This window comes from Streptomyces sp. NPDC005408, assembly GCF_040606445.1.
Classification (GTDB): domain Bacteria; phylum Actinomycetota; class Actinomycetes; order Streptomycetales; family Streptomycetaceae; genus Streptomyces.
This window is the reverse complement of record NZ_JBEXEX010000006.1, coordinates 1-111,010: the sequence shown is the minus strand read 5'-3', so window position 1 is coordinate 111,010 and position 111,010 is coordinate 1. Positions and strand designations below refer to the sequence as shown.

Below are 111,010 nucleotides of genomic sequence, written 5' to 3'. Positions count from 1 at the left end.
AGCACCCGGGCGCAGGTCGAGGCCAACCGCACCGCCGCCGCGGAGCGCAAGGCCAAGAGCCGAACGCGCGGAAATGCAGACCGAATCGGCGACGAATCGGCCGCGAATCGTAAGCGAAACGAGCGCGGATCGTCGACGAATCAGACGCGAAACCCACCCCAGTTTCAGGAGGGAAGCGCAGGTCAAGAGGGGGTGTCACACCGCGACGCCGCCGAAGGTGTCACAGGCCCCCAAGCCAACACCAAGCCTTACCCCTCTACTTCCTACGGAAGTAGAGGACAACAAGCTAGCCCGGACGAACCGCGGATCGCCGAGCCCGTACGGCCGCTCGTCGACGCGATGACCGCCGCTGGAATGGTCGTGTCCTGGGAGCTCGCGCCGGCCGAGTGGGTGCTGCTGCAAGCCCTGGTCGAACGCTGCGGCGTACAGATCCTCGTCGATCACGCCGGCGGCGCATGGCAGGCCGCCCGCACCCGCGTTCGCAGCGCCCGGTACTTCCTCGCCGGTTGGCGCTCGCTTCCCACCATGCCCACTCGCGCCCCCGACTCGACCGGGCGCGCTCCCAACGTCGTTGCGTTGCACGGCTCGCGCCCCTCGACCACCGATCAGCGCGTGCGCGACGGACTCGACCTCGCCGCCCGACTCCGCGAACAGGAGAACGCCCAGTGACACCCGCAGACGCCGCCGAACTGCTCACCCTCTGCGCGGCATTCGATCGCCGGACCATCGGCGAGGCCGACGCCCGCGCATGGGGATACGCGCTCCGCGACATCCCTCTCGACGACGACACCCGCGACGCCGTCGCCGACCACTACGGCCAAACCGAGAAGTGGATCACCCCCGCCCACGTACGGCAGATCCGTGCGCGCATCCGCGAGGCCCGCATCGGTGCCGCCCACCCCGTCTACGAACCGCCCCAGGGTGATTACGAGACCGGGGCCGACTTCACCGAGCGCCGGCGCGCACAGCTCGCCGCCGCGGCCGACGGCACCCTGCCGGCGCAGAGCATCACGCAGGCACTCGACGCCGCCCCGCCGAGGGAAGTGCTCGCCCTCGTCGCCGGCGTCGGTCGCAACGTCGACGAGAACCAGCCGCGCCCCTACGTCGCCCCCGAGGTCCGCGCCGAGGTCCGGGCCACGTTGCCCAACAACCGCGCCGCCCTCGTTGAGCTCGCCGTCGCCTGCCCGAACGAGCAGTGCCGCGCCGGCGTCCGCCGCCTGTGCAAAAACTCGCGCGGCTCCGAACTGCGCAACGTGCACGGCCGCCGGCGCGACGCCTACGCCGTCGAGTACGCGCAGTGCACCGAGTGCAGCGCCGCCCCTCGGCAGCAGTGCAACGCGGCCGAGCCTCACCCCGTCCGCATACGCGCTGCTCTCGCCGACCGCGCCCTCGTCGAGCAGTCCGAGGCCGAGCAGGACCGCCTCGCCCGCCTCATGTCCACCCCGCCGCAGCCGCGCAACACGCGCGTCCGCCACACCTCGGGAGGTTCCCGCCGATGACTCCGCCCGCTGCTCGCGCCTCGATCGCCGCCCATCTGACGGACGCGCTCGACGTGCACCCGCACCTCGCCACCCTGACCGCCGCATCCCTCCTCGACCGCCTCGCCATCGACGGATGGGAGATCAACAGCACCCGGGCCGCGCGACCGGTCGCGCCTCGCGCGCGGGAGGCCCGACGCGCTCGGCGCCTCTTCGCTCGCCTGCTTCCCCTCCGTGCCCGAACGACAGGAGACCCGACCCCGTGACCGCCGAACACCTCGCCGCGCTTGCCGTGCTGCTCGTCCTCGTCTCGGGCGTACCGCTCGGCCGGCTCTCCTGCCGGCGCGACCCCGGCCCGCTGCGCCGGCATCCAGCCGACACCCGCGGCGCCTGCCCGCCGCACTGCACCACCTGCACCGCACTGAACGAGGGGGACCGATGAACCACACCCGCACCCGTACCGACTCCCGCCGCGGCCGGATAGCCGCCCGCGAGACCGAGCGCGACGCACGCCGCGACCGCTTCCGCCTTCTCCTCGCCCGCGCCGACCGCGGAGTGCTCACCGCCGAGGACTCCGCCCAACTCCGCGGCGACGTCGAGGCCGAGGTCGCCGAGTGCGACACCCACCGGCGCAGCGCCGGCGGACAGCAGGCAGCAGCAATGCGCCTGCACTCCCGCATCGAGGCCGCCGACACCGCGATACGCGAGGTCGAGGCCGACCGCGACGAGCGCGACGAGCGGCTCGCCACCGCGGCCCAGCTCGCCCGCGCCCTCGGCGACGCGCTGCCCGGCGACGGATGGCACCTCGCAGACGCGATCCGGCGCCTGTGCGCCGGCGAGGTCACCGCGCAGCAGGCCCTCGACGAGACCGACCACTGAACGACCCCGGGGAGCACCACACGATGACCACCGCCGCCATTGCCCGCCGAGAGACCGCCGACGCACTACGCACCGTAAGGGAGTTGTGGGGCGAGCTGCTGCTCGCCATCGAGACCCCGCCGGCCGACGTGTGGCCCCCGCGGCAGCTCGCACACACGATGCGCGCCGGCGACGACGAGCTGCTCGTCGAGGAGCGGGCGCCGCTCGTACTGCGCGAGCACCCCGCCCCGCTCAACCTCGACGCGCTCGACGCCGGCCTCGCCATCGAGCGGCAGGTGTTCGCCCTCGCCGACACCCTCGCCGCCGCCGTCCAATACGCAGGGCCCGGTGACCCGCACCGATGGGAGTTTCAGAACCCGGGCGCAGCAGACGCGGGGGCCGCGGCCGGATCACGAGCGCACGGTCTGCACTTCGCGTGTGTGTGGATCGAGGGGCGCGTGCTCGACGAGGACACCGAGCCCGAGCAGCAGCTCGACGGCACGCTCGCCGCACCGCCATTCGCGCCGCTGCCCCCGCACCTGCTGCACGAGGCACGGCGTACCGCGCGCACGGCCGAGGGCCGGCTGCTACGGACCCTCGGCCTCGACCAGCGCACCACGCCCGTACCCGACCGACCGTGCCCATGGTGCGGCGGCGAGCTCACCCTGCGCACCGATCCGGACGGACCGCCGACCGTGACCTGCTCGACCGGCGAGGACTGCACCGCGCCCGTGCCGCTCGACAACCGCGGCCGGCGCGTGTGGGGGTGGGCGGACCTCGTCGCCCTCGTCGGCGCGCTCGCCGCAGCCGAACAACGCCTCGCAGTGTGACCTCGCGCCCGGGGCGAACCTCCCCGTCCCGGGCGCACTCACTCGCCCCGCCACTCGTCGCGCAGCCGGCGCACCGCGGCGATAGCCCGTACAGCTTTCTCGGCGACTGCCGGCACCTGATCGAGGACATAGCCGAGTACGAGCACGCACCCACCGAGCCCCGCCACCGCAGCCGATGCCCAACCGAACGTTTCCATGCGACCGACGTACCTTCCGTGAAGGTGGTCGGTTCGGTGGCATGGCTGCTCGAACCGACCACTGTTGCTCCCAGTGATCAGGTCGAGAACCAGGCACCGCACGCCGTACTCGGGTATGGACTTATGCCGGAGCGTTAGCTCCGTTCTCCCCGGGTGCCCGAAGGCGAGGAAGGCGACCGAGTTTGTGCAGTGCGGTGACTTCACCCGGTAGCCAGGGATCTAGGTTCCGTCGCCCGGCCGCATCTCGGACGCGAATCAGTTGCGCCGTTATCAATACGTGACCTAATGTTGGGGGCGCCTCCGGCGTGCCCGGAAACGTAGGTGCCTCACGGGTCGAGCCGCTCGACTCCTCCGACGATGCGAAGCAACTCCGTTAGGTCCAACTGGGCTTGGTTGTACTTGTCCTCGTCGAGAGGGTCGTCGGCGAAGGCTCGCAGGCTGCCGCTCATCTCCAACCCAAGCTCTTGGACTTCCTCGATGTGGGCCAAGAGCACGCCCTGCCAGACCTCGCCGTCGTTGGCGGCGTGAAACCTGTCGTCCTTCAGAGGGGTCATCGACAACTCTTCGGCCGCGCGCACATCCAACTCGCCGAAGATCTCGACGAGATGGCGACGAACGGCCTTTCTGCGGCGCGGCGAGAGTTGCCAGGCGTGCACAACCATGTCGCAGACGAACCGCCCTCGGGCCGAGGACTGAAGGAACGTGCCCGGGTAGGACTTCTCAACCTTGGCACGGTGCCAGTGATACGACAGGTGGGCCCGCAGCTTCACCACCTCGGCGCGCAGTGCCAACAGCGCCGCAGCACGGGCCTTGCCTATCTCCTGCTGATGACTCACGTGAGGCGCTAGGTAGAAGGCGGCGCCAGCACCGCCCAGCGCACCGGTTCCGATCTTGATAAGAAGATCCAACAATGTGCTCACTGGAGAAGTATGCCGCTTGCCAGCCGGTTGACCCGCATCCGCCGAGGGGGTGAGCCTCCATGGCCCCCGAGCCGATCACGGAACGCGACCACGAGCAGGTGCGCCGCCTGCACGCCGAGGGCAAGTCCCGTAACGCCATTGCCCGCGCGATCGGGCGCAGCGCCGCCACCGTGAGCAAGATCGCCCGCGAGGAAGGGCTCGCATTCAGCGGGGGCGCCCGCGTGGCTGCGGCGACCGAGGCGCGGCGAGCAGATGCTGCCGCGCAGCGCGAGCAGCTCGCCGACGAGGCCCTCGACGGCGCCCTCGGCCAAGTCGCCCGCACCGCCGGCGCCGAGAGTGCACGCGATGCCCGCGACCACGCCACCGCCGCCCGCGCGCTCACCGAAGTGCACGCCAGGGTCGCCGAGCTCGCTCGACACAGCGGCACCGGAAGCAAGGGGGCGGCCATGCTCGACCGCCTCGCCGACGCCCTGTACGGGCCGGCTGGAGGTGACGCGGAGGGGGAGTGATGCCCGCCCTTCCCCTCTCCGAGAAGCAACTCGGCTCGATCCGGCAGGCAACCGCCCGCATCAACATTTGGCACGGCAGCGTGCGCTCGGGCAAGACCATTGCGTCCTTGCTCGCGTTCCTGCTTGCCGTACGCCGCGCGCCGGCCTCGGGCCTGATCATCATCTGTGGCAGATCGCTGCAAACGATCGAGCGCAACATCGTCGACCCGCTGCAAGATCCGATCTTGTTCGGCGACGTCGCCGCCGAGGTGCGCCACACCCGCGGCGCCACAACCGCCGTGATCCTGGGGCGCGTTGTCCACCTGATCGGCGCCTCGGACGCGCGCGCCGAGGGCCGGCTGCGAGGACTGACCGCCGCCCTCGCCTACGTCGACGAGATCACGCTGCTACCCGAGCCCTTCTTTGTGCAGCTCCTCGCACGACTCAGTGCACCGGGCGCGCGACTGCTCGGCACCACGAACCCGGACTCGCCGCGACACTGGGCCAAAGTCGGATACCTCGACCGGGCCGGCGAGCTCGACCTCGCCGCCTGGCACTTCAAGCTCGCCGACAATCCGAGCCTGTCGCCGGCGTACGTCGCCTCGCTCACCGCGGAGTACACCGGTCTGTGGCGCCGACGCATGATCCTGGGCGAGTGGGTCGTCGCCGAGGGCGCGGTCTACGACATGTACGACGAGCAGCAGCACGTCGTCGACGAACTCCCCACGATGCGCCGGCACTGGCTCGGCATCGACTACGGCACCACCGCGCCGTTCTCCGCGGTCCTGCTCGGCCACGGCGACGACGACCGTCTGTACGCGGTCGCCGAATGGCGCTACGACTCCCGCGCCCGACACCGGCAGATGACCGACGCCCAATACTCCGCCGCGGTCCGCAAGTGGCTGTCTTCCTTGGGGGTTGAGCCCGAGTGGACGTTCATCGACCCGAGCGCGGCGAGCTACTCCGCGCAGCTCTGGAGTGATGGGCACCCCGGCGTCGCGCGCGCCGATAACTCCGTGCTCGACGGCATCCGCAGCGTGTCGAACGCGCTCGACGCCGGCCTGCTGCGCTTCCACCGCTCATGCGAGGGGCTACTCGACGAGATCCCCGGCTACGCATGGTCAGAAGAGGCCGCAGCCCGCGGCGAGGACCGGCCCGTAAAGGCCAACGATCACAGCGTCGACGCACTGCGCTACGCCGTCCACTCCACCGCAAGCGAGTGGCGCCATCTGATCGCGCAGTCGGCCTAGCACTCACCTCCGCCCCGGACGCCCGCTGTTGGCGCCCGGGGCTTTCCCATGCCAAGGGGGGCGCAGCCGTGCGCGACTGGACCGACCGTTTCCTCTCCTGCGTCACCGACACCCCCGCCGGCTGCTGGCAGTGGACCGGCTACCTCCTGCCGAACGGATACGCCCGCGTGTCCGTCAACGGCGAGCGGCAGTACGCGCACCGCGCCGCCTACGAGGCAGTGAACGGGCCGATACCGGCCGGCCTGGTGATCGACCACCTGTGTCGCAATAGGGGCTGTGCCAATCCGGACCACCTCGAGGCAGTCACGCAGCGAATCAACGTGCTGCGCGGCGAGTCGCACGCAGCAGCTCGCGCCCGGCAAACCGAGTGCGTCCGCGGGCACCGATTCGACACCGCCAACACCTACGTAGCCCGCAACGGCACCCGCAAGTGCCGCAGGTGCAGGGCGAACGCGCGCACCCGCGCACGACGCCGACAGGGGGTGAGCTGTGTCGCTGCCTGAGAACGGCGCCCCGTGGCCGCCGCCCCACCTGTCCACCCTCTACCGCGAAATAGCGATCAACGACGCGTGGTACAGCGGCGACCGTAAGCGGCTCGCCGACGTCTACCGCACCGAGCAGCAGCGCCGCCGCGACGGCCGGCGCCGGCTGTGGGCACGCCACCGCCACCCGCAGCACGACAAGGAAGACGCCCGCCTGCACATCCCGCTCGCCGGCGACATCGCGAGCGCATCGGCCGAGCTGCTGTTCTCCGAGCCGCTCGCGCTCACCGTGACCGACAGCGCGACGCAGGACCGTCTCGACGCGCTCGCCGAGGCCGGCGGACTGGCAAACACCCTCTTGGAAGCGGCCGAGGTGAGCGCCGCCCTCGGGGGCGCGTTCCTGCGCGTCACCTGGGATACCGCGCTCGTCGCCCGACCGCTGCTCACCGTCATGCACCCCGACCGGGCCGTGCCCGACTTCTCGTACGGGATGCTGCGCGCCGTCACGTTCTGGCGCGAGCTGCCCGGCGGCGACTCCTCCACCGTGTGGCGCCACCTTGAACGGCACGAGCGAGGCCGCATCGTGCACGCGCTCTACCAGGGCACCGCGGACCGGATCGGCACCCGCGTGCCGCTCACCGAGCACCCCGACGTCGCCGGCCTCGTCGACTCCCTCGACGCCGAGGGCGACACCATCAGCACCGGCATTGACGCACTCACCGCCGCGTACGTCCCCAACATCAAGCCCAACCGCCGCCACCGCGGCAGTCCGTTCGGACGCTCCGACTACGACGCACCGCTGCATGACCTCATGGACTCACTCGACGAGACATGGTCGTCATGGATGCGCGACATTCGCCTCGCCCGCGCGCGATTGATCGTCCCCGACGCATACCTGCGCGACCACGGCCCCGGCCGCGGCGCCTCGTTCGATGACGACCGGGAAATCTGGCGGGGGCTCGCGATCCCACCGACCGAGCAGGGCGCTGGCATCACCCTGTCGCAGTTCGCGATCAGGGTCGCCGAGCATCAGTCGACGTCCGACGCGATCGTGCGCCAGGCCGTACAGTCCGCCGGCTACTCGGCCGCGACGTTCGGCATGGAAGATCAGACCGCCGTCACCGCGACCGAGGTCAAGGCGCGCTCGCGAAAGTCCATGACCACCCGCGGAGTCAAGGCCCGTTACTGGGCGCCCGGACTCGGCGACATCCTGCACGCGCAGCTCATGCTCGACCGCCGGCTGTTCACTCCCTCACTCGTCGTCGAGCGGCCCCGCGTCGTGTTCGGCGACTCCGTGAGCGAGGACCCGACCAGCGTCGCGCAAACCCTGTCGCTGCTCACACAGGCGCAAGCCGTGAGCGTCGACACCCGCGTGCGCATCCTGCACCCCGATTGGGACGACACCGCCGTGCAGGCCGAGGTCGACCGCATCCTCACCGAGACCGGCCAGGCGGTACCCGACCCCATGCAGGCCGGCACCCTCGACTAGTGTCTCGTGATTCCGTCGGCGTTACTTGATCTTGCGTGTCTCGTTGCTACTGGCATGGAGCTCTCCATGGAACAGGCCGCTGAGTTACGGGAGTTGGCGAACAGTCGTGAGGTGCCTGCGGATATAGCCACGCGGGCCCGGATCGTGCTGTGGTCGAGCGAGGGACGTCGGCGCAAAGACATTGCCGAGTTGCTCGGGGTGTCGCTGCCGACCGTGGACCGCTGGAAGACCCGATATGCCCAGCGCGGGCTGGCCGGGCTGGAAGGCGACCGTCCCGGCGGGGCCCGGGAACAGGTACCGGCACGGGTACGGGCGCGGGTGATTGCGCTGACGCGCATGACGCCGCCGGCCGGCACCGGTCTTTCGCACTGGTCGACGCGCGAGTTGGCGAAGTACGTGAAGCGGACCGAGAACGTCACCGTGTCCTGGCACTACATCGCTCGGATCTGGCGCGAGGAGAATCTCAAGCCGCACCGCAACGGTACCTTCAAGATTTCGAAGGACCCCGCGTTCGCGGACAAGGTCGCCGATGTCGTCGGCCTCTACCTCGCCCCGCCGGGCGGCGCGGTCGTGCTCTCGATCGATGAAAAGACGCAGATCCAGGCGCTGGACCGGACCCAGCCGGTGCTGCCCGTGACCTTCTCGGCCACCGAGAAACGCACCCACGACTACGTCCGGCACGGCACCACGAACCTGTTCGCCGCACTCAACGTCGCCACCGGCGAAGTGATCGGCGAGTGCAAGTCGAGCCGGAACGCCGTGAACTTCCTGGCCTTCCTGAAGAAGGCGGTGAAGCCGCACGCCGGAAAGGAGATCCACGTCGTCCTGGACAACCTCTCCACCCACACCACGCCAGAGGTGAAGGCGTGGCTGGCCGACCATCCACACGTCCACTTCCACTTCACCCCCGTCGGGTCGTCCTGGATCAATCAGATCGAGACCTGGTTCGGACTGCTGACCCGCCAGTCGATCCGCCGCGGCACCTTCGCCAGCGTCAACGTCCTGATCACACAGATCCGCAACTACATCAACTCCTGGAACTCCGAGGCCAAACCATTCACTTGGACCGCGACCGCCGCAGAGATCCTGGCGAAGGTCCGCCTCGTCCAAACCAACATCAAGAAGCTCGTTGCAAACAACTCGAAGTGATACAAACAGGATCACGAGACACTAGCCGATGTCCCGGCGATCAGTGTGTGCCCATGGCTGTTTCACATCCCCAGTGCTACAGCGCTCTCGGGATTCGAGCGACTGGTTTGCGTGCTTCCTCAGACCAATGGCCACGACACTGAACAGGGAGCTTCTCAAGTTGCTTGCGAGTTCGTAGTTTGGTCCACCGCCAGCGCTCATATTTGAGGGTCCGGAGATCGATGCGCTGCCCGTGTTCACGACGCAATAGCGGGTGTCGGCTCCTCCAATAGATCTCAAGGTAGAAAGATTCCGCACTGTCAGCAGGCCGGTTGGCTTCGAGGACGATCGGCTCAGATTGCGCGCTCATCTGTGAGCGCTTCTCTGAGCTCCCGCCGGTCACTCTCACCTCGACGGAGTCTGCCACTGCCGAACCGAGCGCCTGAACGGTGGCCGTCTGTTCCTTCTCGCCTGAATTCGGATCTCTGGCCCACTTGTATTTGACGCCCCAGGCGTAACGCGGACGATCGACCCATGCCCAGTACGCGACGGTGGAAGCAGCAAGCGCTGCGACGACCGAGAAGATAAAAGTTGCCACGAGCACGGGCAAACCGTAGCGGCCCCCGGACATGGGGAGCGGCTCCCACGCTGCAACCGTCATGCCCTGCCGCTGACTGCCGGACACGCGCAGCGGTAGTCGACCGCTTCACTCCCCATGAGCGCACCTACCGATCGCCAGGACGCCACCGAGCTACCTCGCCCCGAAGATCACCGCGAGCAACCGCTCGGCGCCCGCCCTGATCTGCTTGTTTGTCGCTGACTAAAGGGAAATTCCGGGGGGGTGCCGTGCCGATCCACCCCGGAATGGTTGAGCACCTCTCGGCCGGTGTGCGCGATCTGTACGAGGATGCCGAGCAGCGGCTGCTCGGCATCGTCGCCCGGCAGTTGGCCGACGGGTACGAGGCCCCCGGGTGGGCAACGGCCAAGCTGCGCGACATCCAGCCACTACGCCGTGCCGCGCAGCAGGTCGTCGACGCCCTGTCGACCGCGGTCGACCTTGAGGTATGGGACGTCGTCGCCGAGGCGTACAACACCGGCGCACGGGCCGGCCTCGCCGAGCTCGGCGCCCTGGGCGACGCAGACGCCCGGCGCATCGCCGAGACCACCCCCGCAACGCGCGCCGTCGACCGCCTCGCGCAGGAATCCGTCGACCTCGTCACCGAGACACACCGCGGGATTCTTCGCGGCGTCGAGGACGGGTACCGGCAAGTGATCTCCGAGGTATCGGCAACGCCGCTGCTCGGCATCGACACCCGCCGCCAAGCCACCCAACGCGCAATGGAGCGATTCAGCGACCGCGGGCTGCGCACGTTCGTCGACAAGGGCGGGCGCGCCTGGCAGATGACGAGCTACGCCGAAATGGCCACCCGTACCGCGGTCGGTCGGGCCGCGGTCGAGGGGCACACCGACCGACTGCGCGCCGCCGGCCTCGACCTCGTCATCGTCTCCAACGCGCCCCACGAATGCCCCGTGTGCAAGCCGTTCGAGGGCAAGGTGCTGTCGATCGACGGACCCGACGGGCCGCACGAGGTCGACGTCGAGCACGCCATCGAGGACGGCCGCACCGTGCGCGTGCACGTCGCCGGCTCGCTCAACGAGGCACGCGCCCGAGGCTTTCAGCATCCCAACTGCCGGCACTCCGTCGCCGCGTATCTGCCCGGCGTGACTCGCGTTCCCGAGGACGCCTCGGAAGACCCCGACGGGTACGAGGCCACGCAGAAGCAGCGCGCCATCGAGCGGAACATCAGGAAGTGGAAGAACCGCGCCGCCTCGGCCACAACTCCCGAGGCGAAGAAGGCGGCCGAGGCGCGCGTGCGCGCGTGGCAGGGCCGGATGCGCGGACACCTCGCCGATCACCCCGAGCTCATCCGCCGGCGCGAGCGCGAGCAGCCCGGCGCCGGCAACCTCCCGCCGAACAACGCCGGTAGGCCGGCCCGTCCCGGCTCGCCGAACGGCCCCGTACCGCAGGATGCGATCGAGGCCGCGCGCGTGCGCTCGGGCGACGAGCGGACCCTGCCGGAGATGAGCGACAAGCAGCTCGGCGCCGCGATACGCCCCGGGGTCCTCGATCAAAGAGACCTCGACCGCATCCGCGGCGAGGCCGATCAGCGCGACGAGCAGGCCCTGCTCGGCCGGCTGCGCCCCGACGGGAAACTCGCCGAGCCGCTTACGCAGTTCAGCGACGACGAACTCGCCGCAGTCTTCCCGCACCTGGGCGACGACGAGCTGCTGCGCGTCATGGCCGAGCTCGACCGGCGCGACGTCGACGCCGCACTGCCGGCCGCACGGCGCGACCTCATCGGCCTGTCCGACCGCGAGCTCGCCGAGCGCGGCCGACACGTCGACGAGGCCGAGCGCGGCGCCATCAACGCCGAGGCCAACCGGCGCCGGCTACTCGCCGACGTGTTCCCCGACGGCCGGCTCGCCGGCGACCTCTCCGCGATCGGCGACGACGTCCTCGCCTGGGCGATCCGCTATGCGCGCGCCGAGGACTCCGAGCGGATCGCCGCAGAGTTCGACCGCCGGTACCCGCCCGCGCCGCTGCCCGCGGCGCGCACGGGTACGTCGGTGGCGGACACCGTCGCCAACCGCGAGGCCATCGACGAGGCACTCGAGCCGCTCACCGGTCCCGACGAGTGGGGACACCTCGCCGTCGACGAGGACCGGTACGCCGGCCTGACTGCCACCGAGCGATGGATCGCCGAACGCGAGGACGCCGCCGAGGCGCAGCGCACCGCTTACTCGCGCGAGGAAATCCGGGAGATGTACCGCAACCACATTTACACGCAGTACCTCGCCGCCGAGGACGCGTGCCGCGGCTATCTGCTCACTAAAAAGGCCGAGCTCGCCGGCATGAGTGCCGAGGGGCTATTCACCGGGCCGGCGCACATTGCCTACGCCCGCGCGAGCGAAGAACTCAAACGGTGGTGGCAGGACAACCCCCGTATTACGCTTGCGGAGTTCACCGAGCAACTCACCGGCGTGCGAAGCAGTACCGCCGAGACGGCTCGGCACTCTCGCAACACGCAGCAGGGCAAGCTCTAGGGGTGGGCATGGGATCGCGCGAGCAGCTCGTGCGCGCAGTCAACGAGGGCAAGGCCGCCGGTGACGCCGGCGCCCCGCGTAATTCCTGCCCGTACTCCGCCGAGGACCTACGCCGTACCGCATGGGTGCAGGGGTACAACAAGTCGCGCCCCTTCCCCATCAGCGAAGAGACGTAGCGCACCTCTCACACAATTCATGGCCCGCCAATTGGTGGGCCTTTTTTCATGCCCGCACACAGCCCCGGAGGGCCGATCACGCATGTCCGAACCCACCACGACCCCCGCCTCGGAAACCGGCACCGACCCGGCTGCAGCCCCGCCGGCCGCGGGCAGCACCCCGCCGGCATCCGCCCCCGCAGCGCCGCCGGCCCCGGCCGCGCCCGCGGTCGATCCGGCCGCCGAGCAGCGCGCGACCGAGGCCGAGCAGGCAGCACAGCTCGCGCAGACCGAGCGCGACGAGCTGCTCGCCGGACTGCGGCGCGTGCTCGACCCGTCCGGCGCTGCCGGCGAGCAGGACCCGGCCAAGCTCGCCGAGCAGGCCGCCGGCGAGCGCGACACCGCCCTCGCCGAGGCGCGCCGGCTGCGCGTCGAGCTCGCCGCCCACCAGGCCGCGCACAAGTCCGGCGCCGACCCTGCTCGGCTGCTCGACTCCCGCGCCGTCGAGCGGCAGCTCTCCGAACTCGACCCGAGCGAACCGAAGTTCGGCGAGCGGCTCGACGCAGTGATCGCCGCCGCGGTCGAGGCAAACCCGCTGCTGCGCGCCGAGGGCACCGCGCCGGCCGGCCCGCCCAAGGGCGGCGCCGACTTCACCCCGGGCGCGGCCCCGACCGTCACCCCTGAGCAGTTCGCGCGCCTGACCTACGCGCAGCGCGTCGAGCTCCACCAGTCCGACCCCGACCTGTATCGGCAGCTCTCTGCCGCGACCGTATAGATAAGGAGGGCACTCACCCCATGCCCGCAGGAAAGACCACCGCGGCACAGATGATCGTTCCGGACGTCTGGGCCGACATGGTGCAAGGCAAGTTCAAGGGCGCGCTTGTGCTGGGCACACTCGCCGTGGAAGACAACACCCTCGAGGGCAAGCCCGGCGACTCCGTGAACTTCCCGAAGTGGAAGGCGCTTGGAGAGGCCGAGGACCTCACCGAGGGCACGCCGATGACGACCGAGCAGCTCGGCACCGACCCGGGCGCATCGGCCACCATCAAGGAAGCCGGCAAGGCCGTTGAGATCACGGACAAGGCGCGCCTTGTCGCATTCGGCGACCCCTACAGCGAGACGCAGAGGCAGCTCGGCGTACTGATCGCCCGGAAGATCGACAAGGACCTGACGGCCGCGGCCGAGTCCGCCGGTGTGATCACTGTCGACGCGTCGACCGCGGCTCTGTCCTGGAACGTCATGGTGGACGGCATCGCCAGGTTCGGGGATGAGTGGGACCCCGAGAACATGGCCGGCATCGTCATTCACTCGCTCCAGCGCGCCGCCATCCTCAAGGACCCGAATTTCATCAGCGCCGACAAGCTCGGCGCGAACGCCGTGATCCCGCGCGGCGTAATCGGCCAGATCGGCGGTGTGAACATCTACGTCTCGGACCGGGTGACCGTCACCGCCGGCGCGACCCCGACGTACAACGCGCTGCTTATCCGGCGCGGCTCGCTCGGGCTGCTCTACAAGCGCCGGCCGATCGTCGAGACGGACCGCGACATTCTCGCCCGCACCACGGTCGTCACGACCCACGTGCACTACGCGACGCACCGCCTCGACGACGAGGGGATCGTCGTTCTCAAGACCAAGGGGGCTGCGTGATGATGCTCCGCCGCTACCACCCGCGGCCGGAAGACTCTCCGGACGACGAGGACGAGCAGCAGCCAGCAGAAGGCGAGCAGGACGACGGGCCGCCGGCGCAGACGCCGACGGCCCGTTCTGCTGCCCGCGGCAAGAGGGGGTGATCGTGGCCCGCCAGCCCTACGCGACCCCGGAGCAGCTCGCCGCATGGACCGGCCAGCCGGCCCCGGCGGACGCCGAGCGACTGCTCGCACGGGCCGGCGAGGACATCGACAGTGCGCTGCTCACCGCCGTCTATCCCGTGGACGAGGACGGCGACCCGCTCGACGCCGCGATACGGGCCGCCCTCGCCGACGCCACCTGTGCACAGGTCGAGTACCAAATCGCCGCCGGCGACGACGGCACCGGCGCCGGCGGACAGTGGGACTCGGTCTCGATCGGGCCCGTATCGCTGTCCGGGCGCAGCTCACGCACCGCGGCGACGACCGGCGTCGAGCTCGCCCCGCGGGCCGACCGCGCACTACGCCGCGCCGGCCTCACCCCCGGGCACGTGATGCCATGGTGACCCGCGTCCCCGCGGTCCTGCTGCGCCACCGCATCCGCATCGAGCCATACCTCGCCGACACCGCGTACGGACCGAGGTACGGCTCCGCTGTCGAGAACGTGCCGGCCCTGGTGGACACCTCGCCGCGCATGGTGCGCGCCCCGGACGGGCGCGAGGTGAACGCCGCGGCGACGTTCATTGCCGGCCCCGACATCGACTGTCCACCCGGCTCCCGCATCACCCTGCACGACGGACGCACCGCGACCGCGCTCACTGTCGCCCACCACACCGCCCCGGGCCTACCCGTGCCCGCCTGTACGGAGGTGACGTGCGAATGAGCCGTGCCCGTACCCGCATCAGATGGAACGGCGACGCCGTCCTGAAGAACGCTCGAGCCGGCGCCGTACGAGGGTTGCGACTCGGCGCCGAGCACCTGCTCGCCGAGTCCCGAACCGAGGTACCGATCGCCGAGGGCACCCTCGAGCGCTCCGGCGTCGCGACCGTGGACGAGCAAAACCTCGTCGCCGGCGTCAGCTATGACACCCCATACGCCGCCAGAGTTCACGAAGACCTCACCGCCCGACACTCCCCCGGGCGAAAAGCCAAGTTCCTTGAAGACCCGGCCAACCGCGAGGCCGCAGTCATCGGCGAGTTGATCGCCGCACAGGTACGGCGGGCGCTGCGTGGCTGACCTGCTCGACGGAATCGCCCGCTACCTCGAAGCGCAGGGCCTGCTCACCTACGACCCCACCGGCACGGCCGGCGACTGCTTCATCGAGACCCTGCCCCCCGAGCCGGCCGAAGCAGTCGGGTTGTGGCTCTACGGCGCCGGCGAGCAGGACGCCCGCAACGGCTACGACACCCGCTCGCTACAGGTGCGCGTACGCGGGACCGCGGACCCGCGCGTATCGCGCCGCCGCGCCGAGGCCCTGTACGGCGCCCTGCACGGACTCGCCGGCCTTGAGCTGCCCGACGGCACATGGCTTGTGCTCGCCGTCGCTCAGCAGGCACCGGCTCCCATCGGCACCGATGGCTCGGGCCGGCATGAGCACACCGTGAGCGTCCGCCTCGACGTCGCCAACCCCACCACTCACCGCACCGACTAGGAGGTATCGCCTATGGCCGCGAACAGTCGGCCCATTGATGCCCGCGGTTGGCTGTTCGAGGTCCTCGACGCCGCCGCCCAAACCGAGACGTGGCTGCCGATCGCCGGCCTTACCTCGTTCACCCACAATCCGGGCGAGTCCGAAGAGACCGCCGAGACAACGGCTTTCGACAGCGAGGGCTATTACGAGCAGGACGTGATGCAGCGCGGCGCCACCCTCGAAATCGAGGGGCAGTACCGCATCAACCCCACCACCAAGACGCAGGATGCCGGGCAGGCATACGTCGACACCGTATGGGTCTACCGGCTCGGCATCGACTCGAACAACAAGGTGCGGTGGCGCCACAAGTCGCAGACCGCATGGGTTGTTTGGGATGCCACCGTGACCCCGGGCGAGCAGGGCGGCGAGAACAACGACAAGACCTCGTGGTCCGCCACGATCACCCGATCCGGCAAGCCGACATCGGCCCCCGTCGCCGGCGGACAGACTCTCGCCGCGACGACCGCGAGCAAGTCGGGGGGTGACGCGTGAGCGAACCCCTCGAGCAGCCGCTCGTCGAGGTCGAGTCCGCCGACTTTGACGCGTTCTTCGCCGAACAGGTCCCCGACCGGCCACGGGTGGCGTTCACCCTGTACGACCGCGAGTACGTACTGCCCGACTCCCTGCCGCTGCTGTTCACGCTCCAGATGGAGCGCGTACAGGACAGCTCGGACCCCGACGACATTCGCAAGATGTTGTCGACGCTGTTCGGCGACGGCGCCCTCGACGACTGGGCCGAGCAGGGCATGACCGACCGGCAGCTCGGGATCGTGCTCATCTACTCCGCCGCCAACATCCGCCGCGTCGGCTCCATGACCATGCAGCGCGCGGCCGAACTGCACGACGAGCAGGAAGCAGCCAAGGCGGGAAAAGCAGCGCCGGCGAACCGGGCGGCGCGCAGGGCGAGCACGAAGAAGAAGGGGAAGACGCCGGCGCGGGCGCGTTCTGGCGCGCGGTCCTAACCCACTGGTGCGCCATCGAGGCGGACCTCGCCCGCGAGTACCAGCTCGGCGCCGGCGAGCTCGCCGGCCTCTCTACCCGCCGCTTCCTCGTCCTCGTCACCGGCCTGCCGGCCGAATCCAAGTTCGCCCGCCTCTGGGCACGCACCCCGCGCGAGGTCGACGACCCCGCGGAGATCGCAGCAATCACCGGCCTACCCGCCGCGCAACCGACGGGGGGTGATCCGCTGTGACGCTCACCGTCGCCGAGCTGCTCGCCACGGTCGCCGTTGACGACACCGAGGGACGCGCCGGACTGGCGCGCCTCGAGGGAAGCGTCGTCGCCGCGGCAGAGAACATCACCGCCGAGGCCGCGCGCGCCGGCGACGCCGCCGGGCAGCAGCTCGGCGACGGACTCGCCGACGGCGCCGAGGAGGGCGCGCAGGATGCCAGCGGTCGACTGCGCGACAAGCTCGGCGCGTTCGGCTGGGCCGCGCTCGGCGCGACCGTCGGCGCCGCCCTCTTGGGCGGAGTCACCAAGGCACTCGACGAGCAGAAATCAAACTCGTTGCTCGCCGCGCAGCTCGGCGCCGATCCGGCGCAGGCAAAGCGGCTCGGCAAGGCTGCCGGCGCGCTCTACAGCGGCGGCTATGCGGACTCCGTCGAGGACGCCAACGAGGCACTTAAGGGCCTGTGGCAGCAGGGCCTCGTACCCGCGGGCGCAACGCAGAAGGAGATCGAAAAGGTAGGCGGGCGCCTCTCTCAGGTCGCACAGATCATGGGCGAGGAAGTCGGTCCTACCTCGGCCGCGGTCGGCCAAATGCTCAAAACGGGAATGGCGAAAAATGCCGAAGAGGCATTCGACATTCTCGTAAAGGGCACGCAGAACGGTGCCAACAAGGCCGAGGACTTGCTCGACACCTTCGGCGAGTACGGAACTCAGTTCCGCGACATGGGCATCAGTGGACAGCAGGCAATGGGGCTCATTCAGCAGGGCCTCAATGCTGGCGCCCGCGATGCCGATATCGTCGCCGATGCATTCAAAGAGCTAAACATTCGCATCAAGTCGGGTGAGGCTGCGGACGGACTCAAGTCCATTGGCCTGAACGCCGATCAGATGGCCGCGGCGTTCAACAAGGGTGGCCCGACCGCGAATGCAGCGCTAGATAAGTTGATGGACCGGCTACGGGCCGTCAAGGACCCGACGGAGCGTTCGCGTCTGGCCGTTCAGTTGTTGGGCACGCAGGCCGAGGACCTTTCCGGCGCGCTGTTCGCGCTCGACCCGAGCTCGGCCGTAAAGGCACTCGGCGACGTCGACGGCGCAGCGAAGAAGGCCGGCGACACGATGCGCGACAACGCATCGACGCGGGTAACGCAGTTCACGCGCAGCCTTGAGCACGCGTTTGTCGACGTTGTCGGCACCGTTGTGATCCCTGCCCTGTCGACGCTGTTCGACTGGCTCGGCACCCTCGGCTCGGCCCTGATGTCCGCGGCCGGTTTCGTTGAGGAGCACTCAACCTCTTTCACCATCGCCGCCGGCGTGATCACAACTCTGATGCTGCCGGCCCTCATTGGCCTCGCCGTACAGGCAGGAACAACCACGGTCGCCGTTGTCACCGGTTGGGCGACTCAGACCGTGGCCGGCGTCACCGCCGCGGCGCGGTTCGTCGCCACGAACGCGGTGATCCTCGCCGGCTGGATTGCGCAGGGGGTCGCCGCCGCCGGGACCGCGCTGCGGGTGGTCGGCGCGTGGGTCCTCATGGGCACGCAGTCGCTCATACAGGCCGCTCGCATGGCGGCAGCCTGGCTTATCGCCATGGGTCCCGTTGGGCTGATCATCGCCGCAGTGGTCGGCCTCGTCGCGCTGATCGTTGCCAACTGGGACACGATCAAAGCCGCGACGCTCGCCGTGTGGGACTGGATTTGGGAAAAGATCAAATGGGTTGGCGAGAAGCTGCTCGAGTTCTTCTTGAACTTCACTCTCGTTGGCCTGATCATCAAGCATTGGGATTCCATCAAGGCCGGAACGCTGCGCGTCTGGAATGCCGTAGTGGACTTTGTGAAGGGGCTCCCCGGGAAGCTCGTTAGCTTCTTCCTTAACTTCACGTTGGTTGGCTTGATTATCAAGCATTGGCAGTCCATTAAGGACGGCACCGTACGCAAGGCGGGCGAAATGCTCGCGTGGGTGCGCGAACTGCCGCGCAAGATCGCCGGCTACTTCGGCAACTTCGGAACGATGCTGTACGACAAGGGAAAGGACCTGATACGCGGGCTGCTCAACGGCGTTAAGGCCATGGGTAGTTGGCTAAAGAGTCAGCTCATGTCGTTCGCGAAAAACATGATTCCCGGCCCCATCGCTAAGGCACTGGGAATCAGTTCACCTTCGCGCGTCATGGCGCGCGATGTCGGCCGCTGGATTCCCGCCGGCCTCGTCAAGGGCATCCGGTCAGGGCAGGGCGCAGTCGACCGCACCATGCGGACACTCATCCCCTCCCCCGCCATGCCCGGCGTGGTGCACGCTGGCGCCGGCGGGTACGGCTCGCCCGGAGCACTCGGCCTCGGCTCGGCCGGCCCGACGGTCCGCATTGAGCATTGGCACGCCGCGGACACCGGCACCCCTGAGCAGAACGCGAACGCGCTCGCCTGGCACATGAAATCGAGGGGGTGAGCAATGGCCGCGGGCGACCGCGTCACCCTGCCCGGACACATCCAATACGGCGACGAGCTGCTGCTCGGCCCCGGAACTCCGTTTCGGTGGCGGACGCTTTCCGGGTGGGAGGACCTCCCCGCGCTCGATTCCGGCAGCATCAACCGGTCTGATGCGCACGGGAGTTATCCCGGCCGGTTGCTCGCGCAGCCGCGGACGATCACCTGTGACGAGGTGATCGTGCGCGCGCCGGCCGCCACCATCGGCGCCACTGTGCGGACGCTGAACGCCGCGACGACCGTTGTCGAGGACGAGCAGCCGCTCGTCGTGTGGCTGGACGACCGCGGCCCTCTGCTCGCCTATGCGCGAGTGGTGCGGCGCGCCGTTCCGGTCGGCCTCGGCTACCGGCTCGGCACGATCACGGGCGCCGCCATCCAATGGGAGGCAAGCGACCCGCGCCGCTACTCGCTCGCCGAGCAGCAGGTCGAGACCCGCCTGCCGATGGCCGAGCCTGGCCTCGACTTCCACCTCGACCCCGGCCCCGAGCGGCTCGACTTCCCGCTCGACTTCGGGGCGCCCGGCAGTACCGGAACGGTGGTGGCGCGCAACGAGGGCGACGCCGCCGCGCATCCCGTGATCACGTTCCGCGGCCCCGTCGCCCTTCCCTCCCTAACCGACCTGGGTACCGGCGACGTGCTCGAGTACGACATCGAGCTCGCCGCCGACGACACACTGCTCGTCGACACCGCCGCCGGCACGGTCCAGCTCAACCGCACCGCGAGCCGGCTCTACACCGCGACCGCGCGCAGCGTCCCCGAGAACACGTTCACCCTCGCCCCTGGCACCGCGTTGCTGTCCTTCCGCGCCGCCCCGGGATCGGCCGACCCGCGCGCCTCGTGCTCTGTCCGATGGCGCTCGGCCTACTGGTAAGGAGGTCTCCCCACCGTGACCGTGCGCGCCGCATGGCTGCTGCCCAACGGACAGACCAGAGAAGACACCCGCCTCGCCCCGCTCGGGACGATGGCGCCCGACTCGGCGATGACCAGCCGCGACGGCGTGATCGCCGGCGGCAACCCGCTGAATGCGACCGGCGTCGCCGCCATGCAGCTCCAGATCGCTACCGGCCGCGCCCTGGTGCAAGGCACCGCCGCACAGGGCGCGTATCCGGTGGCTGTGACCTCGCCCGAGTCGCTCACGCTCGCCGACGGACACGCGCAGTTCGCACGCATCGACTCGGTAGTGCTGCGCGTCCTTGATGCCCTGTACGACACCAGCGAGCAGACCCTCGCCCGCGTCGAGATCATCCAAGGCGAGCCGCTCGCAACGCCCGTAGCCCCGACCCTTCCGCCGGCCGCACTGCGGCTGTGGGACGTGACCGTACCCGCGGGCGCCTCGGCCGGTACCGGCGGCATCACGTGGGCGAGCGCGCTCGCCGATCGCCGGCACTACACCGCGGCGTACGGCGGGATCATCCCGCGCGGATGGGGACTCAGCTTCACCGGCTCGTACCCCGGCCAGTACCGGGACAACGGCACCGGCCTCGATCGCTGGGACGGCGCAGCCTGGCAACCCCTCGAACCGTCCGTCGGCTGGACCGCGGTAAGCCTGGCGAGCGGCTACACCAACAACGGCAACGCGCAAGGCACGGTCAGATACCGGCGCATCACCATCGCCGGCGTCCCCTTCATGCAGCTGCGCGGCGGCGTGTCCTGGGCGACGTCCGGCACTCTGCCGAACTCCGGAAACATCCTCGCCGCGGTGCTGCCGGCGAACTGCCGCCCCGCGCTGCTGACCTCGCTGCCGATCGCCGCCGGCGGCGTCGACATCAAGCTCGACGCACAGACCGGCGGACAACTGCGGCTGATCTCCAGTACGGGCCTGACCACCTGGGCCGCCTTGTCCGGGGTGCAGTACCCGCTCGACTCATAGACGGCCCTTGCCGCAGGTGTCATCAGTCAAGGAGGTGCAGCGCTGACAGTAGGGAGATGCAAAGAGTCATCCACAGCACGAACGCCCCACCGCCGTACAGGACGGCCGCGGGTGCATCGGTGCCGGAGGCTGCGGATAGAACGCCCGCCACGACTGCCACGAGCAGTGCAGACAGGACAGCAATAGCGATCAGCAGAGCGCGGACCGAAATCACGGGCTTCACGGGTCGACTTCCCTTTCGCTTTGGGGAGGTCGACCGACGCATCAGCCTCAGAAAGACCCCCGAAGTCTTCTGAAGCTCCGCATCAGTTCACAGAGCTCTGGGTTCTGATGTTCCTCCAACGGCCAAATGGGTGAGCGACCGTTGAAACCAGAACCCGCCCTAATGCTAGGGCCTGTTCAGCCTTGATCGCCAGGTAAGGGGGGACATGGATCTTCAGCCTGGATACCGGCTGTTGCTGTGTGACATGCGCACCGACCAAATGCTCGACGCGCTGCCGGTCACCGACGTGTCACTCGACGACTACATCGGCAAGGTAGGCGCCGCCAGTGCGACAATCCCCCTGCCGAACCGGCAGCTCGCCGCCCGCGTCCGCGCCGCGGTCGAGCCGGGCCGTACTGCTTTGTGGATCGAGCGCGGCCCCGAAATCTGGTGGGGCGGCGTCCTGTGGACTGCCAATGTCACCAGCAACGACCGCGGGTACCTCGGCCTACAGATACAGGCCGGCGGATGGGCGAGCTACCTCGACCACCGCATCGTGCTCCACACCCAAGAGGCCACGGCAGTTGATCAGTTCGACATCGTCCGCGGGCTGCTGGACTACGCACAGGGTGTGGACGGTGGCGACATAGGCATCGAGTACGGGCCCGAACTGTCCGGGGTGCTCCGCGACCGCACGTACCGCCGCTACGACCAGCCACGCATACGCGACCTGATCGACCAACTCGGCGCCGTTGAGAACGGGTTCGAGTGGCGAGTCGCAAGCTACCGCGACCCGGGCAGCGGCCGGCGCATCAAGCAACTGCAACTCGGCTCGCCCATCATCAAGACCGGTACATCCGAGATCGTCCTAGACCACCCCGGCCCTGTGCTCTCGTACGGCTGGCCCATCGACGCGACCGTACAGGCCAACGCGTGGCAGACCCGCGGAGCAAGCGACAACCGGAACCAGACCCAAGAGTCACTGCCCCTGATGTCCGATCTCCTCGTCGCCGACGAGGAAATCGCCGCCGGCTGGCCGCGCCTCGACGGGACCTCGGACTACTCCACCGTGACCGAGCCGGCCACCCTCGCCGGGCACGCACGCGCTGACCTCGCCGCCTCAGTGCATCCGCGCGCTATCCCCGAGGTGACCGTCGCCCTCGACCGCATCGCCCTCTCGCCCGCGCTGCTCGGCGCCACGATCCGACTCCGCATACGCGACCTGTGGTTCACCGAGGGACTCGACGAGCGGTACCGCGTCGTCGGCCTCGCCATCTCCCCACCGCTCCGCGGCCGGCCCGAAACCGCAAAGCTCTACTTGGAGGCCGCCTAGATGGCTGCGATCCCGCTCGACCTGCTCGACCGCATCCGCGCACTCGAGCGCGAGGTGCGCACCCTCACCGGCCGCGCCAGCATCCGCCCCGCCCTTAACGAGATCACGAACGGCCTCGTAAAGATCGCCGAGGGCGGATCACTCGAGGTCTACGCACCCGACGGAACCGGCCTGTTCGGCGTCGGACAGTTCGGGCCGTTCTGGAATCACCCCGACGGCACCCCGCAGCAAGGCGTCGTCATGCAACGCGAGGACGGATCAACGGCTTTCACCGTCCGCGCGAGCCCAAGCCCGGAGATCGGCGGCGCCGGCACGCAGGCCGTCAGCATCTGGGACCGCAAGGGGCACATCGTGATTGGCGACGACACGACATCGGGGCGCGGCATCGGATCGCCGGCCTTGCCGCTGCCGTTCCAACGGCTCGGCGGCGACGACGTGATCACGAGCTCGACGTTTGTGAACATGTGGTTCGCCACCGTGCAGGCACACAACCCCGTCGCCTCGATTCAACTCGAGTTCGGCGCCGGCGGGGGCACCACCTGCGAGGTACAGGTGCAGTACCGCCTCGCGAGCGAACCGGACTGGTCCGACATAGGCACCGGCAGCGTCACCGCGCCGGCGACGTCGATCGCGTGGAAAACGCAATGGTGGACGTTCCCCCTCGACCGCGCCGAGTTCGAGCAAACGGTGTTTTTCCGCGTGCAGGCGCGGCAGAAATCCGGATCGAACGGCGTGCGCTGCAACTGCCTCGGGGGCTTCACGCGCCGGACGTACTCGATCACCGAGATACCCGACCCGCCACCGAACACTCTCGCAGCACGCGGGTTCAGCGCAGCGCCCGCCGAGGCTGAGGCCGGCCCCGGCGCTGGCACTGAGTACCCCTACCAGCCACCGCCCCCACCGCAGGCCGACGCCTTCCCATCCGAGCCGGCCGCGGCGCCCTCCGCCACCGAGCCCGGACTGCGCGCCGTTGACGACTAAGACGGCGTCCTACATGGTGAGGCGGGGTAGGGCTTCAACATGGGCTCTTCAGCCTCACCGAGGGATGATCAAATCGGTGAGCTGCCCCGCAGTTGGCATCCGACCGCGGTTGAAGACGACCGCGACGAACAGCACCACCACCGGCAGCAAAGGGACGAGTGCAGCCTCGGGCAACCCGAGGACGGCCGCACCAGCCATGACCAGCACGACCACGAGCCCCACCACGACCAGCCGCAATCGCTCCCTCGGCGCGGCCGGAGCCACACCGGCGAGTTGATCTGCATCGAGAAGGTCGTCGATGCGGCCCTCGGCGTAGCGTTCGGCGATTGTCAGCAGCATCACGATGAGGTCTTCAAGGGCGCGGCCCGGCTCGGAGTCCTGCCGCGCTTCGGCCCTTCGTAGCGCGCCTACCACCAGTGCGGCATGCGCCTTGAACTGCCGCTCGTTGTGCCGTCTGGCTTTGGCGCGGCGGGTGCGATGGGCCCTCCAGATGGCTTGCTCAACCGGTTGCATGGAAACTCGCGGGATCTGGCAGTCCGGCTGGGTTTCCTCCCAGCGGCGGAGAACTGTGGCGCACTGGGTTGCGACCGTCAGCAGTGCAACGACCGGCCAACAGCGCCGGTACTCCATTCGCGCGCTCTTCTTGTCCGGGTACCCGGCGAGGGCCTCCAGGTCATAGGCGGCATACGTCGCGCCACTGCCGGAGCTGGTCAAGTCTGTGCGCTTGATGAGCAGCACTTCGGCGACCAAGATCAGGGCGAAAGCCAGGAATTTCGCTACTGTGCCGATCCTGCCAAAGCCCCAGGTATGCACCGACATCGGCGCAGCCACGATGCTGCTGAGCAGTTCCTGCACCACGCCAGGCTTCGGTCCTGGATCCGCGCTCAACCGCAGATGCTCCCAGTCGGCCATGTCGTCGACGTGCACCAAGACGAGTAGCAACAAGACAAACCGGAGTGTCTTGATTGGCATGGCCAGGGGCAGAGCGCGCCACCACCGCACGACATACCGAGGGGCCAATCCGTGGCCGCCGACACGATCTCGTATTCGAGGCGGCAGCAGCAGTATCTGCGTCAGAAGCGGAGCAGCTCGACGCACCCCCGAGGCGACGCGCAGTCGCTCGAAGCGCTCCAAAGACCCCGACCACCAGCGCTGAACCGGTCCAGGAATGTGGAGCAGAGCGATCCCGACCCCGAGCACCAGCTCGATACCCACGATGAAATGACCGATCGTCAACACATCGACATCCTCACGTATCCCACCGACATCGACGCTCGGAACGCGATGAACCGACGACGGCGCTGGCGCATTCGGCACGAATCTGATGCAGATGACGGCACGCCTGACCCGGACGCACCCGGGGGGCGCGTGGACCGCTCCCGCAGTACCTGCACGCGCCCCTTCCTCGGACTCGCTGCAGCCCTGTGCTGCTACAAGCGACTCGTCCGCTTCACCGGTCTAAGGAGGTCGCCCTCTGCTGCCGGACGACATCCCCACAGTGACCGTGCGCGGCCGGTACCTCTCACCTGACGGCCGGCCCCTGTCCGGATCGGTCGTCTTTCGCGCACCGGCGCAGCTCACCTTTCCGCAGTCCGATGTGATCCTCGGTGGCCCGGTCGTCGCGCAGCTCGACGCGCAGGGCTCGATCGAGGCCACTCTGCCGGCGACGGACGCACCCGACATGGACCCGTCGGGATGGGCGTACGTCGTCGCCGAGCAGCTCGCCGGCATCCCCGCCGGCCGCTCGTACAACATCCTGCTACCGCGGGCGACCCCGCTCGTCGACCTCGCCGACATCGCCCCCACCGACCCCGCGAAACCCAACTACGTCGGCGTACCGGGACCCAAGGGCGATACGGGCGCGACCGGTCCGGCCGGCGCGCGCGGGTCCACGGGCGACCCCGGAGCAACCGGCGCCACCGGTACGGCCGGCACCCCGGGCGTAGTGCAGTCCGTCAACGGCAAGAGCTCGGCCTCGATCACGCTTACCGCCGGCGACGTCGGCGCCCTCGCAACCACCGCGGCTGGCGCAGCAAACGGCGTGGCGCAGCTCGACACGTCCGGCAAAGTACCGGCCGCGCAGCTCCCCGCCGGCGGGGGTGGGGGCGCGGTCGACTCGGTCAACGGCAAGACCGGCACCGTCGTGCTCACCGCCGCCGACATCGGCGCCCTCGACCAGACCGCCGGCGACGCGCGGTACGTCCAGCCCGCGGGCATCCCTGTGCAGTCCGTCGCTGGCAAGACCGGCGCCGTAACCCTCGTCGCCGGCGACGTAGGCGCCGAGGCCACTGGTACCGCAGTCCTGCTCACCGGGGCGCAGACTGTTGCCGGGTCGAAGACGTTCAGCAGCGTTCCGTCGAGCTCGGCCGCGCCGACCGCCGACAACCACCTCGCCCGGAAAGGCTATGTGGACGCGCTCGGGGGCGGCGAGTGGCTGCCCTCCGATCACGGACTGCTCACGTGGGCATTCGACCCCGCCCTCGGCCAGTCGACCGCCCTCTACCCCGGCAGCGGCCCCATACGGTTAACCGCCGTCATCCTGCGCACACCCGCCACGATCAACCGCATCGTCTGGTTCGCCACCGGATACGCCGGCGGACTCACCACAGGCTCATGGGCCGCGATCTACAACTCGGCCGGCAGCCGCGTAGCCGCAACCGGCGACATGTCCACCGCGACGTACGAGCCGGCCGAGGTCCACAACGCCGGCGGGGCGACGATCAATTCGCCACTCACCGCCGCCTACTCGGCCGCGGCCGGCGTCTACTACGTCGCGTGGCGCCTGCAATACAACACGAGCACAGGCGACGGGCCGATGCTCCTCGCCTCGGAGTCCGGAGCAGGCGCCCCGCCGAATCAGTTCGGGTACAGCGTCGTGCGCCGCTTCGGCGTCTACTCGACCGGTGCCGCCTCGGCCCCCGCGTCCATCGCGCTCGGCGCCATGGAGAACGGCGCTAACCGCTTCTGGGCCGCGCTCGCCTGACCCTTCCCGCACCACCTCTCGTACGCCCCGTGCCTGCTGACCGGGGCCTTTTTCATGTCTGGAGACAACCACGCATGGCAACCCCATTCACCCCTGACCGCCTCGTCTCGATCCTGCGCGCCGAGGGCGCAAAGGTCGTCGAGTACGGGTCGTGGCGCACCCACAACCGCAACCACATGGGCAGCTTTGGCCCGATCAACGGCGTGATCATCCACCACACCGTGAGCTCGGGCACCGACGCCTCGGTGCGGCTCTGCTACGACGGATACGCCAAGCTGCCCGGCCCGCTCTGTCACGGCGTGATCGCCAAGGACGGCACCGTCTATCTGATCAGCGCCGGCCGCGCCAACCACGCCGGCGCCGGCGACGCCGATGTGCTCGCCGCCGTCGCCGATGAGCGCGCCCTGCCGGCCCCGAACGACCGCAGCGCCGACGGCAACACACACTTCTACGGGTTCGAGTGCGTCAACCTCGGCAACGGCGCCGACCCGTGGCCCGACGCGCAGCTCGAGGCGATCGAGCGCGCGTCCGCCGCGATCTGCCGCGCCTACGGGTGGAGCGCAGCGAGCGTCATCGGCCACAAGGAGTGGACCAACCAGAAGCAGGACCCGCGCGGTTTCAGCATGACCACGATGCGCGAGCGGATCGACCGCCGGCTCGCCACCAAGCCCGGCAAGCCGGTGCCGGCGCCGAAGTTCAAGCCGTTCCCCGGCGTCGACTTCTTCAAGCGGTACCCGCGCTCGCCGATCGTCACGGCCATGGGCCGGCGCCTCGTCGCCGAGGGCTGCTCGGCCTATAGCTCGGGCCCCGGCCCGCAGTTCACCGCAGCCGACATCCGCTCGTACGCCAAGTGGCAGCGCAAGCAGGGATACAGCGGCACCGCCGCCGACGGCTGGCCCGGCCGCAAGTCCTGGGACGCGCTCAAGGTCCCCAAGGTCTAACCCAACCCCACCCCGCCCAACGGGCCACCCACACACCGCGGGTGGCCCGTTCCTTCGCTCCCAGAGAGGCACACCCCTATGACTGACGCTTCCCGCCGCACCGTCCGCACCGTGGTGCAGACCGTGCTCGCCATCGCCGCCGGCCTCCCGCTGATCACCGATACCGCAGGCATCCCGCAGACCGCAGCCGGCGTCGCCGTCGCGCTCGCCGTCGCCGGCGGACTCACCCGCGTAATGGCGCTCCCGGTCGTCGAGCGACTGCTGCCGGCCTGGCTGCGCGCAGCGCCGAGCATCGACGACGAGCTGCTCGCCCTCGACCGCAAGAGCGGGGGGAGCCAGTGACCGACCCCTCGCCGTCCGACGTCGCCCTCGAGCTCGAGCGGCTGCGCGGAGTCGTCGAGGCCGGATTCGCCCGCATCGACGGATCGCTCGCCCTGCTCGTGCAGCGCAGCGACCAGACCGACCGGCAGCTCGCCGACCACGAGCAGCGGCTCGACGCCCTCGAGCGCTCCCGATGGCCGCTGCCGAGCATCCTCGCCCTCGTCGCCGTCGCCGGCCTCGCCCTCACCCTGTGGCAGCTCGCCAACCCATAACCCAACGCGCCCCCGTTCACCGGCTCAATGCCGTTGAACGGGGGCGCCTTTGTCGTTGATGGGGAGCGAGGAGAGGACCCCTACCGAGCCGCGGACAGGGGCCCTTGGGGGCCCGCCGTGCGGATGGACCTATACGGCCACCGGCTCGGGAACTATGCCCCCTCCCCTCCGCCGCCCGCCCCCGCGTAGGAGACGTGGTTATCCGAGCGGGCGCGGTGGCCTGGTGGTTGCTTGGCATGGCGAGCACGTGCGGCCGGCTGCGGCTGTGGTGCTGCGATCCGAACCTGTGCCGTTGGGTCCACGATCAGAACGCGTAGGGGCCGGTTGTAGCAGTAGCAAGAGAAGGTGAAACCGGGTTGATCGACAGGCGGGGGCGAGAACGCGCGGTCGGGACTCGGCATCGAGCCGTAGATCGCTGCGAGGGCGAGCACCCCGAGGCCGACACACACCGCGATAAGTCCCCACAGCGCCCTGTCAGTTGAAAGGAGCATCAGGCCGCCTGCCTCTCGTGCTCGGTCAGTTGAAACCACACGGCCTTCTTGGTGGGGATGCGCCCGCCGTAGAAAGTTGCCCCCCACGCATCGGCGTACCTGTCGATGAGGTCCAGCCCTCGGCCGCGTTCCTCGCTCAAACGCCACTCGCCGGACTCAGGCAGCGGGTGCGGGCGGTTGTCGTAGACCTTGACCATCACGTGGAGGTCGCTGACCTCGGCCTCGACAACGATCTGAGGGGTGCGCGTATGAACGTGCACGTTCGTCACGACCTCGGACGTACACAACTGCGCCGCCTCGGCGAGCTGTGGGTGTCCGGTGCTCCGGACGAGGGCGACCAGCCAATCGCGCGCCACACGCGGCGTACTCGGCAGGTTCGGCCCGATGAAGCAGTAATGAGCAGATGGTGCGGGAGGTGCTAATGCTGCGGTCGTCATTCGTCGTCTCCCAACGCGGACGGTTGCGCCGCTGCTGCGCGACAGCCCGTGTCCCTGACCACCCCCCGGGAAGCCCTCAACAGGCTTGCAGATGGCTGCACTTCGGGCCGCATGGCGCCGTGCGTCGCTGCTTGGAAGGTAGGGCACAACAGTGGGACGGCGCAACAGTGGGACGGCCGTCGCATCCATAAGAGTGGACCGGTGGCAGGGTGGGGCGGCACACTCATAGGCACCAGGAGAGGGAGGGGCCCATGCCGCCAAGGGCTTACCCAACCGCCCGACAGAAGCGGTTGGGCGCAGAGCTGCGCAAACTGCGCGAACGGGCCGGCATGTCCGGAGCTCAGGTTGCGGCGTTCTTGGGTGGAGAGCGAGCCCAAGTAAGCCATCTGGAGTCGGGCCGATACGGGGTCAGCGCAGAGCGCGTACGCCGAATCGCCGCCCATTGCTCGGCGACAGACAAACACCTGATCGACGCACTCGCGAGTATGGCCGAGGAGCGCGAAAAAGGGTGGTGGGAGGATTATCGCGGAATTCTGTCACCAGGATTTCTAGACCTCGCCGAGCTAGAACACCATGCAACCTACATACGCGCGATTCACATGCTGCACGTACCGGGCCCGTTCCAGACTCACGCTTATGCCCGCGAGCTGATCCTGAGTGGCGTGTCAGATCTACCAGCATCTGAGGTCAACGTACGCGTAGAGCATCGCATGAGGCGGCGCGAAATCTTCGATCGCCCGAATCCGCCGAAGTTCGAGGCGCTCATTCACGAGGCTGCACTGAGAATGCGGTATTGCTCCGCAGACATCATCCGATCGCAGCTCGAATTCCTGCATGAAGTCTCCCTGTGGCCGAGCGTAACCATTCGCATCATCCCATTCGATAGGCAGATCACCGGCTCGGTCCACTCGATGCTTTACGCAGGCGCCACAATTCCGCAACTAGATACCGTCCAGATCGACAGTGCATTCGACAGCGGTTTTCTGGACGCCGAGGCTCAACTCACGAGATACCGGGCACTGCTCGATTCAGTCGAGGAAATTTCACTCGACGCCGAGGAGTCGAGTAAATTCATCCAACGCATCGCACAGGAAATGTGAGTCAAGCGGCATGACCGACCCCATCACATGGCAGAAGTCCTCTTTTTCAGGGGCCGACGACAATCAAAGTTGTGTCGAGTTGGCCGGCGTCGACGGCGAGATCAAGATGCGCGAGAGCGACGACCCGGACATCGTCGTCACGACGAGTCGCCAGAAGCTGGCGGCGTTCATCCTGGGAGTCAAGGCTGGGGAGTTCGATCACCTGATCTGACGACCAACTCCGCACGCGCCCCTCATCTTTACAGGTGGGGGGCGTTTGGCATATGCCGGCACAACATAGGGACGTCCCACCGTTGCGACGGGCCTCTGAGTGGCGCTACCGTCGCTGTGCGTCGCCGTTCTCGGTCGATTCCAGGCAGGACCGTGCCTTGAATGGCGTAACTCTCCCTGCCTCTGCGCTTGTTGGGGAGAGAGTCCCCGAGGTTGCCCCCTCCCGTCCATTCCTACGCCGACGGAGAGGGGGCAACCGTGACGCCGCGGCAGGAGGCCAGACCTATGCAACCACCGGCATTCCCGGCGGGGACAACTGCGCTCGAACTAGGCTTCGCGCCTGGCACGTCGCAAGCGTTCTGGTGCGAACGGATCACGTACAGCTCACTGAACGCCGGCGGCTGCGCCAGCGTGGCCCGCCACTCGGCCACCAATCCGGCCGAGGCAATCCGCGTTGTCCGAGTGGCCGTACGCACCCTCGCGTCTGCCCTGCCCCCCATCGAGCGTCACCGGGCGTTGAGTTGGACGGACGAGGGCGGATGCCTCGGCGCCATTGCCGCACTGCACCGAGGCGAGCCCTGCGGCTTCTCAATCAGCAATAACGGCCAATGGGTTGAGTGGACCGTGCACCCCTTCATCATCTTTCGCGTAGGCGACGAGGCATTGCTGCCCATTCTCCCGCCCTCGTCGTGCATGACGGCACCAAACTCCATGCATTTACCCGCCCTTCCCTGACGGGGGAACCAATGCCCGGACCATCGCACGAACTGATCGTTAGCCCGTTCCTCGCCGAGTACCTCGTCTTACGACCCGGTCACGACAGCGGCGTGCAGCTCCCGCACGTTCGGTACCTCGAACTGAGCAAGACTGCGAGCGCCGGCGACCCATCTCCGCAATGGCTCATCGATGCCGCAAGCCAGGCATGGGGACTCGAGCTCGACCCTCGCCAGCCCCTGCGCGACACCGCCATCGTCCGCGCCCCCTCCCCCTACGGCATGGCCCGCGCGTCCTATGAGATCAACATGGGCTGTGACTACGACTGCCCGCACTGCTACCTCGGATTGAAGAAGTTCCAAGGGATGCCCAGGGACGAGAAGATCCGCCTACTCGACATCATGCGCGACGCCGGCGTGCTCTGGCTCCAGATCACCGGCGGCGAGCCCCTGATCGACCGCGAGTTCCCCGAGACATACGCGTACGCCTACGACCTCGGCATGATGCTGACCATCTCCTCGAACGGGTCACAGCTCGCCAAAGACAACATCCTCTCGACACTCACCGCCCGCCCGCCACATCACATGTCCCTCAGCGTCTACGGCGCAACCGAGGAGACGTACGACGGTTTCACTCGCAACCGCGGAGCGTTCGGCCGCTTCACCCGCGGACTCGACGCCGCCCGCGAGGCCGGCCTGCGGTTGCAGTTGAACGTCGTGATCTCAAGCGACAACGCGCACGAAGCCGACGCAATGGTGAGCCTCGCCGAGAGCTACGGCGAGTGCTTCGTATTCACCAACATGTCGCCGACCATCGCCGGCGACGCAGCCCCCATCCCCACACAGGCCGCCGCATACCTCCGCGAGCGCAAGCCGTTCACCGGCTGCAACGCCGGACACACCTTCTTTCACGCCGACCCCTTCGGCCACGCGTCCATATGCAAGATAGGCCGCGATCCTCACATCCCGTTGATGCAAGAAGGCATCGAGGGACTCAAACGCCTCGGCGGCATCGCCGATGGCCTCCAACTTCGCACCGGTGGCTGCGCAGGCTGCACCTTCGGCCAGAAGGACGCCGACGGCAATCCGGGCGGCTGCACCACCTGCCGCCCCATGGCCAAGCTCTACCAGGAGGCGAAGGCACCACGAAAGATGTACTGCCAGCATCCCGACCCCGAACCAGTGAGGTGACCCATGGCAACCGCCATCAAGCCCCGCACCACGGAAGAGATCGCTACGCGTTCCACCGGCCCCGTGCCGGTCGCGATCACGCCCCGCCCGACCGCCGCCGGCCCGCTCCCGGTCGCGATCACCTCGCGTCCGATCGCTGACGACGAGATCCGCATCACGAAGGAGATCGGCACGTTCTCCGAGAGCCTCGGCTGCTCCTGTCAGGCCGACGACGACCAGCCGTACTAAACCCGACACGCGCCACGGAGCCGCCCCCACCCGTCATAAGGTCGGGGGCGGCTCGTTCGTCCACCCCCCAGGAACCCCACATGCCCGTAGACCGAATCCACTGGGACGACCTACCCCTCGACGCCCGTCACGCCGCCGAGAAACAGACCGGCCCCATCCTGCGCGCCGAGACAGCAGCAGCCGGCGCGAACTCCGGCATCGCCGCCACCGTCCACACCGCCGACTCGATGCTGTTCGTCAAAGGCGTGCCGATCGACCACCCGCAGGCCCGTACACAGCAGCGCGAGGCCGCGATCAACCCGTATCTACCGGCATCGTGCCCACGGCTGCTCTGGCACGTACAGGCCGCCGGATGGGACCTGATCGGATACGAACGCATCGTCGGCCGCCACGCCGACTACGCCCCCGGCTCCCCTGACCTGTTGCTCGTCGCCCGCGCCCTCATTGAGCTCCAAGACACCCCCTTCCCGCCCATCGAGCTCAAGCTCGCCGAGCAGCGATGGAGCGGATACGCAGGCCCCGCCGGTGTCGAGCAGCTCGCCGGCGACACCCTGCTGCACACCGACCTCGCCCCGCACAACATGCTCATGACCGACCGCGCCCACCTGATCGACTGGGCATGGCCCACCCGCGGCGCCGCATGGATCGACCCCGCCGTGCTCATCCTGCGACTCATGGAAGCAGGCCACACCGCACCGGCAGCGGACACATGGGCACGCGAGCAGTTCCCATCATGGGCAGCAGCCCCGCACGCATCCGTCGCGGCGTTCTCCGAGGCGAACGCTCGCCTTTGGGATGACATCGCCCGCAGTGACTCCCAGGGCTGGAAGAAGCACATGGGCCGACTCGCCCACGACTGGGTGACCTACTGGCGCGCGCAAGCCGCATAAGCCCTCGGCCCGCTGGCGCCTCCCCCGTGCCCCGGCGGGCCGAGTCTTGCCCGGTAGATTCGGCGCAGCCCCCGATGCGATGAACGGGCCCAGCGGCCGGCCGAGGCTTTCTAGATCGCCCGTTGCGTGCGGCCTAAGCAATAGCTACCTTCCTGGCCCTGTATCTGACCGTCGACCAGGGCTACTCGGCCTCGTACGCGGGACTCGTGGCCTCTCTGCACGGGCTCGGCGGTGTCGTCTCCTCGCTCGGCGGCGGTGTGATGACCGACAGGCTCGGGCGGCGGCCCACGCTGCTGATCGCGCAGACCTCGACGGCCGTCTCCGTCGCGGTGCTCGGCTTCGTCCAGCATCCGGTGGCGATCGCGGCGGTGGCCTTCGTCGTCGGCATGGCATCCAACGCCTCCCGGCCCGCCGTGCAGGCGATGATGGCCGACATCGTCCGGCCCGAGGACCGGGTGCGGGCCTTCTCGCTCAACTACTGGGCGATCAACCTCGGGTTCGCCGTCTCCTCGGCGGCCGCGGGCTTCATCGCCGAGTACAGCTATCTCGCCGGTTTCCTGGGCGAGGCCGCGATGACGCTGCTCTGCGCGGTCGTCATCTTCGTCAAGCTTCCGGAGTCGCGGCCCGAGCGGGTTGAGACGAAGGACGCCCCGGTGGAGCCGCGGATCAGCATGGGGACCGTCCTGCGCGACGGGCGGTTCATGAGCGTCGTCGGACTGTCCTTCCTCATCGCGCTGATCTTCATGCAGGGACATGTCGGACTGCCCCTGGCAATGGCCGCGGACGGCTTCGCAAGCTCCGACTTCGGTATCGCGATCGCGGTCAACGGTGTGCTGATCGTGGCCCTGCAGATCCCCGTCACCCGCTTCATCGAACACCGCGATCCCCGCCGGCTGCTGATCATCTCCTCGCTGCTCGCCGGGTACGGCTTCGGGCTCACCGCCTTCGCCGGATCGATCGCCGTCTACGCGCTGACCGTCTGCGTCTGGACGCTGGCCGAGATCGTCAACGCGCCCACCCAGACCGGGCTCGTGGTGCGGCTCTCGCCGCTGCACGCCCGCGGGCGCTACCAGGGCATGTACACGCTGTCCTGGTCGGTGGCTGCGCTGGTCGCCCCACTGATGGCCGGGTTCGTGATCGACCGGTTCGGGGCGGAGTGGCTGTGGGGCATGTGCGCGGTGCTCGGGACGGTGGCCGGACTCGGGTACTGGCTGCTGATGCGCGGCCTGCCGGTGGCTGCCGGGGACAGCGGGGAGCCGGTGAAGGACAGCGTGGAGCCGGTGAAGGACAGCGCCGAGGCCGCCTCCGGTCCGGTCGTCAGCCCCTCGCTGTAGGAATCGCCGCGGGCTCCGGCTCCGGCGGTCAGCTACGCAGAGCCCTCTGCGCCTCGTACAGATTGCACGGCTGTACGGCGCCGGGTGTTCCGTAGGCCTCCAGACGGGAAGTCAACGCGCCGCTGAAGTCCGGCACATCGGTCTGGTCGAACTCACGGACCGTACTGATGGCGACGGTCGCGCTGTACGGGGCTATCTCGTCGATCTTGATCAGGCCCGCGCGTTCGTTGGTGACGGTGACGTTCCAGTGCGTGAAGCGGGCGCCGTAGAGGGGGCCCGCGGATGCGTCGCCGCCGTGGCGCCCGTTGTTGTCGACCGTTATTTCGGTGCGGACGTTGGCGAACGGCATACCGCGGTGGGTGTCGAAGGTGCCCATCTCCATCTGCCCGCGCGACCAGACGTTGTAGCTGGACAGGCCCTCCACATTGATGCCGTGGAGCTGGGTGTTGGCCGGGGCCGGAACGGTGCGCTGCGCGATGGTGAAGTCCTCGATGAGGTTGTCGTGCGAGCCCTCGCGGCAGAAGTACGGATGGTGGGAGCCGCGGCCCTCGACGCGCGTGCGGCGCAGGGTGCAGGCGGAGGCGGCGACGAGACCGAAGCCGTTGTCGACGTGGCGGACGGTGACGTCGTCGGCCCAGCAGTCGTACGCGCACTGGAAGGTGACGCCGTTGTAGCCCTTGTCGAGCAGGTGCTGGGACTGCGGGGTCTCCATCGCCTCCAGGGTCAGGCCCTCGATGCCGGAGCCGGTGAGCGGGGTGACGAGGGTGACGATGCGGGGGTCCCATTCGGGGCGTACGTCGAGCGGCAGCGGGCGCTCGAAGGTGACGGTGTTGTTCTTGACGCGGGTGATGCGTACGGGCCACTCGTACGGGACGTAGCTCGTCAGCTTGGTCTTGTCGTCCCAGACATACGCCTCGGGGCCCGCGCCGCCGCCCGCCATGTGCTCCAGGAGGGTGTGGCCCGCGTCGTCGGCGAGGCGCAGCAGGACGAGCTGTCCGCGGCGCAGCGCCTTGGTGTTGTCGACGGTGACCGACCAGTCGCCGCGCCTGGCGGGCCGGACGGTGGCGAGGGTGCGCCACTCGTCGCGCTTGTTGCCGGTCCAGCCCTCGAAGGGCCAGGCCTTGGCCTTGATGGCGGTGGTGAGGCTGTCCCAACGGTCCTTCGGGCAGAGCCAGATGAGCCCGCCCGCCCAGGACCAGGAGGACTTGTCGCCGCCGTAGCGGCTGCCGTAGGGGCCGACGAGCTCGGTGAGGTTCTTGGTCGCGTACAGCGTGGTGCGGCCGCTGCCGGCGCCGCGCAGGACGACATTGCTGTGCCCGATGCGTATGAGGTCGTCGATGCGGTAGGTGCCGGCGGGTATGTGGACCGTGCCGCCGCCGCGTTCGCCGACAGCGGCGACGGCACGGTTGATGGCGGGAGCGGCGTCGGCGGAGCCGTCCCGTCTGGCCCCGTACGCAAGGACGTTGGCGAGCACGGGGCGCCGGGGGAAGTGTTCGGCACCGCCGCGGCGGCCTGCTCGTCCGACGTACGGGATCTGGGGGTGGTCGTAGGGGTTGCGGCGGAACTCGGTCCAGAGGGGGGACGCCTCAGCGGCGACGGCGGCGCCTGTGCCGGTTCCTATGCCTATGCCGACGATGCCGGCTGCGGCGACGGCCGTGGCACTGCCGAGCAGGCTCCGTCGGCTGATGGCGCGTTGACTGGTCTCCATGAGCCCGCCTTCCATGGATGTGAACGACGTTCAGGTGTGCGTCGGCGGTGAGCATGCCATGGGCCTGCGGCGCGCGGAAGGGGGTGCGCGGGGGTTCGTGGCGCGGGCGGGGTTCTTCCCCCACCCATAACCAGGTCCTGTCCGGTCGATCAGGCCGGATCAGTGAGCGGGTCCGGCGATGGGGGCACCTCCCGTGTCCGAAGGGCTACGGGGGAGCATCGCAGGCCGGAGGATGGGGGTCCCCCCGCCGAAGGCAGGGGGAGAGCCGACGCGGAGCGTCGGCGACTGACGACAACGCAGCGTGGGGGCACCTCCCGTGCCCGAAGGGCTACGGGGGAGTGCGTGCCAGGGCACGCGAGCCCGGCGCCCCGCGCGCCTCAAACGTCGGCGGGGCTGAAATTGACTCAGCCGCCGCCGGTCAGATGTGTGAACGCGTCCAGGTTTCGCGTGGACTCCCCCCGCGACACCCGCCACGCGTACTCCTTGCGGATCGCGCTCGCGAAGCCCATCTCGAGCAGCGTGTTGAACGCACCGTCCGCCGCCTCAAGCACCGTACCCAGTACGCGGTCCAGCTCCTCCGGGGCGATCACGGAGAGCGGGAGCCGGCCGGCCAGGTAGATGTCGCCGAGGCGGTCGATCGCGTAACTCACCCCGTACAGACGCAGATTGCGCTCAAGGAGCCAGCGGTGCACCGCCGCGTCGTTCTCGTCGGGGTGGCGGATGACGAAGGCGTTGACCGACAACGAGTGCTTGCCCACCCGCAGCGAGCAGGTCGTCGACAGCTTGCGGGTGCCGGGGAGTTTGACCACGTACGAGCCGGGTTCCGGGCTCTCCCACTCGAGTTCCGCGTCCTTCAGCGTCTGCTCGATGACCTGCGCCGTCTGCTGTACGTCAGCCATGGTGCGAGCGTACCCGGCGGCGGTGTTCGTACATCGCCGCCGTGTAGACGTCCGCCGTCGCCGATGCCGCCGTGTCCCAGCCGAAGGATTCGGCGTGCCGGGCGGCCGCCTTGCCCATGCGGTCGATCAGGGACGGGTCGTCGAGGAAACGCTGCAGCGTGTCCGCGTAGTGCGCCGGGTTGTGGCCCTGGACGAGGATGCCGGTCCGCTCGTCGCGTACCGCCACCGGAAGGCCTCCGACGGCCGCCGCCACCACCGGGGTGCCCGCCGCCTGCGCCTCGATCGCCACGAGGCCGAAGGATTCGCTGTACGAGGGCATGACCAGCGTGGACGCGGCCCGGAACCAGTCGGCGAGCAGGTCCTGGCCGACCGGCGGCTGGAAGTGGACGAGATCGGCGATGCCGAGGCGGGCGGCCAGCTTCTGCAGGCCCTCGGGCTTCGCCAGGCCGCTGCCGCTCGGGCCGCCGACGACCGGCACGAAGAGGCGGGTGCGCAGCGAGGGGTCCTGCTCGACGAGCAGCGCGACCGCGCGCAGCAGGATGTCGGGGGCCTTCAGCGGCTGGATCCGGCCCGCGAAGAGCGGGACGAAGGCGTCCTGCGGCACCCCGAGGCGGGCCCTGGCGGCGGCGCGGCCGTCCGCGGGCCGGAAGCGGTCCAGGTTCACGCCGGGGTGGACGACGGCGACCTTGGCCGGGTCTGCGTCGTAGAAGCGGACGAGTTCGTCGGCCTCCTCGGCGGTGTTGGCGATGAGCCGGTCCGCCGCGGCGACGATCTGGGTCTCGCCGATGACGCGGGACGCGGGCTCGGGGGTGTCGCCCTCGGCGAGCGCGGCGTTCTTGACCTTGGCCATGGTGTGCATGGCGTGCACGAGCGGGACCCCCCACCGTTCGGCCGCCAGCCAGCCGACATGGCCGGAGAGCCAGTAGTGGGAGTGGACGAGGTCGTAGTGGCCGGGGCGGTGTCCGGCCCAGGCCTGCATCACGCCGTGGGTGAAGGCGCACAGCTGCGCCGGGAGGTCTTCCTTCGCGAGTCCCTCGTACGGTCCCGCGTCGACATGGCGTACGAGTACGCCGGGAGCGAGCTCGACGACCGGCGGCAGCCCGCCGGCGGTCGCCCGCGTGAAGATCTCGACCTCGATGTTGATCGCGGCAAGCCGCTTGGCGAGTTCGACGATGTAGACGTTCATGCCGCCCGCGTCGCCCGTCCCCGGCTGGTGCAGCGGGGAGGTGTGCACGCTGAGCATGGCGATCCGGCGCGGCTTTCGATGGCCTCCGGGGAACCTGATGCGTGGAGCCACCAGACCACTGCCGAGGCGGGAGACGTACTGGCTCACGTCGAAGGTCCTCCTCGCTCCGGACACGTCAAGCTGCGGGCATCAGCAGCCCTTCAGAGCCTCACAACAGCGGAGGTCCGCCTTCCATTTCCATCCACCCTCCGCTTTGCCAAAGCATTACCGTCCGGGGGTCGTGTCACGACCGCATACCCTCGCTTCTATGACCCGCCCCGTCGGCACCGCGACCCGCGGGACGACCAACCCCAACCGGCTGCGCCGCATGGACCGCTGGATCGCGGCCACCCACGGCCCGTCGCTGCGCCGCAGCGACGCGCCCGTCGCCGTCGATCTCGGATACGGCGCCGCCCCCTGGACCGCCCTGGAACTGCTCCAGCGGCTGCGCACCGCCGCACCCCGCTGCCGGGTCGTCGGCATCGAGATCGACCCGGCCCGGGTGGCCGCGGCGAAGCCGTACGAGCGCGAGGGGCTCAGCTTTCTCCACGGCGGCTTCGAGGTTCCGCTCGAGACCCGGCCCGCGCTGATCCGGGCGGCCAATGTGCTGCGCCAGTACGACGAGGACGAGGTCGCCGCCGTCTGGGCGCGGCTCTGCGCGCGCCTGGCCCCGGACGGACTGCTCGTCGAGGGCACCTGCGACGAGATCGGACGGCGCCACGTGTGGGTGGCGCTCGGCCCGGAAGGTCCGCGCACGGTCACCTTCGCGACCCGGCTCGGCTCCCTGGAGCGCCCGTCGGACCTCGCCGAACGCCTCCCGAAAGCGCTGATCCACCGCAATGTGCGGGGCGAGCCGGTGCACGCGTTCCTGCGGGACTTCGACCGGGCGTGGGCGGCGGCCGCTCCGTACGCCTCGCTGGGCGCCCGGCAGCGCTGGATCAGGGCCGTCCGGGATCTGGCCGCCGACTGGCCGCTCGCCGACGCACGGGGGCGGTGGCGGCAGGGGGAAGTCACAGTGAGCTGGGCCGCACTCGCGCCCAATTCCGGATAACTCGTACCCAATTCCGGATGAACAGGCTCGAACAAAGGAACGCAGAGCGCTCGTTGTTCGTCCCTGACGGGTGGGGTTGATCCACCAGTCGGCAGAACACGGCCGACTGGCCCTGTCGGTTTTGCACACGTCGTGGCACCATCGCGACGTCACTCGTAAGTTACTGACGGTAAATCATATTTTGGTGTTCCGGCGTTCACCCGGGGCCCGGAGGGGGAGTCGTGAACCGACGCCGCTGTGCCACTGCCGCGATCACTCTGGTCTGCGCTCTGACCGTGCTGGCGTCACCGGGCCAGGCCTTCGCGGCCCCCGAGCCGCCGCCCGCCACGCCGGGCACGCGCGTGCACAAGAAGTCCCTGGAAGAGGTGCGGCTCGAGCTCGACGCCCTCTACCGCAAGGCCGCCTCCGCGACCGACGCGTACAACCTCGCCGAGGAGCAGGCCGACCGGCAGTCGGCCGAAATCGTCAAACTGGCCCAGGAGATAGTGAAGGGCCAGGCGCGCATCGAGGAACTGAAGAACCGCGCGGGCGCCGCCGCCCGCGCCCAGTACCGCGGCGGCGGGCTGCCGCCCGAGGCGCAGCTGATGCTCACCGACGACCCGCAGCTCTTCCTGGACGGGGCGGGCCGGATCCAGCAGGGGCAGAAGGCCACCAAGGACCTCATCGGCGAACTGACCAGGACGCAGGCCGACTTGGCGTCGTACACCAAGGACGCGAGCACCCAGTGGCAGAAGCTGGAAGCCAACCGCCTCAAGCAGGCCAAGGCCAAAAAAGAGATCACCGCCCAGATCGCCGCGGCCAAGAAGATAGAGGACAAGCTGGAGAAGGAGGAGCGGGCACGGCTCCTCCAGCTGGAGCAGCAGGCGGACTACAAGGCGCAGACGGCCTGGCTGAGCTCGGGCGTGCTCACGGAGATCAGCGCCGCAGCGAGCGAACAGGGCAAGAAGGCGGTCGGGTTCGCGACGGCGCAGACGGGCAAGCCGTATGAGTGGGGCGCCGAGGGCCCGGGGTCCTACGACTGTTCGGGGCTGACGTCCCAGGCATGGGCTGCGGCCGGGCGTGGCATCCCGCGCACCTCGCAGGAGCAGTGGCGGCTGCTGCCCAGGATCGACATCAAGGACATGCGACCCGGCGACTTGATCATCTATCACGCGGACGCGAGCCATGTGGGCATGTACATCGGCGACGGCGCGATCGTGCACGCCCCGCGGCCCGGGCGGAATGTGACGATTGCGGGTGCGGGTTCGATGGCGATTCTCGGAGTCGTACGCCCCGACAAGTGACACACAGGCGAAGCGGGAGCGACGGGTACGTGATGTTCGTCATGGCCCGCTGAGCAAGTACTGAGCAAGTACCTCCCCATGCGCGGCATATGCCATCGGCTCTGTGCTCCAGAGCATTCCGCTCCGGCGCCAGGTACCGCTATGGTCCCCGTCTGGCAGGGCGTCGATCGTCGCCCCGCCGCCCTCGGGGGGAGGGAAGGAAACCGGAACCGATGCCCGTACCCGTACCGCGACAGCGGGCTGTCCCTGCCGCGGAAACCGCCCACGGGAGCTCCAGCCCGAGCACGAGCCCCGGCGTGAGCCCCAGCGTGAGCTCAAGCGGCGGCGACCTCACCCTCCTGGTGATCGAGGACGACCCGGCGGGCACCTTCTCCGTTCCCGAACTGCTGGATGCGGCCGGGACCCGGGTCCGTATCCGCAGCGCCCGCAATCTCACCGAGGCGGAGCGGCTGCTCACGGACGACGTCCACTGCATCCTCGTCGACCTCGCGCTGCCCGGCGCCGGCGACGAGGAGCTCGGCCCGCTCAACCACGTACTGCGCCTCGCGCCACGCCACGCGGTCCTCGCCCTGACGACATCGGGCGACGCGGAACGCGCAGCGGAAGCGGTACGGGTGGGGGCGCAGGACCATCTCTTCCGCGACGAGCTCGACGGGCGGCTGCTGAGCCGCGCCATCCGCTACGCCGTGGAGCGCAAGCGCGCGGACACGGCCCAGGTGAAACTCGCCGAGTCCCGGCTGCGCGCCCAGGAGAACGCCCGCCTCGAGCGCGGCCTGCTGCCCACTCCCCTGCTCCAGGGCTCGGATCTGCGCTTCGCGGCCCGCTACCGGCCCGGCCGTTCGCGCGCGCTGCTCGGCGGTGACTTCTACGACACGGTCCGCACCCCGGACGGCACGGTCCACGCGATGATCGGCGACGTCTGCGGGCACGGGCCCGACGAGGCGGCGCTCGGCGTGGAGCTGCGCATCGCATGGCGCGCCCTGACCTTCGCGGGCCTGTGCGGGGACGAGCTGCTCTCCACGCTCCAGCAGGTCCTGGAGCACGAGCGGGAGAGCGAGGAGATCTTCGCGACGCTCTGCACGGTCGACATCGCGCCGGACGGCCGGCGGGCGGGCCTCTGCCTCGCGGGCCACCCCACCCCGCTGATCGCGCGGCACGGCCGGGCGGCGCAGCTGCTCCCGTACGACGACGGCGGGCCCGCTCTCGGCCTGCTGCCGCGCGCACGCTGGCCGCGCCGTCAGGTGGAGCTGGGCGGCTCGTGGAGCCTGATGATGTACACCGACGGCCTGATCGAGGGACGCCGGGGTCCGGGCGAGAAGCAGCGGCTCGGCCAGGACGGAATGCTGGAGATGGTCAACCGGCAGCTGGCGGCGGGGCTCGACGGCGAGGCGCTGCTGGAGTCGGCGGTCGCCGAGGTGCGTGAGCTGAACGGCGGGGAGCTGACGGACGATGTGGCCGTGCTGCTGCTGAGCAGAAACGGCTCTCGCCGCTAGGAGTGCCTGGCTACCGGCCGCCGTTGTACGGGCCGTAGGGACCGTCGCTGCTGGAGCCGCCGCGGCGGCCGCCACCGCCGGAGACCTGCTTGAGAGCGGGCCGTACGTCCACGAAGAAGACGATGGTGGCGATCAGCCCGGCGATCGACAGGAACAGCACGGAGATGAACATGTTCACCGCGACCGTGATGCCCAGGATGATCAGCCAGAAGGACTTGGTCTGCTTGTCAGCCGCGCGGTAGGCGTCATCGCGGGCGATTGCGGCCATGACCAGCGCTGTTACGGCGGTGACCAGGAAGACCAGGTCGAGCACCAGCCAGAGAGTGAAGTCGAATCCCGCGCGCAACATGCTGAGCACCGCCTCGTGAGTGGTTGTAGCGCCTCGCGGCCAAGGTACCGGGAGAACGCGCCGGGCACCCCAAAGGTGCCCGGCCGTTCTGCTTCTTCCCAGTCCTGCCCGGCCTTGCTCGGCCGGCCCATTTGGCCGACCTACTTGGCCGACTTACCGACTTACATGGCCGACGGGGTGGTCTTCTTCGCCGCGGCCTTGCGCGCCGGGGCCTTGCGGGCCGCCGGAGCGGGCTTCTTCGCCTCGGCCTTGGGCTCGCTCGCAGCCGCGGGCTCCTGCGCCGTCTCCGGCTCAGGCTCGACGGCAACGGCGATCTCGGCGATCTCGTCGGCGGCCTCGCCGCGCCAGGCCTTCACGGTCTGCTCGCCGTGCTCGGCGACCTTCTCGTACGTCTCACGAGCCTTGACGGCGTACTCGGCGGCCACGCCGACACCACGCAGCGCCAGGTCCTGAGCGGTCTCGCCCAGCTTCTTCAGGTCGGTGTCGATGTTCCCGATCACCTCGGTGACCTTGGCCTGGACGGTGGCCTGGGCCTCCTTGGCCTGGGTGGTCACCTTCTCCTGGACGGCCTTGGGGTCGGTGTTGCGCACGGCGTCGATACGGCTCGGGGCCTCGGCCTTGAGCTGCTCGATCAGCGCGGGGACCTTCTTCGCCTGCTGAACGGCGAGGTCGGCCGTGCCGGCCGCGAAGTAGAGGGGGGTCGGGTCGGTGAGGGTCTTACGCAGGTCATCGGTGATGGCCATGACTGTGGTCCTCCCGGATCGCAGTTCGGTGTTCAGACTGAGGGGTTGCCGGCATCACTGCCGTCGGCCGTGCGGGTGCCGTCATCGTCGGTGTCCGATCCGTTTTCCTTGCGGAAGGACTCGTAGATCTGCAGCAGCACTTGCTTCTGCCGCTCGTTTATCGAGGGGTCGGCAAGGATGACGGCACGCGTCTCCAGCTCGTCCCGCTCCCGCTCGTCGAGAATCCCGGCCCGGACGTAGAGCGTCTCGGCGGAGATCCGCAGGGCCTTGGCGACCTGCTGCAGGACTTCCGCGCTCGGCTTACGCAGACCGCGCTCGATCTGGCTCAGATACGGATTGGACACCCCGGCGGCGTCGGCGAGCTGCCGCAGAGAGAGCTGCGCGGTGCGCCGCTGCTCGCGGAGGTACTCGCCGAGATTGCCGACGTTGAGCGATGCCATGCCCCCGATGGTGCCCGTCATTGCTAACTATTGCAAGCACCTGCTTGCAATAGTGTTCCACGCAACACGCGCGTGTCGGTGAGACTGAGCAGGGTAGGTGTCGTCACCCCACCATGCCGACCTGGTGCTTCTTGAGGCTCTGAGCACGACACCTGTCGTCAGATTCACATCCTTCTTCCTCTGCCTCCGGCACCGGAGCCTTCTCCCACACCGATGCCCCGGCTGCGGAATGCCGGCCCAGTTCGCCCGCTCGGCAAACGCCGTCGCCCGCCTGTCAGACGACACTCTCCACCCATGGCAGTGCCGTTTCGTCACGCGCCCGACATCAAGGCGCCAGGGAGGAGCCGCCTGCGGAGCCGACCTGACCCGGATGGATTCGGTTCCCGAGGAACCCGATGCGGCGACCATGACGGTGCTCTTGCAAGTCCAACGACAGGTCATGGATCTGCTCGCTGTAGGCGGTCCCAAGTCTGCGATGAGCGCTGGTTCGCCGGTCCCCGTCGCGCATTACTTTGCCGACGTACGGGCCATAGTCGCCATGATCTTCCGGTCCTGGCCCATCGCCCGGGAGTACGCCAGCACCGCCTGTCTGGCTGCCGTCCTCGACGCGGAGTACGCCTCTCGTGCTGCGCAAGCCCAGCCCCTGCTCAACACTCCGGGCAAGAAGAAGATCTCCAAGCCCCACACTGCGCCGCTCATGGAATCCCTGGCCCCTGGGGCTGCCTTGGACATCGCCTTGCAACTCCTCGGAGCCCCAGACGCACACGATGCACAAGCGTGCTTGGACCCACTCGTCCAGCAGCTACGCGGCGTCGATCTTGCTCTCAGCACCTACCTTCGACGCCCGGCATGGATCTCTCACCCTCTGCGGATCGCCGTCAGGGACCCGTCCACGGTGAGCCGGTCTTCCAGCTCCTCGGCGAGCCCTGCCGGACCTGGAGTTGACGCTGCGTCACCCGGGGGTCCGCACGCCCAGCGTGTCACCGTCGCGCACCACCCACACCGGGGAGGTGACCGGGGTGCCGTTCTTGCGGTAGCTGGTGACGAGCAGGTACTTGCCGGCGCCGAGCCGTTCCAGCAGCGTGTCGTCCATGATGCGTTTCTGCTCCTTGCTATTGCGTTCGGGGTCGTTGGCCACTTGGGCGGCGTACTGCGATGTCAGTTCGGGGGCAGCCGTCATGCTCTCGGCCTGAGGGGACTACGGGTGCAGCTCGATTTGGTTGAGGACGGGCGCGCTGCCGGGCCGGGTTGATCGGGCGGGGTGCCGCAGGTCCCTGCTCTTCACGCCGGCCAGCTTTTCCTCGACCGTCGCGAAGCCGGTGACGGTGCGGTTCAGTACGAGCGGATTCCCGTCGGCATCACGGAGGTTGATGAGGGCGCAGGCGCCATGGCAGACCGAGGAGACGATGCCGCCCCCTGCGTGGATGGCCTCGGCTGTTCCCCGCAGGTCGGCATTGTCGTTCCAGACGATGACGATCGGGAAGGACGAGTTCCGGAAGGCGGAGGTGAGGAAGCCTCCCGCCGGGCTTCCCTGCGCCAGTAGCCCACGGGGATGGTGTTCAGCCCTGCTCGGTGGGGCGTACGAGCATCTCGTTGACGGCGACGTGCCGGGGGCGGGTGGCGATGTAGCCGATGGCGTCGGCGATGTCCTGGCTCTGCAGCCGCTCGATGTCGCCCAGGCCGGCGACGATCAGCTGCTGGACGACTTCCGAGTTGTGGGTGCGCAGTTCGGTGTCGACGCTGCCCGGCTCGACGACGGACACGCGGACGTGCTGGCGTCCCAGTTCCTGGCGCAGTGCCTCGCTGAAGCCTCCGACGCCGAACTTGGTGGCGCTGTACACGGCGGACATGGCGAAGGCGGTGCGGCCGTTCAGCGAGCTGATGTTGATGATGTCGGCGACCTGGCGCGGCGCGTCGGCGGCGGCCTTGACCAGGTGGGGGACGGCCGCGTGGGTGGTGTACATCAGGCCCATGAGGTTGATGTCGATCATGCGCTGCCAGTCGTTCAGGTCCGCGCCGGGGGTGGGCCCGAGGAGCATGAGGCCGGCGTTGTTGACCAGGATGTCCAGGCGGCCAAAGCCCTCGACGGTCCGCTCGACCGCTTCCGAGGCGGCCTGGGCGGTGGTGATGTCAGCGGGCACGACCAGAGCCTTCCCGCCCTCCTCGGAGATTTCCGCGGCGAGGCCGGTGAGCCGGTCCTCGCGCCGTCCGACCAGGGCCACGGAGGCGCCCTCGCGGGCGAGCTCCAGCGCGGTGGCGTGGCCGATGCCGCTGGACGCTCCGGTGACCAGAGCCACGGTTCCTTCAAGACGACGAGTCATGGTTCAAGCCTTTCGATGAACGGCCACGTTGCTCGGGGCCGTACGGGATAGAGGGAAGACAGCCCTGCCGGCGAGGGCCGTACAGGGGTGGAGGCCGCTCAAGGCAGGCCGAGGGCACAATGGGGAGGTGAGCAGCACTGGGCAGAAGACCACTGACGCCAAGCATCAGCAGAGCACGATCGAGGGAGACCCGCCGCCTCGCGAACGCCTGGTCAGGGCCGCGTCGCGGCTGTTCTACTACGAGGGCGTACGCGCGATCGGTGTGGAGCGGCTGATCGCCGAGGCCGGGGTGACGAAGGCGACCTTCTACCGGCACTTCGCCGCCAAGGACGACCTGGTCGTGGCTTATCTGCTGACCAAGGACGCCTACTACAAGGACGTGGCCGAACCACTGGCCGCCGCGCACCCGCCCGCGGAAGCGATCGACCTGATCTTCGAGGCGATCGCCGAGCATGCCCGCGAGCGTGGCTTTCGGGGATCGCCGTTCATGAACGCGGCCGCCGAGTACCCGGACGCCACCCATCCGGTCCGCGGCCTGGTGACATCTCACCGGGACTGGATTCGCACCCTCTTCCAGGAACTGCTCACCCGGCTCGGCCACACCGACCCCAAGTCGGCCGCCGGCGCCCTGCTGATGCTGTACGACGGAGCGATGGCAGCCGGCTACCTGGACGACTCGACGGCCGCCCACAAGACCCTGCTGGACGCGGTCCGCCTGATCCGATCGGGAGGCTGACCCCATCGAGGCCGCGCGAAACATCGGCCCCCTGTTGGACCCCGGGCAAGCCAGGGCGCGGATTGGCTTCATGGAGCTTTCATCTCTGTTCGACGTGCACCGGGACCCACTGGCAGTTGCCTGCCTGGTTGGCAGTCCCGCCTGGAAGGCCGAGACACCACCCCCAAGAGGTAGGAAGACCGGTCGTTCTACCTCTCGACGATAACTCCCCTGGCGTCCTCGCGCCAGCGGTCGAGCGGCTTGTGGGATCCCTCACGGGCTGCTGCTGCCTCAGTGGGCCTTCCCGGCTTGCGTGGCCGAACTCGCCTGCTCCCTCATCTCCCGGCATCACCTTCGGACCTGTCACGGCGACGAAGTGACCGCGGTCGACGGCCGCTTCGGCCCCCAGGCGGGCGTCGCGGACGTCATCGACGTTGATCCGCTGGGAGGCATGGTCGGCGCTGCCGCAGTTCTTCGCGGCCTGGAGGGCGAGTCGACCTTCGTGGTTCTGCTGCGGGCCGGCGCCACTAGGGCATGCCCGGTGGGTCGAGGGTGGTGCGGGCGCCCGCCACGAGGTATCGCCAATCGCCCGAAAATCCGTGGAACCGCACTCTCGAGTGCCGTTACCGTTCTCCCGCCCGCAGTCGCCCTGTCAAGGACGTGCCGTTGTACACCAAGTGAGACCCCCCGAGCGCTGATCCGTCGCGCGTCGCACATGTGCGACGCGCTCCTTTTCGCTGCGGTCTTCTCACTGGAACCGGTGTATTTCTGTGTCCAAAAACTGGGTGGTCGTGCCCACCTGCCTGTCGATAGTTCTCCGCCGTTGCCACACGTGCGCCTCCGGGCGCTCCCGGGTGAACGGCCAATTCAGCGTCAACGCGAACCACGGGCTCCTCGACGCCTGGCTCCTCGCGCTGTGCACCGGGTGCGGGGACACCACCAAGGTCACTGTCCTGGAGCGGATGAACGTGCGTTCCGTACGGCCCGAGGTCCTGAACCTGCTGCACGACAACGACCCCGGCCTGGCAGCCGAGCTGCTCCAGGGCCCGGTCGTACGGCGCCGTGACGTGGGCGGCTCGGGTCGAACCGAGCGGCCGGCCTGGCAGTCGCCGTACGGTCCGCCGCCGCACCGGGCGCACCGCGGCCGGTGGGCGCCTGTGCCGGGGTTGGCCTGGTCTCGGTCCGCTTTGCGGCGGGGATACCTGTGCGACCGGTGCGTCTGAGCGCCGAAGGCTTCGGCTCTTCGCGAGCCTAGGTCGAGAGGCTGCTCTCCGAGGGGAACCTCGTGTCGACAGTCCACCTGAGCGGCAAGCTCTCGGGCGACTTCACCTTCATGCTCAAGCGTTGAGTCCTTCCGGCCCGGGGCCTGTCCGGCAGTATCCGATCCGTCGGACAGGTCCTAGCGACATGCTGGATTCAGGGCGACGACAGTTGTCCTGCAAATACGACACCTATCGTGCTCAGCCTCAGTCGGCTGAGTGAGCACGTGTTTCACATCCTGCGCCGCTGATTCGTGGAAGAAGAGCAGAGTCAGGTCTCGGCGGGCGAGGTCATCTGATGGCGCGGTTGGCTTGCCTGTCGCCTTCCTGGCTGACTTCCGGTTCGGCTCACGCGAAGCCGTACGCGCCGAAGTCAGTGACCGGGACGTACCCGATGCGCTGGTAGAGGGCGTTGCTGGTGGGGTTGGCCGCGTTCGCGAACAGCACGACCTCCGTGGCGCCTGCGGCCAGCGCGGCCCGGCTCACCTCGACCGATACGGCGCCCGCGTAGCCGCGACCGCGCAGGTGGGCCGGGGTGTAGACGGGGTCTACCTGGATCATCTGGCCGGCGACCATCGGGTTCACGCCCGCCATGGAAACGGGCGTGCCGTCCGGGGTCTCCCAGAACGTATAGCGCTTGTCGGCGAAGCGGGTGCCGGCCCAGGAGTCGGCGTCTATGGAGACGACTTCCCCGACGTCCGTTGCGAACTCACGGCACCAGCACATGAGTTGCTCATGGTCCTGCTCGCCCACGAGTCGGCCCCGGCCCGCTGCCAGCGGCTCAGGTGGGGTGAGCTTGCCGAGGCGGTACAGGCGGAGCCGGACGCGGAGTGTCGGCGTTGCGCCTGTGTGCCGCTGCCAGGCCTCGGCGAAAGCGGTGGCGGTGTCGTGGTCCGCGCTGACGGATGGAACGGAGTGCCCGAGGGCGGCCAGGTGGGCGGCGAGGGTGTCGGCCTGCTCGGGGGTGAGGGGGGTGAGGCCCAGGCCGCGGGGCGGGAGGCGCTGGAAGGTGGCGAGGACCTCGCCCGCTCGCTCGAGTCGGCCGAAGACGGGGGCTTGGAGGCCGTATGCAGCCGCCCCGCGTGTTCGCAGTCTCTCGGCCCATGTCAGCTGCATGATGTGCGGAACGGGTCGCGAGCGCAGGAATTCTCCGGCTCGGGCGAGAAAGTCGTCGACGTCTTCGGTGAGCTGCCAGTCATCCGGTCGCATGCTTCATGATCCCCGATGTGCTCGCTGCGGGGAATACGAGAGACTCCTCCGCGACGAGCTGAACGCCAAACCGCTGGACCGCGCCATGCTCGCCGCGTTCTCCGAACTCGTGCAGGCACCAGGCCCCGGACCAGTCGTCGGCCTGATGAGCAAGTCCAGCCTCGTCATGGACGCTCAGATGACCGCGGACCCGACGAGCGCGAGAGGCCTCGGCAAGGCCAGCAAGCCTTCTTCCTCGCCCGCAAGCCCAAGGCATCGTGACCAGTTGCCTCAGGTTGAGCGAGACAGACGAGCACTCGGCGTCTCGCTCAATCTGAGGCACCCCAGGTCAGAGTTCTACCCTGCCGCAGCATCAGCGAGCACCTGTCGTGTCCCGTCTCACGCGATCACAACGGCCCACCCTTTCGGGCCACAACTGCGCGCTCAGCCGACGGCAGCGCCGAACCACTTGGGCAGCCGGCTGAGGAGATCCTGCTGATCTTCACCGACCCACGCCACGTGGCCGTCCGGCCGCAGCAGCACCGCGGGCACGTCCAGTTCCTCGCTGACGTCGACGACGTGGTCGACCCGATCCGCCCAGCCCGCCACCGAGAGCCGGCCGGTCTGGTCGAGCAGCAGGCCGCGGCCGCCGTGCATCAGCTCGTAGAGGCGACCCTGCTTCAGCTTCACGTCCCGCATCCGCCGGCCGAGCAGTTCATGGCCCTCGCCGAAGTCGTAGCGGACGTCGACCGCGGTGATCATCCCGGTCACGTACCGGTTCACCTCCTCGAAGTCCATCAGCTTCGCGAACAGCTCCCGCAGCGCGGTCGCACCCGGATCGGTCCCGAGCAGCGTGATCTGCGCGCGGGTGTTGTCCAGGACGCGGGCGCCCACCGGATGCCGTTCGGCGTGGTAGCTGTCCAACAGGTCCTCCGGCGCCCAGCCGTTGACTGCTGCGGCCAGCTTCCAGCCGAGGTTGAACGCGTCCTGCACGCCGAGGTTGAGCCCCTGCCCGCCGGTCGGCGGGTGGATGTGCGCCGCGTCGCCGGCCAGCAGCACCCGGCCGACGCGGTAGCGCTCGGCCTGCCGGGTGGCGTCGCCGAACCGGGACAGCCAGCGCGGCGAGTGCACGCCGAAGTCGGTGCCCGCGAACGCCCGCAGCTGCTGCTTGAAGTCCTCGAGGGTCGGCGCGGTCGCACGGTCCTCGGCCACCCCGCCGGCGGGCACGACAACGCGGCACACCCCGTTCTCGCCGGGGACGACGCCGAACCGCAGTTGGGTCTTGCGGACTTCCTCGACGACGGCGGCAATCGTCGCCGGATCCTCGGTCACCTCCATTTCGCCAAGCAGCGTCTCGACCGTGGCGGGCTCGCCGGGGAAACCGACGCCGAGCAGCTTGCGCACCGCACTGCGACCGCCGTCGCACCCGACGAGGTAGCGCGAGCGCAGCTGCGTGCCGTCCGCCAGCTCGACGGTCACTCCGTCCTCGTCCTGGCTCAGCCCGACCACTTCGCAGCCCCGCCGGATCTCGACGCCGACTTCGAGGGCATGCTCGTTGAGCAGCCGCTCGGTGACCGGCTGCGGGGTGGCGACGCCGTACGGGTGCGCCGTGTCCAACCGGTCCGGCCACGACTTCATGATGCCGCCGAAGAGACCGCCGACCTGGAACTTCTCACTGACCGCGAGGAACCGGTCAAGGAGGCCGCGCTGGTCCATCATCTCGACGCTGCGCGCGTGCAGGCCCTGCCCGCGGGACTGCTGGGTCTGCTCGGTCAGCTTCTCCAGCACGACCACGTGCACGTCGTGCAGCCGCAACTCGCCGGCCAGCATCAAGCCGGTCGGTCCACCACCGACCACGATCACGTCAATCATGAAGACCCCCGTTTAACGAGATTGAATTCCGGCCGGCCGCTCCGCGCAGTCCGGCGGCGCGCACACCCGCACCTCCGCGCCGAGTCCCCGCAGTCGACAACACACACGCCCTTCGCGAACTGTCATTTCCGCAGGTCCTGGCCTTGGCCGACCATTCTGCGGCACGCCCCGTGCCTTGCCGCAAGCCCCCCCGTGCGCTATACGTTGAGAGTGGCAAGGAGTGGGTAACCTCCTTGCCTTTGCCTTTTGTCGTCCGCTGTGGACGGACAAGCTCCTCCCGAAGCGGTGACGCGCCGCGTACGGCGATGCCGGCGGTCCAGGAGGACCTCCCATGGGCCTGCGAATGCAGCCGCGGAACGCGAACCACCTATCCGTTTCGGCGTCCTCGGCGCATGATCGCCACAGTTGTGCAGCACCTTCCCACCGGCGGCCGTACGGGCGATAGCGTGCGGCCTGGCCATGACCTGCCCAGGCTGTCGAAAGGAATCCGCAGTGACCGTCGAACGAGTCGGCCCGCCCCTCACCGGAGGCGAGCGCGAGACGCTCCGCGCCTTTCTCGACTACCACCGCGCCACGCTCGCCATGAAGTGCGAGGGCCTGTCCGACGAGGAGCTGCGCAAGCAGTCGATGCCGCCGTCGACGCTCTCATTGCTCGGTCTGGTGCGGCACATGGCCGAGGTGGAGCGCACCTGGTTCCGCCGGGTGATCAACGGTGAGGACATCCCGCTCGTCTGGTCGGACGAGGACGACTACCAGGTCGCGTACGACGCGAGTGCGTCCACCCGCTCCGAGGCGTTCGACGCCTGGCAGGCCGAGGTCGAGCACTCACGCCGGATCGAGGCGGAGGCGAAGTCGCTGGATGTGACCGGCTACCAGGCCAGGTGGGGCGAGGACGTGTCGCTGCGTCTGGTGATGCTGCATCTGATCCATGACTACGCCCGGCACAACGGCCACGCCGACTTCCTGCGCGAAGGCATCGACGGAACGGTCGGGGCCTGAGCAGACACCCCTAGCGGTCGAGTTCCGGCGGCAGCGGGCGGCTGTGCAGCACGTCGAGCCGCGACACCGCCCGCGTCAGCACCACATACAGCCGGTGCAGGCCACGCGCCTCCGCTCCCGCGATCGCCGCCGGTTCGGCGACGACGACATGGTCGTACTCCAGGCCCTTGGCCACCGTCGCGGGCAGCACCGTGACCCGGGCTCCGGCCGCGAGGTCGTCGGCGGTGGCCGTCGCGATGCCCGCATCGGCGAGCGCGGCGCGCAGCCGGTGCGTGTCCGGCTCGTCCGCGATCACCCCGACCGAGCCTTCGCGGTCGAGCGCCGCCCGTACCGCTGCGACCGTCGCCGACGCCAGGTCGTCGACCCCGCGGATCGTCAACTCACCGTCCCCGCGCAGGGACCGGCCGAGCGGTACGTCCACGCCGAGCGCCGGGACCAGCCGGTTGGCGAGGCCCACGATTACCGCCGGGACCCGGAAGCCGGTCGTCAGCGGCACGACCGGCGCCTGTTCCTTGCCGAGGTGGGCGAGTTGCTCCGGCCAGCTGCGCGCGGCCCACGGCGTGGTGCCCTGGGCGAGATCGCCGAGCACCGTCAGTGAGCCGAAACCGGCCCGGCGGGCGATCGCGCGGCACTGCATCGGGGACAGATCCTGTGCCTCGTCGACGACGATGTGGCCATAGCCGTCGGGGCGTTCGATGAGACCGGCCAGCTCGTCGAGGAGGACGAGGTCGGCCGCCGTCCACTTCGCGGACCTGTACGAGCGCGGGGGCTTCGGCCAGCGCATGGCCTTCAGCTCCTCGCCCGGGTCGGTGAGCAGCGCGGCCAGGATCTCCTCGGGCTGTACCTTCGGCCAGACGGCGTCGACGAAGGCGGAGAGCGGCCCGGCCCGGCCGATCTTCTGCACCCAGGTGTTGTTTCGCGGCCCCGACCTGCGCTCGGCCTGCAGCTGGATGGCGCGTACGGCGCGGCTGCGGACCCGCTCGCGCCCGATGGCATACGGCGGCGCCTCGGCCCGTACCTCGTCGACGATCCGCTCCAGCTCGCGGAGCGTGACGCGCCAGCGGTACGAGCCTTCGGGCACCACCAGCGCTTCGGTGGGCGCCGACACCCGCCCGTACAGCGCACTGTGCAGCACCTCGGCCATCCGTACGTCGTGCTTGAGGGCCGCGGCGGCCTCGTCGTCCACCGCCCGTACCTCGTGACGGGCGATCTCGTCGTCTACCGTCGACTGGCGGATGTCCAACTCGCCCAGCGAGGGCAGGACTTCGGAGATGTACGAGAGAAAGGTGCGGTTGGGGCCGAGGATCAGCAGTCCACCGCGCCGGATGCGCTGCGGGTAGGTGTAGAGGAGGTACGCGGCGCGATGCAGGCCGACCGCGGTCTTCCCGGTGCCGGGGGCGCCCTGGACGCAGACGGATTCGGCGAGTTCGGAGCGTACGAGGGCGTCCTGCTCCGGCTGGATGGTGGCGGCGATGTCTCGCATCGGGCCGACACGCGGGCGCTCGATCTCACCGGCGACGATCGCGCTCGCGGCGCTCTGCCCTTCGCTCAGGTGCTCGTCCTCCATGCTCGTCAGGTCCGCCGAGTCTCCCTTGCTGAACGGCGCCCATCCGAAGCGGCGGCGTACGGCGACGCCCTGTGGGTCGCGGGCGCTCGCCTGGTAGAAGGTGCGCGACACGGGGGCGCGCCAGTCGATGACGAGGGGCGGGGCGGCGGGGTGTTCGGTGATACGGCGGCGGCCGATGTGGTAACTCTCCCCGTCCAGATGGTCGAGACGGCCGAAGAACAGCGGACTGTCCGGCTCCTCGGCCAACTCCTTGGCCCAGCTGCGGAGTTGGTAGCCGAGGACTTCGGCGTCGGCGCCGGAGGCGAAGGCGTTCTCACCGATGACGACGCGGGTGGCGGCGTCACCGACCATGCCGGTCATGGCGGCGCGACAGGTGTCGTGGTGGGCGCGTTCGAGGATCAGCTCGTGGGTGAGGTCATGGCCGGGTGCCGTCATTCCACGAAGGATAACGGATAACGTTACCGAGTAATATTTTTCACCAGGTTCACTTGTCGATGCTGCCCAGACCCTCGCGCAGCTGGTCGAAGGCAAGCCTCGCCGCGGCCTCCGCGTCCGGGCGCACCTCGACCGCGCTCTCCCCCGCCGCGATCCGCCGCCAGTTCTCCTCGGCGAGGATCCGCTGCACGGCAACGATCTGCCCGGCGGCGAGCCGCGCCACGAGTCCGCCACCGAGGGCCGCGGCCAGCGCCTCCTCGGACCGGCTCTGGTAGGCGTACAGCCGCGCGACCAGGCTCGGAGTCCCGTACAGCAGCCGGTGGTACGCGAGCACCCGCTCGTCGTCACTGAGGCCGGTGATCGGGTCGCACCGCTCCAGCCCTTCGAGAAAGTGCCGGTGCAGGGCGTCCAGCGGCGAGATGCCCGGCGGCCGGGCGGCGACGACGCGGGCCGCCTCGTCCTCGTGGTCGGCGAACCGGTGCAGCGCCAGGTCCTCCTTGGCGGGGAAGTACCGGAAGAGGGTCGGCTTGGAAACGTCCGCGGCGGCGGCGACCTCGGCGACGGAGACCTGATCGAAGCCCTTCTCCAGGAAGAGGGCGATCGCGGCGTCGGAGATCGCCTGGTATGTCTGCCTCTTCTTGCGTTCCCGGAGGCCCATCTCACCGCTCATGGCTCCGAGCCTACGCATCCATCGGTGACGTACCGCTGGCGGCTGAGCGTTCAGCCGGGGGTGCTGTTCATGATCCGTACGGCGTGACGCCCCCGCGCCCGTCCCGGTGCCAGTCGCCCAGGGCCGTCGCGACCTGGCGCAGCGTCGGCGGGACGGCGAGGCCGAGCGCGGCGCGGGCGGCGGCCAGGGCGCCCTGCAGTTTGCGCGAAGTGGAGTGAAGTGCAGGCCAGTTGATGTCCTTCCCGCCGTCGAGGGCGAGGGCAGACCGGATGACGTCCGTGTAGGCCGACTGGGCTCGTTTGTACTCCAGGAGGTGCGGGAGATCCTCCTGCCACCCGCGCGAGCTTCCCGGCCTGACCGCCTCCATCGCGTCCCGCCAGCGCAGCGACACCGTCGCTTCCTGCTCCGCCGGGTACCGCATCAGATGGAGATGGGTGGCCAGGTCGTACAGCGGATCGCCGAACATGGCCAGCTCCCAGTCGATGGTCCACAGCCGGCCTTCACCGTCGACGATGAAGTTCTCCCGGTGCAGATCCCCGTGCAGAAGGCAGAAGGGCCGCGCGGTCAGGGAACGTGTTTTGTCCATGAGCGGCCGCAGCCCGTCCCGCGGAATACCGAGCGCGTCGAACAGCTCCCCGTACACCGGAAGGTGGGCCTCGTAGACCCGCTCCTCGGTGAACCGGATCAGCTGCGCGGCGAAGCCCGCGGTGTCCCCGTCCACGACAGCGTCGTCGCGGACGAACTGCCGGTGCAGCGACAAGGAGTCGGGGGATATCGCAGCGAGCTCGCGGAACAGCTGTGCTATCTGGGCGAGATGAGGCTCCGCCACGGGGGCACCGGGCCGCCCGTAGGAGCCAAGCGTGGAGCCCTCGATAAACCGCTGCAGGCCGATGGCATCGACCTCGATGATCTCCGGGACGCTCGTCACATGCCCTGCGAGAGCGCGGATCAGCGCCCCTTCCGAGGGGAAGCTGCGCCGGTCGAACCAGAGGATTCCGGGCCGCGGCTCCCGGCACTTCCACCGGACCGATCCGCCACGGCCGTCGGCGTCCGGGAGCGGAAAGGCGTAGGTCTCGTGGTGGTATCCCTTGAGCGGCCCCTCGATCAGCGCCTCGCCGGCGCTCAGCCGAGCGGCGCGGTGGCGGACTGTGGACGCCGGCTCGGCAGTCATGTTCCGTTCCCCCGTGTAAATGCAGCCGCCCCCTTAATCAACGGTCAAGGCCAGATCGGTGCCGAGGGTGTCCCAGAGGGCCTCGAACCACTGCCCGGACTGCTCCACGAACGCCGTGTCCCGGGAGTCTGCCCCGCGAAGGAAGGAGTACAGCTGCGACTGGACGCCGAGGGCGTCGTACATCTCCAGCGACTCCCCGCCCATCTCTTCCTCGCGCCTGGTGATGGTGTAGTACGCGAAGAGGGCCTCGGATCCGTTCAGGAGGTACAGCTTCACCGGCGGGGTGAAGGGCGGTGCACGGAAGGAGACCTCGACGTCGACGCCGTACCCCGTGCGCAGTGCCAGCAGGTTGTGGCGCAACACCTGCTCCTGTGCGTTCCGCTGGGCCAGCCAACGCTCATGGACTCCGTTGTCACCGGCGGACGCCTCCACCGGCGCGGGGAAGGCCAACGCGATGTCGCGGCTCGGCAGCAGCACACGGACTCGTACGCTCGACGGCCGGATACGGCCCTGATGGATCGCAAGGAGCGGTCCGGCGAGCGCGAGGATCAAGGTTTCCGCAGTCAGGCACAGGGCGTCGATACGAATGTCGGGGACCGAGAATGCCTCAAGCAATCGCGGCCCCAGGCCGGTCAAGGCCGAATGGGGCGACGCGTCGTCCCCGGTGACTGAGTCACGAGGCGTGGCGACGCGGGCAGCCGCGCCCTTGACAGCAGGCGCGAGCAGCCCCTCGTCGTGCAGCGCCCTCAGTGCCATCCGGACAGTGCCTCGGTCGACGGCGAATTCTTCCGCCAGTTCGGCCTGTGCCGGTACCCGGTCGCCCGGTTTCAGGTGGCCCTTCCGGATCCGCTCACGCAGCTCATGGGCTACGCGGCCGGAGTCATTCCTCATACAGGCACGGTACAACTGCCCATCAATTCAAGGCACTTAACTGTCCAGAGCCTCCGCTGCCCGGTGGAAGTCCGTCATGCTGGTGGCGATTGGCCCGACGCCGGCCGCGCCCAGCCTCGCTCGTCCCGCGTCCGAGCGGTGATAGCCGTAGAAGGGCATCCCCACGGTCCCGGCTGCCTGAAAGTCCGTGCCGGTGTCGCCGATCATCAAGTGCCGGTCCACGGCGAAGTCGAGCACCATCGCCTTGCGCAGGGAGTGGGGATGAGGCTTCATGAGCGTCGCGTCCCGCGGGCGTCCGACGATAGGGCCGTCGAAGCAGTCGAGCACCTTCATCCGCTCGAGAATGCGGGTGGCGGCATCCTCATGGTTGTTGGACGCGACCGACAGAACCCTGCCGGAGTCCCGGCATGCCCTGATGAAGGCAGCCGCGCCGGGCGTCGGCACCGCCGATTCGGCGGCCTTGCCCTCGTAGGCGTCGAGCGCATCGTGCATCTTCGCGACGACCTTGTCCCACCTGTCCCAGCCGTCGCGGCCGCGCATGCGCTCCATGTGCACCGTGTATGCGTACAGCACGGCGATCGGGTCGGTGCAGTGGCGCAGGTCCTCGATCGGGCACCCGTCCTTCTCGGCGATCTCGAGCAGTGCACGGGCGATGAACTCGGCGCGGTCGACCGCGAAGACTCGGGCGACGGGGCCGTCGAGATCGAGTACGACGCACCGGGCCCGGGACAGCGTCTCCCGCATCGTGGTCGATGCTGCCGGGGTGGTTGTGGCGTGTGGCACGGCTAAAAATCCGCCCTCTCGGCTAGATTTTTCCAGGTCGAATCAAAGAACTCCTGGGCCACATGCACAATGCCGGCTTGCTCGGGTGTGGAGTCGGCTGAAGCACGATAGGGGAACAGAGTCGCCCCCGTGCCGTATGCATCGAAGATCGCCACTTCTTGATCGTCCGGAGGAAGACGGATGGTCCCCACTTCCGGTACGTAGAAGCCTTGCAGCGCCAGTCGGCGGTTCAGAATGTACAGCTTCTGCTGAGGCGCGAAGGGCACCAGCCGCACCTCGACCGAGACTTCGGACACAAAGCCGCGGTCCCTCAGCTCGAACAGAGCCTCCCGCAGGATGATGGCGTGGCTCTGGAGGATGCCTCGCAGCCGCTCACGCACCCGCGGATCGTCCGTTCCGTCCACCGGCCGCGGTATCGCAAGACTGGGCGAGTCGGTGTCGGGGAGCATCAGCCGGGCCGTAATGCTGCGCGGCGGCTTGATCTTGCGCTCCACGATGCGCACCTTCTGGTCGGAAACCCGGGTGGCGAGCGATTCGGTGGTCATCGAGAAGACGTCGAGTGTGACTTCGGTGGCTTCGAACGCCTCCTCAAGGTAGGGCTTGAGCACCACCGGCATTACTCGCTCGGAGACGACGGCCCATGCTTCCTCTCCATCGCCGTCACCCTCACCGCCGGGCGCCGTCCGGGCCGGCGCACCCGGCTCCCCCTCCGCCACATATGTGCCCCTGCCCTGGTGGGATTCGATCAGGCCCTTCTCCCGAAGCAGGTCCAGCGCCTGCTTCACCGTGGCACGAGAGACTTGGTACTTTCTGACCAGTTTGTCCTGAGTGGGCAGCTGAGCTCCAGGCGGGTACTTCTCGCCGTCGTTGATCTCTTTGCGCAGCTCGTCCGCGACCCACCGGTACAGGTGCTTGCCGTCTCTCGGGGCAGATCCATGACTGGTCACCCCACAACCTTACAACTGCCCTACAGGCAAGAAGAGATGCCCCGCACAACCATTCAACTACGTTTCCAAGAGGCGAATAACTAGACCGACCAACCAGACAAGTTTGCGGCACCTCACCCAGCGGGCATCAACCAGTCAGGTCAACCGGTTAAATTTGTACGGTAGTTGGATCCCTGTACGACGCTGAATCTCGTCCCAGCCGCACAACGGTGTGCGGGCACCGGAGCCCCTCCCTCTGAAGGAGTGACCACCAATGCCCCTCTTCACCCTCGTAGTAGAGCAGTACGTGCAGTGGCGGTTCGGCTTCGTGGCCGCGCTGGGACTCGCCCTGTTGGTCATCGGCGTCAAGGCCGAGAACCCCACCTGTGCCGGTATCGGTGGCCTGCTGGTGACAGCGCCGGCCGTGACCGCCGGCAGCTGACCCACCCTCAGAGACTCAGAAGACGTCCGGGCACCACGGCCGCCTCGACGTGCGGAACAGCCCGTCCGCCACCCCCGCCGCGCCCGGCGTCACCTCGTCCACCAGGCCCAGTGCCGACAGCCGGACCGCCGATTCGTCGCCCAGGTACAGCGCGCCCAACTCCCGTACATCCAGAGTCAGATCGGGCGACTCGACCGACGGGGCGCACACCGTCCCCTCCGGTGAGGCGTCCAGCCGGAACGTGCCGCCCGCCAGGCCCGCGGAGTCCTGGACATCCAGGACCAGGGTCGCGGCAGCCGCGTACGTACGCGCCTCAAGAGCCCGTACGACATCCAGGATCCGCACCCACAGGAAGTCCGCCTGCGTCAGGATCCGCGCCGCGCGCGGGTCCGGGAGCAGCAGGGGGAGCAGGTCGTCCGGGGCGCGGTAGCCCGACTTCACCGTGGTGATCCAGTCGACCGAGCAGACGAAGTGCCACAGCGCACGCTCCGCCGCCGGCGTCAGCGCCAGCAGTTGGCGCACCGTCGCCGTGTTCAGCGGCTGCTTGGCGTCGCCCCACTTGTCGTCCGCGTCATAGACGAGCAGGCCGTCGATCTCGCCGGACGCCGAGCGGTGGACCGCGTAGTACGGCTCCGTCCAGGGGTGGCCCGACAACGGGCTCTGGCCCGTGTTGAGCTGCCACCAGCGCTCGTCGCGGCTCACCACGCCCGGCTGCACGGCGGCCAGCCGCTCATGCAGTTCCGGGCCGAGCTTGCGTATGTCCGCGCCGTCCACCAGGTCGATACGGCCGCCGTCTGCCGGGCCCGACCAGCGGGGGTTCAGGCCCGTGCGCGGGACGTCCACCGCCCATTCGGTCATCGAGGCCGCGGGGCCGAAGCCGTACCGCCCGTAGATCGGATACTCCGCGGCGATCAGCGTGGACACGACGTCGCCGCGCTCCTTCGCCTCGGCGAGGTCAGCGGTCATCATGCGGCTGAGCAGGCCGCGTCGGCGGTGGGTGGGCGAGACCGTGACGTTCGAGACGGCGCTCGCGGGGAGCGCGGCGCCGCCGACCGCCGTGAGCCGCTGGTCGAAGGAGCGGAACGTCGCCACACAGCGGCCGTCCTCGAACGCGCCGCGCACCCGCGTGAGGTCCGTGTGCGCCCGGCGCTCGGTGACCTCCTCGTCGGAGACCACCGGCGGCTGCAGAAATCCGGTCTTCAGGGCCCGCAGCCAGTCGGGGAACTCGGACTCGGTGATGACGCGGGTTTCGACGCTCATGCGGCCCACGCTAGGCCGAACGAGGACCGCCCCGCATCCGAGTTTCCACCACCCGGTCCGAGCCCCGTTCGAGTTTGGGCCGAGCCGATCCGAGCCCGGTCGGAGCACCGTCCGAACCCTGGTGCAGGACCGATCCGAGCACCGTCCGAGCCCCGATCCGAGCCCGGTCCGGCTAGAAGACCGCGCGGATCGCGCCGACCTCCGCACCGCCGCCCAGCACCGGCACATGGCCGATCCGGCCCACCACCGGGGAGTCCATGCCCATGTTCTCAAGCGCACGGGCCAGCACCGGGCCGAGCGCCCGCTTCGCGCCGTCGTCGATCTTGAAGGCCAGCGCGCGGCCGTCCTTGAGCGCCACAGCCTGGACCGCCTCCGCGCCCATCTTGGACAGCGTGCCCGGCACCTCGCGCATCAGCCAGGTGTCGGGACGGCGCGTGCCCGCGACGTATTCGGGGTGGGCGCGCATCGCGTCGGCGACCCGGCGCTCGGCCGAGCCCGGCTCGGCGAGCACGAGGCGACGGAAGGCTCGCGCCAGACCGGTCAGGCTGATCGCCATCAGCGGGGCGCCGCAGCCGTCCGTGCCGACCGCCGTGACCCGCTCGCCGGACACGTCCTCGATGACGTCGTGGACCAGCCGCTGGAGCGGGTGCGCGCGGTCCAGGTAGTTCGTACGGTCCCAGCCGTTCAGGGCGCAGGCAGCGAGCATCGCCGTGTGCTTGCCGGAGCAGTTCATGGTGACCCGCTGACGGACCTGGCCCGCGGCGAGATACGTCTCCGCCTCCGCCGGGTCGAGCGGCAGGCCCGGCGGGGTCCGGAGTTCGTCCGCGGACAGCCCGTGCTCGGCGAGCATCTTGCGTACGAGATCGAGGTGAAAGCCTTCGCCGGAGTGGCTCGCGGCGGCCAGCGCCAGGCGCTCTCCGGAGAGGTCGAGCCCGGCGCGCAGCACGGCCGCGGCCTGCATCGGCTTGTTGCTGGACCGCGGGAAGACCGGCGCGGCCGGGTCTCCGAGCGCGAGTTCCACACTGCCGTCCGCCGCCAGGACGACGAGGGAGCCCCGGTGACGGCCCTCGACGAATCCGGACCGTACGACCTCTGCGAGGACCGGGGGTATGGCGGTGCCGGCGAGGGCGGAGGTCATGGCGGGCCTTCCGGGACGCGGGACGCGAGCCCGCTCCCGGAAGATCCTGGAAGGGCCGGAAGTTCCCTCCCGGAGGGTCCTGGAAGGGCCGCCTCAGGTGAGCAAGTCGTCTACTTGTGCTTCGCCTTCACGGTACCTGCGGGCGATCTCGGCACTGCAGTTGTCCGCGGTCCGCTGGAGCAACTGGCGGCGGCGCGAGACCTGCTGTTCGTAGCGGATGAGCTGTCCCATCGCCGCATGCAGCTCCTCGTCCGTACGGGCGTCGAGGTCCGAGAGTTCGACATCGGCGAGCATGTCGGCGGCGAGCAGCCGGTACTCCTCGTTGTGCGGCGTGGAGAGCGTCACATGGCGGGCGGACGAGCGCTGCCGCGAGGGCGCGTCGGCCAGGATCTCCGACAGCCGGTCCACGACCGGGGCCTCGGGGACGACCGGGGTCTCCGGGTCGCTGCGCCGCGCCAGCTCGGCCCGCAGGATGTCGATCCGGCCCTGCAGCAGCCGTCGTACATAGCTCAGATCCGCCTCGTCGCGGTGCGAGTCACGGCGCAGGACGCGCAGCTCGGGCAGTCGCAGGGCGGGAAGGTCGTGGTGCTTGGGCTTCGGCAGGGCGCCGGTGCGCTGCTGGGGCGGCCGCGCGGGGGCCGTGGCCGTCGATACCGGGACCGGGAATGCGGGAATCACGGGACCGGTCGACTGCCCGGCGCCAGATGTACTCATATGCGTGTGTCCGTCCCCTCGACCGGTGCATGGGGTTTCCCCGGGCCCGGAGGGTCGAGGGGAAGCACCGCCTTGATGCATCGTGCCACTCCTCGCACTCCCGACGCAGGCGCTCTGCACCCGTTCAGCCCCAGATAGGTTGGCCTGTATGCGTGCAGTGGTGCAGAGGGTGGACGGCGCGAGCGTCGTCGTGGCAGGCGAGACGGTCGGCGAGATCGTCGGCGAAGGACTGTGTGTGCTGGTGGGAGTCACCCACGAGGACACGAAGGAGAAGGCGGCGCAGCTGGCCCGCAAGCTCTGGTCGGTCCGGATTCTGGAGGGCGAGAAGTCCTGCTCGGACGTGAATGCGCCCTTGCTGGTGATTTCGCAGTTCACTCTCTACGGGGACGCCCGCAAGGGCCGCCGCCCCACCTGGAACGCGGCCGCGCCTGGCGATGTGGCCGAGCCGCTGGTCGACGAGGTGGTGGCGCAGCTGCGGGCGCTGGGCGCGAGGGTGCAGACGGGCCGGTTCGGGGCGGACATGCACGTCTCGCTCACCAATCACGGCCCGTTCACGGTGATCATCGAGGTCTAGGCTCTGGGGCTCCGGCGCTTCACGGCTCCAGGACTCTGGGGCTCCAGAGCTCCAGAGCTCCACGGCTCTAGGGCTCGACCACGGGCTCCTGCGCCGCCGCCGTGTCTCCCGCCATCAGCTCCGCGTCCACCGGCACATTGCGCTTGACCAGCGCCAGCGCGATCGGGCCCAGCTCGTGATGACGGGCGGACGTGGTCACAAAGCCCAGCTGGCGGCCCTCGGCGCCCTCCGAGGCGAGCCGGATCGGGGTGCCGTGGCCCGGCAGATGCACCTCGCTGCCGTCCAGGTGCAGAAAGACCAGACGCCGCGGCGGCTTCCCCAGGTTGTGGACGCGCGCGACGGTCTCCTGACCGCGGTAGCAGCCCTTCTGGAGGTGGACGGCACTGCCGATCCAGCCCAGCTCGTGCGGAATGGTGCGGTGGTCGGTCTCGAAGCCCAGGCGGGGGCGGTGGCTCTCGATGCGCAGTGCCTCGTACGCCAGGATCCCGGCGACCGGGCCGTTCTCCGCGGCATACGACTCGAGGTCGGCGCGTGGCAGAAACAGATCGCGGCCGTGCGCGGTCTCCCGTACGACCACGCCCTCGGGCGCCTTGGCGATGGAGCCTGCGGGCAGATGCACGACCGCGAACTCCTCGGTGCGGTCGGCCACTTCGACCCGGTAGAAGAACTTCATCGACTCCAGATAACCGATCAGCGCCTCCTGCGTGCCGGGCTCGACATGAGCCCAGACCGTCTCGCCGTCGTCGACGAGATACAGCGCGTGCTCGATATGGCCGTGCGCGGACAGGATCAGCGCCTCGGTGGCCTGCCCCGGCGGCAGCTCGCTCACATGCTGCGTGAGCAGCAGATGCAGCCAGCTCAGCCGGTCGTCGCCGGTGACGGTGATGACGCCGCGGTGCGAGAGATCGACGAGGCCGGTACCGTCCGCGAGGGCGCGCTGTTCGCGGAACAGATCGCCGTAGTGCGCGGCGACTCCTTCGTCATGTCCTTCGGCGGCAACGGCGCCTGGCAGCGACAGCAGAGGGCTCTTCATGCGGTAAGCCTACGACTCGGTAGTTGACGCCTCAGCGGTGCAGCTCTCACAGCGGCCGAAGATCGCGAAGTGCTTCATGTCGGTCTCGAAGCCGAAATTCGCGCGCAGCGTCGCGGTGAAGTCGGCCGCGACCTGGACATCCGCCTCGATCACATTCGTACAGTCCCGGCAGACCAGGTGGATGTGGTGGTGGCGGTCGGCGAGATGGTAGGTGGGGGCGCCGTGGCCGAGGTGGGCGTGGGAGACCAGACCGAGCTCTTCCAGGAGCTCAAGCGTGCGGTAGACGGTGGAGATGTTCACGCCGGACGCGGTCTTGCGGACCTCGGAGAGGATGCCGTCGGGCGTCGCGTGCTCGAGCCTGTCGACGGCTTCGAGGACAAGCTGGCGCTGTGGGGTCAGCCGGTAGCCGCGCTGCCGCAGGTCGCTTTTCCAGTCGGTGCTCACCACGGGTCCAGTGTATGCGCGGCCCGTCCGGCGGGGCCGAAAACCGGGGCTGCGCCCCGCACCCCGCCGGGGCTCCGAGAATCCCGTTCGGACCTACTTGAAGAAGGCGATTCCGTCGTCGGGGAGGTCACCGAGGTCCTTGGCCCACGCCTCGACCTGTTCCGGGGAGACGACCTTCTTCAGATGCGCCGACATGTACGGCCGCATCGGAACGTCCGGAGTGGACCTCTCGCCAACCCACATCAGGTCGCTCTTCACATAGCCGTAGAGCCGCTTGCCACCGCTGTGCGGACGCGAGGTGGCGGTGCGCGCCACGGCGTCCGTCACCAGGTCGATCTGCGGCTTCTGATCGGCGAGCTCGCCGTACCAGATCTCGACGACGCCCTGGTCACGGACCATGACGACCTCGACCTTGCGGGCGGAGTCGATACGCCAGTAGCCGGACTCCGACTCCAGGGGCCTGACCTTGTTGCCCTCGGCGTCCAGGACCCATGAGTGGGAGTGGTACTCGAGGAAATCCCGGCCGTCGTGGCTGAAGGTGACGGACTGGCCGAAGTTGCACTTCTCGGCGCCCGGGAAATCTGAAACGCCCACACCCTCCCAGGTGCCGAGGAGGAAGGCGAGGGGGACGAGGTCCGGGTTCAGGTCGGACGGAATCTCGATCATGAGCAGCTCTGGCGATCTGTAGAGATACGGGGGTGACGAACGCTGACTAGCGCTGGCCCTGGTACAGCTTCTTCACGGTCAGACCGGCGAAGGCGGCGACGCCGACGCAGACCAGGACCAGCAGGGCTTCGAAGAATGCCTCAAGCACGGGGTGCTCCTCGGGATGAGCGGGTGGGCGGTATAGGGCCGGGCCCCAGCCTAATGGGTGGGGGCCCGACCCTCTCTGCGAGGTGTGTCAAGCGTTCCGGCGCTCGCGCGCTGAGGCGCTCTCGCGTTCTAGCCGAGGAGCTGGTTCTGGAGGACGACGGTCTGGTGGAAGGGGACGGCGGCGGCCGTGCCCTTCTTCGACTGGACGATCAGCGCGATCGTGTCGCCCGCCGTGATGTACGCGTGCCGGACATGAACGGCGCCGCGGGGTGCCGCCTCGTCGTACACAACCCGTTCCGTCGAGGGAACGGTCGCCGAGGGCGGGTACGACTCGTCGAACGGTGCGGTGTCCTCCACCCCGATGACCGGACGGGTGGCGTCCAAGTCCCCTCCGAGGTGATTGACGAAGAACGAGTCGGCGAAGGCGGACGACCGGAAGCGGACCAGGTAGATCCGGGTCGAGGTCGAGTCCGGCATGGTCCAGCCGCGGGCCGCGATGTCGAGCAGACCGTCGTCGGTGAGGTCCTGCTTCATCTCGGGCCGGTCCTCCTCCGGGTACTCCGCGAGGAAACGGTCCGCCGACACCAGGTTCTTGCCGCCGCCCAGGGCCGGGACGGCCTTCGCGCCCTCGGGCGCCGGAAGCAGCAGCGCGCTGAGGCTCGCGTAGTGGATCTGGCCGGTGTTGCCCTTGTCGAACGGCAGCTCGGCACCCGCCGGAAGCGCCGGCTTCGTCAGCTTCGGGTACACCCAGCGGCCGTCGTTCTCGGTGCTGAGGCCGGGGAAGTCGGTCCGCGTCTGCTCGGTGATGCCGTACGCAACGCCGGCACCGAGTGAGCCGAAGACGAGCACGGCCGCGGTCCAGCGGAGCGCGGCACGCAGTTTCCGGCGCTCGGGCTTGGGTGTGGGCTCCGCCAGTACCTCGGGCTCCGTCGGCACCTCAGGGGCTTCGGGCGCTTCGGGCGCGGGCTCCGCCAGTACCTCGGGCGCGGGCGTCAGCTGGGGCACCGCCGGTGCCTCCGGTGCCTCGGGCTCGGCCAGCTGCGGGGACGGATTCTGCTCCGGCAGCGCGGGCATCTCAGGCATCTGGCCGGTCACACGTACTCCCCGGGGGACTTCAGATGGTCGAGCTGCTTGGAGAGCATCGTCGCAGCCTCTTTGGTGTCGAGCGGCTTGACCCCGTACGCCGTCGCGCTCACCAGCACATTGCCCTGGTAGGCGCTGCAGAACATGGCGTCGAGCTTTTCCTTGGAGTCCTTGGGCATCAGGAAGCATCTGGCGTTCTTGTAGCCCTGGATCGCGGGGCCCTTGCGGAAGATGCCGAGTGCGTCCGCGAACTCGCTCTGGAACTGCGCCAGTTCGCGGCCCTTCCCGGCGTTCTCGATCTGCGCGAGCCGGGTCTCGATGACGAGCCCGCCCTCGCTGACGCGGTAGCTGCGCATCGCGACACCCTGCAGCTTCAGCTTGTCGATCGCCTTGTTCTGCTTGGTGCGCTGAGCGGAGGGCAGGCCGCGTGCGCCCTCCTTGAACGAGGCGATGGCCTGCCTCTTGCTGAGGACGGTGTCGTTCCCGTACTCGCCGATGTCCGGGCCCAGTTCATAGCCATCCGGCACCGGCAGCAGACTGGCGGCGAGTCCCTTGGGCTGGGTGGCCTTGTCGTGGCCCGCGGCCCCGCCCTTCGGTTCCGCCCAGACGACGGTGGGCGCGGTGCGGTCGGCGTCGCCGAGCCTGTCCAGCGCCCAGACGCTGCCGCCCGCGACGACAGCGAGGGCGAGTACGGCACACGCGCCGGCGACCAGCCTGCGGCTGATGCGGCGGGGCGCCTTGGGGGTGGCGAGGATTTCCGGGGCGGGTTCCTGGGACTCCGGATTCCCCGGGGTGGCCTGGGACTCCGGATTCCCCGGGGTGGCCTGGAACTCCGGAGTCCCCGGGGTGGCCGTCTGCTCGGTCACAGGCGCTCCAACTGCTGCTTGGCGACGGACATCACGGCCTTCGCGGACACCTTGCGGGTGTTGTTCAGGTACCAGATCTCCATGACGACATCACCGCGCTGGGCGACGGCCCTGGCCTGGTACAGCGGCTCGTATCCGGACTCGCGGATCGGTTCGTCGTAGACGTAGACCCGTCCGTTGCCGCTGCCGGGGATGGGCTTGCCCCTGTTCCCTGCGTAGTCGTCCATGGCCATGTAGCCCTGCTGGCCCCGGCCGAAGTCGCGGGCCGAGAGCACGTCGTCGTCGCGGAACTGGATCAGGTTGACGGTGACGAAGACCTCGCCGCGCTCCTCCCAGGAGGTCGTCGCGATCCGGCGAGGATCGTCCTTCACCAAGTTCTCGAACATGAGGTCGGGCTCTTTGAACCCCTCCGCGTACTCGACGAGGCTCATCCAGCCCGCGGACAGCGACTTGTCGGCTGTGGCGCCCTTCGGCTTCTTCAGCAGCAGCTTGCGCAGATCGCCGTCCGTCTTGACCTGGCGGTTCACATTGACCGACTGCGCGGTGGTGCCCGCGCCCGCCGGAACGCTCTGCGAGTCACGCAGGTCCGGCTGCGACAGCGGCGGCAGCGCGGTCGGCTCACGGTCGTACTGGACGGCGTAACCGGTGACCACGCCGGCGACCACACCGAGCACCGCCGCGCCGCCGATCAGGAGGGTCGTACGGCCCCGCCTGCGCGGCGGGCGCGGCGGCGATTCCTGCCGCTCAGGATGAATTTCTGGCGTTTCCAAAAGGTCCCCCCACGGGACATGAAGCACAGATTCCGTTACCTGTACACAGCACAGACCACCGACGGGCGGGTGGGGTTGTGCGGCCCGGGATTACAGTTCGGGCATGTCGAAGAAGCTCGTGATCAAGGTGACCGCCGGCGCCGACGCGCCCGAACGCTGCTCGCAGGCCTTCACGGTGGCGGCCGTCGCCGTCGCCAGCGGTGTGGAGGTCTCGCTCTGGCTGACCGGCGAGTCCTCGTGGTTCGCGCTGCCGGGCAGGGCGGCGGAGTTCGAGCTGCCGCACGCCGCGCCACTGCCCGATCTGATCGAGTCGATCCTGGCAGCCGGGCAGATCACGCTCTGCACGCAGTGCGCGGCGCGGCGGGAGATCACGGAGAAGGATGTGCTCGACGGCGTACGGATCGCGGGCGCGCAGGTCTTCGTCAGCGAGATCATGCCGGACGGCGTCCAGGCGCTCGTCTACTAGGGCCTGGCGCTAGCGCTTCCTCTTGCCGTCGAGCTCGTCCCACCACTCGTCGGACTTCGGGTCCCCGGACGGATCGTCCCACCAGCGGTCCTCGGGCCCGCGGCCATTGGCGATCATCGCGGCGATCGGCGGGATGACCATGGCGACGACACACATGCCGACGGCGGCGGGAATCGACCACAGCCGCACGAAAGCCCAGGCGGACACGAAAAGGACCAGGCATCCGCCCATCATCAGGAAGTAGGCGTGACGTCGCCGCGCGTACATACCTCCAGCGTACGACCGGAAGCCCGGACGACACCGGAAACCGGGACGACCGAAGGGCCGCACCCGGTTCCAGGAAAGCGTCCAACCCCCTGGGGTGCGGCCCTTCGGCCGGTACGAGATGACTCAGACGGCGATGGCCACCTCAGCCAGGCCGCCGGTCTGCGCGACGACCGTACGGTCCGCCGTGGCGCCCGGGACGAGAGCGCGCACCGTCCACGTGCCCTCGGCCGCGTAGAAGCGGAACTGTCCGGTCGCCGAGGTCGGGACCTCGGCGGTGAACTCGCCGGTCGAGTCCAGCAGACGGACGTAGCCGGTGACGGGCTCGCCGTCACGGGTCACGCTGCCCTGGATGGTCGTCTCGCCGGGCTTGATCGTCGAAGCGTCGGGGCCGCCGGCCTTTGCTCCACACATAGAGGTTGTCCTTCGTGAGCGGGGAGGGGAGGGGTATTTACTTATTGGCGCCGAGCTCGATCGGCACGCCGACGAGGGAGCCGTACTCGGTCCAGGAGCCGTCGTAGTTCTTGACGTTCTGGACGCCGAGCAGCTCGTGCAGGACGAACCAGGTCAGCGCGGAGCGCTCACCGATGCGGCAGTACGCGATGGTGTCCTTCGCCAGGTCGACCTGCTCCTCGGCGTAGAGCTCCTTGAGCTCGTCGTCCGACTTGAAGGTGCCGTCGTCGTTGGCGTTCTTGGACCACGGGATGTTGCGCGCGGACGTGATGTGGCCCGGACGCTGCGACTGCTCCTGCGGGAGGTGCGCCGGGGCGAGCAGCTTGCCGCTGAACTCGTCGGGGGAGCGCACGTCCACCAGGTTCTGGTTGCCGATCGCGGCGACGGCGTCGTCGCGGAAGGCGCGGATGGAGGTGTCCTGGGCCTTGGCCTTGTACTCGGTCGCGGCGCGCTCCGGCACCTGAGCGCCGTCGACCAGGTCGCGGGAGTCGAGCTCCCACTTCTTGCGGCCGCCGTCGAGGAGCTTGACGCTGTCGTGGCCGTAGAGCTTGAAGTACCAGTAGGCGTACGAGGCAAACCAGTTGTTGTTGCCGCCGTAGAGGACGACGGTGTCGTCGTTGGCGATGCCCTTCGCCGAGAGGAGCTTCTCGAAGCCCTCCTGGTCGACGAAGTCACGGCGGACCGGGTCCTGGAGGTCGCTCTTCCAGTCGATCCGGACGGCGTTCTTGATGTGGTTCTTGTCGTACGCCGAGGTGTCCTCGTCGACCTCGACGATGACGACCTTCGGGTCCTCGATGTGGGCCTCGACCCAGTCGGCGTCTACCAGGACGTCGCTGCGGCTCATGCTCTTTCTCCTCCGGGGCAGTGTGCGGCGGGTGGTGCGAAGAGGGGTGTGCGGGTACGCGCAGCACGCGGCTTACCGGCACGAGGGGTGGCCCTGACAGAGGTCAAAGGGCCCGGGGGATACGGGAGTCGGGCTCCCGCTCAGAAGGTGCGACAGAGCATGGCGGCGACGCGGCACAGGTCTACTGCCCGCCGCTTCGTGAGATCCGCCTGTCGCTTCATGCGTCCGAGCTTAGGGACGGTTCGGCCGCCATGTCACCGGCGTGTCGGATGCTGAGACGCGATCATCCACTATGTGGGACGCGAGGGCGCTCGGGACGGACCGTGCGCGGCCCCGCGCCGGATTGCGCCCCTTCGCCATCTGCCCAGCGGACGGTGCGTCTCAGCATGCGGTCGGGCCGGAAAATCAGCCCGCCAGCGAGACGTTCGTACCCGTACCCGAGAAGCGCAAGCCCGCGTCCGTCGCCGCCACCTTGTCGAGCTTGATGCTCGACGGCATCCCGGCGATCTTCAGGTCGTAGTCGATGACCTCGCGCAGCTTCTTGTCGAAGCCCGGCAGCGGGAGCCTCGGCAGCGACTCGGCCTTCAGCTGGACCGTGCTGCCGCCCCTGAGCGAGACCGTGCTGTAGGCGCTGACCATACGGCCCTTGAGCATGCCCTTGAAGGCGCCGGGCACCTGGATGCCCGCGCCCTCCAGCAGGTCGGTGAGCGGCCCGGTGACCTTGACCTGGCCCTTTGCGGCCCGCTCCGGTCCCGCGTAGCCGACGGTGGCGCCCTTGGGCGCGGCCTTCGTCAGATCGGCGTAGGAGATCCGGGCCGAGCCGTCGGCCTTGTCCGCGACGGCGGAGGAGAAGCTGCTGTCGATCTTCACGCTGCGCAGCTCGGCCTTGACTTCGGTGACGTTGACCGAGCGGCCGCCCGCGCTGGCGGTGATACCGGCGAGGCTGACGTCGACCTCGTCGAGCTCCTTGCCCACGACCTGGGTGAGGAACGGGAAGCCCTTGATGGAGATCTCCGGCGTCGAGCTCAGCCCCTGGCTGCTCTTGATCTTGTCGGCCGCCTCGGACTCGGCCATGTTCACCGCGATCCGGTCCGCGGCGACGAAGATGCCGCCGAGGATCACGACGACGATCAGCAGTATTCGCAGTGCGCGCATTGCTCGGTGTCCCCCACCCTGTCCGTCCGCCCCCGTGACGCCGCGAGCCTAAACCAGTGCGGACGACGCCTGCTGTCGAATGATCGACGTTTGAGCCAGGGGCTTTGGTTCCTGACGGGGGGACCGCGCAGGTCACACCAGGGCGCGGCCGATCAGATAGACCGCGGGTGCCGCGGCGGTCAGCGGCAGGGCCACGCCCGCCGTCATGTGGACGAAACGGGAGGGGTAGTCGTAACTCGCCACCCGCAGTCCGGCCAGCGCACAGACACCGGCGGCAAGGCCGAGCAGCGCACCCTTGGCGCCCACGTCGGTCAGGCCACCGGCCGCGATGCCCGCGCCGGTCGCGGCCAGCAGCGACAGGGCGACGGATGCGACACCCGGCAGCGGCAGCGCGCGGGCCACGACGGCCACCGCGACCGCGATCCCGCCGATGACCACGGCGTCGTCCACGGCCGCGAGCTGCCCGGTCGCGAGGATGGCGAGTGCGGCCGACGCGACGGTCGCCATCAGGCCGTACATCCGCTCGTCCGCGCCCGCGTGGCTGCGCAGCTGCAGTACGAGCGTGAGCAGCACCCAGACGCCGAGCGTGCCGATGATCGCGGCGGGCGCGTGCTCGCGGCCGACGGAGAGCAGTACGGCGTCGGCGGCGAGGCCTCCCGCGAACGCGAGCGCGATGCCCTGGCGGGCGGGCCACATGCCGTTCAGCCGGAACCAGCCGGCCGCGGTGAGTGCCTGGAGCAGGACGAGCGGTACGAGCAGGGCGTACTGGCCGATGGCCGCGCCCGTGGCGAGCAGCAGTGCGAGGGCGGCGGTCAGCCCGGCGGGCTGCAGGCCCGGCGCGATGACCGGCGAGCGCCCCTCGGCGCGGGCGCGCTGGGCGTCGGTGATCCGGGCGTTGCCGAGGGTGGTGGGGGCGCTGTATCCGTCGGTCTCCGCGGGGGGCTCGTACGCCACGGGTTCCGGGGCCTGGGCCTCGGGCGGCAGCGGGTACGCGGCCTGCGGCGGCAGATACGCGGCGTCCGGGGCGGCGGCCTGCGCGGGAGGCAGAATCGGCTGGTACTGCGTGTCCCAGGTCTCGGCCTGCCAGGTCTGGGTGGCGCCCGGGTCGTAGACCGGCTGCTGGTACGGATCCTGGTACGGCGGCTCGTACGGCTGCTGCTGCCCGTACGGATACTGCTGATCGCTGCTCATGATGTGCGGTTCACCCTCCTGCGAACGGCGGGAGCACCTCGACCGTGCCGCCCTCGGCAAGCCGTACGGTCTCATGGCCCCGGGTCCCGACGGGGTCACCGTCGATGAGGAAAGAACACCGTTGCAGTACGCGCGTCAGCTCTCCCGGGTGCCGTTCGCGCACCGCTTCGAGCGCCTCGGCGAGCGTCCCCGCCGCGTACGGCTCCTCCGCGACCCCGGCCGCTGACTTGGCCGCGGCCCAGTAGCGGATCGTTCCCGCTGCCATGACGGCACTCCTTTCGTCGGCTTCCATGATGGGCTACGCGCGGATCAGCCAGTCCGCGAGACGGGCAAGCAGCTCCTCGTCGGCGGCGTTCTCGGCGTGTCCCATGCCCGGTTCCAGCCACAGTTCGGCGTCACCGGCGGCGGCCAGCATCCGGGGATGGTCCAGCGGGAAGTACGGGTCGCGGTCGCCGTGGACGATCAGCAGCGGCGTCGGAGCGATGAGCGGTACGGACTCGACCGGGGAGAGCGGGACCGGGTCCCAGACCTCGGAATGGATACGGGTGGCCAGGCCGTAGCGGCCGACGAGCCGGCCGAGGGGGCGGGTGACCACCCAGTGCAGCCGCCGCATAGGGGCCGTACCGCGGTAATACCAACGAGCGGGAGCACTGACGGCGGCCACCGCGTCCGTGCGCGCCTCTTTACGCCCCCCGTGCATCGCCGCGTGACGCAGCACCACGGAGCCGCCCATCGAGAATCCGGCCGTCACCACCCGCGTGTGACCGAATCCACGTGCCCATTCGACTGCGGCCGCGAGATCGAGTACCTCGCGGTCGCCGACCGTGGAGCGGCCGCCGGAGCCTCCGTGCCCCCGGAAGGAGAACGTGACGACGGCCGCACGCTGGGCGAACACCCGTGCCGCGCGGCGTACGGACGGCCGGTCCACCGACCCCGTGAAACCGTGCGCGATGACGATCGCGGTGGCACTGACACCGGCGGTACACGGCTCGTACACAGCCTCGATACGGACGCCGTCACTGGTCCGCAGGATTGCGTGCCGAGGGCCGCGAGTGGTCGAGGAAACGTCCGAACTGTGAAATGGACCCTCTGACAGGGAACTCATGTGGGCTATTCTGCTGGGCAGAGGATCCGGGCAACGAAGCCCCCGGGTCCTTTTGTGTTTCCCGGCCGTTGTTACAGGCGGGTGAACAAAGGCTCTCAGGGCGCGGGAGCCACCGTACGAAGCAGTGCCGCAACGTCCTCGCAGGGACCGAGGAGGAACCGACGTTATGGGCGAGCGAACCGTGCACAACCGCAGGACGAACCGGGCAGGTGGGGCGCGATGAGCTCTCTGCTGCTCCTTACCAATGCCCTCCAGCCGTCGACGGAGGTGCTTCCCGCCCTCGGACTGCTTCTGCACAACGTCCGGGTGGCCCCGGCCGAGGGACCGGCTCTCGTCGACACCCCAGGTGCCGACGTGATCCTGATCGACGGCCGCCGCGATCTGCCGCAGGTGCGATCACTGTGCCAGCTGCTGCGGTCCACCGGGCCCGGCTGTCCGCTGATCCTCGTCGTGACCGAGGGCGGACTCGCGGCCGTGACCGCGGACTGGGGCATCGACGATGTGCTTCTCGACACAGCAGGGCCCGCCGAGGTCGAGGCGCGGCTGCGGCTGGCGATGGGCCGCCAGCAGATCACCTCGGACGACTCCCCCATGGAGATCCGCAACGGCGACCTGTCGGTCGACGAGGCGACGTACAGCGCGAAGCTGAAGGGCCGGGTCCTGGACCTGACCTTCAAGGAGTTCGAGCTGCTGAAGTACCTCGCGCAGCACCCGGGACGGGTCTTCACCCGTGCGCAGCTCCTCCAGGAGGTCTGGGGCTACGACTACTTCGGCGGTACGCGCACGGTCGACGTGCACGTACGGCGGCTGCGCGCGAAGCTCGGCCCGGAGCACGAGTCGCTGATCGGGACCGTACGGAACGTGGGCTACCGCTTCGTCACTCCGGAAAAGGTCGAGCGCGCGGCGGAACGCGCGGCCGAGGAGGCCAAGGCGAAAGCTGCGGCCGCCCTCGCCCGTACGGCCGCAGAGTCCGTCGCCCGTACGGAGGACACGGCCGAGCAGCATGAACCAGCCGTACGCCCTGCCCAGAGGTAGGTCACCCCGCGTAGACTGCCGCGCGTGGCCAAGGTGACGCGGGACGATGTGGCGCGACTGGCGGGGACTTCGACCGCGGTCGTCAGCTACGTCATCAACAACGGACCCAGGCCGGTCGCCCCGGCCACGCGCGAGCGGGTACTCGCCGCGATCAAGGAGCTGGGGTACCGGCCGGACCGGGTTGCCCAGGCGATGGCATCGCGGCGGACCGACCTCATAGGCATGATCGTGCCGGACGCCCGGCAGCCGTTTTTCGCCGAAATGGCGCATGCGGTGGAACAGGCCGCGGCCGACCGCGGAAAAATGGTGCTCGTCGGGAACAGCGATTACCGCGACGAGCGCGAGGTCCACTATCTGCGGGCCTTCCTCGGAATGCGCGTCTCCGGGCTGATCCTGGTCAGCCAGGGCCCCAGCGAGCGGGCGGCGGCCGAGATCGAGGCCTGGGACGCACGGGTGGTGCTGCTGCACGAGCGGCCCGAGGCGATCGACGACGTCGCCGTCGTGACCGACGACATCGGCGGGGCGCAGCTCGCGGCGCGGCATCTGCTGGAGCACGGGCACGAGTACGTCGCGTGCCTCGGCGGCGTCGAGAACACCCCGTCGGTCGGCGACCCGGTGGCAGACCATGTCGAGGGCTGGCGGCGGGCGATGCTGGAGTCCGGGCGGTCTGTGGACGGGCGGCTGTTTCAGGCCCCGTACAACCGCTACGACGCATACCTGGTCGCCCTGAAGCTGCTGTCCGGGCCCGACCGGCCGCCGGCGATCTTCTGCTCGACGGACGACCAGGCGATCGGTGTCCTGCGCGCGGCGCGGGAACTGCGGATAGACGTCCCGGGCGAGCTCGCGGTGGCGGGCTTCGACGACGTCAAGGAGGCGGCCCTGACGGACCCGCCCCTCACGACGGTCTCCTCGGACCGCCCGGCCATGGCCCGCGCGGCGGTGGACCTGGTACTGGACGACGGGCTCCGGGTGGCGGGGTCGCGGCGGGAGCGGGTGAAGCAGTTCCCGTCGGGGCTGGTGATCCGGCGGTCCTGCGGCTGCGTATAGCTCGCGGGGCGCGGCGGTTGGGCTGTCCGGGGTGCCCCCGGCGCCGTGAGGTGCGGGTTCCCGGACGCGGGGTGTGCTGCGCGGGCTTCCCCTCCCCGCCCCTTCCTGAACCGGGGCTCTGCCCCGGACCCCAGAACTTTTATATCGGGCATACACACTTCTGTCGGGCTTCTCAGCACCGCCTCAGAAAGCTCTCATCTACAGGCGCGAGAGTCAGTCCCATGACGGACTACTACAGCTACCCGCAGCAGCCTCAGCAGCCGCAGCCCCAGCCGTACGACACGGGCGCCTACCCCCCGCCCCCGTCCCATGAGCCCACTCCGCCGAGGGCCAGGGCCAAGCGGCCCGTCGCGCTGATCGCCGCCGTCGCCATCGCCGCCGCCGTCATCGGCGGCGGCGCCTCCGCGCTCGTCCAGCAACTCACCGACAACGGCAACAGCGGCAGCGGCTCCGGCGTCACCGGCACCACCGTGGCCCAGAGCAGCAAGGGCACCGTCGCCGGAGTCGCCCAGGCCGTCTCGCCGAGCATCGTGGAGATCAACGCGACCTCCAACGCCGGGCAGTCCACCGGTTCCGGCGTGATCATCACCGCCGACGGCGAGGTCATCACGAACAACCACGTCGTCGCCGGAGCCGACTCCGTGAAGGTCCGGCTCAGCAATGGCAAGACGTACACCGCCAAGGTCGTCGGCACCGACCCCGACAAGGATCTCGCCCTCATCAAGCTGGAGGGGGCGAGCGGCCTCAAGGCGGCGGCGCTCGGCGGCTCCGGCAAGGTCAGGGTCGGCGACGAGGTCGTCGCGATCGGCTCGCCCGAGGGCCTGACCGGCACTGTCACCAGCGGAATCGTCTCCGCTCTGAACCGTGATGTGACGGTCGCGAAGGAGCAGGACCAGGGCCAGCAGCAACAGCAGCAGGGCGGCGGCTGGCCCTTCGAGTTCGGCGGCCAGCAGTTCAACGGCGACACGGGCTCGTCGAAGACGACGTACAAGGCGATCCAGACCGACGCATCCCTCAACCCCGGCAACTCCGGCGGCGCCCTGATCAACATGAACGGCCAGATCATCGGCATCAACTCCGCGATGTACTCGCCCAGTTCGGCCACCAGCTCCACCGCCGGCAGCGTCGGACTCGGCTTCGCCATACCGATCGACACCGTCAAGGCCGACCTCGACAACCTGCGCTCCGGCGGCAACAGCTGAGCGCGTGCGAGGCTGATGCCATGACGACCCCCCGCGAAGGCGACCGCATCCTCATCGTCGACGACGAGCCCGCCGTCCGTGAGGCGCTCCAGCGCTCGCTCGCCTTCGAGGGGTACGGGACCGAGGTCGCCGTCGACGGCATCGACGCCCTCACCCGGGCGGAGGCGTACGCGCCCGACCTGATCGTCCTCGACATCCAGATGCCCCGGATGGACGGCCTGACCGCGGCTCGGAGGCTGCGCGCCTCCGGGTCGACGACGCCGATCCTGATGCTGACCGCGCGCGACACCGTCGGCGACCGCGTGACGGGTCTCGACGCGGGCGCCGACGACTATCTGGTCAAGCCGTTCGAGCTGGACGAGCTGTTCGCCCGGATCCGCGCGCTGCTGCGGCGCAGCTCGTACGCGACGACGGCGGGCGCGGCGCCCGACGACGACGTACTGGCCTTCGCCGATCTGCGGATGGACCTGGCGACCCGGGAGGTCCACCGCGGCACGCGCCGGGTGGAGCTGACGCGTACGGAATTCACGCTGCTCGAGATGTTCCTGGCGCATCCGCGCCAGGTGCTGACCCGCGAGCAGATTCTCAAGGCTGTCTGGGGCTTCGACTTCGAGCCCAGTTCGAATTCGCTGGATGTGTATGTGATGTATCTGCGGCGCAAGACGGAGGCGGCCGGGGAGCCGCGCCTGGTCCACACGGTGCGTGGCGTGGGGTACGCGCTGCGGTCGGGCGGCGCGGAGTGATCGGTAAGTTCCGCGCGCTGCCGCTCAGGTCGCGGCTGGCGCTGCTCGTCGCGGTCGCGGTGGCCGTCGCGGTCGCGGCCGTCTCCACCACGTGCTGGTTCCTCGTGCGCGGGAAGCTGTACGACGAGCTCGACTCCAAGCTGCAGGCCGCGATCCCCGACATCCGGGTAGGGCCCAACGACATCGCCACACTGCTTCGCACATGCCCCCAGGCCCCCGCCGCATACGGCGGCCCGAAGCCCGTCTACTACTACCAGCTCGTCCGGAACGGCCACGACAAGCCCTGCGTCTTCGCCAACTCCGCCGGAACGGTCGAGATCGACAGCAGGGACCAGGACGTGGCGCGGCACGCGGACCCCACCGTCTGGACGTTCCGCAACGGCACGGACACCAACGGCAAAGACATCCGCGTGCTTGCCTTCGCAGCCATCGCCCAGGGTCCGGGCGGCGGGATCGTCTCGGACACAGCCATGGTGATCGGGTACCCGCTCAAGGAGACCGAAGGCACCCTCAACGACCTGGCCCTCCTGCTGCTCATCGTGTCGGGCATCGGCGTCGTGGGCGCGGGCGTCGCCGGTCTCTGGGTCGCCCGGACCGGCCTCAAGCCCGTCGACCGGCTCACCGGAGCCGTCGAGCATGTCGCCCGTACCGAGGATCTGACCGTGCGCATCCCCGTCGAGGGCGAGGACGAGATCGCCCGGCTCTCCCGCTCCTTCAACTCGATGACCGCCGCGCTCGCGAGCTCCCGCGACCGGCAGGCGCAACTGATCGCAGACGCCGGGCACGAGCTGCGTACGCCGCTGACCTCGCTGCGTACGAATATCGAGCTGCTGGCGCGCAGCGACGAGACGGGCCGGGCGATCCCGCCGGCCGACCGGGCCGCGCTGATGGCCTCGGTCAAGGCACAGATGACCGAACTAGCGGCGCTCATCGGTGACTTGCAGGAGCTGTCGCGTCCCGATGCCGTGGACCGGGGGCCGCTGAAGGTGGTCGGCCTGCACGAGATCGCGGAGGCCGCGCTGGAGCGTGCCCGGCTGCGCGGACCTGAGCTCCGCTTCGAGGCGGAGCTGGAGCCCTGGTACGTACGGGCGGAGCCTGCCGCGCTGGAGCGGGCGCTGGTCAATGTCATGGACAACGCGGTGAAGTTCTCGCCGACGGGCGGGACGGTCGAGGTGGGCCTGCGTCAGGGCGAGCTCACCGTGCGGGACCACGGTCCCGGAATCCCGGCGGACGAACTCCCGCATGTCTTCGAGCGGTTCTGGCGCTCCCCGTCGGCGCGCGCGCTGCCGGGCTCGGGGCTCGGGCTTTCGATCGTGGCCCGCACGGTGCAGCAGTCGGGCGGCGAGATCTCGCTGGGCCCGGCGGCGGGCGGCGGCACGCGCGCGGTGATCCGGCTGCCGGGCGCGGCAACGCCACCGCCCGGCTAGCCCTGACGCCCCCTAGTTGTGCCTGAGCAGTGAATCGACAAGTCCCGAGCGGGTGTTGGGGAAGTCCAGCGGCACGATGCCGAGTCCCTTCCAGCCGCTCGCCTCGGAGCCGTTGATGAAGGTGTGGACCCTCGGGTTGAGGTTGTCGGAGTTCCAGCGCGGCGGCAGGTAGGCGGAGGTGCTGACGAAGTTGATGAACAGCTTTCCGGGCTGCTGGGCCGCCTTGCGGAAGTGCGCCTCGATCTTGGGGTACTTGGCGTTCGGCGCTGCGTTCCAGTCGTCCTGGATGTCGAACACCGCGCTGTCCCACAATTTGACGCCGGGCAGCCCGCCGTTGTCGGCGATGAGAACGACCTTGCCGCGGGCCTCGCCCAGCGACGGCAGCCCGTCGCCGATGCGGAACAGCGGTCGCCAGCCCTTGGCGTCGAGGTAGGTGTCGAAGACGCGGCGGAAGGTCGCGTCGCTGTCCTCCGAGTACTCCTGCTTGACGCGCATGAGGACGGTTTCGGAGGGGTGGGCGTTCAGGAAGTCCCGGCAGGCGATGAGCACGTCGCCGAACATCAGGTTCTGGTAGGACGCCCCGTGGTGGATGGCGAACGAGTCCCCGGTGACCCGGCAGCGCACGTCCAGGAAGCGGATGCCGCTGTTCAACTGGTCGGCGATGGTGGTGTTCTGGCACTGAGACCAGAGCCCGCCGAAGCGCGCGCCCGAGTCGTGGGTGCCGGGGATCGTCAGCCGCGCGAGGGCGGTGCTGTCCGCGGAGCCCGCCATCCAGTCCTGCGTGGACAGGGTGCGGCGGGGTGCGGCGAATGCGGGGGGTGCGCCGATGAGTGCGGTGGCGGAGACGGCTGCCGCGCCCGCGAGAAAGCTCCGTCGGTCCATGGTCCGGGATTATGGCGGGGTCACGTCAAGAAGCACCAGACTCAGGACTGGCCAGTAACAAACGGCTGAATCAGGCCTCGTGATCAGGCCTCGTCCGGAAATGCCGGTGGGGCGGCAGCCCCGTGGCCCGCCGCCCCACCGTCCCGCCGAGTACTGCTACTTCACGACGGCGATCCGGCCCGTCACCGGCGGCGCCAGCGGCGCGCTCGCGCTGGAGTGCGCGGCCAGATAGGCGTTGAGGATCTCCAGGTCGGAGGCGCCGACGAGCTTGTTCTTGTGCTCCTTGAGCACCGGGAAGCCGTCACCGCCGCCCGCCAGGAACTCGTTCATCGCGACCCGGTAGGTCTTCGCCGGGTCGATCGCCTCGCCGTTCAGCTTCACCGAGGAGTCCACGATCCGGTCCGCGCCGGTCTTGGTCAGATCCAGGGTGTACGTGAAGCCCTTCGACACCTGGAGGATCTTCGGGGAGGCCTGATTCGCTCCGCTGACCTGCTGCTTGAGCGTGGTGATCAGCTGGGCGCCGGTCAGGTCGACGACGTTCATCATGTTGGTGAACGGCTGCACGGTGAACGCCTCGCCGTAGGTCACCACACCGTCGCCCTCACTGCCGGACGCCTTGTGGACCAGTCCCGCGCGGATGCCGCCCGGGTTCATGATGGCGAGCTGCGCGCCGCCCTTGTCCGCGGGGGCGAGGCCCTCCTGCTGGGCGTCCGCGATCAGATCGCCCAGGGGCTTCTCGGCCGCGTCGAAGGGGTTCTCGATGTCGGCGGAGATATAGCCGACGGGGCGGCTCGCGATCGGCGCGGCCAGCGTGTTCCACCGCTGGATCAGCTGGGTCATGTCCTCGGCCTTGGGCACGTCACGGGTGACGACATGGTTCGCCGAGGCCACGGCCGTACGGACGATGTCGTTCGTCCGACGGTCGTAGGTGAGCGTCGTGTCCGTGTACAGCTTGCCGAACGAGGCCGCCGAAGTGACCGTACGCGGCCTGCCGGACGGGTCCGGGATGGTGCACGCGTACGCCTGGTGCGTGTGACCGGTCACCAGGGCGTCGACCTGCGGGCTGATCTTCTTGGCGATCTCGACGATCGGGCCCGAGACGCCGTCGCCGGGGCCGGGGCTGTCGCAGTTGTAGTTGTACGAGCTGGAGGCGGGCAGGCCGCCCTCGTGGATCAGGGCGACGATCGACTTGACGCCCTTGCGCTCCAGCACCTTGGTGTACTTGTTGATCGTCTCGACCTCGTCGCCGAACTTCAGGCCCTTCACGCCCGCTGCGGTGACGATGTCCGGCGTGCCCTCCAGGGTCACGCCGATAAAGCCGATCTTGACCCCGTTCTTCTTCCAGATGAAGTAGGGGTCGAGCAGCGGCTTGCCGGTCTTCTCCTTGGTCACGTTGGCGGCGAGATACGGGAAGTCCGCGCCCTGGAACGTCGTGCCCTTCTCGTAGCAGCCGTCGGTCTTGTGACAGCCGCCATTCTGCATCCGGGCGAGCTCCACGGCGCCCTCGTCGAACTCGTGGTTGCCGACCGAGGTGACGTCGAGCTTCAGCTTGTTGAGCGCCTCGATGGTCGGCTCGTCGTGGAAGAGCCCCGAGAGCAGCGGCGAGGCGCCGATCATGTCGCCCGCGGCGGCGGTGACCGAGTACTTGTGGTCCTTGCGGGCCTCGCGCAGATGCGTGGCGAGGTACTCGGCACCGCCCGCGTCGATGGTCTTGGTGGTGCCGTCCGCATTGGTGTGGGTGACCCGCCCGGCCGAGCCGGCGGGCGGCTCCAGGTTTCCGTGCAAGTCGTTGAAGGACAGCATCTGTACGTCGACGGTGCGGCCGAAACCATGGCCGTGTCCGTGGCCGTGTCCGCTCTCCTGGGCGCCTGCGGGCATCGCGGCGACCAGCGCGCCGACGGTGGTCAGCCCGGCGAGTGCGGCGAGTATGCGGCGGCGGGTCTTGTGCGGTGTCGCTGACATCTGTCCCCTTGTCAGTTTCAGCGTGGCGTAAGGGAATGCGAGCGGCAGCCTAGAGTCAACGCGCGTAGCGCGACAGGGGGGTACGGGTTACGACCAGATTGCTTTCGCGCCACAACGGGATGATCTTCGCACCGCGGGTCGAAATGCCGAACCCCGCAGATCCCGCGGCCGCCACCTCCCGCCGTACGCTCGTCCCATGACCACTGACGCAGTGTTTCCGGAGCCCGGGCGGCAGATCCAGACCGTGGACGAGCTGAGCCCCGAGCAGGCCGAAGCCGTGCTCGGCATGCTCGCCGAGGCCGCCCGCGCCGATGGGATGCAGGCCGTCTCCGAGCAGGGCCGGCTGCAGCTGCGCGGCGGGAAGCGGGAGGGCGTGCGGCATCTGCTGCTCACCGTCGAGGGCCGGCTGGTCGGATACGCGCAGCTGGAGGACACCGACCCCGTCGAAGCCCCGGCCGCCGAGCTGGTCGTCCATCCCGGGCACCGGGGACGCGGCCACGGGCGGGCGCTGGGCAGCGCGTTGCTGGGTGCCTCCGGCAAGCGGCTGCGGGTGTGGGCGCACGGCGGGAAGTCCGCCGCGCGGCATCTCGCGCAGGTGCTCGGGCTGACCCTGTTCCGCGAACTGCGCCAGCTGCGGCGCCCGTTGAGCCCGCTGGACATTCCCGAGCCGGTCTTCCCGGCCGGCGTGACCGTACGCACCTTCGTGCCCGGCCAGGACGACACCGCCTGGCTCGCCGTGAACGCCGCGGCCTTCGCCCACCACCCCGAGCAGGGCTCGCTCACCCAGCGGGATCTCGACGACCGCAAGGCCGAGCCCTGGTTCGACCCCAAGGGCTTCTTCCTGGCCGAGCGCGGCGGGGAGCTGATCGGCTTCCACTGGACGAAGGTGCACGCCGCCGAGCACCTCGGCGAGGTGTACGTGGTCGGCATCCGTCCCGACGCCCAGGGCGGCGGACTCGGCAAGGCCCTCACCGCCATCGGGCTGCGGTATCTCGCCGCGCAGGGCTTGCCGACCGCGATGCTCTACGTCGACGCGGACAACACGGCGGCACTGAGTGTGTACGAGCGCCTCGGCTTCACGACGCACGAAGTGGATCTCATGTACCGCACGGAGTCCTGAGCACACGAACTGGCAAGGGGCCGGTGGGGGTTGACACCGGCCCCTCTCTTGCATCACTCTTCCACTACTCAATTAGTGAAAGGGTGGTGCATCCAGCATGGTCGAGTTCCGTATCGACCGGCGCAGCGGCGTCGCCACCTACCTCCAGATCGTCCAGCAGACCAAACAGGCCCTGCGCCTCGGCCTGCTGGAACCGGGCGACCGGCTGCCCACGGCCCGCGAGGTCGTCGAAGCAACCGCGATCAACCCGAACACCGTGCTCAAGGCCTATCGCGAACTGGAACGCGACGGCCTCGTCGAAGCACGGCGCGGCCTCGGCACCTTCGTCACCCGCACGCTCGGCGGCGGCACCCAGGCCGACCACGCGGCCCTGCGCGCCAACCTCACCGACTGGGTGACCCGGGCCCGCGACGCCGGTCTGGAGAAGGACGACATCACTGCGCTCTTCACATCCGTCATGGAAGAGCAGGACAAGGGGGACCACGCATGACAGCCGCAGCCATCGAGGCAAGGGGCCTTGGCCGGCGTTACGGAAGGCGACGCAGCCCGGCCCTGCGCGACTGCTCGTTCCGGGTGCCCACCGGACGGGTCTGCGCACTCGTCGGCCCCAACGGCGCCGGCAAGTCCACCCTCCTCGCGCTCGCCGCCGGGCTGCAGCGCCCGAGCGAAGGCGCCCTGCGTATCCTCGGCGCCGACCCCGCCTCCGTACGCGAGAAATTCGCCTACGTCGCCCAGACCAAGCCCCTCCACCCGCAGCTCACCGTCGGGGACACCCTGCGCCTGGGCCGCGAGCTCAACCCGGGCCGCTGGGACGCCTCTGTCGCCGAACGCGTCGTCGCCGACGGCGAGCTGGACCCGGGCGCCCGCGTCCGCTCGCTCTCCGGCGGCCAGCGCACCCGCGTTGCCCTCGCGCTCGCCCTCGGCAAGCGTGCCGAGCTGATGCTGCTGGACGAACCAATGGCCGACCTCGACCCGCTCGCCCGCCACCGCCTGATGGGCACGCTGATGGCCGAGGCCGCCGAGCACGGCACCACCGTCGTGATCTCCTCGCACATCCTCACCGAGCTGGAGACCACCTGCGACTACGTCCTCCTCCTCGATGGCGGCCGTGTCCGCCTCGCCGGCGAGACCGAGGACCTGCTCATCGCACACACCCTGATCACGGGGCCGGTCGCCGACCTGGACCCGCACATCGTCGTCGAATCACGGACGACGGGACGTCAGCTGACCGCGCTGGTACGGGGGTCCGGCGCGGTCAGCGACGTCTGGCAGACGGACCGGCCCTCCCTGGAGGAACTGCTCATGGCCCATCTCCGCAGCCCCGGCGCCCCGGCACTGCTCACCCCGACCGCGGAGGTGGCAGCGGCATGAGCGCCCCCGCCACCCCCGCGGTCCCGGCGGCCTCCCCGGCCCCGGCGGCCCCTGCCTCCCGTGGTCTCCACGGCCTGCCCTGGGCGGTGCTGCGGCTGCACCGCGGCGCGCTGCTGGTCGCCCTCACCTTCCTCGCCACCGGCGCCGCCGCCCTCGTGTGGCTGCACGCCGCAGGCCCGGAGGCCGTACGGTCCCTCTCCTGCGGATCCCCCGACAGCGGCCTGCGTCCGTGCCTCGATTCCACCACCACCTCCGCCGCCGCCGAATACGGCGGCAGCATGAGCACGGCGGCCACGCTGATCGCCTGGCTGCCGTTCGCCGTGGCCGTATACGCGGGCGCTCTACTGATAGGCCGCGAGCTGGAGCGTGGCACGGCCGCCCTGGCCTGGACCCAGTCAGTCACGCCGACCCGCTGGCTGGCCGCGAAACTCCTGCTCCCCGCAGTGCTGATCACCACGAGCATCTCGCTGCTCTCACTCCTGTACCGCTGGGCGCGCAGCTCCGGCACGGAAGCGCTGGTCGACGAGTGGTACTACGACGACGTGTTCCGTGCGCTCGGGCCCGCAGGCATCGCGTACACGCTCTGCGGCCTTGCCATCGGCGCGCTCGCAGGCCTGTTGCTCCGCCGGGCCCTGCCCGCGGCCGGCCTCGCCTTCCTCGCCACCGTCTTCCTGGCCGTCCTCGGCGACCGGTACCGCGAAGAACTGTGGCCGGTCACAGACCGGACCACCACCGGCTCCGCCTCCGAGCTGACCAACGGCGTCTGGCAGCTGGAGAACGGCGTGCTGAGCACCTCTGGGCAGCGCATCGCGGAGACCCGGTGCTGGGACCAGTACGGCCAGGCTCTGGCACAGTGCCAGTCGAAGGAGGGCATGAGCGGCAGCTACGCCGTCTTCCACCCCGGCTCGCACTTCTGGCCGCTCCAGATCGTCGAGACCGGTATCGTCCTCGCCCTCACCGCGGGCGTGACGTTCGCTGCCTTCCAGGTGCTGCGCCGACGCCACGGCTGACCCCACGGACCGGGCCCGGGTTCGTATCCATCTGCGGAGGGCTCCTGGGGGTGCCGACCCCCTCGGGAGCCCTGCCCCGCTATCCCGCACGTCATGTCGTCGTTACCGGGCATTCAGAAGACCTTGCGACCCTCACTCAATGCAGCCCGCTGTGCCCGACTTCCCAAACGGGAATATTCCCCCCACCTCGGCCCTCTCCGACGCGCCCATCCTGCCTTCCACGCGGAAGAATGGGTTCATGAGTCAGCAGCCCGCCGAGGTACCGGTCCAGCACCCCCAGCCGTCCGTCGGTTCCATAGCCGCGCACCGCCCGCACACCGTCGCGGCCACGGTGTCCGAGCTGGAACCCGACATCGACGCCGACCTCGACGCGTACGAGGAAGATCACGACGGCGAAGGCGCCGAACTGCCCCAGGGGCGGTTCCTGGATCGTGAGCGCAGCTGGCTCGCCTTCAACGAGCGTGTACTCGAACTCGCCGAGGACCCGGCGACGCCCCTGCTGGAGCGGGCCAACTTCCTCGCGATCTTCGCCTCCAACCTGGACGAGTTCTTCATGGTCCGGGTGGCAGGCCTGAAGCGCCGCATCGCGACGGGTGTCGCCACCCGCTCCGCGTCCGGCCTGCAGCCCCGCGAGGTCCTCGACCTGATCTGGACCCGCTCCCGCGAGCTCATGGCCCGCCACGCCGCCTGCTACCAGCAGGACGTCGCCCCGGCGCTCGCCGAGGAGTCGATCCACCTCATCCGCTGGCCGGATCTCACCGAGAAGGAGCAGGCGCGCCTCTTCACGCTCTTCAGGCAGCAGATCTTCCCGGTCCTCACCCCCCTGGCCGTCGACCCCGCGCACCCCTTCCCCTACATCTCGGGGCTCTCGCTGAACCTCGCGGTCATCGTGCGCAACCCCGTCAGCGGCCACCGGCACTTCGCCCGGGTCAAGGTGCCGCCCCTGCTGTCGCGCTTCCTGGAGGCCTCCCCGCAGCGGTACGTCCCTCTGGAGGACGTCATCGCCGCGCATCTGGAAGAGCTGTTCCCCGGCATGGAGGTGCTCGCCCACCACATGTTCCGGGTGACCAGGAACGAGGACCTGGAGGTCGAGGAGGACGACGCCGAGAATCTGCTCCAGGCTCTGGAGAAGGAGCTCATGCGGCGCCGCTTCGGCCCGCCTGTGCGCCTCGAGGTCGAGGAGTCCATCGACCCGTACGTCCTGGACCTGCTGGTCCGTGAGCTGAAGATCTCCGACGCCGAGGTCTATCCACTGCCCGGACCGCTCGATCTGACGAGCCTCTTCGGTATCGCGGCCCTCGACCGGCCCGAGCTGAAGTTCCCGAAGTTCATCGCGGGCACCCACCGGGACCTCGCCGAGGTCGAGTCCGCGTCCGCGCCCGACATCTTCATAGCGCTGCGTGAGCGCGACGTACTGCTGCACCACCCGTACGACTCGTTCTCGACGTCCGTCCAGGCCTTCCTGGAGCAGGCCGCGGCCGACTCGGACGTGCTGACCATCAAGCAGACGCTGTACCGCACCAGCGGCGAATCCCCGATAGTCGACGCCCTGATCGACGCCGCCGAGTCCGGCAAGCAGGTCCTCGTACTGGTCGAGATCAAGGCCCGCTTCGACGAGCAGGCCAACATCAAGTGGGCACGCAAACTGGAAGAAGCCGGCTGCCATGTCGTCTACGGACTCGTCGGACTGAAGACCCACTGCAAGCTGTCGCTCGTGGTCCGCCAGGAGGGCGACACGCTGCGCCGCTACTCCCACGTCGGCACCGGCAACTACCACCCCAAGACCGCAAGGCTCTACGAGGACCTGGGGCTGCTCACCGCGGACCCGCAGGTCGGCGCCGACCTCTCGGACCTCTTCAACCGGCTGTCCGGTTACTCCCGCCGCGAGACCTACCGCCGGCTGCTCGTCGCCCCCAAGTCCCTGCGCGACGGCCTCATCGCCCGCATAAACAAGGAAGTCACGCACCACCGCGCCGGCCGCCCCGCCTACGTACGCTTCAAGGTCAACTCGATGGTGGACGAGGCGATCATCGACGCCTGCTACCGGGCGGCGATGGCCGGCGTGCCGGTCGACATCTGGGTCCGCGGCATCTGTGCGATACGCCCCGGAGTCGCCGGCCTCTCGGAGAACATCCGGGTGCGCTCGATCCTCGGCCGCTTCCTGGAGCACTCCCGGATCTTCGCCTTCGGCAACGGCGGCGAGCCCGAAGTGTGGTTCGGCAGCGCCGACATGATGCACCGCAACCTCGACCGACGTATCGAGGCACTGGTACGGGTCACCGACCCGGCCCACCGCGCGGCCCTCACCCGTCTTCTCGAGACCGGTATGTCCGACACCACGTCCTCCTGGCACCTCGGCCCGGACGGCGCCTGGACCCGGCATGCGACGGACGCGGAAGGCCAGCCGCTGCGGAACGTACAGGAGATGCTCATAGACGCCCGGAGGCGCCGGCGTGCACAGCCCTGATATTTCCCGGCACGACGCGGACGTCGTCCCGGCCGCTGTATCCGCCCCCGTCATGGCGGGCGACGCCCTGGCCGGGTACCTCCATGCGCAGGCGGGCGACTTCCTGCGCAGTCTGCGGATGCACAGCGAGAGCGGCGCGGACACCGCGGGCGTGGCCGAGGCCGCGGCCGCGCTGCGCCTGGCGGCCCGCCGCATCAGCGGGACGCTGCACACCTTCCGGTCACTGCTCGACGCCGCCTGGGCGGACGACCTGCGCACCGAACTGTCGTGGCTGTCGGCGACGCTGGCCCAGGAGCACGCCTGCACCTCGCGGCTCGCGCGGCTGCTGGAGGCCCTGTCACGGCTGTCGGGTTCGAGTCCGCTGCCGCCGGCGAGGGGGGAGCTTCGCGTACTCGACAACGATGCCCCGGGTGCCCCACAGACCGCACAGACCCCGCGCGCCGCAGGCCTGACCGTGGGCGCCGCGCGGGCCGGGGCCCTGCTGGAGCGGCAGTTGACGCTGGCCAGGACCCGCGCCCACTCCGCCGCGCTCCAGGCGCTCGGCTCCTCCCGCTTCCACGCGGTCGCCGACTCCGTCGCCGTACTCGCCTCCGAACTGCCGCTCGGCCCGATGGCCACCGTCCCGGCCGCCGAGGCCCTGGCACGGCCCGCCGAGCTCGCCGAGCGGCGACTGCTCGACGCCGTGGCCGCCCTGCCGCTGGGCCGGGCCGCGCACCCGTACAACGCGGAGGCCCTCGTCCACGGCCTGGCCACCGCACCGGCCGAAGAGGCCCAGGACTCCCCCTGGCACCAGGTGCGGCTGCTGCTGCGACTGCACCGGTACGCCCAGGAGGTGCTGCACCCCGACGGAGACCCGGTGCTCGGCCACGCGGGCCTGGTCCTCGACCGGCACCGCGACGCCGCCGAGGCCGCCGCTGCCGCCGCGACCGCGGCCCGTACGCCTCGTATCGCCCCGGCCACCGCATACGCCCTGGGAGTGCTGCACGCCGACCAGCGCCACGAGGTGGAGGCCGCCCGGTTCGCCTTCCAGCAGGTGTGGCAGCGGGCGACGGCGGTGACGGCCCCATGAGGGGGGCGCCCCGATGAGGGACGACACCGTGCTGGCCGCGGGCTGTGTGCTCTGGCGGCGTTCCCCGTACGGGGACGAGGGCATCGAGATCTGCCTCGTACACCGGCCCAAGTACGACGACTGGTCGCACCCCAAAGGCAAGCTGAAGCGCGCTGAGGACCCGCTTGCCGGAGCGATGCGCGAGGTGCTCGAAGAGACCGGCCACCACTGTGTACCAGGTGCCCGGCTCCCCACCGCGCGTTACGTTGCCAACGGACGGCCCAAGCAGGTCAGCTACTGGGCGGCCGAGGCGACAACGGGGTCCTTCGCCCCGAGCGAGGAGGTGGACCGCATCCTCTGGCTGCCGCCCGCGGCGGCCCGCAACCGCCTGACCCAGCCGCGCGACCGCATTCTGGTCGACGCCCTGCTAGAGGCCCTGCACTCGGCGTGAGGGGCAGTGGACCAGGTCACGTCGGGCACTCAGCTGCCCGACACGGTTCACCTGCCGTTCACCCTCTCCCGTTGGTGGCTTCATCTGATCTGCCTAATTTCGGCCGTAGACGGTGACCGGCACAGTGCCGGTGCCCCCACCCCCGAAACGTGCCGCGCCCCGGCGGCTCCTGGAAGGAACACCCGAAGTGAAGCTTCAGCGCAAGAACGGGCTTCGCGCCACCGCGCTCGGTGCCCTCGCCGTGACCGGCGCCCTGGTCCTCACGGCGTGTGGTTCGGACGACAACGCCGGCGGCACCGGCGGCACCGGCGAGAAGACCAACGCCGCGTCGAACATCAAGTGCGACGGTGCGAAGGGCAAGCTCCTTGCCTCCGGCTCCAGCGCGCAGAAGAACGCCATGGACGTGTGGGTCAAGAACTACATGGCCGCCTGCAACGGCGTGGAGATCAACTACAAGGCCTCCTCGTCCGGTGAGGGCATCATCGCCTTCAACCAGGGCACCGTCGGCTTCGCCGGTTCCGACTCGGCGCTCAAGCCCGAAGAGGTCGCCGAATCGAAGAAGGTCTGCAAGGGCGGCCAGGGCATCAACCTGCCCATGGTCGGCGGCCCGATCGCCATCGGCTACAACGTGCCGGGCGTGGAGAAGCTGAACCTGGACGCCTCCACGATCGCCAAGATCTTCAACGGCAAGATCAAGAACTGGAACGACCCGGCGATCGCCAAGCTGAACGCCGGCGCCAAGCTCCCGGACAAGGCCATCCAGGCCTTCCACCGCTCCGAGGACTCCGGCACCACGCAGAACCTCGGCAAGTACCTGGCCGCCACGGCCAAGGCCGACTGGCCCTACGAGCCCGAGAAGAAGTGGCCGGCCCCGGGTGGCCAGGCCGCGTCCGGCTCGGCCGGTGTCGCCGCGCAGGTCAAGCAGGCCGAGGGCGCGATCGGTTACTTCGAGCTCTCCTACGCGGCCTCGCAGCAGATCCCGACGGTGAACATCGCCACCGGTGCTGCCGCCCCGGTCGAGGCCACTCCCGAGAACGCCTCCAAGGCCATCGCCGCCGCCAAGATCAAGGGCACCGGCAAGGACCTGGCTCTCGGTCTCGACTACACCACCAAGGCCGACGGCGCCTACCCGATCGTCCTGGTGACCTACGAGATCGTCTGCGACAACGGCAACAAGGCCGACACCCTGGGCACGGTCAAGTCCTTCCTGACCTACACCGCCGGCGACGAGGGCCAGAAGGTTCTCTCCGCGGCCGGTTACGCCCCGATCCCGGCCGAGATCAACGCGAAGGTCCGCGAGACCGTCACGGGCCTGAAGTAACGAACAAGGCCGGCGGGGGCCACTGTGCCCCCGTCGGCCAACCCATCCGGTGCACCGCCGCCAGGGGAGTCCTGCCGCTCCCCCACCACAGACCGGAAAGATCATGGCTTCCACCACACCCATAGCTTCCCCTCCCCCGGCTCCGCCGGTCGCCAGGAAGAGCACATCCACCGGCCGCGCAGGCGACAAGGTCTTTCTCGGCCTGTCCCGCGGGTCGGGCATTCTGCTCCTGGTGATCATGGCGTCGATCGCCGTGTTCCTCACCTACCGCGCCGCGATCGCCATCTCGAAGGACGAGGGCAACTTCCTCACCACCTTCGACTGGAACCCGGCGGGCAACCCGCCGGTCTTCGGCATCGCGGTCCTCCTCTTCGGCACCGTGGTCAGCTCGATCATCGCCATGGTGATCGCCGTCCCGATCGCCGTCGGCATCGCGCTGTTCATCTCGCACTACGCGCCGCGCAAACTTGCCGCCCCCATCGCCTACGTAGTCGATCTGCTGGCCGCCGTGCCGTCGATCATCTACGGCATCTGGGGCGCGCTCTTCCTCGTCCCGTACATGGAGGGCCTCAACCTCTGGCTGGACGAGTTCTTCGGCTGGACGTACGTCTTCGAGAAGACCGAAGTCGGCGTCGCCCGCTCGCTGTTCACCGTCGGCGTGCTGCTGGCGATCATGATCCTGCCGATCGTGACCAGCGTCAGCCGCGAAGTCTTCCTCCAGGTCCCGCGGATGAACGAAGAAGCCGCACTCGCCCTGGGCGCCACCCGCTGGGAGGTCATCCGCCTCTCGGTGCTGCCCTTCGGCCGCTCCGGCGTGATCTCCGCCTCGATGCTGGGCCTCGGCCGCGCGCTCGGCGAGACGATGGCCGTCGCCACGGTCCTCTCCCCGAGCTTCCTGATCTCCGGGCATCTCCTCAACCCGGGCGGCGGGACCTTCGCCCAGAACATCGCCGCGAAGTTCGACGAGGCCAATGAGCTCGGGCGCGACGCCCTGATCGCCTCCGGCCTGGTCCTCTTCGTCCTCACCCTGCTGGTCAACGGCGCGGCCCGGCTGATCATCGCTCGCCGCAAGGAGTACTCGGGGGCCAACGCATGAGCCAGACAGCCATACAGGACAGGCCGACCCCGGCCCCCGTTCCTCCGAAGGGCGGCCTCCAAGGCCGGTCCCTCCCCCGCTGGGCCCCGTTCGGATTCGCGATCGTCTCCATCGCCCTCGGTGTCGGCATCGGCATCGCGGCCGGCTGGGAGAGCCGCATTCAGTGGGGTCTGATCTCGGCACTCTTCTTCCTGGTCATCTCGTACGTCGCGAGCTCGATCGTCGAGAACAAGCGCCAGGCCAAGGACCGCCTCGCCACCAGCATCGTCTGGGTGTGCTTCATCCTCGCCGTGATCCCGCTGTTCTCGCTGATCTGGGTAACCATCAGCCGCGGTACGAAGGTGCTCAACGGCTACTTCCTCAGCCACTCCATGGCCGGCGTCCCCGGCTTCGAGACGGGCGGCGGCGTCTACCACGCCATCATCGGCACCCTGGAGCAGGTCGGCCTCGCCACCCTCGTCTCCGTACCGATCGGCCTGCTGACCGCGGTCTACCTGGTGGAGTACGGCAAGGGCGCGCTCGCCAAGGCCGTCACCTTCTTCGTCGACGTCATGACGGGCATCCCGTCGATCGTCGCGGGCCTGTTCATCCTCTCGATCATGCTCATTCTCGAGCTGCAGCCCTCCGGCCTGATGGGCGCGCTGGCGCTGGCGATCCTGATGATCCCGGTCGTCGTCCGCTCCACCGAGGAGATGCTCAAGCTCGTCCCGAACGAGCTGCGCGAAGCCTCGCTGGCCCTCGGTGTGCCGAAGTACCGCACGATCCTGAAGGTGGTTATTCCGACCGCCCTCGGCGGTATCACCACCGGAGTGATGCTCGCGATCGCGCGTATCGCCGGTGAGACCGCGCCGATCATGCTGCTGGTCTTCGGCAGCCAGCTGATCAACACCAACCCCTTCGAAGGCGCCCAGTCCTCGCTCCCCTTCTACATCTGGGAGCAGTACCGGGTCGGCAGCGCGGCGTCCTACGACCGCGCCTGGGCCGCAGCCCTGGTCCTGATCGCCTTCGTCATGATCCTCAACCTGGTGGCCCGCGGCATCGCCCGCTGGAAGGCCCCGAAGACCGGCCGCTGACCGCGGCTACGAAAGAAGCAGTGATTCAGATGGCCAAGCGAATCGACGTCAGCGGCCTCAGCGCCTTCTACGGCTCCCACAAGGCGATCGAGGACATCTCGATGACCGTGGAGCCCCGCTCCGTGACGGCCTTCATCGGCCCGTCCGGCTGCGGCAAGTCCACGTTCCTGCGCACCCTGAACCGGATGCACGAGGTCACCCCCGGGGGCCGCGTCGAGGGCAAGGTGCTGCTGGACGACGAGAACCTCTACGCCTCGAACGTCGACCCGGTCGCCGTGCGCCGCACGGTCGGCATGGTCTTCCAGCGTCCGAACCCCTTCCCGACGATGTCGATCTTCGACAATGTCGCGGCGGGGCTGCGGCTGAACGGCTCGTACAAGAAGAACGCGCTGGCGGACGTCGTCGAGAAGTCCCTCAAGGGCGCGAACCTCTGGAACGAGGTCAAGGACCGGCTGAACAAGCCCGGTTCCGGCCTCTCCGGCGGCCAGCAGCAGCGCCTGTGCATCGCCCGCGCGATCGCGGTCGAGCCGGATGTGCTGCTGATGGACGAGCCGTGCTCGGCGCTGGACCCGATCTCCACGCTGGCGATCGAGGACCTGATCGGTGAGCTGAAGGAGCGCTTCACGATCGTCATCGTGACGCACAACATGCAGCAGGCGGCGCGTGTCTCGGACCGTACGGCGTTCTTCAACCTGTCGGCGGTCGGGCAGCCCGGCAGGCTCATCGAGATAGACGAGACCGAGCGGATCTTCGCCAACCCGTCGGTCCAGGCCACCGAGGACTACATCTCCGGTCGCTTCGGCTAGGCCGACCCCATAGCCGTCCTGCGGTGCTGCATGGCGGTGCCACCGCAAGGCGAAGGGCCCGCCCCTCTCTCCCAGAGGGGCGGGCCCACCCATTTGTCAGGCCCCGCCTACGGACGGCCTGGTCTAGCCGAAGATCAGGTAGACGACCCCGTAACTCAGCGCAGCGACACACGCCGCGGCCGGCATCGTGATGAACCAGCCCATCACGATGTTCTTCGCAACGCCCCAGCGCACCGCGTTCACCCGCTTCGTCGCTCCGACACCCATGATCGCCGAGGTGATCACATGCGTCGTCGAGATCGGCGCGTGGAACAGGAACGCCGAGCCGAACATGATCGACGCCCCCGTCGTCTCCGCGGCGAAGCCCTGCGGCGGGTCCAGCTCGATGATCTTGCGGCCGAGCGTCCGCATGATGCGCCAGCCGCCCGCGTACGTCCCGAGCGAGAGCATCATCGCGCAGGCGATCTTGACCCAGACCGGAATCGCGTCGCCCTGGTCCTCCACACCGGCGATGACCAGCGCCATCACCACGATGCCCATCGTCTTCTGCGCGTCCTGGAGACCGTGACCGAGCGCCATGCCCGCCGCCGAGACCGTCTGCGCTATCCGGAAACCGCGCTTGGCCTTGTGCGGGTTGGACTTACGGAACATCCACATGATCGCGACCATCACCAGATAGCCGATGAACAGACCGATGACCGGCGACAGGAACATCGGGATGACGATCTTGTCGAGCACGCCGGACCAGATCACCCCGGTCCCGCCCGCGAGCGCCGCGCCCACCATGCCGCCGAAGAGCGCATGGGACGAGGACGACGGCAGACCGAAGTACCAGGTGACCAGGTTCCACACGATCGCGCCGACCAGCGCCGCGAAGAGGATGCCCATGCCCTGCGAGCCCGTGGGCGTCTCGATGATGCCCTCGCTGACGGTCTTGGCGACGCCCTGACCGAGGAAGGCTCCGGCGAGGTTCATGACCGCGGCCATCGCCAGTGCCGCGCGCGGCGTCAGCGCGCGCGTGGAGACCGACGTCGCGATCGCGTTCGCCGAGTCGTGGAAGCCGTTGGTGTAGGTGAATCCGAGCGCGACACCAATGGTCACGATCAGCGCAAAGGTGTCCACGTGGTTCAGGACTCCTTGACCGCGATGGTCTCCACGGTGTTCGCGACATGCTCGAAGGCGTCGGCGGCCTCTTCCAGCACGTCCACGATCTGCTTGAGCTTGAGGACCTCGATGGCCTCGTACTTACCGTTGAAGAGATGCGCAAGGAGCTTGCGGTGAATCTGGTCGGCCTGGTTCTCGAGGCGGTTGACCTCGATCCAGTACTCGGTGAGGTTCTCCATGGTCCGCAGATGCGGCATGGCCTCCGCCGTCAGCTCGGCCGCCCGCGCCAGAACCTCGATCTGCTGCTCGACACCCTTGGGCAGCTCCTCGACCTGGTAGAGGACGACCAGGTCGACGGCTTCCTCCATGAAGTCCATGATGTCGTCGAGCGACGAAGCGAGTTTGTAGATGTCCTCGCGGTCGAACGGCGTGATGAAGGAGGAGTTCAGCTGGTGGAAGATGGCGTGGGTGGCGTCGTCACCAGCATGCTCCGCCGCCCGCATCCGCTCCGCGATCTCGGCCCGGGCGGAGGCGTCCGCTCCGAGCAGTTCCATCAGGAGCTTGGAGCCCGTGACGATGTTGTCCGCGGATGCGGCAAACATGTCATAGAAGCTCGTCTCCCTGGGGGTCAGACGAAATCGCACGTGGGGTCCTCGGGTGCTCTGGATTCGGTCAGGCTGATGCTAGGCGCATCATCCGGCCACGGCTAACCGGCGTTCCTCAGTGTCGCCCATGGACCAGCGTGATCAGCACGGGCCCCCGCCCCATCCGGCACGATTCGTTACGATATACCCACGAGGGGTATGTAGCCCATGGTTTTCAGACAAGCTCAGCTGGACAACGGGAGGACGCGATGACGACCACTGAGGCGGCCGGCCCCCCGGTCACGGACCACGACCACGGAGTGCACGGCTACCACAAGCAGAAGGACGAACACCTCAAGCGCCTGCGCCGTATCGAGGGCCAGATCCGCGGCTTGCAGAGGATGGTCGACGAGGACGTCTACTGCATCGACATACTCACCCAGGTCTCGGCGTCCACCAAGGCCCTGCAGTCCTTCGCACTCCAGCTGCTCGAGGAGCATCTGCGGCACTGCGTCGCGGACGCGGCGGTGAAGGGCGGCGAGGAGATCGACGCGAAGGTCGAGGAAGCGACGAAGGCGATCGCCCGGCTGCTCCGTACCTGATCCTGATCCGCTCAGGGGATGGGGCGCGGCGACGGCGTCCCGGCCGCGCCCCCGGTCACTGCTGCAGGGTCGGGGCAGATCGCTCGGCCGCCACTTTCAGCACCTCGTCGATACGGTCCGGGCTGAGCCTCTCCTCGTCCGCGGCGGACGCTGCGATGATCAACTCGCCACACAGCTCGATCTCGGCGAGGGCCACGTGGTCCTGGACGGTCGCAGTACTGGGCGGAGCCACGCGCATTCACCTCTTCCTGCCGGTGTCGACTTCCTAGCGTAGGGAGTGATGCACGCACCGCGCATGGCACGTCCGGACCATTTAGACCCTGATCCTCCCGGCGTAAATGTCCCGTTGGTCGGGCAGACGCACGGACACCGGCGTCCCGAAGTCGTACAGCAGCGTGGTCGAGGTGACGGCGACCGTGCCGCCTGCATTGGTGAAGCTGAAGCGGTGGCGCACCTTGCGCAGCCTGCCCTCGTCGTCGAGATACGCGTCGAAGGGCACCGTGTCCTTGGCGAACCCTTTCGCCGCGGCGGCCAGCGAGGCACGGGCATGCGGTTCGGCGACCTGGGCGGCCCTGGCGATGTCGGTGGTGCCGCGGTAGTGGCGGACCTTCTGGCCGGCGAGCTTCTCCTCGCCGATGTACGTCACGCCCCGCGCGCTGCGCAGCAGTTCGGCGGCGGCGAGCGGATCGGTGGCGCCGCCCGTGACCAGGTTCCCGTCCTCCAGGGTGGTCGTGTCCACCCGTACCCACTTGTCGGCGGGCACGCCGGCGCCCCGGTTCTTCATGTACAGCGCGCCGGGCGTCAGCAGCTCGGTCACCGGACGGTGCTCTTCCGCGCCCGTGGGGTCCTTGGGCAGAACGACCGTGAGCTGCCCCATCCGCCGCTCGAAGTCGTAGCCCCCTTCGCCGCGGATGGTCACCCGGGTCCCGCCGGTGGCCATCTCCATGGACGTACGGGCCTTGGAGCTCCCGGCACCGGCGAGCACATCCGCGGCCTTGAGCACGTCGCCGGGATGCCCGCCGCCATGCCGGTCGTCGGCGACGGCGCCACCGCCGCCGGAGCAGCCGCTGGCCGTCACGGCCCCCAGTACGGCGGCTGCGACGGCGAAAGTCCCGCCCCTGCGCCTGTGCTTCTGCACCACCATCGCCTGCCAACCCCCAACACCGGAGCGCTGCTTCTACGAGAGCCCCACCCGCCCCGAATAACGACGGCCTGGGCCCGTCGTCACGCGGGCCCCCGCGCCCGGCGCCGCCCAAGTACCGTGGAGAGGTGCATCAGCAGGACGCCATCGAAGACGCCTCCGCCCCCCACCACACGAGCACCAGCGAACGCGGCTCCTTCGCCCTCGCGCGCTGTACCTGCGGCTGGATGGGCCCCGCCCGTCGTTCCAGAGAACGGGCGCGTACGGACGCCGCGTTGCATTTCGAGTTCCAGACATCGGCCGCCGGGCCCGAGCGGTGACGCGTCCCGGGGCAGGAAAATCACCCGCCCCGGAACCCCTCACTCCTCACAGCCGTCTCGTTCTCCAGGAGGCCCCATGGACCGGCGCGCGCTGCTCACCACCGCTGTAGTTCTCACCGCTGCCGCCTGCACAGGCAAGAAGGACGGCACCGGAGCGACCGCGGCAACCACCACGACAACCAACCGAAGCCCCTCGCGGAGCGGGCCGGTGACCACATCGGCTGCCGCGGCACCCGACTGGAACGCGCTCGCGCGCGGGCTCGACGGGAAGCTCGTACGCCCCGGGGACGCCGCGTACCCGAGCGCGCGCCAGCTCTACAACACCCGGTTCGACTCGCTGAAGCCCGCGGCCGTGGCGTATGTCGCCGGCGAGGACGACGTCAAGGAGTGCCTCGCGTACGCCAAGGCGCACCGCACCCCCGTCTCCATCCGCAACGGCGGCCATTCCTATGCCGGTTGGTCCTCGGGCAACGGCCGTCTCGTCATCGATGTGTCCTCGCTGAACCGGGTCGGAGCGGACGGCACCATAGGCGCCGGCGCCAAGCTGATCGATGTGTACAGCGCTCTCGGCGCGAGCGGCCGCACCATCCCCGCGGGCTCCTGCCCCTCTGTCGGCGTGTCCGGTCTCACCCTCGGCGGCGGGCATGGCGTGAGCTCGCGTGCGTACGGTCTGACCTGCGACAGTCTCACCTCCGCCACCCTCGTCACGGCGGACGGCAAGGTGCTGACCGCGAGCGCCACCCAGAACAAGGACCTCTTCTGGGCGCTGCGGGGCGCGGGCAACGGCAACTTCGGTGTCGTGACCCGGCTCCGTTTCCGTACGCATCCCACACCACCGGCCGTCACCGCCTATCTCACCTGGCCGTGGTCGAAGGCAGCGGCCGTGCTGGCCGCCTGGCAGAAGTGGGGTCCCGAGCAGCCCGACGAGATCTGGTCGTCGGCGCATCTCGCCGCCGGTCCGGGCGGCACGCCCACGCTCTCCGTCGCCGCGTTCTCACTCGGCAGCGAGAGCGATCTGCGCAACGCGCTCGACCGCCTCGCCGACCGGGTGGGATCGCCGGCGCGTTCGGTCTCGGTGCGCCGCCGCGGCTACCTCGACGCGATGCTCGGCTATGCCAACTGCTCCACGCTCAGCCGGGACCAGTGCCATCTGCCAGGCACCACCCCGGGCCGTAGCAAGCAGGGCGCGCTGCAGCGCGAGACGTATGCCGCGGCCTCCGACTTCTTCGACCGCGAGCTCTCCCCGGCAGGGCTGCGCGCGCTGATATCGGCGGCCGAGGCGTTCACCCGGATCTCGCCGTCCCAGGGCGGTGGCGGCGGCTCCATCGCGCTGACCGCGCTCGGCGGCGCGATCAACCGTGTGGACCCGCTGGCGACGTCGTTCGTCCACCGGCGCTCCAGGGTGCTGGCCCAGTACATCGGCGCCTGGCGTCCCGGCACGGCGGGCTCCGCCCAGCAGGCCTGGCTCAAAAATGCTCACGCGTCGATGCGCCGCTACGCGTCGGGGGCGGCCTACCAGAACTACATCGATCCGACGCTGTCGAACTGGCGCCAGGCCTACTACGGCCCTGCCGCGGACCGGCTCACGCGGCTGAAGAAGCAGTACGACCCGGACCGGGTCTTCAACTTCCCACAAGCCCTGTAGGCCGGGTCCGGGCGAGAGTTCGGGCCCGGTTCAGGCCCGCCCAGGCTCAGGCTGCGAGGTCGTTCTCGCCGGTGCCCGTGCCCTCGGTCCGCGGCTCCGGGATGCCGAGCGTCTCGGGCCGGCCCGCCGGACCGGGCACCGGGCGCTTCGACCGTACGAGCCAGGCGATGCGCCCCGACCCGGCGACCGCCGACAGCAGCGGTGTCAGCAGCGCGAGCGCGAGCGGGGCGAGGAGCAGCGCCACCGCCGTGCCGAGCGCGAATCCGCCGATGACGTCGGTCGGGTAGTGCACGCCCATGTACACCCGGCAGAAGCCTTCGGCGAGCGCGAGACCGATCCCGGCCAGTCCGAACTTGCGGTGCGCGACGAAGAGCCCGGCCGCGATCGCCATCGCCATCGTGGCGTGGTCGCTGACGAAGGAGTAGTCGGTCTTTCCGGCCACCAGGACCTCGATGCCCTGGTGGTCGCGGAAGGGCCTCGGTCTCTCGACGAAGCCGCGGATGGGGATGTTGATCAGCAGCGCGATACCGGCGGCGAGCGGCGCCCAGATCAGCCCGGCGACCGCCGCGACCGAGTCCTCCGTCGTACCGCGCCGGCGCACGCTCCACCAGCACCACAGGACGACCAGGACCATCGCGAGCATGATTCCGTACTCGCCGACGAACTCCATGGTGCGGTCGAGCCACGACGGGGCGTCCTTGGCCAGGCCGTTGATGTCGTAGAGCAGGCTGAGATCGGGATCGGACCCGCCCGTTGACTGCGTCAGGGGGAACCCCAATGCGAGTCCAGCCATCTGCTCGGCCCCTTGCCTTGTGCCTGGCGGGACGCACCTTCCGGGTGCGCCGCCTCTACCAACCCCCGTGGTCAGTGCGGTGTCTGCTGCACGGTCAGTGCGGCTGTCTCCGACCAGGGAACGGCCCATTCCCCATGTACGTTCCACTCTCCACCGAACGATCACCATGACGTTATCGAAGAGTGACACATCGTCCCAGTTCAGGGCCTTGGCCGAAGGGAGAGTTCCGGCCACCTCCGACGGCGCGTCAGGCTTCCGGGAGGCCCGTCGGCAGCGCTTTCGCGCCATCCTTGGTGACTCTCGTAGCCCCGAAGTAGTCCGGGGTGTCGATCTTGTCGAAGCGGATGACGGCCCCGGTGTAGGGAGCGTTGATCATGTACCCGCCACCCACATAGAGCCCGACGTGCCGGATCGCCCGCGAGTTGGTGAGGTCGTCGGAGAAGAAGACGAGATCGCCCGGCAGCAGTTCGTCGCGCGAGGGATGCGGCCCGGCGTTGTACTGGTCGTTCGCGACACGTGGCAGCTCGATGTCCACGGTCCGGTACGCGGCCTGCGTCAGCCCGGAGCAGTCGAAGCGTCCGCCCTGCTCAGGCGTGCCGTTGCCGCCCCACAGATACTTCGTGCCGAGCTTCTGCTGAGCGAAATAGATGGCCCCGGCAGCCTGCCGTGACGGCTCGACCCGGCCGACCGGCCGGGCGAAGCTCTTCTCCAGGGTGCGGATGACCTTCACATAGTTCTGCGTCTCGCGGTAGGGCGGGACACCGCCGTACTTGATGACGGCGTACGCGCCCGCGTTGTACGCGGCGAGCATGTTGTCGGTCTGGTCGCCGGGCGCCTTTTTGACATATCCGGCCAGTTCGCAGTCGTACGAGGCAGCGGACGGAATCGCGTCGGCCGGATCCCATACGTCGCGGTCCCCGTCCTTGTCCCCGTCAACGCTGTGCGCCGCCCAGGTGCCGGGGATGAACTGCGCGATGCCCTGAGCCGCGGCCTGGCTCTGCGCCTTCGGGTTCCAGCCGCTCTCCTGGTAGAGCTGGGCGGCGAGCAGCGCGGGATTGATGGCCGGGCAGAGGTTCCCCCACTTCTGCACGAGCGGCTGATACAGCGCGGGCACGGCCCCCTTGGCCAGTCCGACCGCCCGTCCGCCCTTCGCCCCACCCATGAGCCCGGCGGCCGCGGAATAGGTCCCGACGACGAGCAGCGCGACAAAACTCAGGCAGAGCCCGATCCCGACCCCGCTCGCCATCCAGACCTTTCGCACGCCCTCAACCCTCCCCCATCCGCACCGCGTTCCCGTCCCTATTCGGCCCGCGCGCCTATGGTTTGCGTCCCACGCCCCCGAACATGGCGACCTCGCCCGGCTCTTCGCCACCGCTCGTCTCCGGCCGCCAGCGCGAACACGACACCAGGCCGGGCTCCAGCATGTCGAGCCCGTCGAAGTACGGGGCGAGCTGCTGCGGGGTGCGCTGGGTGAGCCTGGGCGTACCGTGCTCGTTCCAGAACGCGACGGCGGCGTCCACATCGGGCATCGCCGGGCTGGTGATGGTGTGTGAGAGGACGAGATGACTGCCGGCGGGCAGCGGGTCCATGAGGCGGCGGACGATGTCGTACGACTCCTCGTCGTCCTCGATGAAGATCACCACGCCGAGGAGCAGCAGCGCGACGGGCTGCGAGAGGTCGAGCGTCTCGGCGGCACGCTCCAGGATCGTGTCCACATCGCGCAGATCGGCGTCGAGATAGTCGGTGCTGCCCTCGGGCGTACTGGTGAGCAGGGCGCGGGCGTGCGCGAGGACGAGGGGGTCGTTGTCGACGTACACAATCCGCGCCTCGGGAACAGCGCGCTGGGCCACTTCGTGGGTGTTGTCGGCGCTGGGCAGCCCGGTCCCGATGTCGAGGAACTGCCGGATCCCCACCTCGGCGGCCAGATGACGGACAGCCCGCCCGAGAAACAACCGGTCCGCGACGGCGTAGTCACCGATGCCGGGATGAAGCCTGCGGATCTGATCACCGGCCTCGCGGTCGACCTCGTAGTGGTCCTTGCCGCCGGTCCAGTAGTTCCAGATGCGGGCGGTGTGGGGGCGGGTGGTGTCGATCCCGGCGAGTAAGTGCGCGTTGTCGGTCACACGTACCAAGATATCCAACTCGGCCTGTCAGGAGCCAGGTTGGACCGGAAGACAGCAACCTCGGCCGGGCGGCCCGCCACCTGGTCCGTACACATCCGCGCCCTCAAGGAGAACTGTGACCGACCCCTCCGCCGGCCTCGACTGGACCCGCGCCGCCCCCGAAGGCGCACAAGGCACCGGCCCCTGGATCGAGGTCGCCTTCGGGCCCGGGGACCTGGTCCACCTGAGGGAGACGAGCGACCCGGAGAACGTGGTCACCACGACCCGTAAGAAGTGGGACGCCTTCGTCCTCGGCGTACAGGCGGGCGAATTCGACCACTTCGCGGAGCTCGACGAGCAGTGACCCGTCACCCCCTGACGCCGCCCGTTCCGGTTGAGAGCGGACGGACCTGGGTCAGCGGAAGTTTCCAGACGGCACGGTCGCGGTAATCCTCAACACGGCCAGGGCGAGAAACGGCCTGCAGCGCCCCAAAGGTGCAACAACGACAGTCATTGCCCGGAGTCACCCCCCGTGATACACAGAGTAACCATACGCGCTCCTCGCACCGACCGAGTCCGTGCCGTAGCAGGTCAGGACGGCGGGATCGGTCATCCGTTCGGAGATCGAGTAAAGAGACCCGCCAAGTCGGCTTACGCGGGCTGTTTCATCAGCGAAGATAGAACGACGGCCCATGCCGAGGGGCAAGGGCACTGAACAACCCAACAGGGGCGGTGAGTTACATGATCCTGGCAGCCGAAAAGGGCGACATCACCACCATCATCGGCGGAATCGCCCCGAACTGGGGGCCTTTCGGGAGCCTGGGGAACGAAGCCCGAGTGATGATCGAGGTTGTGATGGCCGTGGCCATCCTCCTCTGCCTCGGCATCGCGATCTGGGGTGCGGCCAAACAGCGCATCGGAGCGACGGCGCTGCGCGACACGTTCAGCGCGGAGCAGGGCAAGGGCCTGATCGTCGCCGGGCTGACCGGCGTCTTCATCATCGGGTCGCTGGGGACCTTGTTCACCATCGTGTACGGGATGGCTGTCTAGCCGCCCGCCAGTCCTCTCCGGGCGTGCCCGGCCCACCCTTTGAGGTTGCGTCTCCCTGATGTCGAGTCACCACACCACGCCCGCGCGGGAAGCAGCACGACTACCGTCGTACTACGTGTCGGATCCCGCGCCGTACCACACGTCGTACGTCGCGGAACTGCAAACGGTTGAGGGGGCGTACGCGAGATGAGCCTCGGCGACGAGCACGGCTACGGCGGCGAGCCGGGCGGCGGCCGCACGGACGAGGGCTTCGGCGGATCGGGCCAGACCCGCACCAGACTCCCCGGCGGCGGCGAATCGGACGTCTACGGCGGCGCCCGCAGGCCGATGCGCAGCTCACGCTCCCTGATCACGGTGGTGGGCGTGGTGGTCCTGCTGATCGCGGCGATCGCGTTCGCCAACCAGGGCGGAGGCGATGACGCCCCGTCGGGCAGCGACACAAAGGCGGCGGGGGCGGAGCCGACGGCGGCGACGGGGGTGAAGCCGGTGAGGGGGAAGGCCGGGGGGATTCCGTCGGGGTATGCGAGGGATGAGCAGGGGGCGCAGAGCGCCGCGGCGAATTATGCGGTGGCGCTTGTCTCGGCCGACATCCTGAAGCCGGCGCGGCGACACGAGATCGTGGGCCAGCTCTTCGTCACCGACAAGGTCGGGGGGCTGCAGGCCAAACTCGACCAGGCGTACAACCAGGCATTCCTTTCCAAGCTCGGCCTCGACGCGAACGGGAACGCCGCCAAGGGGCTGACGTATGTGTCCCGCACTGCGCCGGTCGGCACCAAAGTCACGGCCTACACGGACACGTCCGCCACGGTGGAGGTCTGGTGCACCGGCGTCTTCGGCACAGCCGGAGTCAGCTCAACCAATCCGGTGACCAACGACTGGTTCACCATGACGCTCAAGCTCCAGTGGGCGGAGGGAAGCTGGAAGGTCGAGAGCTTCTCCCAGAAGGACGGCCCTGCGCCAGTGAACGCCGACCGGACGGCCTCCAGCGCCGACGAGATCGCCAAGGCAGTCGAGCAGTACGGAGGGTTCACGTATGCCCGATAGCCGGCGCCGCGCGCTCAAGCTCACAGCCGTCGTCGCAACCGTCCAGACGACAGCGGTGCTGCTGGCTTCGCGTGCCTTCGCAGCACCGACGCCCACCCCGACACCGTCCAACAAGGACAAGTGCGACCTCATCGTCGGCCCCGCGCGGGACTACTGCGACAGCGGCGAACCCGGCAGCAGGCCCCGCACGGGCCCGGCCGACCCCGCCGACGCCCTCGACCCCCTCGCCTCCCTCGCCCGCGGCTGCGCCGACGCCGCCGTCTGGACCGTCGACACCCTCTCCAAGGCCGTGAAGTCCACCGCCACCGTCGACTTCACCAACACCGCCTTCCTCTCCCAGTACGCCATCGTCTTCGCCGCCGCCACCATCCTCACCCTCGTCCTCTGGCTCCTCGCCGTCGCCAAGCGCGCCATCCGCGGCGTTCCCCTGACCACCGCCATCTCCGAAGCCATCGGCTTCCTCTGGCTCACCGTCCTCGCTTCCGCCTTCACCCCGCTGATCCTCTACACCCTCGTCTCCGCCACCGACGGCGTCACCGAGGTCATCGCCGGGGGCACCAGCGGCCAGACGGACATGTTCTTCGGGAACTTCGCGGCCGCCCTCAAGAAGGGCACCGACATCGGTGGCGGGCCGATCATGCTGATCGTCGTCTCGCTCGTCACGATCCTCGCCGCCGGCGTCCTGTACCTCGAGCTGTTCATCCGCGCCGTCCTGCTCTACATCGGCGCCCTTCTCGGCGTCGTCGTCTACGCCGGACTCGTCGACAAGAACATGTGGGGGCACGTCCGCCGCTGGGCCGGGATCATGATCGCGATCATCCTGGTCAAGCCCGTCATTGCGATCGTCCTCGGACTGGCGGGCGCGCTCTCCGCCGAGAAGGGCCCCGACTCCTTCTCCGCCGTCGTCTCCGGGCTCGCGATCATCCTGCTCGCCATCTTCGCCTCCGCGATGATCTACCGCTTCGTGCCCGGCTTCGGCGACGAGATCGTGGCCTCCCGCAACAACCGCCTCCAGAGCGGCGCCGAGAACGCCGCGGCCGCCGTCATCAGCTCCCCCGCCGCTCTTGTCTCCCAGGGCATCAAGACCCACAGCAGCCGCGGCAACCAGCGCGGCGGCGACGGTGGCGGCAACGGCAGCGCCCCGCGCCCTGCCAACCCCATCAGCGGGGGCGTCGCAGCCCACAGCAGCCGGCCGTCCGGAGGAGGAGGAGGCGGTGGATCCGTCCCCGCCGCCGCACCCCCGCCACGTAGCAGCAGCCCCGGCAGCAGTCCCACCAGTGGCACCCCGCACAGCAACCGCAAGAGCACAGGAGGTGGAGGGCGTTGACGACCCAGTCCCAACCGATCACGCCCCGCCGTACGTATCTGATCGGCCGGGCCCGGCCGAACGCGATCGTCGGCAAGAACCGCGAGACCGGCGAGATCGCCCTGATCATCGCCGGCGCGTTCCTCGGCATGATGAGCGGGCTGCTGGTCCCCGTCCTGTCCCTGCGGATCGTGCTGCTGATGGGCTTCCCGCTCCTCGCTCTCGCCGCCGTGTACGTCCCGTACAAGCACCGCACCTTCTACAAGTGGTTCGAGATCAACCGCAGTTATAAGCGCACCCTGCGCGGCGGCACCCTCTACCGCTCGTCCGCCGCCGAGTCGGGCACCCGGCTCGACGGCCGTGAGATCGAGGTCGGCCCGCCCCCCGGCATCGGCCGGATCAACTGGCTCGCCGCCCCCTTCGGCCCCGACGAGATCGCCGTACTGCTGCACGCCGACCGCCGTACCGTCACCGCCGCCATCGAGATCGAGGGCCCGGGCGTCGGACTGCGTGACAGCGAGGACCAGGAAGCCCTCGTCGACCGCTTCGGCACCCTGCTCAAGCATGTGGCCAACGGAGACGGCTTTGTGACCCGCCTTCAGATGCTGGCGCGTACGCTCCCCGCCGACCCCGACGCACACGCCAAGGACGTAGCCCAGCGCGGTGACCAGCAGTCGCCCGGCTGGCTGCGTGAATCGTACGAGCAGCTCCAGTCCATGGTGTCGACGTCGAGCGAACAGCACCGCGCATATCTCGTCGCCTGCATGCACTACTCCCGCGAGCTGGCCGCCGAGGCCCACGCCATGGCCCGTGCCGCCCGTCACTCCACCGGTTCGAAGTCCTCGGGTTCGCGGAAGCTCGACAGGGACGCCGGTCTCGCCGTCGTCATGGCCCGCGAACTCACCGACATCTGCGCGCGTCTCGCCGAGGCCGACATCCGGGTCCGGCAGCCGCTCGGCCAGGGCCGGCTCGCCTCGCTCGTCCACTCGATGTACGACCCGGACCACCCCATCGACCACATCCAGGCGATGACGAAACGCAACGCCTGGCCCGCCGAGCTCGACGCCATGCAGCCCACCTACCTCCAGGCGAAGACCCGCGAGTCCTCCACCCGCGCGCCCTGGTGCCACTCCACCGCCTGGGTGAAGGAGTGGCCGATGACCCCGGTCGGCGTGAACTTCCTTGCGCCGCTGCTCGTCCACACGCCCGATGTGATCCGTACGGTCGCGGTCTGCATGGACCTGGAGCCCACCGAGGTCGCCATTGAGCGGATGCTGACCGAGAAGACGAACGACGAGGCGGACGCGAGCCGCGCCGCCAAGATGAACCGGACCGTCGACCCGCGCGACATCGCCGCGCACGGACGGCTCGACCAGAGGGGTGAAGATCTCGCCAGCGGTGCGGCAGGGGTCAACCTTGTCGGGTACATCACAGTGTCTTCGCGGTCGCCGGAGGCGCTGGCACGCGACAAGCGGACGATCAGGGCATCGGCCGGCAAGTCGTATCTCAAGCTGGAGTGGTGCGACCGCGAACACCACCGTGCCTTTGTGAACACCTTGCCGTTCGCGACCGGCATCCGACGCTGAACGAGAGGGCAGTCCGCCATGCGAGATCCGCTGTCCGTCTTCACGGATGCCTTCACCTCCTTCCTCTTCGGAAAGGTGGAGACGACCCGCCTGCCCGTCCGTACGTCGACCGGCCAGGCGCAAGCCGTGTACCTGCCCACCGCAGCGCCGGGCCTCGGCGACTCGGGCGTGATCATCGGCCGTGAGGTGTACAGCGGAAAGGGCTATATCTACGACCCCTTCCAGCTGTACGGCCAGCAGCTGCCCGCCCCCCACTGGCTGGTCCTCGGCGAGTCCGGGAACGGCAAGTCGGCGCTCGAGAAGACATACGTCCTACGGCAGTTGCGCTTCCGCGACCGCCAGGTGGTCGTTCTGGACGCGCAGGGCGAGGACGGAGTGGGCGAGTGGAATCTCATCGCCCAGGAGCTGGGGATAACCCCCATCCGGCTCGACCCGATGACGGCGCTGGACGGCGGCATCCGCCTCAACCCGCTGGACCCTGCGATCACGACGACCGGCCAGCTGGCGCTCCTGAGGACGATCATCGAGGTCGCGATGGGGCACGGCCTGGACGAGCGCTCCGGCTTCGCGCTGAAGGTGGCGCATGCGTACGTCAACGAGACGATCGTCGAACGGCAGCCGGTGCTGACCGACATCGTGGACCAGCTGCGGCACCCGGAGCCGGAGTCGGCGGAGGCGATGAACGTCGACGTCGACGACGTACGGGCCTGGGGTCTGGATGTCGCGCTCGTGCTGGACCGGCTGGTCGACGGTGACCTGCGGGGCATGTTCGACGGCCCGACGACGGTGGGCATCGACCTGGACGCGCCTCTGATCGTCTTCGACCTCTCGCACATCGACCGGAACTCCATCGCGATGCCGATCCTGATGGCGATCGTGGGGGTGTGGCTCGAACACACGTGGATCCGCCCCGACCGGAAGAAGCGGATCTTCCTGGTCGAGGAGGCGTGGCACATCATCAACTCGCCCTTCGTGGCGCAGCTCTTCCAGCGGCTGCTGAAGTTCGGCCGTCGCCTGGGGCTCTCGTTCGTGGCGGTGGTCCACCACCTCTCGGACGTGGTGGACGGCGCGGCCGCGAGAGAAGCGGCGGCCATTCTCAAAATGGCCTCCACAAGGACGATCTACGCCCAGAAGGCGGACGAGGCGAGAGCGACGGGACGCGTCCTGGGCCTCCCACGATGGGCTGTGGAAATCATCCCGACCCTGACCCCGGGCATCGCGGTCTGGGACGTCAACGGCAATGTCCAGGTGGTCAAACACCTGGTGACGGAGGCGGAGCGACCACTGGTCTTCACGGACCGGGCGATGACGGAATCGTCGGGGCCTGCGTTGCCCGAGGACGTGGCGGCCGCGGAGTGGGAGGCGGAGCAGCGCGCGGCCCTGGTCGAGCGTCAGCAGTTGGATGCATCCTCCGAGTCGACGGTGGCATGACATGCGCGACCGTCGCCACCAGCCCGAAGAGGAACACGGCATCCCGGACGGCCTGTTGGTGGGCCTGCTCGCCTTTCTGCTGGGCCTGACGCTGCTGGTCTGGACGGCGACGGGCCTGGCAGGGCTCCTGTCCCACGGGGCGTGGCCGACGGGCGTGACGTTCGCCAACACGCCGCTCGCGATGCGCGCGCTGGTATCCAAGCCGCACGATCTGGTGTCCGCGTGGCCGGAGACCCCGTCGGCTGAGCTCTCCGGCTACGGCCTGTTCTGGGGCCTGGCAATCGGCGAACTCATGGTCCTGGTGGTCCTGACGATCTTCGCCCTGGGCACGCTGACCCGCTGGCGCGCGGTCCGCCGGTCGCGGGCGGCGGGCCGGGGGTTCCCTGCGGAGGCATGGGAGAGCCCGGCCCGGCCCCGTCGCGGCTCCCGTCGGGGCGCGATCGGCGGCGAAGCGGGATGGGAACGGGACACGTCGGGTGGCGTCGCCGGCCCGAGCCCGACCTCAGGGACAACGGGCACGCACGCGGGCAACGCCCAGCGGTCCGGTCTGCACGAGCACGACCAGTCAGGCACCCGCCGCACGGGCGCGGACGCGTACGCGGGCAGCGCCCCGGAGCCTGGCGCCCGGGCCACAGGCGAAGCCGGACGGCCCGCCCCCACCGCGGGCAGCGGCGCAGCCGCAGGCTCGTACCACGGAAACCCCCAACCCCAACAGCCCGGCGAGCACGACCGGTCGGGCACCCGCGGCCAAGGCGCGGACGCTTACTCGGCCAACGCCCAACAACCCGGCGCCCGGCCGGAGTCGAGCCACGGCGAAGCCGGCTGGGAGCAGGACCCGGCAGGCAGCGGCACGAGCCCGATCTCGGCCCCCGACGCGGCAGTCGGCGGCGCAGCAGCGACCGGCGCGTACGCGGCCGGCACCCAGGAGCCCGGCTCCGGGGCCCCTTGCGACGCCGCGTGGCCCTCTCCCGCCGCGGGCAGCGGCGCAGCCGTGGGCCCCAACTCTCTTGCGGAGCAAGGGGCGGGCGGGCGCGACCACCACGCCGCCCACGGCACCGGGGCCGCGGGCGTCCCCGCCCCCCGCACCCGCCCCGCCCGTCTTCTCTACGGCGACCCCGCCACGCGCCGCCCATCCACTGTCCAGGCCGTCTTCGACGCCCAGGGACCCGTCCTCGTCGTCACCTCCGACCCCACCGTCTGGGCCGAGACCAAGGACGCCCGGGCCAAGCTCGGCCCCGTCCTCGTCTACGACCCCGGGCACCTGTGCGACACCCCCGCCCGCCTCCACTGGTCCCCCTCCGCCCACTGCGAGGACCCCACCACCGCACAGGCACGCGCCACCGCACTCCTCGCCCCCGTACGCCCCCGCGCCCTCCTCGACGCCGCCATGGCCGACACCGCCGAAACGCTCCTGCGCTGCTGGCTCCACGCCGCGGCCGTGGACGGACGCCCGTTCAAGCAGCTCCACCGCTGGGCGCAGGGCGGCAACGCCCATGACGCCGTACGCATCCTCCGTACGCATCCCAAGGCCACCGCCGGTCTCGCCGGCCTCCTCGAGTCCGCGCTCACCGCCCACGCCGAACGCCGGGAGATCGCCCAGCAGTTGGTCGTACGCGCCCTCTCGTCCCTCTCCTCGATCCACATCCGCGAGGCCTGCACCCCGAACCGAGCCGATTCGCTCACCTTGGAATCATTCATAAGCGAAGGGGGCAGCCTGTATCTGGTGGGTGAGCCCATCGAGGACCCCAGAACCCACCCCGGCGCGATGCCACTGCTCACCGCACTGGCTTCAGACGTGGTCGAGCACGGCCGCCGCATGGCCGCACGGTCATCCGACGGTCGGCTCGACCCACCAATGACACTCGTTCTCGACGACGTCGCCGCGGTGGCTCCGCTTCCCCGGCTTCCGGAGCTGCTGGCAACCGGTCAGGACCAGGGACTTCCGACCCTGGTCCTGCTCCGCTCCGCCGAACAGGCGCGCGCCCGCTGGCCCGAACCGCTCCCGCAGTAGACCTCCCAGTAGGCCCCGCGGTAGAAGAGACCCCTACCGCAGGACCTCCAACTCCAGCTCCCGTGCCGTGTCATCGCCCGGTACCGGCACGGAGTCCCCGCTCGGCACAAACCCGAACCGCCGGTAGAACGCCGCGGCTCGTCCATTGTGCTCGTGCACATACAGCCGCACCCGCTTCACAGGCGGCCCGGCCAGCTCCCACGACCACTCCAGAGCCGCGCTGAACAACGCATCCGCCACACCCGCACCCCGCGCCTCGGGCCGTACGAACACCCCGACCAGATGCGTCTGGTCGGTCTTCGCGGCCTCCCCGAACCGCACTTCCCCCGCCGGCCGTTCCACGAGCACGGTGAGCGTCCCCACCCACCGCCCGTCCGGCGCCTCGGCGATGAACTGCCGCGACACGATCCCTTCCGCGGAGGTGGTCGCACGGTCCTGCCAGAATCCGTCGGGCCGCTCGACGGCCTGCTCGTACGTCTCCAGAAAGGCGATGGGCGCAGCCGGGTCCTGCAGGGCGGCAAGCCGAAGCTCCCGGGCCTTGGCCCACTCCTCGGCGCGTACGGGTCGAATCACGTAGTCCATCCCCCGATACTGACGGCGCCGCCCGTCACTGAGCAACGCGGTTTACGCCACGAAGGACCGGGTCCTGAACGCAGAAAAGCCCCGCACCAGAAGGTGCGGGGCTTTCCCACAATGATTGTTCGGCGGCGTCCTACTCTCCCACAGGGTCCCCCCTGCAGTACCATCGGCGCTGAAAGGCTTAGCTTCCGGGTTCGGAATGTAACCGGGCG

117 protein-coding genes, 1 rRNA gene and 3 pseudogenes (1 of these 121 cut by a window edge) are annotated in these 111,010 nt (G+C 69.2%); 72 read left to right on the top strand and 49 right to left on the bottom strand.

Features of this window, described 5'->3' with window-relative positions; genetic code table 11:
- The 6 genes in view from ABZS64_RS08570 to ABZS64_RS08545 are tightly spaced (at most 23 nt apart) and all read left to right on the top strand, a layout consistent with a single transcriptional unit that may run on beyond the window.
- Positions 1-669: the 3' portion of a mucin-2 gene (locus ABZS64_RS08570; protein ID WP_355825035.1), read on the top strand. Its footprint begins 285 nt before the window's first position; the window shows 669 of its 954 coding nt (coding positions 286-954); its start codon lies off the left edge, out of view; the stop codon is at positions 667-669.
- Complete coding sequence (locus ABZS64_RS08565; RefSeq protein ID WP_355825032.1) at positions 666-1,499, top strand: hypothetical protein; 834 nt, start codon at positions 666-668, stop codon at positions 1,497-1,499. Before ABZS64_RS08570 ends, ABZS64_RS08565 begins: the two co-directional genes overlap by 4 nt.
- A complete protein-coding gene (locus ABZS64_RS08560) occupies positions 1,496-1,744 on the top strand; it encodes a hypothetical protein (RefSeq protein WP_355825029.1) in 249 nt (82 codons plus the stop codon). Before ABZS64_RS08565 ends, ABZS64_RS08560 begins: the two co-directional genes overlap by 4 nt.
- Entirely contained in the window at positions 1,741-1,920 is a 180-nt protein-coding gene (locus ABZS64_RS08555; RefSeq protein WP_355825026.1) for a hypothetical protein, read from the top strand. Before ABZS64_RS08560 ends, ABZS64_RS08555 begins: the two co-directional genes overlap by 4 nt.
- Positions 1,917-2,357 carry a hypothetical protein gene (locus tag ABZS64_RS08550; RefSeq protein WP_355825023.1) on the top strand — a complete coding sequence of 147 codons (441 nt, stop codon included), beginning with the start codon at positions 1,917-1,919 and terminating at the stop codon, positions 2,355-2,357. The genes ABZS64_RS08555 and ABZS64_RS08550 overlap by 4 nt, the downstream gene beginning before the upstream one ends.
- Positions 2,358-2,380: 23 nt before the next feature.
- Positions 2,381-3,166 (top strand): hypothetical protein, encoded by a 786-nt coding sequence (locus ABZS64_RS08545; protein WP_355825020.1) that lies wholly within the window; start codon positions 2,381-2,383, stop codon positions 3,164-3,166.
- 38 nt (positions 3,167-3,204) lie between these two features.
- On the opposite strand, the gene ABZS64_RS08540 is transcribed toward ABZS64_RS08545, so the two are convergent.
- Positions 3,205-3,363, bottom strand: a complete 159-nt coding sequence (locus tag ABZS64_RS08540; protein WP_355825017.1) for a hypothetical protein — start codon at positions 3,361-3,363, stop codon at positions 3,205-3,207.
- A 326-nt stretch (positions 3,364-3,689) separates the two neighbouring features.
- On the bottom strand, positions 3,690-4,283 hold the full coding sequence (locus tag ABZS64_RS08535) for a hypothetical protein (RefSeq protein ID WP_355825014.1): 594 nt from the start codon (positions 4,281-4,283) through the stop codon (positions 3,690-3,692).
- 59 nt (positions 4,284-4,342) lie between these two features.
- Between ABZS64_RS08535 and ABZS64_RS08530 the strand changes: the two genes are divergently transcribed.
- The 5 genes from ABZS64_RS08530 to ABZS64_RS08510 all read left to right on the top strand — a co-directional run bounded on the left by ABZS64_RS08530 (position 4,343) and on the right by ABZS64_RS08510 (position 9,141).
- Positions 4,343-4,792, top strand: a complete 450-nt coding sequence (locus ABZS64_RS08530) for a helix-turn-helix domain-containing protein (protein WP_355825011.1) — start codon at positions 4,343-4,345, stop codon at positions 4,790-4,792.
- Positions 4,789-6,021, top strand: coding sequence for a PBSX family phage terminase large subunit (locus ABZS64_RS08525; protein WP_355825008.1), 1,233 nt, complete (start codon positions 4,789-4,791; stop codon positions 6,019-6,021). The genes ABZS64_RS08530 and ABZS64_RS08525 overlap by 4 nt, the downstream gene beginning before the upstream one ends.
- Positions 6,022-6,089: 68 nt before the next feature.
- Positions 6,090-6,524 (top strand): HNH endonuclease signature motif containing protein, encoded by a 435-nt coding sequence (locus tag ABZS64_RS08520; RefSeq protein ID WP_355825006.1) that lies wholly within the window; start codon positions 6,090-6,092, stop codon positions 6,522-6,524.
- Complete coding sequence (locus ABZS64_RS08515; protein WP_355825003.1) at positions 6,511-7,992, top strand: phage portal protein; 1,482 nt, start codon at positions 6,511-6,513, stop codon at positions 7,990-7,992. Before ABZS64_RS08520 ends, ABZS64_RS08515 begins: the two co-directional genes overlap by 14 nt.
- 66 nt (positions 7,993-8,058) lie before the next feature.
- Positions 8,059-9,141: an IS630 family transposase gene (locus ABZS64_RS08510; protein WP_355825001.1), complete on the top strand. Its 1,083-nt coding sequence runs from the start codon at positions 8,059-8,061 to the stop codon at positions 9,139-9,141.
- A 76-nt stretch (positions 9,142-9,217) separates the two neighbouring features.
- Here the strand turns inward: ABZS64_RS08510 and ABZS64_RS08505 are convergent, their stop codons facing one another.
- The gene (locus ABZS64_RS08505) at positions 9,218-9,724 is read right to left on the bottom strand and encodes a hypothetical protein (RefSeq protein WP_355824998.1); all 507 of its coding nucleotides are present in this window, start codon (positions 9,722-9,724) and stop codon (positions 9,218-9,220) included.
- 260 nt (positions 9,725-9,984) lie between these two features.
- On the opposite strand from ABZS64_RS08505, the gene ABZS64_RS08500 reads away from it, so the two are divergent.
- The 16 genes from ABZS64_RS08500 (at position 9,985) to ABZS64_RS08425 (ending at position 23,725) form a co-directional block, all read left to right on the top strand.
- Positions 9,985-12,225 (top strand): phage minor capsid protein, encoded by a 2,241-nt coding sequence (locus tag ABZS64_RS08500; RefSeq protein ID WP_355824995.1) that lies wholly within the window; start codon positions 9,985-9,987, stop codon positions 12,223-12,225.
- Positions 12,226-12,233: 8 nt separating this feature from the next.
- Positions 12,234-12,401: an Rmf/CrpP fold protein gene (locus tag ABZS64_RS08495; RefSeq protein WP_355824993.1), complete on the top strand. Its 168-nt coding sequence runs from the start codon at positions 12,234-12,236 to the stop codon at positions 12,399-12,401.
- A gap of 82 nt (positions 12,402-12,483) precedes the next feature.
- A complete protein-coding gene (locus ABZS64_RS08490) occupies positions 12,484-13,155 on the top strand; it encodes a hypothetical protein (protein WP_355824990.1) in 672 nt (223 codons plus the stop codon).
- Between the two features lie 20 nt (positions 13,156-13,175).
- Positions 13,176-14,027 carry a N4-gp56 family major capsid protein gene (locus ABZS64_RS08485; protein ID WP_355824987.1) on the top strand — a complete coding sequence of 284 codons (852 nt, stop codon included), beginning with the start codon at positions 13,176-13,178 and terminating at the stop codon, positions 14,025-14,027.
- Positions 14,024-14,170, top strand: a complete 147-nt coding sequence (locus tag ABZS64_RS08480) for a hypothetical protein (protein WP_355824984.1) — start codon at positions 14,024-14,026, stop codon at positions 14,168-14,170. The genes ABZS64_RS08485 and ABZS64_RS08480 overlap by 4 nt, the downstream gene beginning before the upstream one ends.
- A 2-nt stretch (positions 14,171-14,172) precedes the next feature.
- Positions 14,173-14,571 (top strand): hypothetical protein, encoded by a 399-nt coding sequence (locus ABZS64_RS08475; protein ID WP_355824981.1) that lies wholly within the window; start codon positions 14,173-14,175, stop codon positions 14,569-14,571.
- On the top strand, positions 14,565-14,888 hold the full coding sequence (locus tag ABZS64_RS08470; RefSeq protein WP_355824979.1) for a hypothetical protein: 324 nt from the start codon (positions 14,565-14,567) through the stop codon (positions 14,886-14,888). The genes ABZS64_RS08475 and ABZS64_RS08470 overlap by 7 nt, the downstream gene beginning before the upstream one ends.
- The gene (locus tag ABZS64_RS08465; protein ID WP_355824976.1) at positions 14,885-15,241 is read left to right on the top strand and encodes a hypothetical protein; all 357 of its coding nucleotides are present in this window, start codon (positions 14,885-14,887) and stop codon (positions 15,239-15,241) included. Before ABZS64_RS08470 ends, ABZS64_RS08465 begins: the two co-directional genes overlap by 4 nt.
- The gene (locus ABZS64_RS08460) at positions 15,234-15,656 is read left to right on the top strand and encodes a minor capsid protein (RefSeq protein ID WP_355824973.1); all 423 of its coding nucleotides are present in this window, start codon (positions 15,234-15,236) and stop codon (positions 15,654-15,656) included. The genes ABZS64_RS08465 and ABZS64_RS08460 overlap by 8 nt, the downstream gene beginning before the upstream one ends.
- A gap of 12 nt (positions 15,657-15,668) precedes the next feature.
- Positions 15,669-16,187: a hypothetical protein gene (locus ABZS64_RS08455; protein ID WP_355824970.1), complete on the top strand. Its 519-nt coding sequence runs from the start codon at positions 15,669-15,671 to the stop codon at positions 16,185-16,187.
- Positions 16,184-16,657 carry a hypothetical protein gene (locus tag ABZS64_RS08450; protein ID WP_355824967.1) on the top strand — a complete coding sequence of 158 codons (474 nt, stop codon included), beginning with the start codon at positions 16,184-16,186 and terminating at the stop codon, positions 16,655-16,657. Before ABZS64_RS08455 ends, ABZS64_RS08450 begins: the two co-directional genes overlap by 4 nt.
- Positions 16,658-16,883: 226 nt before the next feature.
- The gene (locus ABZS64_RS08445; protein ID WP_355824964.1) at positions 16,884-19,301 is read left to right on the top strand and encodes a phage tail tape measure protein; all 2,418 of its coding nucleotides are present in this window, start codon (positions 16,884-16,886) and stop codon (positions 19,299-19,301) included.
- A gap of 3 nt (positions 19,302-19,304) precedes the next feature.
- Positions 19,305-20,210, top strand: a complete 906-nt coding sequence (locus tag ABZS64_RS08440; protein WP_355824961.1) for a hypothetical protein — start codon at positions 19,305-19,307, stop codon at positions 20,208-20,210.
- Positions 20,211-20,225: 15 nt separating this feature from the next.
- Positions 20,226-21,209, top strand: a complete 984-nt coding sequence (locus ABZS64_RS08435) for a hypothetical protein (RefSeq protein WP_355824958.1) — start codon at positions 20,226-20,228, stop codon at positions 21,207-21,209.
- A gap of 428 nt (positions 21,210-21,637) precedes the next feature.
- Positions 21,638-22,744 (top strand): hypothetical protein, encoded by a 1,107-nt coding sequence (locus ABZS64_RS08430; RefSeq protein ID WP_355824955.1) that lies wholly within the window; start codon positions 21,638-21,640, stop codon positions 22,742-22,744.
- On the top strand, positions 22,745-23,725 hold the full coding sequence (locus tag ABZS64_RS08425; RefSeq protein WP_355824952.1) for a hypothetical protein: 981 nt from the start codon (positions 22,745-22,747) through the stop codon (positions 23,723-23,725).
- A 54-nt stretch (positions 23,726-23,779) separates the two neighbouring features.
- Here the strand turns inward: ABZS64_RS08425 and ABZS64_RS08420 are convergent, their stop codons facing one another.
- The gene (locus ABZS64_RS08420) at positions 23,780-24,964 is read right to left on the bottom strand and encodes a hypothetical protein (RefSeq protein ID WP_355824949.1); all 1,185 of its coding nucleotides are present in this window, start codon (positions 24,962-24,964) and stop codon (positions 23,780-23,782) included.
- 265 nt (positions 24,965-25,229) lie between these two features.
- On the opposite strand from ABZS64_RS08420, the gene ABZS64_RS08415 reads away from it, so the two are divergent.
- The 4 genes from ABZS64_RS08415 to ABZS64_RS08400 all read left to right on the top strand — a co-directional run bounded on the left by ABZS64_RS08415 (position 25,230) and on the right by ABZS64_RS08400 (position 28,242).
- Positions 25,230-26,708, top strand: coding sequence for a phage tail protein (locus tag ABZS64_RS08415; RefSeq protein ID WP_355824946.1), 1,479 nt, complete (start codon positions 25,230-25,232; stop codon positions 26,706-26,708).
- Between the two features lie 74 nt (positions 26,709-26,782).
- Positions 26,783-27,649 (top strand): peptidoglycan-binding protein, encoded by an 867-nt coding sequence (locus ABZS64_RS08410; RefSeq protein ID WP_355824944.1) that lies wholly within the window; start codon positions 26,783-26,785, stop codon positions 27,647-27,649.
- 78 nt (positions 27,650-27,727) lie between these two features.
- Entirely contained in the window at positions 27,728-27,991 is a 264-nt protein-coding gene (locus tag ABZS64_RS08405) for a hypothetical protein (protein WP_355824943.1), read from the top strand.
- Complete coding sequence (locus ABZS64_RS08400; RefSeq protein ID WP_355824940.1) at positions 27,988-28,242, top strand: hypothetical protein; 255 nt, start codon at positions 27,988-27,990, stop codon at positions 28,240-28,242. The genes ABZS64_RS08405 and ABZS64_RS08400 overlap by 4 nt, the downstream gene beginning before the upstream one ends.
- Before the next feature lie 490 nt (positions 28,243-28,732).
- Here the strand turns inward: ABZS64_RS08400 and ABZS64_RS08395 are convergent, their stop codons facing one another.
- Positions 28,733-29,170: an ATP-binding protein gene (locus tag ABZS64_RS08395; protein WP_355824937.1), complete on the bottom strand. Its 438-nt coding sequence runs from the start codon at positions 29,168-29,170 to the stop codon at positions 28,733-28,735.
- Between the two features lie 251 nt (positions 29,171-29,421).
- Between ABZS64_RS08395 and ABZS64_RS08390 the strand changes: the two genes are divergently transcribed.
- The 6 genes and pseudogenes from ABZS64_RS08390 to ABZS64_RS08365 form a co-directional block, all read left to right on the top strand.
- On the top strand, positions 29,422-30,270 hold the full coding sequence (locus ABZS64_RS08390; protein WP_355824934.1) for a helix-turn-helix transcriptional regulator: 849 nt from the start codon (positions 29,422-29,424) through the stop codon (positions 30,268-30,270).
- A gap of 10 nt (positions 30,271-30,280) precedes the next feature.
- Entirely contained in the window at positions 30,281-30,481 is a 201-nt protein-coding gene (locus ABZS64_RS08385; RefSeq protein WP_355824931.1) for a DUF397 domain-containing protein, read from the top strand.
- Positions 30,482-31,169: 688 nt separating this feature from the next.
- The gene (locus ABZS64_RS08380) at positions 31,170-32,384 is read left to right on the top strand and encodes a radical SAM protein (RefSeq protein ID WP_355824928.1); all 1,215 of its coding nucleotides are present in this window, start codon (positions 31,170-31,172) and stop codon (positions 32,382-32,384) included.
- A gap of 3 nt (positions 32,385-32,387) precedes the next feature.
- Positions 32,388-32,612 carry a hypothetical protein gene (locus tag ABZS64_RS08375; RefSeq protein ID WP_355824925.1) on the top strand — a complete coding sequence of 75 codons (225 nt, stop codon included), beginning with the start codon at positions 32,388-32,390 and terminating at the stop codon, positions 32,610-32,612.
- 80 nt (positions 32,613-32,692) lie between these two features.
- The gene (locus tag ABZS64_RS08370; protein ID WP_355824922.1) at positions 32,693-33,502 is read left to right on the top strand and encodes an aminoglycoside phosphotransferase; all 810 of its coding nucleotides are present in this window, start codon (positions 32,693-32,695) and stop codon (positions 33,500-33,502) included.
- Between the two features lie 140 nt (positions 33,503-33,642).
- Positions 33,643-34,836, top strand: a pseudogene (locus ABZS64_RS08365) (MFS transporter); the annotation flags it as partial.
- Positions 34,837-34,864: 28 nt separating this feature from the next.
- Here ABZS64_RS08365 and ABZS64_RS08360 read toward each other — a convergent pair.
- The 3 genes from ABZS64_RS08360 to mshA form a co-directional block, all read right to left on the bottom strand.
- Positions 34,865-36,544, bottom strand: a complete 1,680-nt coding sequence (locus ABZS64_RS08360; RefSeq protein WP_355824919.1) for a glycosyl hydrolase family 28-related protein — start codon at positions 36,542-36,544, stop codon at positions 34,865-34,867.
- Between the two features lie 404 nt (positions 36,545-36,948).
- Positions 36,949-37,443: a YbjN domain-containing protein gene (locus ABZS64_RS08355; RefSeq protein ID WP_355824916.1), complete on the bottom strand. Its 495-nt coding sequence runs from the start codon at positions 37,441-37,443 to the stop codon at positions 36,949-36,951.
- Positions 37,436-38,776, bottom strand: a complete 1,341-nt coding sequence (gene mshA / locus ABZS64_RS08350) for a D-inositol-3-phosphate glycosyltransferase (protein WP_355824914.1) — start codon at positions 38,774-38,776, stop codon at positions 37,436-37,438. Before mshA ends, ABZS64_RS08355 begins: the two co-directional genes overlap by 8 nt.
- Positions 38,777-38,936: 160 nt before the next feature.
- Between mshA and ABZS64_RS08345 the strand changes: the two genes are divergently transcribed.
- The 3 genes from ABZS64_RS08345 to ABZS64_RS08335 all read left to right on the top strand — a co-directional run bounded on the left by ABZS64_RS08345 (position 38,937) and on the right by ABZS64_RS08335 (position 42,495).
- On the top strand, positions 38,937-39,719 hold the full coding sequence (locus tag ABZS64_RS08345; protein ID WP_355824911.1) for a class I SAM-dependent methyltransferase: 783 nt from the start codon (positions 38,937-38,939) through the stop codon (positions 39,717-39,719).
- A gap of 221 nt (positions 39,720-39,940) precedes the next feature.
- Positions 39,941-41,002, top strand: a complete 1,062-nt coding sequence (locus tag ABZS64_RS08340) for an NlpC/P60 family protein (RefSeq protein WP_355824908.1) — start codon at positions 39,941-39,943, stop codon at positions 41,000-41,002.
- A gap of 212 nt (positions 41,003-41,214) precedes the next feature.
- Positions 41,215-42,495 carry a SpoIIE family protein phosphatase gene (locus tag ABZS64_RS08335; RefSeq protein ID WP_355824905.1) on the top strand — a complete coding sequence of 427 codons (1,281 nt, stop codon included), beginning with the start codon at positions 41,215-41,217 and terminating at the stop codon, positions 42,493-42,495.
- Positions 42,496-42,505: 10 nt separating this feature from the next.
- On the opposite strand, the gene ABZS64_RS08330 is transcribed toward ABZS64_RS08335, so the two are convergent.
- The 5 genes and pseudogenes from ABZS64_RS08330 to ABZS64_RS08310 all read right to left on the bottom strand — a co-directional run bounded on the left by ABZS64_RS08330 (position 42,506) and on the right by ABZS64_RS08310 (position 46,348).
- Positions 42,506-42,844 (bottom strand): DUF2516 family protein, encoded by a 339-nt coding sequence (locus ABZS64_RS08330; RefSeq protein ID WP_355824903.1) that lies wholly within the window; start codon positions 42,842-42,844, stop codon positions 42,506-42,508.
- Between the two features lie 161 nt (positions 42,845-43,005).
- The gene (locus tag ABZS64_RS08325; RefSeq protein WP_355824900.1) at positions 43,006-43,587 is read right to left on the bottom strand and encodes a hypothetical protein; all 582 of its coding nucleotides are present in this window, start codon (positions 43,585-43,587) and stop codon (positions 43,006-43,008) included.
- 32 nt (positions 43,588-43,619) lie between these two features.
- Positions 43,620-44,027, bottom strand: a complete 408-nt coding sequence (locus ABZS64_RS08320) for a helix-turn-helix transcriptional regulator (RefSeq protein WP_355824897.1) — start codon at positions 44,025-44,027, stop codon at positions 43,620-43,622.
- Positions 44,028-44,994: 967 nt separating this feature from the next.
- Positions 44,995-45,120 (bottom strand): annotated as a pseudogene (locus ABZS64_RS08315) (PPOX class F420-dependent oxidoreductase); the annotation flags it as partial.
- Between the two features lie 466 nt (positions 45,121-45,586).
- Positions 45,587-46,348, bottom strand: a complete 762-nt coding sequence (locus ABZS64_RS08310) for an SDR family NAD(P)-dependent oxidoreductase (protein ID WP_355824894.1) — start codon at positions 46,346-46,348, stop codon at positions 45,587-45,589.
- A gap of 127 nt (positions 46,349-46,475) precedes the next feature.
- On the opposite strand from ABZS64_RS08310, the gene ABZS64_RS08305 reads away from it, so the two are divergent.
- Together ABZS64_RS08305 and ABZS64_RS08300 are read left to right on the top strand one after the other, a co-directional pair.
- Positions 46,476-47,084 (top strand): TetR/AcrR family transcriptional regulator, encoded by a 609-nt coding sequence (locus tag ABZS64_RS08305; protein ID WP_355824891.1) that lies wholly within the window; start codon positions 46,476-46,478, stop codon positions 47,082-47,084.
- 749 nt (positions 47,085-47,833) lie between these two features.
- A pseudogene (locus ABZS64_RS08300) lies at positions 47,834-48,411 on the top strand (DUF1062 domain-containing protein).
- A 259-nt stretch (positions 48,412-48,670) separates the two neighbouring features.
- Here ABZS64_RS08300 and ABZS64_RS08295 read toward each other — a convergent pair.
- Positions 48,671-49,531, bottom strand: coding sequence for a GNAT family N-acetyltransferase (locus tag ABZS64_RS08295; protein WP_355824888.1), 861 nt, complete (start codon positions 49,529-49,531; stop codon positions 48,671-48,673).
- 423 nt (positions 49,532-49,954) lie between these two features.
- On the bottom strand, positions 49,955-51,382 hold the full coding sequence (gene rox / locus ABZS64_RS08290; RefSeq protein ID WP_355824886.1) for a rifampin monooxygenase: 1,428 nt from the start codon (positions 51,380-51,382) through the stop codon (positions 49,955-49,957).
- A 459-nt stretch (positions 51,383-51,841) separates the two neighbouring features.
- Between rox and ABZS64_RS08285 the strand changes: the two genes are divergently transcribed.
- Positions 51,842-52,381: a DinB family protein gene (locus ABZS64_RS08285; RefSeq protein ID WP_355825411.1), complete on the top strand. Its 540-nt coding sequence runs from the start codon at positions 51,842-51,844 to the stop codon at positions 52,379-52,381.
- 10 nt (positions 52,382-52,391) lie between these two features.
- Here the strand turns inward: ABZS64_RS08285 and ABZS64_RS08280 are convergent, their stop codons facing one another.
- The 6 genes from ABZS64_RS08280 to ABZS64_RS08255 form a co-directional block, all read right to left on the bottom strand.
- Positions 52,392-54,383: an AAA family ATPase gene (locus ABZS64_RS08280; RefSeq protein WP_355824883.1), complete on the bottom strand. Its 1,992-nt coding sequence runs from the start codon at positions 54,381-54,383 to the stop codon at positions 52,392-52,394.
- A 49-nt stretch (positions 54,384-54,432) separates the two neighbouring features.
- Entirely contained in the window at positions 54,433-55,053 is a 621-nt protein-coding gene (locus ABZS64_RS08275) for a TetR family transcriptional regulator (protein ID WP_355824881.1), read from the bottom strand.
- 67 nt (positions 55,054-55,120) lie between these two features.
- Positions 55,121-56,224 (bottom strand): phosphotransferase, encoded by a 1,104-nt coding sequence (locus tag ABZS64_RS08270; protein ID WP_355824878.1) that lies wholly within the window; start codon positions 56,222-56,224, stop codon positions 55,121-55,123.
- 33 nt (positions 56,225-56,257) lie between these two features.
- Entirely contained in the window at positions 56,258-57,115 is an 858-nt protein-coding gene (locus tag ABZS64_RS08265) for a winged helix-turn-helix domain-containing protein (RefSeq protein WP_355824875.1), read from the bottom strand.
- A gap of 36 nt (positions 57,116-57,151) precedes the next feature.
- Entirely contained in the window at positions 57,152-57,898 is a 747-nt protein-coding gene (locus ABZS64_RS08260) for an HAD hydrolase-like protein (RefSeq protein WP_355824872.1), read from the bottom strand.
- A gap of 2 nt (positions 57,899-57,900) precedes the next feature.
- Entirely contained in the window at positions 57,901-58,845 is a 945-nt protein-coding gene (locus ABZS64_RS08255) for a GntR family transcriptional regulator (RefSeq protein WP_355824869.1), read from the bottom strand.
- Between the two features lie 253 nt (positions 58,846-59,098).
- Here ABZS64_RS08255 and ABZS64_RS08250 point away from each other — a divergent pair, with 253 nt between their 5' ends.
- A complete protein-coding gene (locus ABZS64_RS08250; protein ID WP_355824865.1) occupies positions 59,099-59,266 on the top strand; it encodes a hypothetical protein in 168 nt (55 codons plus the stop codon).
- 15 nt (positions 59,267-59,281) lie between these two features.
- Here ABZS64_RS08250 and ABZS64_RS08245 read toward each other — a convergent pair whose 3' ends face one another.
- The 3 genes from ABZS64_RS08245 to ABZS64_RS08235 all read right to left on the bottom strand — a co-directional run bounded on the left by ABZS64_RS08245 (position 59,282) and on the right by ABZS64_RS08235 (position 62,378).
- A complete protein-coding gene (locus ABZS64_RS08245) occupies positions 59,282-60,526 on the bottom strand; it encodes a GNAT family N-acetyltransferase (RefSeq protein WP_355824863.1) in 1,245 nt (414 codons plus the stop codon).
- A 172-nt stretch (positions 60,527-60,698) separates the two neighbouring features.
- On the bottom strand, positions 60,699-61,664 hold the full coding sequence (locus ABZS64_RS08240; protein WP_355824860.1) for an asparaginase: 966 nt from the start codon (positions 61,662-61,664) through the stop codon (positions 60,699-60,701).
- A gap of 93 nt (positions 61,665-61,757) precedes the next feature.
- Positions 61,758-62,378 carry an AmfC protein gene (locus ABZS64_RS08235; RefSeq protein WP_355824857.1) on the bottom strand — a complete coding sequence of 207 codons (621 nt, stop codon included), beginning with the start codon at positions 62,376-62,378 and terminating at the stop codon, positions 61,758-61,760.
- A gap of 148 nt (positions 62,379-62,526) precedes the next feature.
- Here ABZS64_RS08235 and dtd point away from each other — a divergent pair, with 148 nt between their 5' ends.
- Positions 62,527-62,952, top strand: coding sequence for a D-aminoacyl-tRNA deacylase (gene dtd / locus ABZS64_RS08230; RefSeq protein ID WP_355824855.1), 426 nt, complete (start codon positions 62,527-62,529; stop codon positions 62,950-62,952).
- 67 nt (positions 62,953-63,019) lie between these two features.
- On the opposite strand, the gene ABZS64_RS08225 is transcribed toward dtd, so the two are convergent.
- From ABZS64_RS08225 to ABZS64_RS08200, 6 genes are all read right to left on the bottom strand, one after another.
- Entirely contained in the window at positions 63,020-63,985 is a 966-nt protein-coding gene (locus ABZS64_RS08225) for a folate-binding protein (protein WP_355824851.1), read from the bottom strand.
- 9 nt (positions 63,986-63,994) lie between these two features.
- The gene (locus ABZS64_RS08220; RefSeq protein WP_355824850.1) at positions 63,995-64,432 is read right to left on the bottom strand and encodes a transcriptional repressor; all 438 of its coding nucleotides are present in this window, start codon (positions 64,430-64,432) and stop codon (positions 63,995-63,997) included.
- A gap of 90 nt (positions 64,433-64,522) precedes the next feature.
- The gene (locus ABZS64_RS08215; RefSeq protein ID WP_355824848.1) at positions 64,523-65,095 is read right to left on the bottom strand and encodes an FABP family protein; all 573 of its coding nucleotides are present in this window, start codon (positions 65,093-65,095) and stop codon (positions 64,523-64,525) included.
- A gap of 276 nt (positions 65,096-65,371) precedes the next feature.
- Positions 65,372-66,337 (bottom strand): hypothetical protein, encoded by a 966-nt coding sequence (locus ABZS64_RS08210; RefSeq protein ID WP_355824845.1) that lies wholly within the window; start codon positions 66,335-66,337, stop codon positions 65,372-65,374.
- Positions 66,334-67,191 carry a hypothetical protein gene (locus ABZS64_RS08205; protein ID WP_355824842.1) on the bottom strand — a complete coding sequence of 286 codons (858 nt, stop codon included), beginning with the start codon at positions 67,189-67,191 and terminating at the stop codon, positions 66,334-66,336. The genes ABZS64_RS08210 and ABZS64_RS08205 overlap by 4 nt, the downstream gene beginning before the upstream one ends.
- Entirely contained in the window at positions 67,188-67,961 is a 774-nt protein-coding gene (locus ABZS64_RS08200) for a hypothetical protein (protein WP_355824839.1), read from the bottom strand. The genes ABZS64_RS08205 and ABZS64_RS08200 overlap by 4 nt, the downstream gene beginning before the upstream one ends.
- Before the next feature lie 103 nt (positions 67,962-68,064).
- On the opposite strand from ABZS64_RS08200, the gene ABZS64_RS08195 reads away from it, so the two are divergent.
- Positions 68,065-68,427, top strand: coding sequence for a DsrE family protein (locus tag ABZS64_RS08195; RefSeq protein WP_355824836.1), 363 nt, complete (start codon positions 68,065-68,067; stop codon positions 68,425-68,427).
- Positions 68,428-68,436: 9 nt separating this feature from the next.
- On the opposite strand, the gene ABZS64_RS08190 is transcribed toward ABZS64_RS08195, so the two are convergent.
- From ABZS64_RS08190 to ABZS64_RS08155, 8 genes are all read right to left on the bottom strand, one after another.
- Positions 68,437-68,694 carry a DUF3099 domain-containing protein gene (locus ABZS64_RS08190; protein WP_355824833.1) on the bottom strand — a complete coding sequence of 86 codons (258 nt, stop codon included), beginning with the start codon at positions 68,692-68,694 and terminating at the stop codon, positions 68,437-68,439.
- Positions 68,695-68,817: 123 nt separating this feature from the next.
- Positions 68,818-69,105, bottom strand: a complete 288-nt coding sequence (locus ABZS64_RS08185) for a DUF1416 domain-containing protein (protein WP_142217934.1) — start codon at positions 69,103-69,105, stop codon at positions 68,818-68,820.
- A gap of 37 nt (positions 69,106-69,142) precedes the next feature.
- A complete protein-coding gene (locus ABZS64_RS08180; RefSeq protein ID WP_355824829.1) occupies positions 69,143-69,988 on the bottom strand; it encodes a sulfurtransferase in 846 nt (281 codons plus the stop codon).
- Between the two features lie 140 nt (positions 69,989-70,128).
- Positions 70,129-70,209, bottom strand: a complete 81-nt coding sequence (locus ABZS64_RS08175) for a putative leader peptide (protein ID WP_350310325.1) — start codon at positions 70,207-70,209, stop codon at positions 70,129-70,131.
- Between the two features lie 184 nt (positions 70,210-70,393).
- On the bottom strand, positions 70,394-71,143 hold the full coding sequence (locus tag ABZS64_RS08170; protein WP_355824827.1) for a DUF2993 domain-containing protein: 750 nt from the start codon (positions 71,141-71,143) through the stop codon (positions 70,394-70,396).
- A gap of 132 nt (positions 71,144-71,275) precedes the next feature.
- Entirely contained in the window at positions 71,276-72,409 is a 1,134-nt protein-coding gene (locus ABZS64_RS08165) for a hypothetical protein (protein WP_355824824.1), read from the bottom strand.
- Positions 72,345-72,599, bottom strand: coding sequence for a MoaD/ThiS family protein (locus ABZS64_RS08160; RefSeq protein WP_355824821.1), 255 nt, complete (start codon positions 72,597-72,599; stop codon positions 72,345-72,347). The genes ABZS64_RS08165 and ABZS64_RS08160 overlap by 65 nt, the downstream gene beginning before the upstream one ends.
- A 33-nt stretch (positions 72,600-72,632) precedes the next feature.
- Entirely contained in the window at positions 72,633-73,439 is an 807-nt protein-coding gene (locus tag ABZS64_RS08155; protein WP_355824818.1) for an alpha/beta fold hydrolase, read from the bottom strand.
- A gap of 219 nt (positions 73,440-73,658) precedes the next feature.
- On the opposite strand from ABZS64_RS08155, the gene ABZS64_RS08150 reads away from it, so the two are divergent.
- The 5 genes from ABZS64_RS08150 (at position 73,659) to ABZS64_RS08130 (ending at position 78,893) form a co-directional block, all read left to right on the top strand.
- Positions 73,659-74,474 (top strand): response regulator transcription factor, encoded by an 816-nt coding sequence (locus ABZS64_RS08150; RefSeq protein WP_355824815.1) that lies wholly within the window; start codon positions 73,659-73,661, stop codon positions 74,472-74,474.
- A gap of 24 nt (positions 74,475-74,498) precedes the next feature.
- On the top strand, positions 74,499-75,521 hold the full coding sequence (locus ABZS64_RS08145) for a LacI family DNA-binding transcriptional regulator (RefSeq protein WP_355824813.1): 1,023 nt from the start codon (positions 74,499-74,501) through the stop codon (positions 75,519-75,521).
- A gap of 221 nt (positions 75,522-75,742) precedes the next feature.
- Positions 75,743-76,723 (top strand): trypsin-like peptidase domain-containing protein, encoded by a 981-nt coding sequence (locus tag ABZS64_RS08140; RefSeq protein WP_355824811.1) that lies wholly within the window; start codon positions 75,743-75,745, stop codon positions 76,721-76,723.
- 20 nt (positions 76,724-76,743) lie between these two features.
- On the top strand, positions 76,744-77,466 hold the full coding sequence (locus ABZS64_RS08135) for a response regulator transcription factor (protein ID WP_355824809.1): 723 nt from the start codon (positions 76,744-76,746) through the stop codon (positions 77,464-77,466).
- Positions 77,463-78,893, top strand: coding sequence for a HAMP domain-containing sensor histidine kinase (locus tag ABZS64_RS08130; RefSeq protein WP_355824806.1), 1,431 nt, complete (start codon positions 77,463-77,465; stop codon positions 78,891-78,893). Before ABZS64_RS08135 ends, ABZS64_RS08130 begins: the two co-directional genes overlap by 4 nt.
- A 12-nt stretch (positions 78,894-78,905) precedes the next feature.
- Here ABZS64_RS08130 and ABZS64_RS08125 read toward each other — a convergent pair whose 3' ends face one another.
- Complete coding sequence (locus ABZS64_RS08125; RefSeq protein WP_355824804.1) at positions 78,906-79,775, bottom strand: phosphatidylinositol-specific phospholipase C; 870 nt, start codon at positions 79,773-79,775, stop codon at positions 78,906-78,908.
- A 156-nt stretch (positions 79,776-79,931) separates the two neighbouring features.
- Positions 79,932-81,737 (bottom strand): bifunctional metallophosphatase/5'-nucleotidase, encoded by a 1,806-nt coding sequence (locus ABZS64_RS08120; RefSeq protein WP_355824802.1) that lies wholly within the window; start codon positions 81,735-81,737, stop codon positions 79,932-79,934.
- Positions 81,738-81,933: 196 nt separating this feature from the next.
- Between ABZS64_RS08120 and mshD the strand changes: the two genes are divergently transcribed.
- From mshD to pstB, 11 genes are all read left to right on the top strand, one after another.
- A complete protein-coding gene (mshD, locus tag ABZS64_RS08115; protein ID WP_355824799.1) occupies positions 81,934-82,857 on the top strand; it encodes a mycothiol synthase in 924 nt (307 codons plus the stop codon).
- Positions 82,858-82,954: 97 nt separating this feature from the next.
- Positions 82,955-83,347, top strand: a complete 393-nt coding sequence (locus ABZS64_RS08110) for a GntR family transcriptional regulator (RefSeq protein WP_175257566.1) — start codon at positions 82,955-82,957, stop codon at positions 83,345-83,347.
- Entirely contained in the window at positions 83,344-84,228 is an 885-nt protein-coding gene (locus ABZS64_RS08105; RefSeq protein ID WP_355824795.1) for an ABC transporter ATP-binding protein, read from the top strand. Before ABZS64_RS08110 ends, ABZS64_RS08105 begins: the two co-directional genes overlap by 4 nt.
- Positions 84,225-85,238 carry a hypothetical protein gene (locus ABZS64_RS08100; protein WP_355824793.1) on the top strand — a complete coding sequence of 338 codons (1,014 nt, stop codon included), beginning with the start codon at positions 84,225-84,227 and terminating at the stop codon, positions 85,236-85,238. The genes ABZS64_RS08105 and ABZS64_RS08100 overlap by 4 nt, the downstream gene beginning before the upstream one ends.
- A gap of 238 nt (positions 85,239-85,476) precedes the next feature.
- Positions 85,477-87,705: an RNA degradosome polyphosphate kinase gene (locus ABZS64_RS08095; RefSeq protein WP_355824790.1), complete on the top strand. Its 2,229-nt coding sequence runs from the start codon at positions 85,477-85,479 to the stop codon at positions 87,703-87,705.
- Between the two features lie 52 nt (positions 87,706-87,757).
- Positions 87,758-88,774: a CHAD domain-containing protein gene (locus ABZS64_RS08090; protein ID WP_355825408.1), complete on the top strand. Its 1,017-nt coding sequence runs from the start codon at positions 87,758-87,760 to the stop codon at positions 88,772-88,774.
- A 13-nt stretch (positions 88,775-88,787) separates the two neighbouring features.
- Positions 88,788-89,204 (top strand): NUDIX hydrolase, encoded by a 417-nt coding sequence (locus ABZS64_RS08085; protein WP_355824787.1) that lies wholly within the window; start codon positions 88,788-88,790, stop codon positions 89,202-89,204.
- Positions 89,205-89,391: 187 nt separating this feature from the next.
- Positions 89,392-90,525 carry a phosphate ABC transporter substrate-binding protein PstS gene (gene pstS / locus ABZS64_RS08080; protein ID WP_355824784.1) on the top strand — a complete coding sequence of 378 codons (1,134 nt, stop codon included), beginning with the start codon at positions 89,392-89,394 and terminating at the stop codon, positions 90,523-90,525.
- 103 nt (positions 90,526-90,628) lie between these two features.
- Entirely contained in the window at positions 90,629-91,621 is a 993-nt protein-coding gene (gene pstC, locus ABZS64_RS08075) for a phosphate ABC transporter permease subunit PstC (protein ID WP_355824782.1), read from the top strand.
- On the top strand, positions 91,618-92,694 hold the full coding sequence (pstA, locus tag ABZS64_RS08070) for a phosphate ABC transporter permease PstA (protein ID WP_355824780.1): 1,077 nt from the start codon (positions 91,618-91,620) through the stop codon (positions 92,692-92,694). The genes pstC and pstA overlap by 4 nt, the downstream gene beginning before the upstream one ends.
- Positions 92,695-92,723: 29 nt before the next feature.
- Positions 92,724-93,500 carry a phosphate ABC transporter ATP-binding protein PstB gene (pstB, locus tag ABZS64_RS08065; protein ID WP_355824778.1) on the top strand — a complete coding sequence of 259 codons (777 nt, stop codon included), beginning with the start codon at positions 92,724-92,726 and terminating at the stop codon, positions 93,498-93,500.
- A 123-nt stretch (positions 93,501-93,623) separates the two neighbouring features.
- Here pstB and ABZS64_RS08060 read toward each other — a convergent pair whose 3' ends face one another.
- Both ABZS64_RS08060 and ABZS64_RS08055 read right to left on the bottom strand, forming a co-directional pair.
- On the bottom strand, positions 93,624-94,622 hold the full coding sequence (locus ABZS64_RS08060; RefSeq protein ID WP_355824775.1) for an inorganic phosphate transporter: 999 nt from the start codon (positions 94,620-94,622) through the stop codon (positions 93,624-93,626).
- 5 nt (positions 94,623-94,627) lie between these two features.
- On the bottom strand, positions 94,628-95,248 hold the full coding sequence (locus tag ABZS64_RS08055) for a DUF47 family protein (RefSeq protein WP_355824773.1): 621 nt from the start codon (positions 95,246-95,248) through the stop codon (positions 94,628-94,630).
- Between the two features lie 209 nt (positions 95,249-95,457).
- Here ABZS64_RS08055 and ABZS64_RS08050 point away from each other — a divergent pair, with 209 nt between their 5' ends.
- Positions 95,458-95,790, top strand: a complete 333-nt coding sequence (locus ABZS64_RS08050; protein WP_251017580.1) for a metal-sensitive transcriptional regulator — start codon at positions 95,458-95,460, stop codon at positions 95,788-95,790.
- Positions 95,791-95,845: 55 nt separating this feature from the next.
- Here ABZS64_RS08050 and ABZS64_RS08045 read toward each other — a convergent pair whose 3' ends face one another.
- Positions 95,846-96,028 (bottom strand): hypothetical protein, encoded by a 183-nt coding sequence (locus tag ABZS64_RS08045; RefSeq protein ID WP_355824770.1) that lies wholly within the window; start codon positions 96,026-96,028, stop codon positions 95,846-95,848.
- 75 nt (positions 96,029-96,103) lie between these two features.
- On the bottom strand, positions 96,104-96,934 hold the full coding sequence (locus ABZS64_RS08040) for a hypothetical protein (RefSeq protein ID WP_355824767.1): 831 nt from the start codon (positions 96,932-96,934) through the stop codon (positions 96,104-96,106).
- Between the two features lie 125 nt (positions 96,935-97,059).
- On the opposite strand from ABZS64_RS08040, the gene ABZS64_RS08035 reads away from it, so the two are divergent.
- Entirely contained in the window at positions 97,060-97,251 is a 192-nt protein-coding gene (locus tag ABZS64_RS08035) for a hypothetical protein (protein ID WP_355824764.1), read from the top strand.
- A gap of 76 nt (positions 97,252-97,327) precedes the next feature.
- On the top strand, positions 97,328-98,896 hold the full coding sequence (locus tag ABZS64_RS08030) for an FAD-binding oxidoreductase (RefSeq protein WP_355824761.1): 1,569 nt from the start codon (positions 97,328-97,330) through the stop codon (positions 98,894-98,896).
- Between the two features lie 46 nt (positions 98,897-98,942).
- On the opposite strand, the gene ABZS64_RS08025 is transcribed toward ABZS64_RS08030, so the two are convergent.
- From ABZS64_RS08025 to ABZS64_RS08015, 3 genes are all read right to left on the bottom strand, one after another.
- Positions 98,943-99,689 (bottom strand): phosphatase PAP2 family protein, encoded by a 747-nt coding sequence (locus ABZS64_RS08025; protein ID WP_355824758.1) that lies wholly within the window; start codon positions 99,687-99,689, stop codon positions 98,943-98,945.
- Between the two features lie 247 nt (positions 99,690-99,936).
- The gene (locus ABZS64_RS08020) at positions 99,937-100,935 is read right to left on the bottom strand and encodes a bifunctional lytic transglycosylase/C40 family peptidase (protein ID WP_355825405.1); all 999 of its coding nucleotides are present in this window, start codon (positions 100,933-100,935) and stop codon (positions 99,937-99,939) included.
- Positions 100,936-101,005: 70 nt separating this feature from the next.
- Complete coding sequence (locus tag ABZS64_RS08015) at positions 101,006-101,812, bottom strand: SAM-dependent methyltransferase (RefSeq protein WP_355824755.1); 807 nt, start codon at positions 101,810-101,812, stop codon at positions 101,006-101,008.
- A 115-nt stretch (positions 101,813-101,927) separates the two neighbouring features.
- Between ABZS64_RS08015 and ABZS64_RS08010 the strand changes: the two genes are divergently transcribed.
- From ABZS64_RS08010 to ABZS64_RS07980, 7 genes are all read left to right on the top strand, one after another.
- Positions 101,928-102,155, top strand: coding sequence for a DUF397 domain-containing protein (locus ABZS64_RS08010; protein WP_355824752.1), 228 nt, complete (start codon positions 101,928-101,930; stop codon positions 102,153-102,155).
- 377 nt (positions 102,156-102,532) lie between these two features.
- Complete coding sequence (locus ABZS64_RS08005) at positions 102,533-102,841, top strand: hypothetical protein (protein ID WP_142217964.1); 309 nt, start codon at positions 102,533-102,535, stop codon at positions 102,839-102,841.
- Positions 102,842-103,027: 186 nt separating this feature from the next.
- A complete protein-coding gene (locus tag ABZS64_RS08000; protein ID WP_355824749.1) occupies positions 103,028-103,885 on the top strand; it encodes a hypothetical protein in 858 nt (285 codons plus the stop codon).
- The gene (locus ABZS64_RS07995) at positions 103,875-105,212 is read left to right on the top strand and encodes a hypothetical protein (RefSeq protein ID WP_355824746.1); all 1,338 of its coding nucleotides are present in this window, start codon (positions 103,875-103,877) and stop codon (positions 105,210-105,212) included. The genes ABZS64_RS08000 and ABZS64_RS07995 overlap by 11 nt, the downstream gene beginning before the upstream one ends.
- Positions 105,209-106,777, top strand: coding sequence for an SCO6880 family protein (locus ABZS64_RS07990; RefSeq protein ID WP_355824743.1), 1,569 nt, complete (start codon positions 105,209-105,211; stop codon positions 106,775-106,777). Before ABZS64_RS07995 ends, ABZS64_RS07990 begins: the two co-directional genes overlap by 4 nt.
- A gap of 18 nt (positions 106,778-106,795) precedes the next feature.
- On the top strand, positions 106,796-108,208 hold the full coding sequence (locus tag ABZS64_RS07985) for an ATP-binding protein (RefSeq protein WP_355824741.1): 1,413 nt from the start codon (positions 106,796-106,798) through the stop codon (positions 108,206-108,208).
- A 1-nt stretch (position 108,209) separates the two neighbouring features.
- Complete coding sequence (locus ABZS64_RS07980) at positions 108,210-110,219, top strand: type VI secretion protein (protein WP_355824738.1); 2,010 nt, start codon at positions 108,210-108,212, stop codon at positions 110,217-110,219.
- A 33-nt stretch (positions 110,220-110,252) separates the two neighbouring features.
- On the opposite strand, the gene ABZS64_RS07975 is transcribed toward ABZS64_RS07980, so the two are convergent.
- Together ABZS64_RS07975 and rrf are read right to left on the bottom strand one after the other, a co-directional pair.
- Positions 110,253-110,801, bottom strand: a complete 549-nt coding sequence (locus tag ABZS64_RS07975) for a GNAT family N-acetyltransferase (protein ID WP_355824735.1) — start codon at positions 110,799-110,801, stop codon at positions 110,253-110,255.
- Between the two features lie 117 nt (positions 110,802-110,918).
- Positions 110,919-111,010 (bottom strand): 5S ribosomal RNA (rrf, locus tag ABZS64_RS07970); the annotation flags it as partial.

Coding starts and splice junctions, on each gene's coding strand:
- ABZS64_RS07980 (WP_355824738.1), top strand. CDS start 108,210: ATGCGCGACCGTCGCCACCAGCCCGAAGAGGAACACGGCATCCCGGAC.
- ABZS64_RS08440 (WP_355824961.1), top strand. CDS start 19,305: ATGGCCGCGGGCGACCGCGTCACCCTGCCCGGACACATCCAATACGGC.
- ABZS64_RS08545 (WP_355825020.1), top strand. CDS start 2,381: ATGACCACCGCCGCCATTGCCCGCCGAGAGACCGCCGACGCACTACGC.
- ABZS64_RS08345 (WP_355824911.1), top strand. CDS start 38,937: ATGACCCGCCCCGTCGGCACCGCGACCCGCGGGACGACCAACCCCAAC.
- ABZS64_RS08370 (WP_355824922.1), top strand. CDS start 32,693: ATGCCCGTAGACCGAATCCACTGGGACGACCTACCCCTCGACGCCCGT.
- ABZS64_RS08150 (WP_355824815.1), top strand. CDS start 73,659: ATGAGCTCTCTGCTGCTCCTTACCAATGCCCTCCAGCCGTCGACGGAG.
- ABZS64_RS08375 (WP_355824925.1), top strand. CDS start 32,388: ATGGCAACCGCCATCAAGCCCCGCACCACGGAAGAGATCGCTACGCGT.
- ABZS64_RS08510 (WP_355825001.1), top strand. CDS start 8,059: ATGGAACAGGCCGCTGAGTTACGGGAGTTGGCGAACAGTCGTGAGGTG.
- mshD (WP_355824799.1), top strand. CDS start 81,934: ATGACCACTGACGCAGTGTTTCCGGAGCCCGGGCGGCAGATCCAGACC.
- ABZS64_RS08215 (WP_355824848.1), bottom strand. CDS start 65,095: ATGATCGAGATTCCGTCCGACCTGAACCCGGACCTCGTCCCCCTCGCC.
- ABZS64_RS08495 (WP_355824993.1), top strand. CDS start 12,234: ATGGGATCGCGCGAGCAGCTCGTGCGCGCAGTCAACGAGGGCAAGGCC.
- ABZS64_RS08265 (WP_355824875.1), bottom strand. CDS start 57,115: ATGAGGAATGACTCCGGCCGCGTAGCCCATGAGCTGCGTGAGCGGATC.
- ABZS64_RS08240 (WP_355824860.1), bottom strand. CDS start 61,664: ATGACCTCCGCCCTCGCCGGCACCGCCATACCCCCGGTCCTCGCAGAG.
- ABZS64_RS08175 (WP_350310325.1), bottom strand. CDS start 70,209: ATGAAGCGACAGGCGGATCTCACGAAGCGGCGGGCAGTAGACCTGTGC.
- ABZS64_RS08285 (WP_355825411.1), top strand. CDS start 51,842: ATGACCTGCCCAGGCTGTCGAAAGGAATCCGCAGTGACCGTCGAACGA.
- ABZS64_RS08270 (WP_355824878.1), bottom strand. CDS start 56,224: ATGACTGCCGAGCCGGCGTCCACAGTCCGCCACCGCGCCGCTCGGCTG.
- ABZS64_RS08490 (WP_355824990.1), top strand. CDS start 12,484: ATGTCCGAACCCACCACGACCCCCGCCTCGGAAACCGGCACCGACCCG.
- ABZS64_RS08030 (WP_355824761.1), top strand. CDS start 97,328: ATGGACCGGCGCGCGCTGCTCACCACCGCTGTAGTTCTCACCGCTGCC.
- ABZS64_RS08500 (WP_355824995.1), top strand. CDS start 9,985: ATGGTTGAGCACCTCTCGGCCGGTGTGCGCGATCTGTACGAGGATGCC.
- ABZS64_RS08325 (WP_355824900.1), bottom strand. CDS start 43,587: ATGGCCATCACCGATGACCTGCGTAAGACCCTCACCGACCCGACCCCC.
- ABZS64_RS08275 (WP_355824881.1), bottom strand. CDS start 55,053: ATGAGCGGTGAGATGGGCCTCCGGGAACGCAAGAAGAGGCAGACATAC.
- ABZS64_RS08250 (WP_355824865.1), top strand. CDS start 59,099: ATGCCCCTCTTCACCCTCGTAGTAGAGCAGTACGTGCAGTGGCGGTTC.
- ABZS64_RS08105 (WP_355824795.1), top strand. CDS start 83,344: ATGACAGCCGCAGCCATCGAGGCAAGGGGCCTTGGCCGGCGTTACGGA.
- ABZS64_RS08485 (WP_355824987.1), top strand. CDS start 13,176: ATGCCCGCAGGAAAGACCACCGCGGCACAGATGATCGTTCCGGACGTC.
- ABZS64_RS08180 (WP_355824829.1), bottom strand. CDS start 69,988: ATGAGCCGCAGCGACGTCCTGGTAGACGCCGACTGGGTCGAGGCCCAC.
- ABZS64_RS08430 (WP_355824955.1), top strand. CDS start 21,638: ATGGATCTTCAGCCTGGATACCGGCTGTTGCTGTGTGACATGCGCACC.
- ABZS64_RS08000 (WP_355824749.1), top strand. CDS start 103,028: ATGAGCCTCGGCGACGAGCACGGCTACGGCGGCGAGCCGGGCGGCGGC.
- ABZS64_RS08110 (WP_175257566.1), top strand. CDS start 82,955: ATGGTCGAGTTCCGTATCGACCGGCGCAGCGGCGTCGCCACCTACCTC.
- ABZS64_RS08225 (WP_355824851.1), bottom strand. CDS start 63,985: ATGAAGAGCCCTCTGCTGTCGCTGCCAGGCGCCGTTGCCGCCGAAGGA.
- ABZS64_RS08330 (WP_355824903.1), bottom strand. CDS start 42,844: ATGTTGCGCGCGGGATTCGACTTCACTCTCTGGCTGGTGCTCGACCTG.
- ABZS64_RS08170 (WP_355824827.1), bottom strand. CDS start 71,143: ATGCGCGCACTGCGAATACTGCTGATCGTCGTCGTGATCCTCGGCGGC.
- ABZS64_RS07985 (WP_355824741.1), top strand. CDS start 106,796: ATGCGAGATCCGCTGTCCGTCTTCACGGATGCCTTCACCTCCTTCCTC.
- rox (WP_355824886.1), bottom strand. CDS start 51,382: ATGATTGACGTGATCGTGGTCGGTGGTGGACCGACCGGCTTGATGCTG.
- ABZS64_RS08405 (WP_355824943.1), top strand. CDS start 27,728: ATGACTGACGCTTCCCGCCGCACCGTCCGCACCGTGGTGCAGACCGTG.
- ABZS64_RS08135 (WP_355824809.1), top strand. CDS start 76,744: ATGACGACCCCCCGCGAAGGCGACCGCATCCTCATCGTCGACGACGAG.
- ABZS64_RS07975 (WP_355824735.1), bottom strand. CDS start 110,801: ATGGACTACGTGATTCGACCCGTACGCGCCGAGGAGTGGGCCAAGGCC.
- ABZS64_RS08185 (WP_142217934.1), bottom strand. CDS start 69,105: ATGTGTGGAGCAAAGGCCGGCGGCCCCGACGCTTCGACGATCAAGCCC.
- ABZS64_RS08385 (WP_355824931.1), top strand. CDS start 30,281: ATGACCGACCCCATCACATGGCAGAAGTCCTCTTTTTCAGGGGCCGAC.
- ABZS64_RS08390 (WP_355824934.1), top strand. CDS start 29,422: ATGCCGCCAAGGGCTTACCCAACCGCCCGACAGAAGCGGTTGGGCGCA.
- ABZS64_RS08295 (WP_355824888.1), bottom strand. CDS start 49,531: ATGCGACCGGATGACTGGCAGCTCACCGAAGACGTCGACGACTTTCTC.
- ABZS64_RS08550 (WP_355825023.1), top strand. CDS start 1,917: ATGAACCACACCCGCACCCGTACCGACTCCCGCCGCGGCCGGATAGCC.
- ABZS64_RS08425 (WP_355824952.1), top strand. CDS start 22,745: ATGGCTGCGATCCCGCTCGACCTGCTCGACCGCATCCGCGCACTCGAG.
- ABZS64_RS08160 (WP_355824821.1), bottom strand. CDS start 72,599: ATGGCAGCGGGAACGATCCGCTACTGGGCCGCGGCCAAGTCAGCGGCC.
- ABZS64_RS08190 (WP_355824833.1), bottom strand. CDS start 68,694: ATGTACGCGCGGCGACGTCACGCCTACTTCCTGATGATGGGCGGATGC.
- ABZS64_RS08280 (WP_355824883.1), bottom strand. CDS start 54,383: ATGACGGCACCCGGCCATGACCTCACCCACGAGCTGATCCTCGAACGC.
- ABZS64_RS08540 (WP_355825017.1), bottom strand. CDS start 3,363: ATGGAAACGTTCGGTTGGGCATCGGCTGCGGTGGCGGGGCTCGGTGGG.
- ABZS64_RS07995 (WP_355824746.1), top strand. CDS start 103,875: ATGCCCGATAGCCGGCGCCGCGCGCTCAAGCTCACAGCCGTCGTCGCA.
- ABZS64_RS08040 (WP_355824767.1), bottom strand. CDS start 96,934: ATGGTGGTGCAGAAGCACAGGCGCAGGGGCGGGACTTTCGCCGTCGCA.
- ABZS64_RS08360 (WP_355824919.1), bottom strand. CDS start 36,544: ATGGAGACCAGTCAACGCGCCATCAGCCGACGGAGCCTGCTCGGCAGT.
- ABZS64_RS08155 (WP_355824818.1), bottom strand. CDS start 73,439: ATGAGTTCCCTGTCAGAGGGTCCATTTCACAGTTCGGACGTTTCCTCG.
- ABZS64_RS08310 (WP_355824894.1), bottom strand. CDS start 46,348: ATGACTCGTCGTCTTGAAGGAACCGTGGCTCTGGTCACCGGAGCGTCC.
- ABZS64_RS08090 (WP_355825408.1), top strand. CDS start 87,758: ATGGCGGGCGACGCCCTGGCCGGGTACCTCCATGCGCAGGCGGGCGAC.
- ABZS64_RS08335 (WP_355824905.1), top strand. CDS start 41,215: ATGCCCGTACCCGTACCGCGACAGCGGGCTGTCCCTGCCGCGGAAACC.
- ABZS64_RS08025 (WP_355824758.1), bottom strand. CDS start 99,689: ATGGCTGGACTCGCATTGGGGTTCCCCCTGACGCAGTCAACGGGCGGG.
- ABZS64_RS08120 (WP_355824802.1), bottom strand. CDS start 81,737: ATGTCAGCGACACCGCACAAGACCCGCCGCCGCATACTCGCCGCACTC.
- pstC (WP_355824782.1), top strand. CDS start 90,629: ATGGCTTCCACCACACCCATAGCTTCCCCTCCCCCGGCTCCGCCGGTC.
- ABZS64_RS08045 (WP_355824770.1), bottom strand. CDS start 96,028: ATGCGCGTGGCTCCGCCCAGTACTGCGACCGTCCAGGACCACGTGGCC.
- ABZS64_RS08020 (WP_355825405.1), bottom strand. CDS start 100,935: ATGGCGAGCGGGGTCGGGATCGGGCTCTGCCTGAGTTTTGTCGCGCTG.
- pstA (WP_355824780.1), top strand. CDS start 91,618: ATGAGCCAGACAGCCATACAGGACAGGCCGACCCCGGCCCCCGTTCCT.
- ABZS64_RS08100 (WP_355824793.1), top strand. CDS start 84,225: ATGAGCGCCCCCGCCACCCCCGCGGTCCCGGCGGCCTCCCCGGCCCCG.
- ABZS64_RS08165 (WP_355824824.1), bottom strand. CDS start 72,409: ATGAGACCGTACGGCTTGCCGAGGGCGGCACGGTCGAGGTGCTCCCGC.
- ABZS64_RS08085 (WP_355824787.1), top strand. CDS start 88,788: ATGAGGGACGACACCGTGCTGGCCGCGGGCTGTGTGCTCTGGCGGCGT.
- ABZS64_RS08410 (WP_355824944.1), top strand. CDS start 26,783: ATGGCAACCCCATTCACCCCTGACCGCCTCGTCTCGATCCTGCGCGCC.
- ABZS64_RS08455 (WP_355824970.1), top strand. CDS start 15,669: ATGGCCGCGAACAGTCGGCCCATTGATGCCCGCGGTTGGCTGTTCGAG.
- dtd (WP_355824855.1), top strand. CDS start 62,527: ATGCGTGCAGTGGTGCAGAGGGTGGACGGCGCGAGCGTCGTCGTGGCA.
- ABZS64_RS08005 (WP_142217964.1), top strand. CDS start 102,533: ATGATCCTGGCAGCCGAAAAGGGCGACATCACCACCATCATCGGCGGA.
- ABZS64_RS08465 (WP_355824976.1), top strand. CDS start 14,885: ATGAGCCGTGCCCGTACCCGCATCAGATGGAACGGCGACGCCGTCCTG.
- ABZS64_RS08355 (WP_355824916.1), bottom strand. CDS start 37,443: ATGGCTGACGTACAGCAGACGGCGCAGGTCATCGAGCAGACGCTGAAG.
- ABZS64_RS08140 (WP_355824811.1), top strand. CDS start 75,743: ATGACGGACTACTACAGCTACCCGCAGCAGCCTCAGCAGCCGCAGCCC.
- ABZS64_RS08235 (WP_355824857.1), bottom strand. CDS start 62,378: ATGAGTACATCTGGCGCCGGGCAGTCGACCGGTCCCGTGATTCCCGCA.
- ABZS64_RS08245 (WP_355824863.1), bottom strand. CDS start 60,526: ATGAGCGTCGAAACCCGCGTCATCACCGAGTCCGAGTTCCCCGACTGG.
- ABZS64_RS08095 (WP_355824790.1), top strand. CDS start 85,477: ATGAGTCAGCAGCCCGCCGAGGTACCGGTCCAGCACCCCCAGCCGTCC.
- ABZS64_RS08530 (WP_355825011.1), top strand. CDS start 4,343: ATGGCCCCCGAGCCGATCACGGAACGCGACCACGAGCAGGTGCGCCGC.
- pstB (WP_355824778.1), top strand. CDS start 92,724: ATGGCCAAGCGAATCGACGTCAGCGGCCTCAGCGCCTTCTACGGCTCC.
- ABZS64_RS08050 (WP_251017580.1), top strand. CDS start 95,458: ATGACGACCACTGAGGCGGCCGGCCCCCCGGTCACGGACCACGACCAC.
- ABZS64_RS08470 (WP_355824979.1), top strand. CDS start 14,565: ATGGTGACCCGCGTCCCCGCGGTCCTGCTGCGCCACCGCATCCGCATC.
- ABZS64_RS08320 (WP_355824897.1), bottom strand. CDS start 44,027: ATGGCATCGCTCAACGTCGGCAATCTCGGCGAGTACCTCCGCGAGCAG.
- ABZS64_RS08195 (WP_355824836.1), top strand. CDS start 68,065: ATGTCGAAGAAGCTCGTGATCAAGGTGACCGCCGGCGCCGACGCGCCC.
- ABZS64_RS08125 (WP_355824804.1), bottom strand. CDS start 79,775: ATGGACCGACGGAGCTTTCTCGCGGGCGCGGCAGCCGTCTCCGCCACC.
- ABZS64_RS08560 (WP_355825029.1), top strand. CDS start 1,496: ATGACTCCGCCCGCTGCTCGCGCCTCGATCGCCGCCCATCTGACGGAC.
- ABZS64_RS08395 (WP_355824937.1), bottom strand. CDS start 29,170: ATGACGACCGCAGCATTAGCACCTCCCGCACCATCTGCTCATTACTGC.